Here is a 115,343-nt window from a genome sequence, read left to right as displayed (position 1 = left end):
GGTCCGCGTCCGCGTTGACGGTCGTGAGCATCTGGCGCTTCTGGTCGTCGGTGAACCGATCCCACTTCGCGAGCAGGGTCTTCGTGAACCCTTTGACGGCCGTCAAGGGCGAGCGCAGTTCGTGACTGACGGTGGCGACCAGATCGCTGCGGGCAGCGTCGAGGCGCTGCCGACGCTCGGCCCTGCGCAGGCACAGCACGAGCCCGACCGCGCCGGTCGCGTCGCGCTGCCGGGCCCCGGTGAGGGTGACGGGTCGCGCGCGGCCACCGCCCTCGAGCCAGAGGTCGCGCTCGGGGATCCGGTGGCGCACGGAGGCGTCGCCGTCCTGCGGGCAGTCGGTCGTCCACCAGTCGTGCCCGGCCTCGTCCCGCAGCGCGATCATCTCGTCCGCCCGCGCGCCGCGCGGATCGGCGCCGAGCAGGCGCACCGCGAGCTCGTTCGCGGCGGTGACGAGTCCCCGGCCGTCCACGACGACGACGGGATCCGGCAGCAGCTCCAGCGTTGCGGTGTCGGGGAGGTGCCCGTGGCCACGACTCATACCGACTCCGGTGCGCCGGGGCTCGCGGTGCGTGGCGCCCGCTGGCGCGCAGCCTCGAACGCGAGCACGGCCGCCGTGGCGGCGAGGTTCAGCGACTCGGCGACCCCTCGGTACCCGGGGCGCGGCGTCGCGAGCATCGGGATGCGGACCAGCTCCGCGCAGCCGTGCGCCACCTCCGCGGGCAGTCCCGCGGCCTCGCCCCCGAGCACGAGGAGCGTCGGGGCGGCGAGATCGGCGTCGGTGTGGGGCGTCGAGGCGGAGGCGTCCGCACCCACGGGGCGGAGGCCGGCTCGGCGGGCGGCCACGAGCGCACGCGCGGGTTCGACGTCGTCGACGACGGGCAGGTGGAAGAGCGATCCCGCGCTCGCGCGTACCGCCTTGGGGTTCGCGGGGTCGACCGAGCCCGCCCCCACGATCACCGCGTCCGCGCCGGCCGCGTCGGCCGTGCGCAGGACCGTGCCGAGGTTCCCCGGATCGGCCAGCCCGCAGCAGAGCAACGCGAGCCGCGCGTCCTCAAGCACCGTCGGCAGATCGGGTTCGGGCAGCCGTGCCATCCCGACGATGCCGCGCGGGGTGACGGTGTCGGCGACGCTCTCGAACACGCCCGCGTCCACGTACCGGACGTCCACCCCACCGGCAGCGAGATCGGTCGCCGTGCGCTCAGCGGCCTCCCCCGCGCGCTCGGAGATCAACACCTGCTCCAGGTACTCGCGTGCCTCGGCGACGACGTCGGGACCCTCGACCAGCAGCCGGCCGGCGCCGGAGCGTCCATGGCGGCGAGCGAGCTTCCGCACCGCCCGCACCGTGGGGTTGTCGGGGCTCGTTATCAGCGTCACCGCAGTGGGTGCTCCGGGTCGAGCGGGGTCGCGTCGACGTTGCCGTCGACCGGCAGCCTAACGGTCCTCGTGCGCGCCTTCGGCGATCCGTACCAACTCGCCGAACGCCTGCGGGTCGCGGACCGCGAGGTCCGCCAGGTTCTTCCGGTCGACCGTGACGCCGGCCTCCTTGAGGCCGCTGATGAATCGGTTGTACGGCACGCCCTGCTGGCGAGCCGCGGCGTTGATGCGCGTGATCCAGAGCCGGCGGAAGTCGCGCTTGCGCTGACGGCGGTCGCGGTAGGCATAGTTGCCGGCCTTCATGACCGCTTCGTTCGCCACGCGCAGGCGGCGACTCCGCGCGCCGCGGTAGCCGCGGGCAGCTTCCAGGATCTCGCGGCGTGACTTGCGCGCGTGGACACCGCGCTTCACACGAGCCATGGGTCGTCCTTTCGGGAGTGGGCGGTGAGCCGGATCAGCCTTCTCCGGTGATCCGGCGGGCCCGACGAAGCCAGCGGATCCGGCGGATCCAGCGGGTCCCGCGGGCCGGGCGCGCGCCCGTCGGTCGGGCCAATGCCCGTGGGCCGGGCGCGCGCCCGTCGGTCGGGCGAATGCTCGGGTGCCGCGCGGCTACTGGTCCGGGCGGAGCATGCGCTTGACCTGCTTGGCGTCGCCGCCGGTGAGCTCATCGGTGCCGTAGAGCCGACGCTTGCGCTGGCTCGTCTTCTTCGCGAGCAGGTGGTTGCGGTTCTGCCGCCGGTGCAGCACCTTGCCGTTCTTGGTCACGCGAAAGCGGTCACGAGCGCCGCTGTGACGCTTCTGCTTCGGCATGGCGGTTCCCCTCGGTGTCGGTTGCAGGCTCGGTCCCTGACGTCCTCACGCGCGCAACGTCCTCACGCGCAGCCCGCACGCGGGCTGGCTGACGACCCGTGGCGGGACGCCGGCCCGTTGGGGTGCGACCCGTCTGGAACCCGTTCCGCCCGGCGCGAGCCCAGGCCGAACACACGACGGCCGCTCCCCACGGGAGCGGCCTCCTCGCGCGCGCTGCCACGACCCAGCCGACGCCCGGTGGCCGCCGGTCGGTCGTGCATCGCGCGTACCCTCGCTGAGTGCGGCCGGTGCTCCGGGCCTCGCGGGGTGGGGAGAGGCGCTCCCACTTGTCGTTCGTTCGATGATTCGGTTGTCGTCGCTCGACGGTCGGGCGTGGAGACGACCGCACCCGACCGTCCGAGTTTATCGTTCCCCGGGCGCGCCCGCGACGCGGCGCCCCGGCAAGCGGCTACTGGCCGGGGATCCAGAGGCGGTCCGCGGCACGTTGCCCGCTCTGCTCGGAGGACTGCTCGCCGCCCTGACCCGAGGCAGCGTCACCACCGCCCGGGGCCGCGCCGAGGTCGGACTGGCCGGCCTGCTGCTCGGGCGCGGCCCCCGCCTCGCTCTCGGACTGCACCTGCGCCTGCTGCAGCTGCGAGAGGTCGTTGCGCATCCCCTGGGCCAGCTGGTCGGGCAGCCGCCCCTCGAGCGCGTCGACCATCGCCTGGGCCGCGTCGATCAACACGCGCGCGTCCGGGCGTCCCAGCTTGGTCTGGGCCCCGGTCCCGAGCATCGCGAAGGCCTGCGCGACGATCTCGGAGGGGTCGGCTGCGCGCAACTGCTCGACGTACGCGCGCATCTGCTCGTCGCTCGGCTGCTGCTCCTGCGGGTCGCCGCTCATCGCTGGGACCTCCTTGATTCCACGGGGATGGTCGGGATTACCCCGTACCGTTGGCTGCGCTGCCCGCGCGCCGGTGGCCGCGGCCGAGCATCCACCCGTCCGGCTGGGGCTCGCCGCAAGGCTACATGCCGACAGCGGCACGGTACGCGTCGATGATCGGTTCACCGACCAACAACGCCGCGAGCGCCCCCGCCGCCAGCGAGGGACCGAACGGCACGTAGTCCTTGCGGGTGCGCAGCCCGGTCGCGAGCAGGGCGATCGCGACGATCCCCCCGACCAGGAAGCCGCCGAAGACCCCGAGCAGCACCTCCCCCCAGCCCAACGGGCCGAGCCCCACGCCGATGAACCCCGCCAGCTTGACGTCCCCCATCCCCATCCCGCGCGGGCTGATCAGCGCGAGGGCGAGCAGGGCGGCGAACGCGGCGACTCCGCCGAGCACACCCCGCAACGCTCCTGCCGGATCGCCGCCGAGCAACGCACCACCGACCACGAGGAGGAGCAGCACGGGCGTCAGCGGGTAGGTGAGGCGGTTGGGGATCCGACGGACGCGCAGATCGATCACGGCGAGCACGAACAGGGTCCAGGCGAACAACAGCCACGCCGGCAGCAGCGGGTCGAGGCCGACCCGCCACGCCACGACGCCGAACAGCACGCCGATGCCGATCTCGACCAGCGGGTAGCGGACGGGGATCCGCTCGGCGCAGGATCGACAGCGTCCCCGCAGCCAGAGCCACGAGAGGACCGGCACGTTGTCGCGGGGCGCGATGCGCGCGTCACATCCCGGGCACGCGCTGCGCGGACGCACGACGGAGCCACCCTCGGGGACACGGACGATCGCGACGTTCGCGAACGAGCCGGCTAGGAGGCCGAGCAGCACGGCCACGGCGACGGTCGGCAGGGTCATGGCGGCGTAGTCTGCCTGCTCCCGCCGGCGCACGCCGGAACCCCGGCAGCGGCGCCTGTGAACCGCACGAGTCCGTCAGGAGCGCCGGGTCCCGCCCGAGACGGATTGGAGGACACGGACGGTCTCGATGGCCGCGAGGGCGGCCTCCCATCCCTTGTTGCCCAGCTTGCCGCCGGCACGGTCGACCGCCTGATCGTAGGTCTCGGTGGTCAGCACGGCGTTGCTGATCGGCAGGCCGTGGCGGACCGCGAGCTGCCCCACGTCGGCGGCCTGACCCGCGACGTAGTCGAAGTGCGCGGTCTCGCCCCGAACGACGGCGCCCAACGTGACGATCGCGTCGAGATCGCCGCGCGCGGCCAGACGATCCACCACCAACGGCAGCTCCCAGGAACCGGGCACCCAGACGAGCTCGATCGCGTCGTCGTCTGCTCCGTGGCGTCGCAGGCAGTCCTGTGCACCGTCCACGAGACGCCGTACCACCGTCTCGTTGAAGCGCGCGGCGACCAGGCCGACCCTGAGCCCGGTCGCGTCCAGCGGTCCTTCGTGCACCTGCATCCATCGCTCCCATCGTCCGCGGGGCCGACAGCCACCGTCGGCGCCCGTTCGCCCGCAGCACCCCGTCCCGAGCCTTCCGCTCGCGGGTGCAGTCCCTGCTCCTGTGGCTCCGCGCCTAGCGGTCCGGCTCCTCGGCCTCCTCCTCGCCCCCGGCCGCCTCCTGCTCCTCCTCGAGCGCCTCCTCGACCGCGTCGGCGAGCCCGACGAGCTGGTGGCCCATCTTGTCGCGCTTGGCCTCGAGATAGCGCAGGTTCTCGGGGGTCGGCGTCGTCTCGATCGGCACGCGGTCGACGATCTCGAGCCCGTAGCCCTCGAGCCCGGCGCGCTTGGCGGGGTTGTTCGAGAGCAGGCGCAGTGTCGACAGACCGAGGTCCACGAGGATCTGGGCCCCCGTACCGTAGTCGCGGCTGTCGGCCGGGAACCCGAGCTCGATGTTGGCCTCGACCGTGTCGTGCCCGTCGTCCTGGAGCTTGTAGGCCTGGAGCTTGTGCATGATCCCGATGCCCCGGCCCTCGTGGCCCCGGATGTACACGAGCACGCCCTCGCCGGCGTCGGCGATCTTGCGCAGCGCGTCGTTGAGCTGGGTCCCGCAGTCGCACCGCAGGCTGCCGAAGATGTCCCCGGTCAGGCATTCGGAGTGCATGCGGACGAGCACCTCGTCCTTGCCCGAGGGGTCGCCGCACACGAGCGCGACGTGCTGGAGCCCGTCGACCAGGGACTCGTAGCCGATCGCGGTGAACGGCCCGTACGGGGTCGGGATCGTGGCCTCGGCGACCCTGCGCACGAGCTTCTCGTAGCGGCGGCGGTAGGAGATGAGGTCCGCGATCGAGATGATCGGCAGGTCGTGGTCGCGAGCGAACGCGGTGAGCTCCGGCAGCCGCATCATCGTGCCGTCGTCGTTCACGAGCTCGCAGAGCACGCCGGCCGGCTGCCAACCCGCCAGGCGGGCGAGGTCGACCGCGGCCTCGGTGTGCCCGGCGCGCTTGAGCACGCCACCGGGTTGTGCCCGCAACGGGAAGATGTGGCCGGGACGGTTGAAGTCCCGGGGGCCTCGCGAGCGGTCGACGAGCGCGCGCAGGGTCGCGGCGCGGTCCGCGGCGCTGATGCCGGTGGTGGTGCCCTCGGCGAGGTCGACGCTCACGGTGAACGCCGTGCCGTGCTGGTCGGAGCCGCCCTTGACCATCAGGGGGATGTCGAGCGCGTCGAGCCGTTCACCGGAGAGCGGCGCGCAGACCACCCCGCTCGTGTGTCGGACGATGAACGCCACCGCCTCGGGGGTCACGGCCTCCGCGGCCATGATCAGGTCCCCCTCGTTCTCGCGGTCAGCGTCGTCGACGACGACGGCCATCCCCCCGGCGGCCACGGTGCCGATGGCGGCCGCGACCGGCGAGAAGTGCGCCTCGGGCTCGGACGCCCCGCGCGGGTCACCCGAATCGCGCGCCTGCGTGGCCTCGGGCGGTGGTGTCCCGGGCGAGGCGCCCGTCGTGGTCGCGTGCTCCCCAGCGCTCATGGCTGCGCGTCCTCCTGCCTGCTCGTGGGCGCGGTATCGGCGACGGTGCCGCGGAACGCGTCCGGCGCGTCGTACGGGGTGGGTGTCCCGGCACGCAGCATCCGCTCAACGTACTTCGCGATCACGTCGGCCTCCAGATTGACCGGGTCCCCGGCGGCTCGGCGGCCGAGCGTGGTGACCGAGAGGGTGTGCGGGATCAGGCCGAGCGCGAACGTGTCGCCACCCAGCTCCGCCACGGTGAGCGACACCCCGTCGACGGTCACCGATCCCTTCTCGACGAGGTAGGGCCGCAGGTCGGCGGGCGCCCGGATCGTCATGCGGGTCCACGTGCCGAGGTCGGCCACCTCCTCCACGGTCGCGACCGCGTCGACGTGGCCCTGCACGAGGTGACCGCCCAAGCGCCCGTTCGCCGGCACGGACCGCTCGAGGTTGACCGGGTCCCCGGGGGCGAGCACCCCCAGCGCCGTCCGATCGAGGGTCTCGCCCATCAGGTCGGCGGTGAAGCCTTCCGCGGGATCGATGCGCGTGGCCGTGAGGCAGCACCCGTTCACGTTCACCGAGTCGCCCACGCCGGTGTCGGCGAGCACGGTGCGGCACGCCACGCGCAGGCGGGCGCTGCCGCCGTCGCGCTCGATCCCCGCGACCGATCCGAGCTCCTCGACGATCCCGGTGAACATCAGCCCGCCTCCGTGTTCGGGGGCACCGCTCCCCGGCCCGGTCGGAGCCCGCCGGAGGTACCGTGAGGAGCGTGGGGTTCAGGGTCACGAGCGCCGGGATCAGGCACGGGAGCGGGTGCACGGCAGTGCAGCACGGCATCGTCCCCGACCCGCGCCACCGATTCGAGCCCGAAGCGAGGCGCCTCACTCAGCGTGCGGATGTCGAGACCGACCGCGCCGGGCCGGCCGTCGTCGCCGAGCCACACGGGCGCGATGTGCACAGCGAGGCGGTCGGCGCACCCTGCGGCCAACGAGCTCGCCACGAGGCGGGCGCCGCCCTCGAGCAGGGCCGACTGGACGCCGCGCGACCCGAGCATGGCCAGCGCCGCCAGCAGATCGCCGGCATCGTCGCCATCGCCATCCGCGGCCGGCAACCGCGCGACCCCCACGCCGGCGTCGACGAGATGGCCCGCGTCCGCCTCGGCACCCACGATCGCCAGGCTCGGAGCGGCGTCGTCGTAGACCCGCGCCCCCGCGGCCGTCCGAGCGCGGCGATCCAGCACGACCCGCAACGGCTGGCGGGTGGACTCGTCGAGCCGGACCGTGAGCCGGGGATCGTCGGTGAGCACCGTCCCGGCGCCGACCACCACCGCGTCGCAGTCCGCGCGCAGGCGATGGGCGCGCTGGCGCGTCCCCGACCCCGTGAGCCACTGGCTCGTCCCGTCGGCGGCGGCGATGCGCCCGTCCAGGCTCACCGCGAGCTTGACGGTGAGCAAGGGGCGCCCGGTCTCCAGCGGATGCAGGAACGCGGCGTTCTGCTCCCGAGCGACGTCGGCGCGCAGCCCCGTGGTCACGTCGATCCCGGCCGCCTCGAGGGTCGCCCGCCCCCCGGCGGCGATCGGGTCGGGGTCGGCGGCGGCGATCACCACCCGAGCGACGCCCGCGTCGATCAGCGCCCGCGTGCACGGGCCCGTCCGACCCGCGTGGTCGCAGGGCTCGAGGGTGACGAAGGCGGTCGCCCCGCGCGCCCGCGCGCCCGCGCGCTCGAGCGCGACGACCTCCGCGTGCGGACCCCCGGGCGGCTGTGTCCACCCCTCCCCCACGAGGGTCCCCTGCTGGGTGACCACGCAGCCGACCGCGGGATTGGGCCGTGCGTGCCCGCGGGCGTGCTCGGCCAGCGCGAGCGCGCGATCCATGCAGGCGAGGTCCTCCGCGGTCGCGGACATGGCGGCCGGTGGCTCGTGTCGAGCCGTGGTGCTCTGCACCGTGCACCCCCTGCCCACCGGGCCGGCTGTCGGGACGGACGCAGGCTCCGCGGGGCGCACGGCAGACGACGGGCGTCGGCCGGCCCGTCACGTCGCGCCGCTCTCCTCCGGACTCTCACCGTCGGCTCCGGACTGGCGGCCGTACCGGCCGCGTCACCGGATCCACCGTCGGTCAGTGTGCCGACGGGTCGCGGGCTTCCCGCGCCGGGCGCGAGTCACCGCCGGTCGGGGATTTCACCCTGCCCCGCGGACGCGTTCCCGCCGAAGCCTACCGCCGCGTGGTCGCGGTCGCGCGTCACGGACGACTCGCCGTTCGGCCCGTCCATCGCGTCCACCCCGTCGTGCCCGTCGTGCTCGGTTCGTGGCGCCGGCGGACCGTGATCGCGGCGCCCGTCGATGGCGTAGGCCGAGCCGGGCCGGTTGTGCTTCACGAACGTCTTCAGCTCCGTCGCCACCTCGACGATCGCCCGATGGTCGGCGAACCAGCGACGCTCGGTGGTCGCCACGCCGATGGCGATCGACACGATGGCGGCTCGGTGCGCGCGCCCGCGGCGGTCCTCGAGCTCCAGGTACCCACGTGCCGCGTCCTCGTCGTCGTACAGCGACGGCACCTGCCGGTCGAACTCGGCGATGATCGTCTCGCACAGGCCGGTGACGCAGTCGGGTGCCAGCAGCACCATGAAGTCGTCGCCGCCGATGTGGCCGGCGAACGCCTCCGGGTCGCCGCAGGTGGCGACGGCGTCGCGGGTCACTTGTGCGGTCAACGCGAGCACGTCGTCGCCCCGCAGGAACCCGTACCGGTCGTTGAACGTCTTGAAGTGGTTCAGGTCCGCGTACGCCAGCGCCAACGGCTCGCGCTGACCGACGCGGCGCGCGAGCTCCCGATCGATCCGGTGGTTGCCGGGCAGCCCCGTGAGCGGCGAGGTGGCCCGCAGTTCACCGACTCGGTTCAGGAGCGAGCGGGCCCTCGCGACGAGCTCGGCCGGGTCGCACGGCTTGCGCAGGTAATCGTCGGCACCGGCGGTCAGGCCGAGCACGCGGTCCCCCGTCAGCGCCCGCGATGTCAGCACGATCACGGGCACGTGGCTCGTCGCACCGCGTGCGCGCAGAGCACGGATCATCTCGCAGCCGTCCATGTCCGGGGTGGCCACATCGGTCACGACGAGGTCCGGGGTCGACTCCCGCGCGAACGCGAGTGCCTGCCGGCCGGTCTCGGCGGTCTCGACGTCGTAGCCCGACAAGCGCAGGTTGACCTCCACGAACCGGCGGGTCTCCGGTTCGTGGTCCACCACGAGGATTCGCTCAGCCATCGCCCTCCGCCATGCGGGCGCCTTGCCTGCCCCACCATGCTGGTGTCGGTGGTGAATCGGGCGCACGCGCCCCACCCGTCGGCCGCCGAGCCGGCGACTCGAGTGCCTCCGCCGGACCGGTCCCGCGAGCCGGCCCGGGGCCGTGCCTACTCCCGCCGCAGCACGGCGTAGTACATGCCGTCGCTGTCGTGCTCGTCCGGGCGCAGTTGCACCGCGCCAGCGTGCGCCGCCTCCGCGTCCGGCGGCCCGTCAGCGGGGACGAGCCGCACGGGTAGGTGGGCCAGCGCCCAGGCCACGACCTCGTCGGTCTCGGCGGCGGTCCACGTGCACACGCTGTAACACACCGTCCCGCCCGATGGCACCGATCGCACGGCTGCCGCGAGCAACGCGCGCTGCAGCTCCGCGAGCGTGCCCGGATCGCCAGGATCGCGCCGCCAGCGCAACTCGGGCCGACGACGGACCGTGCCGAGGCCCGTACAGGGCGCGTCCACGAGCACCGCGTCGAACGCGCCGTCGCGCCACGGGCTCGTCGTCCCGTCGGCGACCGCCAGGTCGAGGTCGATGCCCAACCGCCCGACGAGGTCCGCCATCTCGCGCACGCGTCCCGCGTGCCGGTCCGCGGCCACCACGCGGTGACCCCGCAGGACGAGGTCGCTGGCCTTTCCCCCGGGGGCGGCGCACGGCTCCAGAACCCGACTGTGCGGGTCCAGTCGAGCGTCGAGGGCATCGACCACCAGCATCGACGCCTCGTCCTGGGTGACGGCACGCCCCTCCCGCGTGGCGGCGAGCCGTCGCGGGTCGGCTCCCGGCACGCGCACCGCGAGCTCGTGGAGCCGGCCCGGCTCAGCCGACAGCCCGGCGTCCCGGAGTTCGGCCACGAGCGCGTCGCGTGCCCCCGGACGCGCACGCAGCGTGGCTCCCGGCGGCGCGTTGCCGGCCTCGAGCACCGACCGGGCCCCCGCCCCGAAGCGGGCCACCGCCGCCTCGACGACCCAGCGCGGGTAGCCGGTCGCCAGCGCGAGGCCCTCGGGCTCGGAGGGGTCGGGCCACGGGAGCTCGTCCCAGCGGCGTCCCAGGGCCCGGAGCACCCCGTTCACGAACCCCGTGGCGCGGGCGCCGACCTCCTCGCGTGCGAGCTCCACCGAGGTGCTCACCGCGGCCCGGGTCGGCACCCGGCCGTACCCGATCTGCCACGCACCGAGGCGCAGCACGTCGCGGACGTCGGGCTCGATGTCGTCGATCGAGCGGTCCAGCACCTGACCGAGCGCCCAGTCGAGCGTGCCCTCGCGCCGCAGCGTGTCGAGGGCGAGCGCCGTCGCGAACGCGCGGTCTCGCGCGTCGAGCTGCGCCTCTCCCAGCGCCGCGTCGAGCGCCGGACTGCCCCACGCGTCGTCGCGGTGGGCCCGCCGCAGCGCCCGCAGCGCCACCCGCCGTGCCGGCACGCCCGCGCCGCGGTCGGTCGCATCCTCGCCGGGTCGACTCACGAGCCCAGCACGGCCCCGTCGAGGCGCACCCCCCGCGCGAACGCCGCCCCGCTCATCCGCGGCTTGCCGGCGGGCTGCACCTCGTCGAGTCGGACCGTCCCCTCGCCGCAGGCGACGATCGGGCCGCCGAGCCCCTCGCCGGGCTCGTCCACCCCGAGCACGGTCCCGGGCGCGGGCGTCGCGGCGCCGGTGGGCGCAGCGACCAGGGTGACCCGGTGGACCTTGAGCCGCTCGCCCTGCCACGTGGTGTGCGCCCCCGGCACCGGGTTGAACGCGCGCACGACACGGTCGATCGCGTCGGCCGGCTCCGACCAGGCGAGCCGGGCGTCCTCGGTCGTGAGCTTCGGGGCGTAGCTGACGCCCTCCTCGGGCTGCGGTCGCGGGGTGATCGAGCCGTCCACGAGGCCGCGCAGTGCCTCGCGCAGCACTGGGGCCCCGAGGTCGGCGAGTCGCGCGGTGAGCTCACCGGCCGTCTCGCGCTCGCCGATCTGCGTGCGCGCCGACCCGAGCACGGGGCCGGTGTCCATGCCCTCGTCCAGCAGGAAGCAGGTCACCCCCGTCTGCCGGTCCCCGGCGACGATCGCGTGGGGCACGGGGGCGGCTCCACGCCACGCGGGCAGCAACGAGAAGTGCAGGTTCACGAAGCCGGCGCCCCCGGCATCGAGCACGTCGCGACGCAGGATCGCGCCGTAGGCCACGATCGCGCACGCGTCGACCTCGAGCGCCGCCAGGTCATCGCGGATCTCGCGGGGCTTCTCCGGTTGCCACACCGGCACGTCGGCCTCGGCCGCGACGATCTTGACCGGCGGCGGGGCGAGCTTCTGTCCCCGCCCCTTCGGGCGGTCCGGATTGGTCACGACCGCCGCGACCTCGATCCCGGGGTCGTCGACCAGGCCCCGCAGGCCGGGGACGGCGGGCTCGGGGGTGCCGAAGAAGCAGATCCGCATGATCAGGCCGCGGGGGGCTCGTCGTCGGCGGCCGGCCGACGCGGCTGCTCGAGCTCGCCCTCGCGGATCCGGCGCATCGCCTCCTTGCGGTCGTGACGTGCGAGGTGGTCGATGAAGAGGATCCCGTTGAGGTGGTCGAGTTCGTGCAGGAAGATCCGCGCGCGCAGCTCCTCGACGGTGTACTCCATCTCGTCACCGTGCACGTCGCGACCGCGGACCCGGGCGCGGAACGGCCGCTCGGTGGGGTAGAACAGGCCGGGGAACGAGAGGCACCCCTCGTCGCCGTCCTGGGTCTCCTCGCTCGTCTCGACGACCTCGGGGTTGACCAGCGCGCCGTGCTCGTCCGACTCCTCCCACGTGAACAGCCGCTTCAGCACGCCCACCTGGTTCGCGGCCAAGCCGGCGCCCTCGGCGGCGCGCATCGTCTCCAGCATGTCCTCGGCGAGCCGCGCGAGCGCGGCGTCGAAGTCGGTGACCTCCGCCGCGCGGCTGCGCAGCACCGGGTCGCCGAAGATGCGGATCGGCAGGCGGGCCATCTCTTCCGTCCTTGGATCGGGGATCCGGCGACGCACACGGCGCCGCGGAGCGCGTCGAGCAGGGCGTCGAGGCGCTCGGCCGGCGCGGCTAGCCCGCGGGGACGGGATCGACGTCGACGCGGACGCCCAGGTCGTCCCGGCCCCACGCGGCGCGCAGTGGCACCAGCGCGCGTAGCGTGCCACGCAGGCGCGCGGTCTTCACGAGCAGCGCCCCACCGGGGTCCGGACCGAGCACATCGGCGATCCCGGCGAGGGCCTCGCGCAACTGCTCGCCGACCAGCTCCGCGTGGCGCCCGGCCTCCACGCGGACCAGCGTCCGGGCCGGGGGGAACCCCAGTTCCGCTCGCCAGCGCTCCTCGCGGCGCCAGAATCCGTCGGGGTCCCAGCGCACCAGCGCCTGCACGCCGGCCGCCCGGGGCTCCCGGGTCTGCAGGACGATGTGGTCGGCCAGGCGCGCGGCGTCCATCCAGAGGCGCAGCGCATCCTCCCCCGCCTCGAGGTCCGCACGGCCGCGCAACGCGTCCGCGTCCGGGACCACGAGCACCGTGGCCCGGTCCGAGCCGAGCCAGCCCGGGCGGTCGACGATCGCGCCGCGCGTGGCCACCGCGATCGCCGGGCGTTCCGTCGGCCCGGGCGCGTCGTAGCCCTCGAGCGCGACCACCTCCGCTGCCGGGTGCGCCCGACCGAGCTCGGCCGCGAGGCGCTCGGCGCCCGCCGCGAGCGGCGCCGTGCGCGTGTCCCCGCACCGCCGACAAGGCTCCGCCGAGCCCGTCCAACCACAGGTGGGACAGCCGCGGCCGGACCCGTGCGCGGCCAGCGACCCAGCGCACACCGGGCACACCAGCCGCTCCCCGCATCCGGAACAGGCCAGCGCCGTCCCCTCGCCACGACGGGTCGCGAGCACGAGCGCGGCACCCCCCTCACCGACCGTGCGGGCAAGGGCTCGGTCCGCGACGCTCGACAGCCTCGCCCGCGGCCGGGGGCGAGGGTCCGCGAGGTCGATCACCTCGACGGCCGGGGCACGATCGGTCTCGACGGCGCGGGGGGCCCGCAGCTCGGCGACGTGCCCGTCGCCGAGCAGTCTCCACAGGGCCGCGCTCGGGAGGTCGCCGGTGACCACCGCCGGCACCCCGGCGAACCGCGCCCGCGCGAGCGCGACGTCGCGGGCGTGAAAGCGCGGGCTGCGGTGCTCCTTGTAGGCGGGGTTGGCCTCGTCGAGGGCGATCACGAGGCCGAGCTCGGCCACGGGCGCGAACACCGCCCCCCGCTCCCCGACCGCCACGCGCGCGTGGCCGGTGCGACCCCGCAGGAACGCACGGTGACGCGACCGGGGGCCCTGCGCGGCGCGCCAGTCGACGGTGCGGTCGGGGTCCAGGCCCGCGACGGCGTCCAGCGCGGGAGCGTTCGGCTCCGGCGCGATCACGAGCACGCCCCTTCCCGCAGCGAGCGTGCGCGCGGCGAGCTCGGCGACCGCCCCGGCCGGATCGGCATCGGCCAGCGGGCGCCACCAGAACGCCGGTGCCCCCGATTCGTCGGGCGCGTCGGCCGCGGCCAGCAGGCTCTCGGCCCCGTAGGCCTCCCACGCCGCGGCGGGCGGGGGTCGCGACGGCGTGCACGGCGGCGGCGCCGGCCATTCAGCGGCCTCCCGGTCGACGGCGGCCACCCGTGCCGGCACGGCGTGGCGGAGCACGTCCGCGAGCGTGCCGGCCCACCGGTCGGCCACCCACCGATAGAAGCGCAGGTCGTCGCGGTCGAACCAGCGGGTCTCGCCCTGGACGAGCGCGAGGTCGCGCACGCGTGCCGGGTCGGTCTCGGGCTCGTCGGCGAGGTCGACGACCCAGCCGGTCCGTCGACGCCCGGCGAAGGCCACGCGCACACGCTGACCGATCCCGACCGTGGCGCCCTCGGGGATGCGGTAGTCGAAGGGATGATCGAGGTGGGCCGGGCGCACGTCGACGATCACCCTCGCGTACCCCGGGGCACGACCGTTCGGGCCCCCGCCCTCGGACGGCGGCGCGGCCTGCGGCACGTGCCCTACGAGCCGGCGGCGCGACGCAGCGCGTCGACCCGGTCGACCCGCTCCCACGAGAAGGCGTCGCCCTCGCGGCCGAAGTGCCCGTACGCGCTCGTCGCGCGGAAGATCGGGCGCCGCAGACCGAGGTCGGCGATGAGCGCCGCCGGCCGCAGGTCGAACACCTCGCTGATCGCGTCCCGGATCCGCGCCGGGTCGACCTGTTCGGTGCCGAAGGTGTCGAGCATGATGCTCACCGGATGGGCCACCCCGATCGCGTAGGCGACCTGCAGCTCGGCCTTGCGGGCGAGGCCGGCGGCGACGACGTGCTTGGCGACCCATCGCGCGGCGTAAGCGGCCGACCGATCCACCTTCGTCGCGTCCTTCCCGCTGAACGCGCCCCCGCCGTGGCGGGCCATCCCGCCGTAGGTGTCCACGACGACCTTCCGGCCGGTCACCCCCGCGTCGGCCTGCGGTCCGCCGAACTCGAACCGACCGCTCGGGTTCACCAGGATGTCCGTGTCGTCCCACGGCAGGTCGTCGAGCATGACCGGCGCGATGACCTGCTCCCGGATGTCGGGCGCGAGCAGGGTCTCGGTGTCGATGTCGGGTCGGTGCTGGGCGGAGATCAGCACCCGCACCAGCCGTTGGGGGCGCCCGTCCGGCCCGTACTCGACGGTGACCTGCGTCTTCCCGTCCGGCCGCAGGTACGGCACCTCACCGCTGTGCCGCACGTGCGCGAGCCGTTCCGCGAGCCGGTGGGCGAGGTGGATCGGCGTGGGCATGAGCGTGGGGGTCTCGTCGGTCGCGTAGCCGAACACCATGCCCTGATCGCCTGCGCCCAGCGAGTCGAACTCGCTCGACTCCGCGGTGCCGCGGCGCACCTCGAGGCTCTTGTCGACGCCTCCGGCGATGTCAGGGGACTGCTCGTCGAGCGCGACGAGCACTCCGCAGGTGTTGCCGTCGAACCCGGCCTCCGCGCGGTCGTAGCCGACGCGGGTGACCGTCTCGCGCACCAACCGGTTGATGTCGATGTAGACCTGGGTGGAGACCTCGCCCGCGACGATCACCAGCCCGGTGGTCACGAGCGTCTCGACGGCGACGCGGGCGGCCGCCGGGTCGGGATCGTGGGTCAGCACCGCGTCGAGCACCGCGTCCGAGATCTGGTCGGCGAGCTTGTCGGGGTGACCTTCGGTCACGGACTCGGACGTGAACAGCCAGGGGTCGCTCATCGTCAGCCCTCCGGGGGTGCGTCGGGGGCGTGGGTGTCCTCGGGTGCCCCCAAGGGTTCGGGCTCGGGTCCGGTGCCGCGGTCGCGCTCGGCCAGGAGGTGCTCGAGCTCGTTGCAGAGCACCTCCGCGAGACGCGACTTGGTCGTGAGGGGCACCTCGGTGCGTCCCCCTTGTGCAGTCAACAGGAGGGCTCGGTTCGTGTCCACGCCGAAGCCGGCGTCGGCCATGTCGACGCGGTTGATGACGATCAGGTCGATGCCCTTGTCGTGCAGCTTCTCGCGTCCCCGTTCCTCCTCGAGGTCGGTCTCGGCGGCGAACCCCACGAGCAGCGGACCCTCGGGCCCGCGCTCGCGACCGAGCTCGGCGAGGATGTCGGGGTTGCGGGTCAGCACGACCTCGGCGAGGCCGTCGGCCTCCTTCTTCAGCTTCTGATCGTGGTAGCTGGCCGGCCGGAAGTCGGCGACCGCGGCCGCCTTGACGATCGCGTCGGCGTCGGCGGTGAGCCCTCGGACGGCCTCGCGCATCTCAAGAGCCGTGTCCACGTGGAGGGCGCGCACGCCCGGGGGGACGGGCAGCCCGCTGGCGGTGGTGACGAGATCGACGCGCGCGCCCCGGCGCGCGCAGGCCTCGGCGATCGACGTGCCCATCTTGCCGCTCGAACGGTTACCGATGAAGCGGACCGGGTCGATCGGTTCGCGTGTGCCGCCGGCGGTGACGACCACCCGTCGGCCAACCAACGGGCCAGTGGGCGGCGCGAGCGCACGGGCGAGCGCATCGAGGATCGCCGGCTCCTCGGCCATACGGCCGGGGCCCTCGTCGCCACCGGCGAGCTCCCCCTCGTCCGGGCCGACGATCTCCGCGCCCCGGTCGGCGAGCAGTCGCGCGTTGGCCTGCACGGCGGGGTGCTGCCACATCTCGGTGTGCATCGCGGGCGCGATGACCGTCGGGCAGGTGAGGCACGTCCAGGTCGACGAGAGCAGGTCGTCGGCGAGCCCCGTCGCGAACTTCGCCAGCAGGTTCGCGGTCGCCGGGGCGACGATGGCCACGTCGGCCTCGCGGGCGAGCTGCACGTGCAGGATCCGGTGGGCATCGGCGAGGATCCCTGTGGGCACCTCCCGACCGGTGAGACCGGCGAACGTCGCGGGACCGACGAACGCCGCGGCCGACTCGGTGAGCACGACCTGGACGGTCGCGCCCTCGCGTCGCAGCGCGCGGGTCAGCGCCGCCGCCTTGTAGGCCGCGATCCCCCCGCCCACACCGAGCAGGACGTGGGCGTCCCGCAGCACCGCCCGCCCGGTCATACGGCTCCCGTTCCGCGTCTCGCGGTCGCCGGCCGCCTCAGGCGTCCGGGTCGTCCTCCTCGGCGCCGGCATCGGTGAGCTCGCTCTCGCCGACCGGTGCCTCGGCCTCCTCGCCCTCGCCCTCCTCGGGCGCGCCGAGCGCCTGAGCGGCGACGTCCTCGGCGCTCGGCACGGTGCGGGCCATGTCCGAGGTGAGCCCCTGCGCCGCCGGGTCCTCGACGACGGCCTCCTCGAACACGCCGGGATCGAGGGGGACGACCTCGCCACCCTCGCCCTCGGACGAGCCGAGCATCTCCTCCGCGGCGCGACGCGCGTCCCCGGGGTGCTGCACGACGATCTTCTCGGCAGCGATCTCCTCGAGCGAGATCGACAGCGGCTTGTTCGACGTGGAGTCCACCAGCGGCGGCGTGTACTGGCCGAGCCCCTCGCCGAGCGCGTGGTAGTAGTTGTTGATCTCTCGCGCGCGCTTGGCGGCGAGGTGGACCAGGGTGTACTTGCTGTCGACCTTGCCGAGCAGCTCATCGATCGTCGCGATGGCGCATCACTCCTCTCGTCCCCCCTCGGGTGGTCCCTCGGGGCCGCAGGTGCCGTGTTCGGTCGGTCGGCCGCCCGTGCCCATCACATCGAGTATAGAGGCGAGCTCGTCGACCGTGGCGGCGAGCTCGTCGTTCGTGATGCGGATGTCGAAGCGCTCGGCCTGGGCGAGCTCCCACCGCGCGATCGCCATGCGCTCGGCGATGCGCTCGGGCGGGTCCGTGCCCCGCTGCCGCAACCGTGCGACGAGCGCGTCGTCGTCCGGTGGGCAGAGGAACACGAGCACCGCGTCCTCGAAGCGGTCACGCACCTGCAGCGCGCCCTGGACCTCGATCTCGAGCAGCACCACGCCGCCGTCGGCACGCGCGGCGGCCACGCTCGACCACGGCGTGCCGTACCGGTCGCCGCCGAATTCGGCCCACTCGAGGAACCCGCCGGCCTCCACGAGCTCGGTGAAGGCGTCGGGATCGAGGAACCAGTAGTCGACACCGTCGCGCTCGTGCGGGCGCGGGGCGCGGGTGGTCGCCGACACCGAGACCGCGACGTCCGGTCGCTGTGCTCGGAGCTGTGCCACGACCGTGCCCTTCCCCACGCCTCCCGGCCCACTGACCACCAGCAAGCGGCCGTCGGCGGTCCCCGCCGGCTCGGGCGGCGTCCCGGCGGTGCCCGGTTCGGGCGCGCCGGGCCCGCTCAGGACGACCCGCCCTCGAACTCCGCCAGCAGCCGCTCGCGCTGGTTCGCGCCGAGGCCGCGCAGGCGGCGGGAGGGTGAGATGTCGAGGCGCTCCATGAGCTTGCGCGCCCGCACCTTGCCCACCTTGGGCATGGCCTCGAGCACCGCCGCGACCTTCGTCTTGCCGACCACCTCGTCGCGCTCGGCACGGTCGAGCACGTCGCGCAGCGACACCTCGCCGTCCTTGAGCTGCTGTTTCAGCTCCGCGCGTGTCTTGCGCGCCTCGGCAGCCTTCTCGAGCGCTTGCCGTCGCGCCTCATCGTCCAACTCGGGCAGGGGCATGGGTCTCCTCGCAGGGCCGTGGTCTGGCGGCGGGAATCCTATCCGGACCACCGGGCCGGTCAATCACGCGGCGGGGCCCGTCGTGACCTGCGTCGCGACGAAGGCCACGCCAGGCACCAACTGGCTCGGGCCGGGCGTCCGTCCGGGCAGCGATCGTCGATCAACCCCGGTGCCGGCTGCCGGGCGCGTCGAGCGGCCGTCCCGCGGCGCACGCCGGGCAGTCCTCGGGGTCCCAGGTCGCGGGCTCGAGCACCACGAGCGCGAGGGGGGGCTCGCTCGGGCGCTGCGCCTCGTCGACGCCCGCCGAGCGGTCGACGATCGCCGCGTGGCCGACCGACGAGGCGCCGTGTGCCTCGAGCAGGGCCTCGACCTCGCGCGCCGACCCGCCGGTGGTGATCACGTCCTCGACGACCAAGGCCCGCTCACCGGCCTCGGGCCCCTGACCGCGGCGGAACTCGAGGTCACCGTCCCGGCCCCGCTCGGCGAACACGAAGCGCACCCCCAGGGCCGCGGCGGTGGCGAACCCCGCGAGGACCCCTCCGAGGGCGGGCGAGGCGACGACGTCCGGCGCTCGGTCCCGGGCGCGCCCGGCGAGCGCGCGGCCGAGCTCGAGGGCGAGGTCGGGGTGCTGCAGCGCTCTGGCCAGCTGCAGGTACGTGTCCGAGTGCGTTCCGCTCGACAGCCGGAAGTGGCCGCGCTGCAACACCTCGAGTGCCTCCAGGCGGGCGGTCACCCATCCGGTGCCACCGGTCCCAACGGGGTCCGCGGTCTCGACCGGGTCCACCGGCGCGCCGCTCGCGCTCGCCGGGCGGGCTCCGCCGGCCTGGTCGGCGCCCGCCTGCCCGGAACCACCCGCCTGGCCGGGTCCCCCCGGCGCGCTGGCACCGCTCATCGGCCGGCCTCCGCGCATTCGCGGCGCACCCGGCGGGCGGCCGCCGCCGGATCGGGATCCCGGGTTAGGGGCCGACCGACGACCAGCAGGTCCGCACCAGCGGCGATCGCGCCCGCGGGCGTGCCCACCCTGGCCTGGTCGTCGGTGCCGCCGACCGACTCGCCCGCCGACAACTCGCCCGCCGACAACTCGCCCGCCGACGACTCGCCCGCCGACGACTCGCCCGCCGACGACTCGGCCGCCGATGGGACGGCCGCCGATGGGACGGCCGCCGATGGGACCGCCGGCCGGATGCCCGGCGTCACCACGAGTGGTCGCGCGCCGACCGCGGCCCGCACGGCGGCGACCTCCCCGGGCGCGCACACGAGACCCGCGGCGCCGGCCTCGACCGCCATTCGGGCCAGGCGTGGCACCTGCTCGACCGCGGGCGGTTGCCCCATGGCCGCGAGCGCGTCGTCGTCGAGGCTGGTCAGCACGGTCACCGCCAGGATGCGCACGTCTGGCGCGCCGCGCGCGGCGGCCGCGATCATCGCGGGACCACCACCGGCGTGGACGGTCAGCAGCGACACCCCGAGCGTTGAGGCCGCGGCCGCAGCGCCCTCCACGGTCGCCGGGATGTCGTGCAGCTTCGCGTCCAGGAAGACCGGTGCGTGGGCGCGGGCGATCTGTACCGCGTCCCCGCCGTGCGCCGTGAACGCCTCGAGCCCCACCTTCAGGTAGCCGACCTCGGGACCGAGCTCAGCGGCCAGGACCGCCAGCCGATCGCGCGTGGCGGTATCGAGCGCGGCCACCAGCGGGTTGCCGCCCGCGGCCCGATCGCGCAGGTCGCCCGCGTCGCCCGCGACGCGATCTTCGCCCCGATCGCCCGCATCGCCCGCGGCGGCGCCGCTCACGCTCCGCTCACCTGCCCACGGAGGTCGCAGAGGCGCGCGTGCCCCCGATCGGCCAGCCAGCGCGGCAACTGCTCGACCAGTCGGAAGGCCGCCGCGGGATCGGCGAATGTGGCGGTCCCCACCGCGACGGCGCTCGCCCCCGCGCGGACGAACTCCACGACGTCCTCGACCGTGCGAACCCCGCCCATGCCGATGACCGGCAGGTCCGGATCGGCACGGTGGACCGAGTGGATCGCGGCGACTGCGACCGGCTTGATGGCGGGGCCGGACAACCCACCGGTGCCCCCGCCGAGAACGGTCTCGCCCGTCTCCGGATCGATCGCCATCCCGAGCAGCGTGTTGATGAGACTCACCCCCGCGGCCCCCGCATCGCGTGCGGCCAGGGCGATCTCCGCGATGTCCCCGACGTCCGGGGTGAGCTTGGCGAACACGGGCACCCCGAGCAGCCGGGTGACCTGACCGATCGCCTCGGCGGTCGCTTCGGGGCGGCAGGCGAAGATCGTGCCCCGGTCCTCGACGTTCGGGCACGAGATGTTCGCCTCGACCGCCGCGATGGGCTGCCCGCGCAGCTTCTCGGCCAGTTGGCGATACTCGCGCACGGTCGAGCCCGCGATGGAGGCGATGGGGCGCACCCCTCGGTCGACGAGCCACGGCAGGTCGTCGGCCAGCCACGCGTCCACCCCGGGATTCTGCAGCCCGATGGCGTTCAGCATGCCGCGCTCGGTCTCGACCATCCGCGGCGTCGGCAGGCCGGAGCGGGGTTCGAGCGTCACCGATTTCGCCACGACGGCGCCGAGCCGCGAGATGTCGAAGAACCGGTCGATCTCGCGCCCGCTGGCGAAGCAGCCGGACGCGGTGACGATCGGGGTCGGCAGCTCGAGGCGCCCGAGCCGCACGGAGCAGTCGGCCGGCGCCTCTGCCGACTCGACGGCCTCGGCGCCGGCGCGATCCGGCGCTGCGCGGACGCGAACGATCTGCGAGGGCTTGCTCACGTCTCGCCTCCCGGACCACCGTCGCTCATGGACGGGTCACGGATCCGGTCCCACATCACGCGCTTGCCGTCGAGCACCGGACCCTCGATGCACGCTCGCACGTTACGAACCTCGTCGCGAGTCCGGTAGGGGATGACGCAGGTCATGCACACACCGGTGGTGCAGGCCATGTCCTCCTCCACCGAGACCTGCACCGGGACGCGGCGCGCGCGGGCGACCTGGGTGACCGCGGCGAGCATGCCCATGGGCCCGCACGCGTAGACGACCCCGGCGCCGGACCGGTCGAGAACGTCGTCGAGCCGATCGGTGACGCGACCCTTGTGCCCGAGCGATCCGTCCTCGGTCGTGAACATCGCGGCGGTCGCGGTTCGCTTCGCCTCGATCGAGTTGTAGACGCGGTCCGCGTTCGCGGCCCCGAACAGGACGTCGACACGCAGGTTCTCCTGGCGGAGTCGCTCGCCCAGGAAGAGCAGCGGCGCGGCCCCGTACCCTCCACCGACGAGGAGGCAGGTCACCGGCTGCGCCGGGACCGGGAACGCACGGCCCAGGGGCCCGACGACGTCGACCGCGTCGTGCTTGCTCCGCCGGGCGAGCCAGGCGGTGCCCTCGCCGACCACCTCGAGGACGATGTCGATCGTGCCGGCCCACGGACCATGGCGTGACACGCCGGCGACGCTGAACGGACGGCGGAGCAGCGTCCCGCTCCCGCCGACACCGAGCGAGACCATCTGACCGGGGGCCGTTCGGGCGGCCATCTCGGGAGCCACGATCGTGAGCAGGTGATACGCGCCCACGTGGCGGTGGGCCAGCACTTCGCAGGTGGACTGCAGCGGCTCCTGGCCGCGCGCATCACTCACCATCCGGCACTCCGAACGGGCCGGCCGGCACTGCCGATCCCGCCGTGGTACTGCTGCAAGCTGCGCACCACGACGCGGCCCTCCCGCAACGCCTCGATGCCCTGGACGGCCGCCAGCATGCCCGAAAGCGTCGTGATGCAGGGCACCCCGTGGGCGACCGCGGCGGTGCGGATCCGGTACCCGTCGGTCCGCGGCGCCTGGCCGGCCGGGGTGTTGAGGACCAGGTCGACGTCTCCCTCCTCGATGCGCTGGACGACGCTCGGCCACTGCCCGGGCGCGTCGCTGACCTTGCCCACCACCTCGCAGTTGACCCCGACGCGCCGCAACACCGCGGCGGTACCGGTGGTCGCGACGATCTTGAAGCCGAGGTCGGCGAGCCGCTTGACCGGGAAGATCATCGCGCGCTTGTCGCGGTTCGCCATCGAGACGAACGCGGTCCCGCCCGTGGGCAGCACCATCGTGCCCGTGCCGGCCTGGCTCTTCGCGAACGCGGCGCCGAAGTCCGTGTCGATCCCCATGACCTCGCCGGTGGAGCGCATCTCCGGGCCGAGCCGCGTGTCGACCCCGGGGAAGCGGTTGAACGGCAACACGGCCTCCTTCACCGCGACGTGACCGTCCACCGGGGCGGCGACGGCATCGTGCGGTGGCAGCAAGGGCCCCTCGTCGTCACCGCGCAGTTCCGCGAGCGTCGCGCCGAGCATGACCCGCGCCGCCGCCTGGACCAGCGGGACGCCGGTGGCCTTGCCGGTGAACGGCACGGTCCGGGACGCGCGTGGGTTCGCCTCGATGCAGTACCGCCGATCGTCGCGCACGGCGAACTGCAGGTTGATGAGCCCGCCCGTGCCGAGCCGCGCCGCGAGCGCCTCGGCATCGGCGCGGATGCCCTCGAGCTGCTCGGGTCCCAGCGTGAGCGGTGGCGTGACGCACGCGGAGTCACCGGAGTGCACGCCCGCCTCCTCGATGTGCTCGAGCACCCCGCCGACGAACAGTTCGTGCCCGTCGTAGACCGCATCGACGTCGACCTCGACCGCCCCCTCGAGGAATCGGTCGACGAGCACTGCGCCCTCCCCCGCGTTCGCGGCGAGCCAGGCCGACAGCTGCTCGGGCGTGTAGACGATCGCCATCGCTCGGCCGCCCAGCACGTAGCTCGGGCGCACGAGGACGGGGTACCCGACACGGTCGGCGACGCTGCGGGCCGCGTCGGGGCTCGCGGCGACCTCGCCGGGGGCCTGGGCGATGCCGAGCTCGTCGAGGATCGCCCCGAATCGGCCGCGATCCTCCGCGAGGTCGATCGCGTGCGGCGGCGTGCCGTGGATGCGGACGCCGGCGGCCTCGAGCTCGCGGGCGAGTCCGAGGGGCGTCTGACCGCCCAGCTGGCACAGGACCCCGACCTTCGAAGTGTCGCCGCCCACCGCCGCGAGCTCCGACTCGTGCACGGCCAGCACGTGTTCGAGGGTGAGCGGCTCGAAGTAGAGGCGGTCGGCGATGTCGTAGTCGGTGGAGACGGTCTCGGGGTTGCAGTTGACCATCACGGTCTCGTACCCGGCGGTGCGCAGCGCCCCGACGGCCTGCACGCAGCAGGCGTCGAACTCGATGCCCTGCCCGATGCGGTTGGGGCCGCTGCCGAGGATGATCACGCGCGGGCGGTCGCTCGGCGCGACCTCGGTCTCGCTGCTGTACGTCCCGTAGTGGTACGGGGTGACGGCGGGGAACTCGCCCGCGCACGTGTCGACGGTGCGGAACACCGGGGTGACGCCGTCACGCGTCCGCCGGGCCCGCACGTCGCTCTCGTCGGTGCGCAGCACCTCGGCCAGCGCCGCGTCGGTGAGGCCGTGGCGCTTCGCGCGAGCGAGCAGGCCGGGATCCACGTTCGCGAGCGCCTCACGGCCGCGCAGCTCGCGGCGGACCTCGACCACGCGGGCGAGTTGATCGACGAACCACGGGTCGTAGCCGGTGAGCGCGGCCACCGCCTCGATCGACCAGCCCCGCGTGAGCGCCGCGTCGGCGTCCTGGAGCCGCCGCGCATGGGGCACCGCCAGGGCGACGGCCAGCCGGCGATCGTCTTCCCCGGCCTCGAACTGGCCGGGGCCCGCTGCTCCGTCGAAGCCCGCACGCGCCTCGACGTCAGGCGGGACGGTGTCGGGCGGAGGCACGAACCCGGAGGGGCGCCCCAGCAGCCCGATCGTGCCGTCCTCCAGGCTCGCGAGGGCCTTGCTGAGCGACTCGGTGAACGTCGCGCCGATCGCCATCACCTCGCCGACCGACTTCATCCTCGTCGTGAGGGTCGCGTCCACCCCCGGGAACTTCTCGAACGCGAAACGCGGGATCTTGGTGACGACGTAGTCGATGGCCGGCTCGAACGCCGCGCCCGTCTCACGGGTGATGTCGTTGCGCAGTTCGTCGAGGCGGTAGCCGACGGCCAGCAACGCCGCGACCTTCGCGATCGGGAACCCCGTGGCCTTCGACGCCAGCGCCGAGGAGCGAGAGACGCGAGGGTTCATCTCGACGACGACCTGCCGGCCGGTGGCGGGATCGACCGCGAACTGCACGTTCGATCCGCCGGTCTCCACGCCGACGCGGCGGAGCACGGCGAACGCCGTGTCGCGCAGGCCCTGGTACTCGACGTCGGCCAGCGTCATCGCCGGGGCCACGGTGACGGAGTCGCCGGTGTGCACCCCCATCGCGTCGACGTTCTCGATGGAGCAGATCACGACGCAGCTGTCGTTCGCGTCGCGCATCACCTCGAGCTCGAACTCCTTCCACCCCAGCAGCGACTCGTCGAGCTGCACCTGGCCGATCGGGCTCGCCGCGAGTCCCTCGCCGACCATCCGCGCGAACTGCTCGCGGTCGCGGGCCAGGCCGCTGCCGGCGCCCCCCAACGTGTACGAGGCGCGCACCAGGATCGGGAACCCGACGCGCTCGGCGAACGCCTCCGCGTCCCCGACCCGCGTGACGGTCGTCGACGCGGCGACCTCGACGCCGATGTCGCGCATCGCCGCGGCGAAGCGCTCGCGATCCTCGGCCACGGTGATCGTCTCGCGGTTCGCACCGATGAGCTCGACCCCGAGCCGTTCGAGCACGCCGCCGTCGGCGAGCTCGATCGCGACGTTGAGCCCGGTCTGCCCGCCCAGCGTCGGCAGCAGCGCCACGCCGGTGGCTCCCCGCCCGGCGTGGGCGACCTCGGCGACCTCGGCGACCTCGACGTCCAACACCCGCTCGACCGAGTCCGCGGTGAGCGGCTCGACGTAGGTGGCGTCCGCGAGCTCGGGGTCGGTCATGATGGTCGCGGGGTTCGGGTTCACCAGCGCGACGCGGTAGCCCTCGGCGCGCAGCGCCTTGCACGCCTGCACCCCCGAGTAGTCGAACTCGCAGGCCTGCCCGATCACGATGGGGCCGCTGCCCACGATCACGATCGTGCCGAGGTCTCCACGGCGCGGCATCAGGCCACACCCCCGTTCGAGCGCCCGGCGAGCAACCGCGCGAACTCGTCGAACAGGTACCGCGAGTCGTGCGGCCCGGGCGCGGCCTCGGGGTGGTACTGCACGCTGAAGGCCGGGCGCTCGTCGAGCGCGAGACCGGCGTTCGTGCCGTCGTTGAGGTTCACGTGCGTCTCGTGCGCCGGCCCGAGCGGCCCGTCCCCGCCCGGCAGCGTCGCCGCGTCCACCGCGAACCCGTGGTTGTGGCTCGCGATCTCGACGGTGTCGCGCGCGAGGTTCTTCACCGGCTGGTTCACGCCGTGGTGGCCGAACGGCAGCTTGTAGCTCCGCGCGCCGGCGGCGAGACCGAGCAGCTGGTGGCCGAGACAGATCCCGAACGTCGGCACGCCCGCCTCGACGATCCCGCGGATCACCCGCACCGCGCCGAGCACCGCCGACGGGTCACCCGGCCCGTTCGAGAGGAACACCCCGTCGGGACGGAGCGCGAGCACGTCCTCGGCGCTCGCCTCGGACGGGACGACAGTCACGTCGCACCCCCGCGAGGCCAGCAGCCGCAGCTGGTTGCGCTTGAGGCCGAAGTCGACGCACACGACGCGCCAGGGACGCTCCCGGCCATCGGGCGGGACACTGGCGGCGACCTCGTACCGTTCGGCTGTCGTGACGGCGCTCGCGAGCTCGGTCCCTTCCATGCCGGGGTGGGCGCGGGCCTGCGCGAGCAGCTCCTCCCGATCCCCACCCTCGGCGTCGATGACGCCGCGCAAGGCCCCGCGGTCGCGGATCCTCCGCGTCAGCAGTCGGGTGTCGACGTCGCTCACGGCCACGATCCCCGCGTCGGTGAGCCACGCGCCGAGCCCGCGGCGAGCCCGGTGGTTGGATGCCCGCCGCGCGAGGTCGCGGACGACGAAGCCGGCGACCTGCACGCCGGCGGACTCGGCGTCCTCGTCGGTCACGCCGTAGTTGCCCTGCTGGGGCGCGGTCATGACGACGATCTGGCCGTGGTACGAGGGGTCGGTCAGGACCTCCTCGTAGCCGGCCATCGCGGTGTTGAACACCACCTCGCCCGCGGCGCGGCCGACGGCACCGGCACTCACGCCCTCGAGCGTGGTGCCGTCCTCGAGCACGACGAGCGCCGGTGAGCGCGTCCCCGCCGGCCACGACGAGCTACCGGTCACGGGTGCACCGCCGGGCTCGTCGCCAGCGGCTCGGCCGGCTCCCCGTCTCGGCACGTGAAGCGCCCACGCAGCAGGGTGTAGCGGACCCGCCCACGCAGCCGCCGACCCGCGAACGGGGTGTTGCGCGCCCGCCCCCGCAGGGCGGCCGGATCCACGGTCCACCGTTCCTGCGGGTCGAACACCGTGAACGTCGCGGGGGCCCCGACCTCCAACGGACCGCCGTGCTCGGAGAGCCCCCACACGGCGGCCGGCCGGGTGCTCAGCCGGTCGACGAGGCCCGACAGCGACAGCAGCCCGTCGGGCGGCGCACCCCCGGCACCGCCCGGGGTGGCGAGCTCGTCGTCGGGCACCAGTTCAGTCAGCGTCACCGCGAGCGCGGTCTCGAGGCCCACCATCCCGGGCGGCGCCTGGGTCCACTCCTGGTCCTTCTGCTCGTGCGAATGGGGCGCGTGATCGGTCGCGATCGCGTCGATCGTCCCGTCGGCGAGCCCCCTGCGCAGCGCATCGATGTCAACCGACGTCCGCAGCGGGGGGTTCACCTTGAAGACCGGGTCGTAGCCCACGGCCGACTCATCGGTGAGGCAGAGGTGGTGGGGGGTGACCTCGGCGGTCACCCGCACGCCGCGGGCCTTGGCCTCGCGGATCAGCTCGACCGCACCGGCGGTGGACACGTGCGGAACGTGCAGCCGCACCCCCGAGGAGGCGGCCAACCGCAGGTCGCGCGCGACCATGATCTCCTCGGCCTCGGCCGGCCGACCGGACAGCCCGAGCCGCCCGGCGACCTCTCCGGCGTGCAGCTGCCCGCCGGCGGCCAGGTCGCTGTCCTCGGCGTGGTTGCAGATGATCGCGTCCCACGTGCGGGCGTAGGCCATCGCCTGGCGCAGCACCCGCGCGGACTGCACCGGATGCCCGTCGTCCGAGAAGCAGCCCACCCCCAGCGCAGCCATCGATCCCATCTCGGCGAGTTCCGAGCCGCCGAGGCCCCGGGTGATCGCGCCGGTGGGGAACACGTCGCAGCGGGCGGCGTCCCGGGCGAGACGCAGCACCTGTTCGACGACGCCGGCGTGGTCGCAGACAGGATCGGTGTTCGCCATCGCGCAGACCGCGGTGTAGCCCCCGACCGCCGCCGCCGCGGTGCCCGTGGCGACGGTCTCGGCGTCCTCGCCGCCGGGCTCGCGCAGGTGGGTGTGCAGGTCGACGAGCCCGGGGCTGATGACGAGCCCCGCGGCGTCGATGCGCAATCCGCGGCTCTCCTCCCCCGCGCTGGCGATCCGGTCGTCCTCGACGACGACGTTGGCGATCTCGTCGACGCCGCGGGCGGGATCGACGACGCGCGCGCCCGTGAAGGTGAGCAATTGTCCGGTCAGGCTCACCGCTGCTCACCTCCGAGCAACAGGTAGAGACAGCTCATCCGCACCGCGATCCCGTTGGTGACCTGGTCGGTGATGACCGCGTTCGGCGCGTCCGCGGCCTCCGCGGAGATCTCGACCCCCCGGTTCATCGGGCCGGGGTGCATCACGACCGCGTGGTCGGGCAGGCGGGCCAGGCGGGCACGGTCGAGCCCCCACAGCCGTGCGTACTCCCGGGTGGAGGGGAACGCCTGCTGTTGCTGGCGTTCTCGCTGCACCCGCAGGAGGTAGCAGACATCGACGTCGCCGATCACCCCGTCGAGGTCGGCCCGCACCTCGACGGCGTCCGGGTTGCGCGTCCACTGCGCCACGGTCGAGGGCACCAAGGTCCGGGGGCCCACGACGCTCACCTTCGCGCCCATCGTGACGAGGCCCTGCACGACGCTGCGCGCGACGCGGGAGTGCACGACGTCGCCGACGACCGCGACGTGCAGGCCGGCCAGGCGCCCGAGCCGCTCACGGATCGTGAAGAGGTCGAGCAGCGCCTGCGTCGGGTGTTGGTGGGCTCCGTCGCCGGCGTTCAGCACGTGCGCGTCCACCCACCGGGTCAACTGTTCGGGGGCGCCGCTGGCTTCGTGGCGGATCACGATCGCGTCGACCCCCATCGCCTCGAGCGTGAGGGCCGTGTCCTTGAGGGACTCGCCCTTCTCGACGCTGGAGCCCTGGGCGCTGAAGTTGAGCACGTCGGCCGAGAGGCGCTTCTCGGCCAACTCGAAGGACGTTCTGGTGCGGGTCGAGTCCTCGTAGAAGAGGTTGCACACCGTGCGCCCGCGCAGGGTCGGCACCTTCTTGACCGGGCGCAGGGCGAGGTCCTTCAGTCCCTCGGCGGTGTCGAGGACGCCGGTGATCGCGTCCTCGTCCAGCGCCTCGAGCCCGAGCAGGTGCCGGCCGATCACGATCCTGCCTCCGTGGCGTCGTCGGCGTGCGGAGTGGGCTCGGCCCGGAGCAGCTCGACCTCGTCCCGACCGTCGATCTCCTCGAGACGGACCACCACGTGGTCGTCCGGCGCGCTCGGCAGGTTCTTGCCGACGATGTCGGGCCGGATCGGCAGCTCGCGGTGGCCGCGGTCGACGAGCACCGCGAGGCGGACGGCGCTGGGCCGGCCGAGGTCGGTGAGCGCGTCGAGCGCCGCCCGCACCGTGCGACCCGTGTAGAGGACGTCGTCGACGAGCACGACGGTGCGCCCGTCGATCGATCCGGGGAGGTCGGTGCGCCCGACCGGTCGCGGTCCCGCGGATGCGTAGTCGTCGCGGTACAGCGTCGTGTCGAGCGCGCCGGTGGCCACGGGCTTCTCGACGGCGGCCACGTGGGCGGCAAGGCGTTCGGCCAGCGGCACCCCGCGGGTGCGAACGCCCAAGAGGATCAGCCGGTCGAGGTCGTGGTGGCCCTCGACGAGCTCGTGGGCCATACGACGAAGCGCGCGAAGGATGTCGTCGGCGGTCAGGACGACGCTCACGGACACCTTTCCGGCCTCACTGGACCGCGATTAAAGGCGGGGCCGCCGCCCTCGGCGGCTGGGCGCACGCTAGCAGCCGGGGTGCGCCCGACACCAGTCTTCCGGGCCCGCAGTGCAAGGACGGCATCGCTTCTCCTCTCATCATTGCGACCGTTCGTCGGTCAGCCCCCGACCGGCTGGTGCACGCGACCGTTCGGCGGCCCCGCGCCCGTCGGGTCCCTGCCGCGCCGATCACGGCTTTCCGGGTCTCGTGGGTCCGGCTCAGGTTCGACCCCACTCCGTTGCTCCGGCTCGCGTGGGTCCGGCTCAGCTCCGACCGGATCACGTTGGCCCGGCTCGCGTGGATCCGGACCCCGTTGGTTCGGCTCGTCACCAGCCGGAGCCCTACCACCCCGGTCGCCACCGCCCGGATCGCGAGCGCGCGACCGCGCCAACGCCCCGGGTCGGTGAACCTCGAACGCCCCCGCCGGCCGGCGGTGGACGGTCCACCCGTGGTGATGGACGTGCCAATGGCACTCCCAGCAGAGCAAACACAAGTTGTCCACGTCGGTGGGACCGCCATCGCGATGCCACCACCGCACGTGATGGATCTGGCAGAGGCTGACCCTCGAACCGCAGCCCACGCAGGCGCCGTCCCGAGCGATGACGGCGTCCACTTGGCGTGCGCTCGGTTCCCGGCGCGTGCGTCCCGCGTCGAGCACGTCGCCGTTGCGGACGGTGACCGGCGCGAGGCTCGCCTCGCAGCAGATCAGCCGGGCGGTCTCCGAGGAGATCGCACCGACCCCGTCGAGGTGGTTGGGCTCGCCCTCCGGATCGCCGTGCAACGCCTCTGGCGAGGTGCGCAGCAACACGTGCGCCGGGGCGTGCGCATTGCGCGGGAGCTCACCGGCCCGCATGGCGCGACGGGCCAGGGCGATCAGCGCGTCGTACTGGCGCTGCTGCCGCGTGCGTTCGGTCGAACGCCGGTCGGTGCCACCACCCTTGCGGCGCCCCCTGTCGGCGGTCTCACCGCCGTCGGCAGTGCCGTCGCCGGCAGCACCGTGGCCGGTAGCAGCCTCACCGACGGCACCGTCACCGGCAGTACCGTCACCGGCGGCACCTTCGCCGGCGTCATCCCCTTCCGGGACGGGAGCGGTCGCCGGACGAGACAGCGAATCGATCGCGGCTCGCAGGTAGGCCAACCCGAGCGGCTCGGCGTGGCCGCCGAACGCGACCAGCCCGTCCTCGTCCGGTTCCCCCGCGATCCAGAACCGCCGCTTCGGGAACGCCTTCCGCTCGCGCTGCGCGGGATCGTCCGGGTGGTGCTCGCGCCGCCACCGGTCGAGGCGCCGTCGAAACTCGGCACGGTCGTTGCCGGACGCGGCCTCGCGCGCCGCGCGATCGAAGCCATCGAGCAGCTCGTTCCACGACCCCGCTCCGCCACCCGGTAGCCCGGAGTCTGGCCTAGCGTCGCCGTCTCCCGGCGTCCCAGCACCGGGCTCGGCACCGCCTGTGCTGTCGTCTTCGGCCTGCTGGCGATCGGCTGGACCCGGGTCACCGTCAGGACCCGGACCACCGTCAGGACCCGGGCCACCATCAGGGACCCGGCCATCGTGTGTCTGCCCGGTACGGTCACCTTCTTCGCGCGCTCGCTTGCGCAGCTCGTCGTACTGGCGGGCGGCCAGGTGGACGTGGTCCTCGCCCACTCGGCCCGCGGCGAACTCAGCGAACGTCTCCGGGATCGCCGAGGTCGCCGCCGCCGTCTTGACCTGCTTGTGCGCCTCGTTCCTCGTGAGCTGCAACCGCTCGATCAACCACCGCGCCGTCGACGCCGTCCCGTGAACCAACTGCGCCTGGCGTTCATCGATCTCTCGCAGCCGGCGCAGCCGTTCAGCGCCGAGCGTCCGCTCGAGGCGCACGAGCTCCTCCACAGAGTCGAGCAAGACCTCGTCGCTCTCGCTGCTGGACAGCGGTGCCCTCTGCAACGCGCCCACGCTGTCGGCGATCGCTTCCAGCACCGCGCGGGAGTCATCAGCAGCCGACCACCGATCGGACTTCCCGTGCGCCGCCCCCGCGGCAGCAAGATCGGTGGGCACATCCACCGCGCGCGACTCATCGGTGCTGTACCCCGCGTCGTACGGCGGGGCCATCTCCGCGACCAGCGCCATCGAACTCATGTTCTCAGTATGCCATCATCTCCGACCATTCGCAATCATTTCTTGCGTCTTTGGGGATGAGTTAAGCGATCAAGGCTTATCTCGTGTTCTGTACCGTTAACTGGTTGACATATGATCATCGACCACACATCGCGCCGTGCCGCGTGCGGGGCCGGCGCGTTGCCAGACCTCCTCGGACGCAGCGGCTGCGCCGGCGAGCGCTGAATCCTCCTCGGCCGTCGGCTCGGACATCAGCCGAGTTCAACTCGCGGGCCGCGACGCCCGCGAGGAACGAGTCGCACGAATATGGGGAACGTCCGGCTCGGGTCTGATCCGGACGTTCCCCACACGTGCGAGGCCGCTCAGGTCGGCCGGCTCACTCCGGGACCGCGCCGTCCCCGAGGCTGAACTCGGCGAACCGCCCGAAAGCGACCGCGGTCTCCTCGCCCACCGCGGCGGAGCCACCGGCGAGGCCGACGTAGTCCGGCGCCCTGGCAGTGAGGGCCGCCTCGGTCGCCGCGGGCACCGCGTCCGGCCGCGCGAGCAGGAGCGGTCCCCGTCCGGCCGCCACTGGCCCGGCGGCCAGCGCGTCCGCGAAGGTCTCGCCGCTGGCGACGAAGGCCCATCCGATCCCGGGGCCGACGCGTTCGGCCACGGCCGCGGCAGTCTCGTAGCGGTCTTCCCCATCGACGCGGGTCACCTCGGCACCGGTCTCCGCGACCTCCCCGGCGACCTCCCCCGACAGCGCGGCGGTGCCGCCGAGGACGACGACCTCGTCGGGGTCGAGACGGTCGAGTTCCGCTGCGGTGGCCTCCGGCATCCGGTCGGCGTGCGACAGGAGCAGTGGGGCCTGCTCGGCCGCCGCGCTGGCCCCGCCGCTCAGCGCGTCGGGGAACGCCTCGCCGGTCGCGAGGTAGACGGTTCCGACCTCCTCCGGATCCGGTGCGGTCGCCGCGCTGACCGCCGCGGCGGTCTCGTAGCGGTCCGCTCCGGCGAGCCGTTCGACAGGTGCCCCGACGGCCTCTCCGATCGCGTCGACGACCGCGTCGGCAACCGCCTCGCTGCCGCCGGCCACGTACACCTGTGCGGGCGCGAGTCGGGCGAGTTCCTCGGCGGCCTCGTCGGAAAGCTCATCGGCGGGGGTGAGCACCAGCGAGCCGCCGAGCGCCCCCGCGGCCGCACCACCGCTCAGGGCGTCGGGGAACGTCTCACCGGACGCCACCACGGCGGTCGCCGCTCCCTGCGGGCGCGACCAGCCCGACAGCGCCGCGGCGGTCTCGTAACGGTCGTCGCCCGCGACGCGTGCGACCCCCACCGTCGGGGCCTCCGACAGCACCGGGTGGAACCGTGGCGGCGGCTCGGTCGCGCACGTCGCGTCGATCTCGGCCTCGGGGTCATCGAGGAAGGAGGCCACGAGCTCGGCGCCGCACGGCCCGGCCTGCTCGGCCGGCGCGTGGGATGCCGACGGGACCTCGACGAGCTGGGCGTCCTGGGCGCGATCGGCGACGGTCTCGCCCCATGACGGCGGGGTGATGTGATCGAGGCCTCCGGTCACGACGAGCAGCGGCGTGTCGGTGTCGACCTCCGCGAACGGGTCCGGGTCGGCCGCGGGCACGTCCCAGACGTCGCACACGTCGGGGCCGATGAGGCCGAACAGCGGCGCGTGGGCGAATACCCCCACCGCTGCCGAGGCCCCGGCCGCGTCGGCGTAAGCCTCCTCGTCGGCGTAGGCGACCTCCTCGGCGCAGACGAACGACTGGAGCATGCCGAGGCTCTGCCCCGGGGCGCGCGGGTCGTCAGGGTCATCCGGCTGCGGGGGCAGCGGCTGGGGCGTGGTGAACCCGAGCAGGAGATCGGCGACGCGCGCCTCGGCCATCGCCTCGTACGCGGCGGGCTGCGCCCCCGGCGGCTGGTAGAAGAGCTGGAAGCCGAGGTTGGCCGCGGTCGTCGCGTCGAGCGCGAGTTGGTGCGGCTCGCCCCCCTCGGGGTCGGGCACGGTCTCGACCGCCGGCCCGTCGGCCAGGTCCTCGACCGCCGTGTCGAGGCTTCCCCGCGGTTCGGCGAAGCGCTGTGCGCACGTCGGATCCGCGGCGCACGCGGCGTCGAGGCGATCGAGGGTGTCGTCGAACGACGCCGGCAACTCCTCGTAGAAGGAGCGGTCGAGCGCCAGCGGCGAGGACAGCACGACCGCCGACCACTCGTCCGGGGCGCGGTCGGCGGCGGTGAGGGCGAGCTTCGCGCCGTAGCTCACGCCGTAGAGGGCGATCTGCGCCTCGGAAGGATCGGTGCCGGCATCACGGGCGAGCGCGGTGCGCAGCACCCGCAGGTCGTCGGCGTTCTGCGCGGTGGTGAACGCCGAGAGGTCGACTTCCTCGTCGAGGCGCTCGAAGCACGCCTCGAAGCTCGCGAGCGGGTCGGTGGTCTGGTGCTCCGACAGCACGTACGGCAGCACGCGCAGCTCCGGTGCCGCATCCTCGTGGCCGTCGGCCGGCGCGTGCACCCCTGCGGCCGGCGTGCTCACCCCTCCGGGCAGCGCGTCCATCACTCCGCCCGGCGCGCCCGCCCCTCCGGGCAGCGCGTCCATCACTGCGCCCGGCGCGCTCACCCCTCCGGGCAGCGCGCCCACCCCTCCGGGCAGCACGTCGGCGTCGACCTCGGGGCAGGCGAGGGAGGGCTCGCTCAGCCCGACGCCGCGTTGATCGACGAGTACGAGGTCGCGGTCGGCGGCCGCGTCCCCGATCAGCCCCTCGGGGTTCGCGGCGAGGGCCGCGAGCTCCGGGCCGACGAGGCGCCCACCCGGCCCGCCGGCCAGACGCACGAGGGGTTCGCGCGGCTCGTCGGCGTCGGTACGCACGATCGCGACCGCGAGATCGAGGCTCGCACCGTCGGGATCGGCGTGGTCCGCGGGCACCTCGAGCGTCGCGCAGTCGACGTCGGCGTCCGGCGGCAGTTCGATGTCCCAGCAGTCGGCGACCGGCTCGAGTTCGCCGTCCACGACGTCCTCCGTGCTCGCCGTGGCCTCGGCCCCGGCCAGTGCGAACGCGAGCCCCAACGCCGCGACGAGACCGACGAGGCAGACGAGGCGCGGCAGCGTGCGGGTGATCGACATGGGTCCTCCCGGGTGGTCGGCGGCGTGCCGGGCAGGGCCCGCGCCGCCCCGTCCCCCGTGCCCGCATGGCGTGGAACTCGCGACCGTACCCGCCCGAGCAACGGAGCCTACCGGACCTCACGACAGGGGTCGAGACGGATCCTGGAGTTACGGCGACGCATCGGGTCGTCCAACCGGGCAAGCCGTGCCGACCGGACGGTGTGAAGGCGGGTGATCGGGGCGGTCAGGAGGCAGCGGGCGAGGCGGCCGCGCGCGCGAGCACCCCGTTGACGAACCGCCCGCTGTCGTCGGTCGACAGCTCCTTGGCAAGTTCCACGGCTTCGTCGATCGCGACCGCGTCGGGCACCTCCGAGTGGCGGATCTCCCACAACCCGAGCCGCAGGAGGTTGCGATCGACGACCGGCATCCGCTCCACGCGCCACTCGACGGCATGGGCGGAAATGCCCGCATCGAGCTCGTCGCGCCGCCCGGCGACGCCGCGCACGAGCTCGCTCGCGAACTCGGGCGGTGGGTCGTCGCTGGCCTCGTGGACGGCCAGGACGTCGGCGGTCGAGTGATCCCGCACGTCCGCCTCGTACAGGATCGCGAGCGCGCGTCGTCGGGCGTCGTGGCGGCTGACCATGGCCTACGTCCGCGAGAGGTAGCTGCCGTCCCGGGTGTCGACCTTGACCCGGTCGCCCGGCTCGATGAAGAGGGGCACCTGCACCACCGCGCCCGTCTCGACGGTCGCCGGTTTCGTCGCGCCGGAGACGCGGTCGCCGGCGTGGCCCGGTTCGGATTCGGTGACCTCCACCTCGATGCTGGCGGGAAGGTTCACGTCGATGACCTGGCCCTCGTGGAAGACGAGCTCGACGCTGTCGCCGTCGCGGATCCAGCGGGTGGCGTCGCCCAGGCGGCTCTCCTCGACCGGGGACTGATCGAAGGTCTCGGTGTCCATGAACACCAGCTGAGTGCCCTCGCGATACAGGAACTGCAGCTGCCGGCGCTCGAGGATCGCCTGCTCGACCTGCTCGTCGGCGCGGAAGCGCTTGTCGAGCGTCTTGCCGTTGCGCACGTTCTTGAGGGTCGTGCGCACGAACGCCCCGCCCTTTCCGGGCTTGACATGTTGGAACGAGTCCACGCGCCAGATCTCACCGTCCACGACCAGGGTCATGCCGTTCTTGAGGTTGTTCGTGGAGACCATTCACGCGCTCCGCTCGCAGGTGATCAGCTCGGTCGTCATGGGGGTGAGGACCTCGGCGCGGTCAGGGCCGACCAGCACCGTGTCCTCGATTCGGATTCCCCGAGCCCCGGCAGGTAGACGCCGGGCTCGACGGTAATGGTGGACCAAGCGAGCAGTGTAGCGAAGGGATCGGGGAGCTTGCCCTCACGAGCGCCCGTAGGGACGGATCCACCCTCGGGCACGGACTCACCCGCAGGAACGTCCCGGCGAGCTTCGGGCTGCGCGGCTCGCAGGATCGGCGGTTCGTGAACCTCGAGCCCGACGCCGTGACCGGTCGGGTGCACGCAGGCCTCCGCGAGCTCGTGGCGTGCGAGCACGGCCCGGGCCGCCGCGTCCACCTCCCCCGGCACCGCTCCCGCCCTGGCGGCCTCGACGCCGGCCGCCTGCGCGGCGCGCACCGCCTCGTAGGCCGTCCGCAGCCTGCGAGGCGGCTCGCCGATCGCCACGGTGCGGGTCATGTCGGCGTGGTAGCCCGCGACGCGCGCACCGGCGTCGACGGTGACGAAGTCCCCCTCGGCGAGCACGCGGTCGCCCGGTTCGTGGTGCGGGTGCGCCCCGTTGGGTCCGCTGGCCACGATCGTCGGGAACGCGCGATCCTCCGCGCCGTGAGCCCGCAACGCGTGCTCCACCCGGGCGGCCACCGAGCGCTCGGACTCGCCGGGCTCGAGGGCCGGGAGCAGCTCACCGAGCACCTGCGCGGTGATCGCGCAGGCACGACGCAGGGCGGCGATCTCGGAGGCGTCCTTGCGCAGGCGCAGCCCTTCGACGAGGCGGCCCGCGGGTTCGACGGCCGCCGTCGACCACTGGTCGGCGAGCCGGCGGGCGCGCTCCCAGGTGAGGCCGTGCGCCTCGACGCCCAGCCGGTGCACGCCGGCGATGGCCTCGTCGAGCCAGTCGTCGCTCCGGTCGAGGGCCACCTCCAGCCCGGTCGCGGCCGCCCGTTCGGCGTAGCGCCCGTCGGTGGCGAGCACCGCGCGCCCGTCACGGTGCAGCAGCAGCGCGCCCGAGGAGCCGGCGAACCCGGTGAGCCAACGGACGTTGGGGGCACGGGTGACAAGCAGCGCGTCCAGGTCATCGAGCGCCTCGACGGCACGGGCACGGCGCGAGGCGTGATCCGCGGCCTCCTCGCCGTCGGGTCCCGGGCCCGCAGCCGGGTCGGACGCGTGCGAGGCAGCGGCAGTCACGACGCCTCGCCCCCGAGCGAGGCCCCATCCCCGGGCGACGACTCCTCCCCGGACGACGACTCCTCCCCGGACGACGACTCCAGTCCGAGCAGCGCTCGCGCGGCCTCCGCCGCCAGCCGGTACCCGACGAGGCCCGCGCCCGAGATCGACACGTCGGCGACCGGGGCGACGACGCTGTGGTGGCGGAACGGCTCTCGCGCGTGGATCTGCGAGAGGTGCACCTCGACGATCGGGACCTCGAGCAGCTCGAGCGCATCGTGCAGCGCCCAGCTGTAGTGGGTGAGCGCGCCCGCGTTGCAGATCACCGCGCTGGTCCCGTCGCGGCGCGCGTCGTGGACCCGGCGCACGAGCGCGCCCTCGTCCTCGTACTGGGCGCTGTCGGTGTCCGGATGGACCGCGCGCACCACAGCGACGGCGTCCGCGAGGGTCGCGGTCCCGTAATGGGTCGGATCGCGCGTCCCGAGCTGGCTCAGGTTCGGTCCATGGAGGACGAGCAGGCGCACGGCGGCTCCCGGGTGACGGGTCGGGCGGTGGGCGTGCCCTCGCGGTGAACCGACGGGTGGCGCAGGGGTTCGCCGAGGGCGGTCCGGGCAGTCTATGGTGCCGGGCGGACCGGGCGGTGGGCCCGGCCGTCGTCGGTGCGGTCGACGACTCGCGAAGCAGGTGGGGACATGGCGTGAGCGTCGAGCAGCGCGGAACGCAGGCCTCCGCCAACGCCGAACAGGACGCCACGCAGGCCTCGACAGACGCCGAACAGGACACGACGCGGGCGTCCACGAATGCCGACGCGCGCCCGGACCCCCTCACCCGGATGCGCGAACTGCAGGCCCTCACCCGCCAGATGGCCGAGACGCTCGACTTCGAGGCCGTCTTCGATCGGGTGTCGGAGGCGGTGCGCAGCCGCACCCCGGCCTCGGCCGTGTCGGTCTTCGAGGTCTCCGGGGAGTCGGCGGACCTGCTCAGCAGCGACCTCGACGAGGAGGGTCGCGGCGGGCAGCTCGCGATCCCGTTCTGGCGGGTCCCGCTCGACGCCTCGCTGGCGGCGCTGCTCGACCGTGTCCGCGCCGAGGGCACCGCCTGGGTCGACGACACCGAGGCCACGCCCGAACTGTCGGGTGTCGCCCACCCGGGGATGCGGTCGCTGCTGCTCGCCGGCCACCTTCCGGGCGGGGAGGCGGACTCCCCCAGCCCGCACCTCGTGGTCGTGGCGGCGAGCGACGAGCCAGGCGCGTTCGCGAGCCACCACGCCGAGGACGTGCTCGAGCTCGCGCACGTCACCGCGCTGGCGTTGCGCAATGCGCGCCTCTACGAGGACGCCCGCGCGGCCGCCGAGCGCGACGCGCTGACGGGCCTGCGCAACCGACGGGTGTTCTGGGACGCGCTGCGCACCGCCCTCGAGGACGCGACTCCCGAACGTCCCGTCACCCTCGCGGCCGTCGACATCGACGACTACAAGGCGGTAAACGATCGGTACGGCCACGCCGTCGGCGACCTGGTGCTCACCCACATCGCCGACCGGTTGGCCCGGTCGACACGGGAGACCGACGCGGTGTTCCGCTTCGGCGGCGACGAGTTCGCGATCCTGATGCCGGGGGCGAGCCGCGCGCAGGCGCAGACCGCCCTGCGCCGCTGCGCGCGGGCGGTCGAGCGGCAACGACGCGAGGACCTGCCGGCGGTGACGCTGTCCGCCGGGATGGCGGTGGCACCGGAGGACGCCGCGGAGGCCGAGGGGCTGTTCCGCGCGGCCGATCACGCGCTCTACGACGCGAAGGCCGCGGGCAAGTCCCGCCTCGCCCCCGGCCCGGGGCAGGCCTCGTGCGCGCTGCACGGCCCGGCGTCCTGACCCGCTACCGGGCGAGGGCCGCGACCGCCGCGTCCACCTGCGCGCGAGTGGGATCCGACACGAGCTCGGCGACGCCCGGCTCGCGGCAGAGCACCATGCGCACCCCGCCACGCGCCTTTTTGTCCCGACCCAGTGCCTCCCACACCCCGGCGGGATCGAGCCGCAGCCCGCCGGTCGGCAGCCCGAGCGAGTCGAGGAGCGCGACCGTGCGTTCGGTGAGGCCCGGCTGGCTCATGCCCATCGACTCGCCGACGCGGGCGGCGGCGACCATGCCGAGCGCCACGGCCTCCCCGTGGCGGTAACGCGCGTAGTCGGTGAGCGCCTCGATGGCGTGACCGATCGTGTGCCCGTAGTTCAGCAGGGCACGTTCCCCGGCCTCCCGCTCGTCTGCGGCGACGATCCGCGCCTTGACCGCCGCGCCCCGCACGACGAGCTCGGTCAGGACCTCGGGATCGCCAGCGACCGCGTCGTCGGGTCGCTCCTCGAGCAGCTCGAGCACCCGCGGATCGGCGATGAAGCCGTGCTTGACGGCCTCGCCGAGCCCGGCACGCAGCTCGCGGGCCGGCAGCGTCGACAGCGTCGCGGTGTCGGCGAGGACGACGCGGGGCTGGTGGAACGCCCCCACGAGGTTCTTGCCCTCGGGCAGGTTGACCCCCGTCTTGCCGCCGATCGCGGCGTCGACCTGCGCGAGCACGGTGGTGGGCAGCTGCGCGACGGCCACGCCCCGATGCCAGGTCGCCGCGGCGAACCCCGCGAGGTCGCCGACCACTCCCCCGCCGAGCGCCGCCACCAGGTCGTCGCGGCGCAGCGGCATTGCCGCGAACCGGTGGTACAGCATCGCGAGGGTGTCGAGGGATTTGGCCTGCTCGCCGTCGGGCACCTCGATCGTCTCCACACCGAGGCCGAGCCGCTCGAGCGCGGCGGCGGCCGACGCCCCGTGCAGCTCGCCCACGGTCGCGTTGGTGACCAGCGCCACCCGGGTCGCGTGGGTCGGCACGGGCAGGTGGTCGTCGAGGGCGTCGAGCACCCCGGCTCCGACGACGATGTCGTAGCCGGAGTCGGGCAGACGCACCGGCACGGTGGTGCTCACGTGTGCGCCTCCGGTCGTGGGCGGTCGGCGGCCGCGCGCGCGTCACGTTCGCGGTCGGCCGCCGCGCGCGCGTCCTCGTCCCCGTCGGCCGCCTCGGGCACGAGCGGTTCCCCATCGGCGGCCTCGCGCGCGAGGCCGGTCAGCGCCTCCACGATCGCCCCGACCGTCGCGCGCGTGCTGGCACCGCTGGTGTCGATGGTCACGTGCGCCGCCCCCGCGTGGGCGTCGGCGCGCTCGTCGCGCAATGCGGCGAGCCGCGCGGCGACGTCCTCGACCCCTTCGAGGAGCGGTCGACTGCCGTCGCGCACGCCGCGACCGACCCGGGAGGCCAAGGTGAGCGGGTCGCCATCGAGGAGCACAACGACCGCGTTGGCCCGCAGACGCTCCACGTTCTCGGCTCGCAGGATCGCTCCCCCGCCCACGGAGATCACGAGGCCCGTCCGCTCGCACGCGGCGCGGATCGCGTCCGCCTCGAGTCGCCGGAACTCCCCCTCGCCGTGGGCGGCGAACAGCTCGCTGACCGAGCGACCGGCCGCTTCGATCACGAGCTCGTCGGTGTCGACGTACACCAGCCCGAGTCGCGCGGCCAGCTTGCGGCCGGCGGTGCTCTTGCCCACGCCCATCGGCCCGATCAGCGCGACGTTGTCCGGCAGGCGCTGCCCCGGCCCATCCGCGCGGTGGACGTCGCCGACCACGGCGTCAGGCGGGGTCGTCGGCGGGCCGCTCCGCCGCGCGGTCGTCGGCGGGCCGCTCCGCCGCGCGGTCGTCGGCGGATGGCTCCGCCGCACGGGCGTTGGCGGATGGCTCCGCGGCGCGGGGCAGCGAGCCGAGGAAGGCCTCGAGGTTGCGGCGCACCTCGTCGAGCGAGTCGCCGCCGGTCTTCTCGAGCAGCGCGTCGGCGAGCTCGAGCGCCACGATCGCCTCGGCCACCACCCCCGCCCGCGGCACGGCGCACACGTCCGAACGTTGCGTGATCGCCTGCGCCTCCTCGCCGGTCTCGACATCGACGGTACGCAGCGGCTGGGTGAGGCTCGACAGCGGCTTCATCGCCGCGCGGACCCGCAGCGGCTCGCCGGTGGTGATGCCTCCCTCGAGGCCCCCGGAGCGCGAGGTCAGGCGCCGGTAGTCCCCCTCGGAGGCGACGATCTCGTCGTGCGCCTTGGAGCCGGGCACCTCGGCGGTGCGGAAGCCCTCGCCGACCTCGACGCCCTTGAAGGCCTGGATGCTCATCAGCGCCTGCGCGAGGCGGCCGTCGAGCTTGCGGTCCCAGTGCACGTGGCTGCCGAGGCCGACCGGCACGCCGTACGCGACGACCTCGACGACGCCGCCGAGCGTGTCGCGTTCGCCCTTCGCGCGGTCGATCCGCTCCTGCATGCGCTCGCTCGTCGCGCCCTCGGCGCAGCGCACGGGGTCGTCGTCGACGCGCTCCTGCTCACCGGGGCCCGGGGGCGGCGCATCCTCGGGCACGGCGACCTCGCCGATGCGCACGACGTGGCTGAGGACGCTGATGCCGAGCTGATCCAGCAGGCCCCGAGCGACGGCGGCGAGCCCGACCCGGGTGGCGGTCTCGCGGGCGCTCGCGCGCTCGAGCACGTTGCGGACCTCGTCGTAGCCGTACTTCTGCATCCCAACGAGGTCCGCGTGTCCCGGCCGCGGGCGGGTGAGGGGCCGCCCCCGACCGGTCTGCGCGACGGCCTCGGGGTCCTCGGGCGCCTCGACGGCCATGGCCTCGGTCCATTTCGGCCACTCGGTGTTGTGGATCACCAGCGCGACCGGGCTGCCGATGGTGAGGCCGTGCCGCACCCCGGCCAGGACCTGGAACTCGTCGGCCTCGAACTTCATCCGCGGACTGCGGCCGTGGCCAGCGCGACGCCGCTCGAGCTGGTGGGCGATCGCGTCGAGGTCGACGGGCACGCCCGCCGGCAGCCCCTCGAGGATGCCCACGAGCGCGGGCCCGTGGGACTCACCGGCGGTCAGGTAGCGCAGGGTCATGGGACGCAACGCTACCAGCGGGCGGGTGTGACCCGCGGCCTACGGGCCGGTGTGACCTGCGTGCCTACGGGCCGGAGTGACCCGCGTGCCTACTTGGTGATCTCCTCGCCCTCGCAGAGGGTCGTCGGGGCGTACTCGGCGAACTGCCACTCCACGCACGGCGGGTCGATCGCGAGGATCTCGAGCGCCCCGTCCGCGGCCGTGACGCCCTCGGTGAGGGTGTAGCCGCTGCCGTTCACGGTGAGCTCGACGCGGTCCTCGCCCTCGTCGTCGGTGTAGACGCTCTCGATCTGGATGACGGTGCCGCCCACGGTCACGTCGCTCGGCGGGTCGTCGCCGTCGTCCCGATCCTCGTCGTCGGAGTCGTCGGAGTCGCCGGGGTCGCCCCCGCCGTCGTCGCCGGGGTCGCCGTCACCGGTCCCGTCGGCCGCCGGCAGGGCCTCGCTCTCGGCCGCCAGCTGCTGGAACGGGTCGCGGGCGCTGAAGACCTCGAACGTCTCCTCCAGCGGCCCGTCGTCCTCGGGGGAGGCCTCGTCGCGCTCGTCGAACTCATCCGGGTCGTCGGGCTTGTCGGCCAGGAAGTCGTCGTCCTCGTCGGACGGCTGGACCTCATCGATCTCAAGGTCGTCGCCGTCCTCCTCGAGCCCCTCGGCGTCGGGGTCCTCGGCGTCGGGACCCTCGGCGTCGGGACCCTCGGCGTCGGGGCCCTCGGCGAGCTCGTCGGGCTGGTCGTCGGCCACCTCGTCACCGTCGTCGAGGACCATCGGCATCACGACGAAGACGCCGCCGAGCACGACGACCACGAGCGCGCCGAGCGCGATCAGAAGATTGCGGCTCATCGGTTCGCGACCTCCTCGTCCTCGTCGTCCTCGTTATCGAGGTCGTCCGGCTCGGCGTCGCCATCCTCATCGGCGTCGTCGAGTTCATCCTCGTCGAGTTCGTCCCCGTCCTCGAGGTCCGGCAGGTCGCCGGCGCCTTCCTCGCCCGGGTCGCCCGCGCTGGCGATGTCGACCACGGCGAACATCCGCCCGTTCCACGTGCCCCGGAGATCGGGGAAGCCGTCCTCGCCCTCGGTCAGGTTGACGGAGTCGACAAGCAGCGCACGGGCGACGTCCACCTCGAGCCTTCGGAGCAGGTCCACGAGTTGGAAGTAGCCGCCCTGCAAGCTCATCGAGACGTTGATCTCGGCCAGCGTCGTCTCGGGCTCGCCGGTGTCGGGTGCGTCCTCGACGGCGACCGGGTCGCCGAACGAGAGATCGCTGATCTCGACCCCGGCCGAGTCGGCGGTCTGCTGGAACTCGCGCAGCGCCGAGGGCTGCTGGACGCCGTGGGGGACGTACTCCTCGAGCCGGGCCAGCCGCGCCTCGTACTCGATCTCGTTCTCCTTGATCTCGCGCAGGTGCGCGATCTCGTTTCGCAGCTGCCCGGCCTCGGCCTCGAGCTGCGCGGTCTCCTCCTCGATCTCCTCGCGGTTCTCGGTCTGCGGCTGGTACAGGAAGAACCAGAAGCCCGCGCCGAGCGCGACCGCCAGGAGGCCGGCGATGATCGGTGCGCGTGTCCTCATTCCGTCACCTCCGCCGGCAGGCCGTCGGTGTAGCGGCCGGTCCGGGCATCGTCATCGAGGTCGATCGTTCCGCTGAAGGTGGTGATCTCGCTGTCGGCGCGCTCGTCCGCGGTGGCGGTCTGCAGGTAGCTGTTGAAGAACCCGCGCGCGCTCTCGAAGTCGATGAGCACCGACTCGACACCGGGGGCGTACTCCTCGATGGAGTAGCCGGTGACGGTCATCTCCCCGACGCTGTGGCCCGGGTCGATCTCGCCTTCCTCGGGCTCCTCGACGTCGTTGGCCATCGTGTCCAGCGACAGCAGCGAGGAGTCCGACGGGAAGGTGAGGGCGAGGTCGTTGAGGATCCGTGCCCACGAGATCTCGTCGCTCATCGCGGTCGCCAGGGTCTGGTTGCGGGCGTCGAGGCGTTCGGCGAGCTCGCGGTACTCCTCGAGCTCGGCGAGCTCGGCCTGGAGCTGTGAGACCTCGGCCTGGGCCGCCTCGCGCTCCTCCTCGGCGAGGCGCACCTGGTTCCAGCCGTGCCCGTAGACGCCGGCGAGCGCGAGGACGAACACCGCGAGGCCCACGTAGGAGCCGCGTGCGACGCGGCGCGCACGCGCCTGCTCGAAGAGGTCCTTGGGGAGGAGGTTGACGCGCACGCTGTTCATTCCGCGGCCCCCATGGCCAGGCCGATCGCGACCGCGAGGAAGGGCTCGGCCTCGTCGAGCTCCCCGGGGGCGGTCGGCGCCTTGTCGGTCTCGAGCTCGGCAGTCGGTCGCCCGCGGGTGACCTCGACGCCGAGCGCGTCGGACAGCTGGTCGGCGAGGCGCGGCAGGAGGCTGCCGCCGCCGGCGAGCATGGCCCGCCGGACCGGGATCGCCTCGACCTGCGCGTGGTAGTAGTCGATCGACCCGCGGATCTCGTCGACGAAGCGGGTCGCGCGCTCGCTGATGAGCGTGCCGACGTCGTCCTGCGGATCGTCGTGGTAGCCGTGCTGGGCCTTGAGCTGCTCGGCCTGCTCGAACGAGAGGCCGAGGCTCGCGGTCAGCGTCGACGTGATGTCGTCGCCGCCCATCAGCAGGATGCGGACGAACAGCGGCCGGCCGTTCTCGTGGACGATGAGGTTGGTCACCGACCCGCCCACGTCGATGAGCAGCTCGGCGCCCTCGCCGCCGATGAACTCGCTGCCGCCCATCGACCGCAGGACCGCGAACGCGTCGAGGTCGAGCAGTGTGGGCTCGAGCTTGGCGCGCTGCGCGACGTCGACGAGGGAGTCCACCATCGTGCGCTGCGCGGCGACCAGAAGGATGCGCGTGAGCGGTTCGCCCTCGGGTCCCTCATACTCGTCGAGGACCACGAAGTCGAGCACCGCCTGGTCGGTCGGGATCGGGATCGTGTCCTGCACCTGGAAGTCGAGCGACTCGCGGAGCTCGTTCTCCGGGAGCGAGGGCAGGTCCATCTGGCGGACGACGACCTGCTGGTTCGCGAGGCCGAGCGCGACCTTCTTGCCCTTGAGCTTGTAGGTGGACCAGAGGGTGCGAATCGCCTCGGCGACCGCCTCCGGGTCCTCGATCTCGCCGTCGCGGACCGCACCGGCAGGCAGGAGCACCTGTCCGAGCCGCTCGAGCTTCGGCAGGCCGCGGCCTGTGCTCACCTGCGCGGCCCGCACTGCGGTCGAGCCGATGTCGAGTCCGATCGTGGTGGCCATCGCAGACCTACCCCTTCGCTTCGTGCTGGCCGGACACACCGTTGAGTTGTCCCGGCTGGGTCGTCGCGGCGGCCTCGAGGAAGGCCGCGAGATCACCGCCGCGGATGCGGTAGTTCTTACCGACGCGGATCGCCGGGAGCGTCCCGGCCTTGATGAGGCGGTAGACCGTCATGGTCGACACGCGCATGTGCTCGGCCACCTCGGCGACCGTCCACAGCTGCGGGGGCTCCTGCCCCGCGTGTGCTGCCGCGATGTCGGCCATGGCGTTTTCCACTCCCTTCCTCGTCGGTGACGCGCCTCGTCGGCAGGAGCCACGCCGGCCACAAGAGCCACGTGCGCACCACATGCCACTGGGGGATCGCCCGCATCTGGTGCCCCACCCGCCTCACGGCGCGTCACTGAATGGGTCGGCAGGACTAGTCCCCGGCTTGAGGAGCGGGCGGAAGAGAACCACGCGCGTCGCCTGGCAGCACCCAGTGAGACCGTCGTGGGCTGTGGCCGCGACCGAACGCCTGGCACGTGGCCGCTATCCCTCGGGTTCGAGATCTATCCGCGTGTCGACCACGACACCGTCGCAGATCGTGAAGCTCAGCCGGCGGGGTTCAGATCGTCGTTGGCGCCGAGGCGCACGCTGTCCCGTACCGTCACGCGTACGGTCCGGTCCTCATGGGCGGCCTTGTCCTCGGCCTCCTCCAGCATCAGCCCGAGGTAGCTGCGACGTACCTGCGCGGCTCGCTGCTCGGTCGGCTCGTCCTCGGTCTACCGGTTGGGCAGCACCTCGTCCTGCTGTTCGGCGCGCTGTTCGGCGTCCGCGATCACCGACTCGTCGCATGGCACGTCGCGGGGAGCGCGAACAAGACACCAGCGCGAGGGATCGTCGACGGCCTCCTCCCAGGCGGCCACCTGTTCGGGCGTGGCGTCGATCACCTCGATCCGGCCGGTGCCCGTGGTCTCGTCACCCGCCCCGGAGACCGGCTGCATGCCGACCTCATCCGGCACCTCCACTCGGGACCCACCGAGTGAGACGCCACGGCCACCAGTCACGTTCCATCCAGCCGGATGACAGACCCGACCCGGTGTCGGCCGCAGCTTGGCGAGGCCCTTCTGTAGCTGGCTCGCACAACGGGCTGATCCACTACCGATCGCGGCCGGTGCCGCTAACCGCGGGCCACCACCCCCGCACCGCGAACTTTCGAGGAAGCGTAGTCGGCGCTCTCGGGGGCCTGGACGGGCTAGTGACGCGCGTGCACCACATCCAACTGGGGGATCGTCCGCATCTGGTGCCCCACCCGCCTCACGGCGCGTAACTGAATGGGTCGGCAGGAGTAGTTCCCGGCTTGAGTGGGCATCACCAGGAAACGCTATCGGGCGCGTCTTGGTCGGACGAGCCCTTCGCACAGCGGTTTCATCATAGAGCAGTTCCCGAACAGGAAAAGGGCGGAGCCGAAGCTCCGCCCTAATACTTGTGCGGGGATCGACTGGACCGACGAGCCCCGCACTCTTCAGTCAGTGTCGAGGAGACCACCAGTGGCGCTGTCGTACGTGACGACCACGTCGTCGTCCTCGCCGATCTGCTCGTGATAGGCCTCGATCTCGAAGGTGTTTCCGTCCACAGTGATCGTGAGCGAGACATCGGTGCTCACGGTGATGGATGCCACGCCCTCGTCTTCGTCCGCCTCAGCATCGCCGTCATCGTCGATGTGATGGACGCCCTCCGAGAGATCCTGACCAGTTTCCCAATCGGGGTAGGAGCCTTCCGACGTGTAGAAGGTTTCGAGAGCCACAGCAGCATTTCGGGCATCCGATTCTGCCGACGAGCGCCAGGCGGACTCCCGCTGGTTCAGGAAGACCGGGATCGCGATGGCGGCGAGGATGCCGATGATGATGACAACGACGAGGAGCTCGATGAGGGTGAAGCCCTCTTCCTTCTCCTCAAGACGCTTCCAGATTGCACTCATAGCGTTGCACCTCCGGTGCTCGCGCTCGGGCAAGTCGAGGGACGAGCACGCCCACAGGGGGCGCACGCCACGTCGTGTGGCGCGAGGCAGCCCGGCGAACCCGGATGACGTACAGGGTCCCGTGGCATTGCTGACCCGCCTCGCGGCGGGATCGCCCGTTCTGCACCCACGACTTGCAGATGACAGTGGGGATCTCGACGGCTCAACCCACGGACTTGAGAGATTTTTCACTCTCCGTAGTCTATCCGGGTCACGGTCGGGTTAGCTGCAACCGTCCGGGTCCTCGACCAGCGCGCCCGTCCCGCTCTCCCACTGCGCCACCGGATCGCCGGTGTCCAGCTCGGCGTGCCAGCCCGCCAGACAGAACTCCTCGCCGGTCACGACGTACTCGAGGCCGCCGTCGCCATCGTCGTCGACGGTCCCGTTGCTCACCCGCAGCACGGGCGGATCCTCGCTCGGCGCATCGTCGTCGACGAACGTCAACGCATCCGGACCACCATCGGGCGGGAGCTCGCCGCTCACGTCCTGGAGGCTGAAGACGGCCATCGCCGAGGAACGCACGTCGGCCTCAACCTGGCCCTCGCGGGCGGCGTCCCGCTGGGACACGAAGACCGGGATCGCGATCGCCGCGAGGATCCCGATGATCACCACGACGACCACCAACTCGATGAGACTGAACCCTTCGTCGCGCTGCTCCACCGCCACGATGCCCTCCTCCGCCGGGACACGCGGGCCCGCACGCGGGCACCAACCGAGCGGGGACGAAAGCAACCGGCGGGGCAGCCTCAGCCCCAGAGGCGGCCCCGCCGGTTCGTCCGAGCTCGGTTGCTCCCATGCATGGCCCGTATACAGGGATCTCGGCCGGTAGGCCCGCCGGCTTAAGCGCGAGACCTAATCCCGGGCGGCGTCCCCGGACATCCGCACGACCCCGGCGTCGAGCCCCGCCCCGCGCAGCGCTGCGCCGAGCTCGCGGGCGACGGCGCGCGCGTCGTCGAAGTCGGACTGCTTGATCCCGAGCCGCTCGGCGAGCGACTGCCGCGGTAGCACGCGCACCCGCAGGCGCGCGTCCGTGGGCAGGCCCACGAGCTGCCGCACCGTCGCGAACGCCGCGCGGTAGCCACCGAGTCGGTCGACGAGGCCACGCTCGGCCGCATCCGCCCCGGTCCACACCCGTCCACGGGCGTGCTCGTGGACCTCCTCGGGCGACATCGCGCGGCCCTCGGCCACCTTGCGCACGAACTCGTCGTACACGCGATCGAGGAAGGCCTGCACCTGCTCCCACTCGTCGTCGGAGAAGGACTGCTCGGTGGAGAACATCCTCGCGTGGGCGCCGCGCTCGACCGCGTCGGAGGTGATGCCCAGCCGCTCGCGCAGGCCCCGCAACACGAACTTGCCACTGACGACGCCGATCGACCCCGTCAGCGTGCCGTGGGCGGCCACGATGCGGTCCGCGCCCATCGCGACCCAGTACCCGCCGGAGCCCGCGACCGAGCCCATCGAGACGACCACCGGCTTGCCGGCCTCCCGCGCCCTGGCGACCGCTCGCCAGACGGCGTCGCTGGCGACCGCGGAGCCCCCGGGGCTGTCCACGCGGAAGCAGATGGCCCGGACCTTCTTGTCCCGGATCGCCTGCTGGAACCCCAGCGTCACGGTGTCCGAACCCATCACCGGGCCCATCATCGAGCGGCGGTTGCGCCCGGCCTGGATCGCGCCGTGCCCGTGCACCAGGGCGACCGTCGTGCGCCGCCCGGGGCGCAGCTGCCGTCGGCGCACCAGCGAACGGTAGGCCGCCAGGGTCGTCACCTGCGCCCCCTCGCCAGCGCGCTGCTTGCTCTCGGCGACCACCTCGTCCCGGTAGGCGAGCCGGTCCACGAGGCCGGCGTCCCGGGCCTCCTCGGCGGCGATCGGCGCACGGTCCACCAGAGCCGTCACGGCCTCGTGGGACAGCGAGCGATCCCCGCCGACCCCGGCGACCAGGTGCTCGTAGTGGCTCTCGACCATCCGGTCGGCGAACTCGCGGTGCGCGTCGGTGAACTCGCGGTGCGTCGCGACGTTCGCCGCCGTCTTGTACTCGTGACGGCGGTCGAGCTCCGGGCGCACGTCGAGCTTGTCGAGCATGTCGGCGAGGAACCGCTCCTCCCGCGCGACCCCGACCAGCCCGACCTCACCGGACGGTTGCAGCCACACCTCGTCGAACGCGGCCGCCACGAAGTACGACAGCGTGCCGTCGCCGGCCTCCCCGAAGCTCTGCGCGTGCGCGAGGGCGGGCTTGCCGCTCCGGCGGAACGCGGCCACCGCCTCGCGCAGCTCCTCGGCGTGTGCCCAGCTGGCCGCCGGCTGGTCGACCCGCGCGTGCAGCACCCGCACCCTCGGGTCGGCCGCCGCGGCCTCCAGGACCTCCAGGACGTCGCGCAGCTGCGGCCGTTTCGGCCCGGACAGGCGCCCCACCAGGCCGCCCGGGGGCGCGTCGGTCACGGGCTGGGACAGATCGAGCGCCAGCACGCGCGGCGGTCGCACACGGGCACGCAGTCGGGAAACGGGCACCGCACTCCCCCTTGCCAGTCAGACGAGGACGGCCCCGGCGACCGTCGAACCTCGGGGATCCTCGTCCGCCCAGCAGGCGTCTCGCAACCCGTCGCACCGGGCGATGCCCGAGGTTGACCCCGACCCTGCCCCCTCACTATCTTGCCCGGAACCTACCAGGGGGTTCGTAGCATCGCCCTGCTCCCGCAGCGCGTCGGGCCACGCGGCTGATCCGCGCTCGGCCCGCGCCCGCCTCGCGCCCCTCGCGGAGGTGCCCGGCCGCCCCGAGTCCCGGGGGCCGGTGACCGCCGCCTGCGGGGTGCGGTCCACGACACGGGTGGCTGGCCCCGATCGGACCAGCGCCTGACACAGAGGGGAGATCCATGAGCGCACGGCACCTGCTGCTCCTGTTGGCCGCATTCGTCCTGAGCCTCGCGATCGTCGCCTGTGAGGGCGAGCCGCAGGATCCCGACGCGGACCCGGCGGATCCCGAGGATCCCGACGAGGAGGCCGCGGAGGATCCGGACGATCCCGACGAGGACGACCCCGAGGACGACGACCCCGACGACGAGCCCGACGACGAGGCCGACGAGGAGGCCGACGAGGGGGGCGACCTCGTGGTCGGCACCACCGACGAGGCGTCGAGCCTCGATCCCGCGGCCGTGTACGACACGCAGTCGTCGCAGATCCTGTTCAACGCCGGCGAGACGCTCGTGGGCTTCGAGCCCGGCGAGACCGACGTGTCGCCCTTCCTGGCCGAGGACCTGCCCGACATCAGCGACGATGGCCTCACCTACACCTTCGAGTTGCGCGAGGGCGTCGAGTTCCACGACGGCAGCGAGATGACCAGCGAGGACGTGCAGTTCTCGCTCGAGCGCTCGATCAACATGAACCACCCGCTCGGGGCCGGGTTCCTGCTCGAGCACGTCGAGGAGATCGAGACCCCCGACGACTACACGGTCGAGATCACGCTGAGCGAGCCGAACGTCACGTTCCTCCCGCGGCTGGCCTACACCGTCGGCACGATCATCCCGGCCGACGGCGACTACGAGGCACCGGACGAGTTCCTCGACGAGGACGCCGAGGAGGAGGCCGACGACTTCGTCAACGAGGACTTCGTCGGCACCGGCCGCTACGAGATCGAGGAGTGGCGCGAGGGCGAGTCGATGACCCTCGTCGCCAACGACGACTACCACGGCGATCCGCCGGCCAACGACCGGGTGCGCATCCAGTTCTACCAGGAGTCGAGCCAGATGCGCCTGGCCCTGGAGTCGGACGAGATCGACGTCGCGTTCCGGGACCTCTCCCCCGACGAGCAGACCGACCTCGCCGACCTCGAGGGCGTGCAGGCGATCGAGGGCGAGGGCGCCTCGATCCGCTACGTCGTCCTCAACCCCGAGCTCGAGCCCTTCGACGACCCCGACGTGCGGCGTGCCTTCGCGGCGGCGATGGACCGCGACCGCCTCATCGAGAACGTCTTCCAGGGCTTCGGGGACCCGCTGTACTCGATGATCGCGACCGGCTTCGACGAGTACGAGCCGGAGTTCGAGCAGTACGACGACGCCGAGCCCGAGGACTTCATCGACGAGCCGGTCGAGCTCACGCTGTGGCACGAGACCGGCGACCACTACGGCCCGACCGAGCCCTCCTTCGCCGAGGAGATCTCCCGGATGCTGGAGGAGTCCGGGATGTTCGAGGTGCAGACGGACTCGAGCGAGTGGGCGCAGTTCCAGGACGAGGCGTTCGGGGCCGACCCGAACTATCCGGCCTTCCTGCTCGGCTGGTACCCCAGCTACTTCGACGCCGACTACTACATCGAGCCCTTCTACCACTCGGGCGGGTTCCTCGGCTTCTACGCCGACGACGAGATGGACGAGATGATCGCGGCGCAACAGCAGGTCGACGACCCCGACAGCGAGGAGCGCGCCGAGATCTTCGCCGACATCCAGGAGGTCGCCGTCGAGGAGACACCGCTCATCCCGCTCGTCGAGGAGCAGCCCGTCGCCTTCGCCCGGGAGGGCGTGAGCGGGATCGAGGAGACGATGGACGTGATGCAGATCTTCCGCTTCTGGTTGATCTCGCCGGGTGACGAGGGCGCGTAGCGCCGTCCTGCAGGATCCGCCGGGGCGGGCGCGCCACGTCCCGCCCCGGCGCCCGGCATCTCCGTCGTCGGCGAGGGGGTAGAGCCCGTGGGAGGCGGTTCGCTGCGCCGCTACGTGCTCATGCGCATCGCGCTGACCGTGCCGATGCTCCTCATCCTGCTCACCATCGTCTTCCTGCTGCTGCGGGTCGCGCCCGGGGACCCGATCGCGGCGACGATGGGCGACCGGATCTCGGCCGAGGAGCTGGAGTCGCGCCGGGCCGCCGCCGGTCTCGACGAGCCGCTGCTCGTCCAGTACGGCACCTACCTCTTCAACGCCCTCACCGGCGACTTCGGCGATCCGGTGACCGATCGGCGCACCACCACCGGAGTGGTCGCCGACACGTTCCCGGCGACGCTCGAGCTGACCGCGTTCGCGATGCTGGTGGCCCTGGTGCTCGGCATCGGGGTCGGCGCGCTGTCCGGGAGGCTGCGCGACACCCCGTTCGACGTCGGCGGGCGTCTGTTCGGGATAATCGTGTACGCCGCGCCCATCTTCTGGGTGGGCCTGCTCGGGCAGCTGTTCTTCTCGGTGCGGCTGGGCTGGTTCCCGACCGGCGGTCGGGCCACCGGCTTCGACGCGCCCAACCATGTCACCGGCTTCTACGTGCTCGACTCGATCCTGACCCTGGACCCGTCGGCGCTGTGGAGCTCGATCCACCACCTCATCCTGCCGGGCACCACGCTGGGCCTCGTGTTCGCGGGCATCTTCATGCGCTTCGTGCGGGTCAACATGCTGCAGACCCTGCGGGCGGACTACGTCGAGTCGGCCCGCGCGCGCGGCGTCGGCGAGCGGCCGGTCGTCTTCCACCACGCGCTCAAGAACGCGCTCGTGCCCGTCGTCACCGTCGTCGGCCTGCAGTTCGCCCTGCTGCTCGGCGGCTCGATCCTCACCGAGCGGGTCTTCTCGTGGCCGGGCCTCGGCCTCGCCCTCATCGACTTCCTCGGCGCCCGCGACTACGTCGGCGTGCAGGGCATCGTCACCTTCCTCGCGCTCGTGGTGGTGATCGTGTCGCTGCTGATCGACATCGCGAGCGCGCTGATCGACCCGAGGATCCGTCACTGATGGCCGCGCCGACGCGGAACACGGAGAGCGCCGTGGGCGCCGGGCGGGGGGCCGCGCTCCGCGCCCGGGCGAGCCACGCGCTGAAGCCGTGGCGGCAGGCCACCACCACCGCGAAGGTGATGATCCTCATCGGCCTCGCGATCGTGGTGGGCTTCCTGCTCATGGCGCTCGTCGGGCCGTTGCTGTCGCCCTACGAGGCGACCCAGTACCGGGAGGTCGCCGGCGATCCGACCAGCGAGCAGTTCGAGCGCCTGGCCGAGCCGTCCGGCGACCATTGGATGGGCACCAACCGCGACAACTTCGACGTCCTGGCGCGCGTGATCGGTGGCAGCCGCGTGGCGCTGGCCGTCATCGCCGTGTCGACCGTGATCGCGCTCGGGGTCGGCGTGCCGCTCGGGCTGCTGTCGGGCTACCGGGGCGGCCGGCTGGACCGGTCGCTGGTGACCGCGATGGACGCGCTGTACATCTTCCCCGAGCTCCTGCTCGCCATCGTCGTCGCGTTCCTGCTGCAGGACCTGCTCACGCCGGGGGTCGCGAGCGCGGCCGTCGCCGTGGGCCTCGTCTACATCCCGCAGTACTTCCGCGTCGTGCGCAACCACACCCTGAGCGTGAAGGAGGAGCCGTTCGTCGAGGCGGCACGCTCGCTCGGGGCGCGCGAGCGCACGATCGTCTCGCGCTACGTGTTCTTCAACGTGATCCAGAGCGTGCCGGTAATCTTCACGCTCAACGCCGCCGGGGCGGTGCTGACACTGGCGGCGCTGGGCTTCCTGGGCTACGGCGTCCCGCCGCCCGCGCCCGAGTGGGGCTACGACATCTCCCAGGCGACCCAGGACATCACGTCGGACGTGTGGTGGACCGCGTTCTGGCCGGGCATGGCGATCGTGACGCTGGTGACCGGCCTCACGCTGGTGGGCGAGGGCCTCAACGACATAATCAACCCGCTGCTGCGCGCCCGCGGCGCGGGCGGCGCGGAACTCGGGGCCGCGGCCCCGACCGAGCCCGCGCAGGCGGCCGGCGAGGACGAGGCCTCGGCCGAGGAGTCCCCGGGAGGAGGCACCGGTGAGCGCTGACCCGCCCGTGCTCTCGGTCTCGGACCTGCGCGTGGGATACCGCACGCCGCGCGGACCCCTGTGGGCGGTCGACGGCGTCGACTTCGAGCTGCGGCCGGGCGAGGCCCTCGGCCTCGTCGGCGAGTCGGGCTGCGGGAAGTCGTCGCTGGGTCGCGCGCTGCTGAACCTCATGCCGCCTGGCGGGCAAGTGCGCGGGCGGGTCGAACTGGCCCCTCGGGGCACGCACGAGGGCGAGGGGCCGGTCGATCTCGTCAACGCGAGCGAGCGGCAGCTGCGGCGGATCCGGGGCGAGCGCGCCTCGCTGGTCTTCCAGGAGCCCATGACGCGCCTGGATCCGCTCATGCGCGTGTCCGACCACTTCCTGGAGGCCATCCGGGCCCACCGCCCCCGCACGGACAAGCGGGAGGCGCGTCGCATGGCCGAGGCCGCGCTCGCGCAGATGGGCATCCCTCGGACCCGGATCGACAACTACCCGCACGAGTTCTCGGGCGGCATGCGCCAGCGCATCATGATCGCGCTGGGGATCGTGCTGCAGCCCCAGGTCGTGGTCGCCGACGAGCCCACCACGAGCCTCGACGTGATCGTGGAGGCGCAGATCCTCGACATCCTCGAACGGTTGCGCGAGGACGCCGACGTCGGTCTGCTGCTCGTCACGCACAACCTGGGGATCGTCGCCGAGACGTGCGACCGCGTCGCGGTGATGTACGCCGGCAAGGTCGTCGAGGTCGGCCCGGTGGACCAGGTGTTCGCGGACCCCGCGCACCCCTACACGAGAGGGTTGCTGCGTTCGACGATCTCGCTGGAGACCACGAGCCTGCACTCGATCCCGGGCGCGCCGCCCGACCTCGTCGACCCGCCGCCGGGCTGCCGCTTCGCGCCGCGCTGCCCCGACGTCATGAGCCACTGCACCGCGAGCGAGCCGGCGTACGCCGAGCCCGCACCGGGCCAGTACGCGGCGTGTTTCCTGCATCCCGGCGCCGAGCGCCACGCCGCCGTCGCCGAACGGGGGCGGGCATGACGGGGCGTCCCATCGCGAGCAGCGAACGGGGGCGGGCATGACCGGGCAGCCGGCAGAGACCAGCGCCGCCGACCGCCACGCCGCGGCCGTCGCGGGCGACACGCTGGTCCGCGCCGAGGACGTCCACACGCACTTCCCGATCCGGCGCGGCCTGCTGTCGCGAGGCAGCGGAGGCGCGGTGCGTGCCGTGGACGGGGTCAGCTTCGACATCGCCCGGGGCGAGACGTTCGGGCTCGTCGGCGAAAGCGGGTCGGGCAAGACGACGCTCGGGCGGACGCTGCTCGGTCTGGAGCCGGCGACGTCGGGATCGATCCGCTACGACGGGCGCGAGCTGGTCGGCTTGCGCGAGCGCGACCTCCGCCCGCTGCGGCGCGAGCTCGCGCTGATCTTCCAGGACCCCCACGCGGCCCTGAACCCGGCGATGACGGTCTGGCAGGGCGTCGGGCACCCGCTGCGGATCCACGGGCTGGCCACCAAGCGGGCCGACGTGCGCGCTCGTGTGGCGGCGATGCTCGAGCGCGTGGGGCTGACCCCCGCCGACACGATCCTCGACAAGTATCCCGAGGACCTGTCGGGCGGGCAGAAGCAGCGCCTGGTCATCGCCCGGGCCCTGATCACCGAGCCGAAGTTCGTGGTGGCCGACGAGCCCGTGGCCGCGCTCGACATGAGCGTTCGGGCCCGCGTGCTCGAGCTGATGCTCGAGCTGCAGCGCGACCTCGGCCTCACCTACCTGTTCATCACCCACGACCTCGCGACCGCGCGGTTCCTGTGCGATCGGATCGGCATCCTCTACCTCGGCAACCTCGTCGAGTGGGGCGAGGCCGACCGGCTCTTCGACGACCCACAGCACCCGTACACGCGCTCGCTGTTGAGCGCGGTGCCGCTCCCCGACCCGGCTCGGCGCAGCCGGGACAAGGAGCTGCCCGTCGGGGAGATGCCCGACGCGCAGACGCCACCGGCGGGCTGCCGCTTCCACCCGCGTTGCCCCGCCGCGTTCGAGCCGTGTGGCTGGGAAGGCACCGACCTCGTCGACTATTTCGAGCGACGCTGGACCGAGGTCGACACCGAGACGTTCGAGGCCGAGCTCGACGCAACGGGCGGGCTGCACGCTGCCGAGGTCACCCGCGAGCAGGTGCGTTTCGGATCCGGCGACACCGAGCGACTGGTGTCGTTGCTCACCGACCTGCAGCTACGGGAGGCGCATCCGCTGTTCCGGGCGGTGGTGGCGATCGAGCGGGACGGCGGCCACGTCCTCGTCCGCTTCGGCGAGGGGGCCGAACCGGCCCTGCAGACCGTCGCGGGGCGCGAGGTGGCCTGCCACCTGCACGGTCTGACCTCCCGCGAGCGCTGACCGGCACCCGCTCGCGACGGCAACGCCTGCCGGGGAAGCCGCCTTCACCCGGCGTATCCTGCGCTGGACGGGCGATGTCCGACCGACCCGGTCGGCCCTCGTGCGAAAGGCCGAGCGTGGGTAGCGTCGAGAGTGAACGACCCGCTCAGCGACCGAACGAGAGCCCTCGGTGACCGAAACTCCGCCCGACCCGAGCGCCGGTGTGCTCGCCGGCCGCTACGTGCTCGAAGAGCGTCTCGGCTCGGGTGGGGCCGGGATCGTGTGGCGCGCCCACGACCGTCGCCTCGAGCGCACCGTGGCGATCAAGGTGCTGCACGGGGACCTCGCACGGGACCCCGAGACGACCACGCGCTTCCGCGCCGAGGCTACCGCAGCGGCGAACCTCAGCCATCCTCACGCCGTCGCGGTGTACGACGTCGGCAGCGGTGAGGAACGCGACTTCCTGGTGATGGAGCTCGTCGACGGGGGGACGCTCGCGGACCTGCTCCCCCACAGCCCACTGGCGCCGGGCCTCGTCGCGGCCCTCGGCAGCCAGGTCGGCGGGGCGCTCGGGGCGGCGCACGCCCGAGGCCTCGTGCACCGCGACGTCAAGCCCGCGAACGTGCTGCTCACGCGGGAGGGGATCGCGAAGGTCGCCGACTTCGGCGTCGCCCGGGCCCTCGGCGACGCCACGTCGCACCTGACCATCCCCGGACAGGTGATCGGCACCGCCCGGTATCTCGCGCCCGAGCAACTGCGCGACGACCCGCTCGATGCGCGGGCGGACGTCTACGCGCTCGGGTTGCTCCTCCACCAGCTGCTCACCGGGAGCGCCCCGTTCGGGCACGGGACGACCGCCGAGATCGCGGTCCGCCGGCTCGGCGAGCAGCTGCCCGCGCCGAGCGAGCTGCGCGGCGACGTGCCGGAGGCGCTCGACGCCGCGGTGGTCCGCGCGACCCGCCTCGAACCGGCCGAGCGCTTCGCCGACGGTCACCGGCTGGCCGAAGCGTTGAACCCGCTCGCCGCCCCGCACGCGGCCCGCGACCTCGCGATCCTGCTGCGCACACGGTCCACGCCGGCCCCCGGCACACCGACCGCGTCGTTCGTCCCCACGACCGTCAGCACCGCATCCGGTGACGGGCCCGGCCAGCAGGATCAAGCCGTCCCGGGCGCAGAGGTGACCGCGCCGGAGCCCGCCTCCCACGACCCCGAGGCGACCGCACCGGCACCCGCCTCCCAGGACCCCGAGGCGACCGCACTGGCCCCCGCCTCCCAGGACCCCGAGGCGACCGCACTGGCCCCCGCCTCCCACGACCCCGAGGCGACCGCACCGGCGCAAAGCGTTGGGGCCTTACCGGGCTCGACTCCCGCCACTCGAGGAGGGGGGCGGCGTCCGGTGATCGCGGGGATCGCCACGCTGTTCGCCGTCGCGCTGCTCGCCAGCGGGGTGATCCTCGCTGTGACCCGTGAGCAGCCCGATGACACCGCCGTGCAGAGCGAGGGTGACCCGCCGGGTGCGGAGGCGCCCGCGAACGACGAGGGCGAGGCCGAGGCCGCCAGCGACGAGGAGGACGAGGACGAGGACGACGACGAAGACGACGGCGAAGACGAGGAAGACGAGGAAGACGAGGAAGACGAGCCGACGGCTGTGGAGATCGTCGGCGCAGGCGACCACGATCCCTTCGGCAGCGGGGAGGAGTTCCCCGGTGATGTGATGAACGCGGTCGATGGCAACCCCGACACGACGTGGCAGACCCACGGCTACCGGGGGGATCCCGCCCTCGGCGGCCTGAAGCCGGGGGTCGGGGTCTGGTTCGAGCTCGACGAGGCCGCCCCGGTCAGTGAGGTCGCGCTGTCCACCAGCGCCGGGTCGTCGTTCGATGTCTACGCGGGCGCGGAACCCCCCGGCGCCGGGGAGGCTCCCGAGGACTGGGGGGTCTCGGTGACGAGCGTCGCCGATGCCGACGGGACCACGACCCTCGAGCTCGACGACGAGGCCGAGGAGCGCGTGTGGCTCGTCTGGTTCACGTCGCTGCCCGACGACGGCGGCGCGTTCCGGGCCGAGCTCGCCGATGTCGAGTTCCGGGCGCGTTGACCGACCTCGTTCTCCAGTAGGAACGTCAACGCAGCGTGAGCCCTCTCGACTTGCACCGGATCGACGTCGACATCCTGGCGCAGGATCCCGCGCCCGAATGTTGACGACGATCGGGTGCAAGCCGGGATGTCCGGGGAACGGACGCGCCGGGCGGATCCGCTCGCCGGCGCGGCTCAGATGCCGGACGGCTCGGATGCCGGGCGGATCCGCTCCCCGGCGCGGCTCGGATGCCGGGCGGACCCGCTCCTCCGGCGGATTCGCTCCCTGGGCGGCTCAGATGCCGCCGGCGCCCGAGTCGACGAGGTCGAAGATCTCGAACATCGGCATGTAGAGCGCGATGACCATCGCTCCGACGATGCCGCCGAGCACCATGATCATGAGCGGCTCGAGCATCGCGGTCAGCGACTCGGTGGTCGTGGCGACCTCGTCGTCGTAGAAGTCCGCGATCTTCTCGAGCATCTCGTCCATCGCGCCGGTCTCCTCACCGACGGCGATCATCTGCACCGTCATCGGTGGGAACACCGCGTGCTGGCTCAGCGGGCGCGCGACGCTCTCGCCCTCCTTGACCGCGGTCTGCACGTCCTTCACGGCATCGGAGATCACGCCGTTGTTGACCGTGTCGGCCGTGATCTCGAGCGCGCTGAGGATGGGGACGCCGGCACGCAGCAGGGTCCCGAAGTTCCGGTTGAAGCGGGCCAGGGCGATCTTGTGGAACAGGTCGCCGAAGACCGGCACCTTCAGCTTCAGCCGATCCAGCTGATAGCGGACCTTGGGGTCCTTGCGGGCCTGCTTGAACAGCTGCCACGCCACGATCGGCAACGGCAGGATGAGGAACCACCAGCTTCGCAGGATGTCTGAGAGGAACAGCAGGATCTGCGTCGGCAGCGGCAGCTCGCCTCCGAGATCCTCGAACATGTCGACGAACACGGGGACGATGAAGATCAGCATGGCGGCGGTGAGCAGGATCGCCAGGCAGACCACGACCACGGGATAGGTGAGCGCGGTCTTGATCTTGCGGCGCAGCTCCAGGTCCTTCTCGAGCGTGTTCGCCACGCGCAGGAGCACCTGGTCGAGCATGCCCGCGGTCTCGCCGGCGCGGACCATCGCGACGTACAGCTTGGGGAACACGTCGGGGTGATCGGCGAGCGAGTCGGACAGCGACCGCCCCTGCTCGATCTGGCCGCGCACCACCCCGACGATCTCGGCGAGCTTCCGGTTCTCGGTCTGCTCGGCGAGAATGTTCAGGGCGCGCACGAGCGACAGCCCCGAGTTGATCATCGTCGCGAACTGCCGGCTGAAGACCGCGAGGTCCTGCAGCTTGATCCGCCCGGACAGGCCGGGGATGGAGACTTCCTTGTGCAGCGTGGAGCTCTTCTGCTGCTGCACCGAGATGGGCGAGTACCCCATCTCACGCAGCTTCGCTGCGACCGCGCGCTGGTCGGGTCCGTCGAGCGAGCCCTTGAGGGTCTTGCCCGACTGGTCGCGGACGGTGTAGTCGAAGGTCGCGGTAGCCATCTCGTCGCTCTCCTAGGCCCGGCCGCAGAGGCGGTTGAAGTCGGCGGCGTTGTTGCACTTCTCGAGCGCGGCGTCGTACGTGACCTTGCCGGTCTTGACCAGCTGCGCCAGGGACGTGTCCATCGTCGCCATGCCGTGCTCCTTGCCGGCCTGGATCGACGAGTACATCTGGTGGGTCTTGCCCTCGCGGATCAGGTTCTTGATCGCGCTCGTCGCGATCATGACCTCGGTCGCGGGCACGCGGCCGTGGCCGTCCTTCGTCTTCAGCAGCTGCTGGCAGACGACGCCCTGCAACGCCCCGCCGAGCTGCACGCGGATCTGCTCCTGCTGGTGCGGCGGGAAGACGTCGATCATGCGGTCGATGGTCTGCGGCGCGTCCTGGGTGTGCAGGGTGCCGAACACGAGGTGCCCGGTCTCCGCGGCGGTGAGGGCGACCTGGATCGTCTCGAGGTCGCGCAACTCGCCGACGAGGATCACGTCCGGGTCCTGGCGGAGCACGTGCTTGAGGGCCGCCGAGAACGAGTGGGTGTCCCCGCCGAGCTCGCGCTGGTTCACGATCGAGCGGTTGTGCGTGTGCAGGAACTCGATCGGGTCCTCGATCGTCATGATGTGGCTCGAGCGCTCCCGGTTGACCATGTCGATCAGCGACGCGAGCGTGGTCGACTTCCCCGAGCCGGTCGGACCCGTCACGAGCACGAAGCCGCGCGGCCGCCGCGCCAGGCTCTCCACGGCGCGCGGGAGCCCGAGGTCCTCGATCGAGAAGATCTCGTGGGGGATGGCGCGCATGACGGCGCCCATCGAGTCGCGTTGCTGGAAGACGTTCACACGGAAGCGGGCGACGTTGGGGACCTGGTAGGAGAGGTCGAGTTCCAGCTCGTTCTCGAACTGCTCGCGCTGCTTCTGGGTGAGGATCGCGTAGATCATCTTCTGCAGCTCGGGCGGGGTGAGCACGTCGAACTCGTCCATCGGCTCGAGCTCGCCGTGCAGCCGCAGCATCGGCGGCACGCCCGCGGTGAGGTGGAGGTCGCTCGCGCCGCGCTTGATGATCTGCACGAGGACCTCGTCGAGGTCGATCGCGCTGCCCTGCTCGTACGCCAGCAGGGAGTCGGCGCCCTCGGGGGCGGCCTCCGTGGCGAGGGAAGCCTCGGCGGCGTCCGACCGTTCCGCGAGGCTCAGCCCCCTCGAGCCACCGGGTGGCCTCTGGCGCGCCTCCCCCTGCTCGCGCTCGGGTCGCGCACCCGCGCCACCATCGGCGGGTGCGGAACCGGGCGCGTCGGCGAGGTGGGCGATCGCCTGCTGCAACTCGCCGCGCGCGGCGAGTGCGGGGCTGACGTCGACGCCGGTCAGCGCCTTCACCCGTTCGACGGCCTCGTCGTTGCCGGGGTCGGCGAGGGCGACCAGGAGGCTGCCGTCGCGATCGAAGCCGACCGGCAGAGCGCCCAGTCGGGTGGCCTCGTCCTGGGGCATGAGCGCCGCGGCGTCGGGATCGACCTGTCCCGGCCGGGTGTCGGCGAAGGGCATGCCGATGGTCTCGGCCACCGCTTGCACGATCTCGCGCTCGGCCGCATAGCCGAGGTCGACGATCACCTTGCCGAGCGATCCCCCCTCGTACTCCTGGGTCTCAACGGCGGAGCGCAGCTGCTCCTCGCTGACCACACCTCGGCTCACGAGCACGCGCCCGAGTTCCGTCGTCATCGCCTCTCCCAGCCGTCAGCTCGTCGGGCCGCAATGGCGACCCCGTTCACTGGATCGGCAACGGCCCGGGAGCGCTTGAGTGCCGCCGCGCCGACGAGTTCCCCGCGACGGGCTCCGGTTGACACGGGAGACCAGCTGGCGGGCATTGACCGTCCGGAATCACACAGAGTGGTTCTTCGCACACGGATTGCTAAAGCTATTCCGGGCGGCTCCCGACATTCCGTGTTGTCGGGATGATCGGACACGGAGAACGCACGGGTGCCGCGCGCCAGTGCCGAGCACGAGGCGGAAACGATGATCGGGAGGTCCTGATGCTCACCGCCCTCAGCGACGACGAGGGGATCAGCCTGGTCGAGCTGCTCGTCGCGTTCACGGTCCTGATGATCGCGCTCGCCGGCACGGCCGCGGTGCTCATATCGGTCCTCGAGGTGAATCGACAAAGCGAGGAGCGGGTGGCGGCGAGCAACGTCGCCGACCAGGAACTCGACCGCGCCCGCAGCCACGACTTCCTCGACCTCGAGGCGTGGATCGACGACCCGCCCGATCCCGAGGCGGTGGCCGTCGACGGGCTGGACTACACGGTGCGCCGGTGGGCGAACTGGGTCACGCTCGAGCAGGAAGGCAGTTCCTGCGAGGCCCCCGACTCGGACGGACCCACCCACGTGGAGGTCGTCGTCGAGATCGACGGCCCGAGTCTCGCCGAGCCACATCGATCCCAGACCATGGTCGCTCCAAGCGTCGGTGACCTGGACCCCAACCGCGGCCACATCGGCGTGCTGCTCAGGGACCGCGACGGGGACCCGCAGGTCGGGGAGCGCGTGACGATCGATCGTGGGGCCCAGCAGCACACTCAGCTCACCGACACGGACGGCTGCGCCTTCTTCGGTTACATCGATATCGGCAGCTGGACGGTCGAGGTCCCGAACGCGGCCCCGGCGGACGCGGTACCCACCACCGACCCGGTCCACGCCGCGCTGGTCAGCCGACCCGACGTGCCGGCCCCGCCCGCGGAGCACCAGGACGTCGGCGGCGGGGAGGTCCGCACCTCCGAGTTCTGGGTCGACGAGCCCGCCACCGCGACGGTCACCGCCGAGGGCGAGCTCGGCGGGCAGCTCGTGCCCACTCCCCTGCCGGACGCCTTCCCGGTCGTGTTCCGCCACGCGGAGCTGAACGACCGCCTCCCGTTCACCTTCGACCAGGGCATGGCCATAAACGGCTTCTGGCCCTATCCCGCCGATCACAGCGTTTGGATCGGCGAGAACCAGCGGCCAACCGACGACCCGGACGCATGCCTGCCCGAGGGCGCTGCGGTACCCGCCACGCTCGAGCCCGGGGAGGCGACCGCAATCACCGTCCCGTTCGCCACGGTCGAGGTGGTCCTCGGCGAGAACCCCGGCCAGGGCGAGGGCGAGGGCGAGGGGGAGGGCCCCACGCGCACCGTGCGGGCCGAGCGCCCCGACGACTGGGACTGCGGCGAGGACTCCCTCGAGGTCGTCGAGCTGGAGCGGGGCGAGAGCGAGCTCGTCGCCCTGCCGTACGGCCCCTGGACGTTCTCGACCGACCCGAGCGACCACACCGACGTGACCACGGAGCTCGCTCCGGGACGGGACGAGCCCGAGGCGGTCGAGCTCGAGCACCGGGGCGAAGGGAGCTAGCCATGCGACGGCTACACCGCGAGGAGGGCGTCACCCTCGTCGAGCTGCTCGTCACGATCGTCGTGACCGGCGTGGTCCTGGCCTCGCTCACCGGGGCGGTCCTCACCGTGACGCGCTCCACGGCCAGCACCGACCAGCGCGAGGAGGACCGCGGGGTGGCGATGATCGCCATCGGCCAGGCCACGCAGGCGCTGCGGACCGCGCACGAGCCGGCGGGCGTCGAGGGGCCCTTCCTGCACGCCGATGCCGAGCGGGTGACGTTCTACGGCAACATCGGCGGCGACGTCGGCGACCCTCCGGCCCGCGTGACCATCGAATCCGTCGAGACCGACGAGGGCCACGCGCTCGAGATGACCACCGTGCCCGGCGATCCCAGCGGGGGCTCGCTCGCGTTCGACGAGGACGACGCGTCGACCCGACGGCTGGTCGGTCGGCTCACCAACCCCGACGACCTCTTCGTGCTGCATCCCGACGCGACCTCGGATGCCCCGTTCACGCCCGCGCCCGACGACCCGAACTCCCTGCGCGCGATCCGCGCGATCAGCGTGGAGGTCGCCGTCGGGGGCGCCGAGCACCTCGACGTCGCACCGACCCGCGTCACGAACCGCGTACGTCTCCCGAACCTGGAGGGGTGACCGATGCGCCCTTTTCCCACCTTCGATCGGCCGACGGCCGCCCTGGCGGATGATCGAGGCGCTGCCCTCGTCGCCGTCCTCGGCTGGACGGCGATCCTGGCGTCGCTCGTGGCCGCGCTCATGGCCTTCGCGTTGAACGGCTCGCGCCAGAGCGCCGAGGACCAGGACTGGCACGCCGCGCTGGGCGCGGCCGAGGCGGGCGTCGACGACTTCGTGCACCGCGTCAACCGGGACTCGACGTTCTGGCAGGACGCCGTCGACTGCGAGGATCCCGACGAGGCCGAGGGCCAGCCCCGCTGCGAGTTCGTGGACACCCCAGGGGCCGGGTCGGTCGGCGAATACCGTTACACCGTCAACACCGGCGAGTTCGAAGACACCGGCGGCGTCACGGTGGTCGCGACCGGCCGCGTGCGGGACCGCACGCGGACGATCGAGGCGACGATTCGCCGAACGACGTTCCTCGACTTCGTGTACTTCACCGACTACGACATGCTGCCCGGGCGGCTCAACGACGACTGCGACGGCAGCGACCTCGAGACGTACTACTGGCAAGACGGGTGGGACGGGACCACGCGGGACTCCGACTGCAACACGATCCGCTTCGTCAGCGACGACGTGATCGACGGGCCGTTCCACACGAACGACGTTCCGCTCGTCGAGGGCTCGCCGACCTGGAACGCCCAGGCCACGTCGTCCAATCCGCAGCTCGACCCGACCCGGGACGAGCTCGACGATCCTGACCCGAACGACGGCTGGGCTGACTTCTGCCCGTACACGAACCGGTGCAGCCCTGGGACGCCCGACCCCGACTTTCAGGACGGTGACCCCACCTACCGGCCCTCGCAGGACATGCCGCCGACCAACGACGCGGTCCGCGCCGCCGCCGATCCCGAGGACGCCACCGCCGGCGAGGGGTGCCTGTACCTCGGGCCGACCCACGTGGAGCTGCTCGACGGGGGCCAGATGAGCGTGCTGAGCCCGCTAACGCCGGACAGCCACAACCCCGGCCAGGGGTGCCCGGGGCATGGCAACACCGGCAGCCACCCCGACAACGGCGTGATTTACGTCGCCACGGGCTCGGAGGCCGACGGCTCCCATCCGCTGGAGGGCTCGGTCATCCCGTCGGGTGACGCGACCCTGGACAGCAACCCGGTCGAGAGCCACCTCGAGACCTACGACCCCGAGGCCGGCGACCTCTTCATCGAGGGCACGGTCGACGGGCACCTGACCGCGGCGAGCGCGAACGACGTCATCATCAGCTGGCACCTCGAGTACGCCAACGGGACGGACTCCGATGAGGACCTCATCGGACTCATCGCCCAGAACGACGTCAAGGTCATGGGAGCCGTCGCCGGCTCTCGCACCGGCGGACCGAGCTTCTCGACGCTCGACCTCCCACGGCACGGGACCACGTTCGACGATCCCCGGATCCACGCGGGGCTGCTCGCTCTCAACGGCGTGGTCAAGGTCCAGAACTACGCTCACGTGGGTGACCGCGGAACGCTCAACATCACCGGCGCCATTGCCCAGCGCTACCGCGGCCCGGTCGGCCTCACCATCGGCAGCGGCCGCTCCGGCTACGCGAAGAACTACACCTACGACTGGCGGCTCCAGCGGCTGTCGCCGCCGCACTTCATCGAGCCGGTCGACGCTCAGTACGACGTCGCCGAGTGGGCCGAGCGCGTCACCCCCGACGTGCACCGCGACTGACCGCGCGAGCGACCCGACGACCGGCGACCCGCGGCACTCACCGGCTGACCTCAGCCCGTGCGGCGATGGCTTCGTGGATCTCACGGCTGCGCTCGTCCGCGCCGAGGGAGCCGAACGAGGTCACCGACCGGGGCAGGTCCACGGGACCGTCGTCCGTGTCGAGCACGACCACGTGGGCCAGCCGCTCGTCGCCGCGCACCCCCACGAGGCTCGCGAGGGGGACGATCCGTCGGGGCCGCACCCGGCGGATCACCACACTGGTCGGGCCCAGCCGCACTTCGGTACGACTCACCCGCCACATCAGGACCGCCACCGCCAGGAAGACCGTCGCGACGGCGACCGGGCCGAGCGCCTCCGTCGGCATCTGGGCGTCGAGCAGAGCCCACACCGCCACAAGGCACAGAGGCACGACCAGGGCCAACCACAGCCAACGCTGCAGACGCACGAGCGGGTGAGCACGCCATCGCCGCTCCGACGCGTCCACCACGCTCACCGCCTCGGTCGACGTGTCGCCGATCGTCTCCTCAGTCCCATGACGGGCGGAGCTCCAACGAGTCCAGAACCGTGTCCGCGACCACCTGACCATCGACCACCGCGTCCTCGTCCACGCCGATGGTGACGGCCACCACGCGCTCCGCCTCGCTCATCGCGAAGACACTCCAGAAGCGGTAGGCGGTCTCCTCGTCGACCACCGCGTCGGTGGTCGTGAGCGTACGCAGGACCGCCTCGTCGGCACCGGCGACGTCGATCGGCCCCTCGTCGACTTCGGAGACCTCCGGCTCGCCCTCGTCCCGTCCGAAGAACCCGATCGCACCGTCGAGGTCGTGGCTGTGCAGGCTCGGCCAAGCCACGATGATCAACGCCTCGGCGTGGTCCGCCTCGTCGGCGGGTCGCTCGATGCGGATCTCGCGCTCGTAGCCTTCACCGACCGTCATCTCCCAGTCCGCGGGATGGGCGAAAGCGAGCCGGTCGTCCTCGTAGCGGTCCACGTCGAGTTCGCCCGAGGCGTCGCCCCCATGGCCGGAGCAGGCGAGAAGCCCGAGCATGGGAACGAGGAGGAGCGTCCCGCGAGCGAGGCGCCACGAACACGATCCTGTGCCAACATGCCCCACCGTCACCACTGGCAGTCCCTTCGGCGCGTCGATCGTGGTCCACGCGGACGGGATGACGTTCGAGCTCGCCGGCACCGAGTCATGGGCGTCTGCCAGCCCACCGGCACGACCCGCCCCCACCATTCCGCCGACCACGAAGGTCGAGCCCACCCGCGACGGAGAAGGCTACTTGCTACACGACGACCCGGGAAACCTCCTCGAGGGTCGTCTGGCCCATCAGCGCCTTGGCGAGCCCGTCCTCGCGCAGGGTCCGCATCCCCTGGGCCTTCGCGAACTTGGTGACCTCCTCGGTGGAGGCACGCTCGACGATGAGCCGCTGGATCTCCTCGCTCATGACCATGACCTCGTGGACCGCGAGGCGGCCGCGGTACCCGGTGTGCGCGCAGGCGGCACAGCCGACCGCCTTGTAGAGCGTGGGCAGGGACTCGTCCTCGTCGACGGGCAGGCCGGCGGTCCGCAACTCGGCGGCCGTCGGCTCGTAGGCCTGGCGACAGTGCTTGCAGATCCGCCGGGCGAGGCGCTGCGCGAGCACGCAGTCGACCGAGCTCGACACGAGGAAGGGCTCCACGCCCATCTCGGTGAGCCGCGTTACGGCGCTCGGCGCATCGTTCGTGTGCAGCGTCGACAGCACCAGGTGCCCGGTGAGCGCCGCCTCCATGCCGATCTGCGCGGTCTCGGTGTCGCGCATCTCCCCCACCAGCACCACGTCCGGGTCCTGACGGAGGATCGACCGCAGTGCGTTCGGGAAGCTCAGGCCGGCCTTGGGATTGATCTGGACCTGGCTGATCCCGCCGAGCTGATACTCGACCGGGTCCTCGGTGGTGACGATGTTCACGCCCGGCTGGTTGATCACGTTCAGCGTCGCGTACAGCGTCGTCGACTTCCCGGACCCGGTCGGCCCGGTGACGAGGATCATCCCGTAGGGCTTGGTGAAGCTCTCCTCGTAGCGCTGGTAGTTGTGGTCGAGGAAGCCCAGGTCGCTGAGTTCGAGCAGCACCGACGACTTGTCGAGGATGCGCATCACGACCTTCTCGCCGTGCACGGTCGGCAGGGTCGAGACGCGCAGGTCGATGGCCTTGCCGCCCGTGCGGATGCTGATGCGGCCGTCCTGGGGGATCCGCCGCTCGGCGATGTCCATCTCGGCCATGATCTTGAGGCGGCTCACGACCCCCGCGTGGATCTTCTTGCCCTGGGTCGTGACCTCGTGGAGCACCCCGTCGACGCGTTCGCGAACGCGGATCTCGTGCTCCTGGGGCTCGATGTGGATGTCGCTGGCCCGATCCGCGACGGCCTGGCTGATGATCGCGTTGACGAACTTGACGATGGGCGCGTCGTCAGCGACCTCCTGGATCGATTCCAGGTCGTCGGGCTCGTCGCGGGTGTCGATCTCGTCGGCGAGGTCCTCGACCGACTCGCCCATGCGAACGTAGCGCTCGATCGCTTGGTTGATGTCGCTGCGCGTGGCAACCACAGCGCGCACGTCGCGGTCGGTCGCGGTGCGGACGTCGTCGATGGCCAGGACGTTGGCCGGGTCCCCCATCGCGATGACGAGGGTGCCGTCGTCGTCGAAGCCGATCGGCAGCACGCAGTGGCGGCGCGCGAGATGCTCGGGAACCAGCGAGGCGGCCACGGTGTCGACCTGCCCGCTCGACAGGTCGACGAAGTCCATGCCTAGGTGGCGGGCGAGGGCGGCGACCAGATCGGCTTCGGTGACGAGCTCGAGCTCAATGAGCACGCGGCCGAGCGACTTGCCGGTCCGTTCGTGCTCGGCGGTCGCGCGCGCGAGGTCCTCCCCGCTGACGAGGCCGTCCTCCCGAAGGATCTCACCCAGTTGCACGAGACTATTCCTCACGCCAGACGTCACGTTGCCAACCGTCGAGCGTGGGTTCGGTGATGTCTTCGGTCGCAATCAAACTGGCGCCACCACCTAGATCGATCTCAAAGCACATCATGGAACCATAGAAAGTTGGTTGGCCATTCCAGTCCCCACATTGCGCACCAGGAGCATACAGCAACGCCCTGGCAGTCGACTGGTTTGGCAGTTCCACTTCCCCATGAGGACTGTCAGGCACCTCATCATGCGGGGGCATTGCATATATCTGCAAGTCACTTGATGAACCATGAAAGTTTACTTGACTCCCAGGCCCGCTGCCCAAGTGAATCTCCTCCCAATCCCTCACAACAATCCGGACAGCGTCGCCAGTACCAGTCACGTGAAAACCGTCGTCGAGATGCAAGTCTCGGCCCTCAACTTTGTAATCTCCCCCGTCGAGCGACGGGACCGGGCTTTCATCCAGGCCTTCCAGATCTTCCAGCTCTTCAGCGCCATGCTCGATCGTAGCCACCTCGTTCAGGCGCCCTTCCGTAACAGCCTGCACTCGATCCGTCCTTACCTCAACGTACTCGCCGTTCTCGCAGTCGTCACCATCGATGCTACAGCGGTCAGCGTCGCCGTCGTAATCAGCAATCACAAGCCTTCCGAGCTCTTGGGACGGCCACCCGCCAATATCGATCTCCCCATTGCTCCCGGCCAGGCCGTCGAGTGCCTCAAGGAGGCCAGTTTCCCCATCCTCGAGACTGATTTCCCCCTCTCCATGAGAGCTGAATATATCTTCACCGAAGAATGCAAAGTCGAAGAACGGTTCAGTCCGCAGTTCGCGTGACACAGTTCGCTCGACACCGTCCCCCGCTAAGCCCGTGGACCGGACGGTCAACCGACCGTCCCCCTTCTCGGTATCATCGATCTCGACCTCGTAGGAGCCACTCTCGACGCTGCCCTGGATCGGGGGGATCGCCACGGGACCTTCGGTCTGTACGCGATGCACTCCGCGCTCCAAACCGATCTCAGCGACGTGGAGCGCTTGCTCGTAATCGACGTCGAAGCGCGCCTGGCGTTGCCCGGTGACCATGGTCGCCGTCACGACGACGGCCAGGCCGGCGATCACGATGGTGGCGAGGAGCGCGAGCGGCAGGCTCCCGCGCTCCGAATAGATCTCCGCATGCGCCACGGTCATCCTCCTCGATTCCGCATGATCACGGTGTCGCTCAGTTCGACCGGCGCGTCGGCGTTATCGATGTCACGGCCGAATCTGAGCTCGACGCCGTACGCGGAGCCCGGCGGCTCGACCGACTCGACCGCGTCCGCGTCATCGGGCACGAGGAACGCGAACGGGTCGTGATCATCCGGCCACCGCTCGACGAGCGACTGCGCCGACCCCCCGTCGACGCGGCGCACGAGGCGACCGTCGTGGATCGTGTACTCGACCTCCTCGTGCCCGTCGCCGCGATCGACTTTGGCCTCCAAACGGTCCGCTTCGGCGAAGAGAAGTGGGTCCGCGGCGCGGACATCACGGGAGACGCGCTCGGCCGCCGTCCGCAACTCGGCGAGGGCGTCGCTGCGCTCGATCTGCGCCCGTTGCGCGCTGTGCGCTGAGACGATGCCGCTCGTGATGGCCGCGCCCAGGACCCCCAGGAGGAGGACGACGACGAGCAACTCGACGAGGGTGAACCCGTCCTCGTTGACCTGCCGAGAGAGGGTCGCAGCCCTCATGCCACCCACCTCCACACGACCGCGCCGCTCAAGTCGTCGACGTGTGCGGGGTCGATCGCGGTCTCGAACGTCACCGACCGGTCAGAGCCGGCTGCGGTCCACCGGATGTCCAGGCCCACGTAGATCAGGTCCTCGTCGTCACCCTCCTCCGGATCCGTCGCGTCCATCCACGACAGGTGACGCGTGATCTCGTACGTTCGACCTGCGACCTCGACCTCCAACGTGCTTGGGTCCTCGCCGACCTGGTCGAGGAGGTCGACTTCGCCGGCGGCCCGCAGGCGCTCGATCTCCTGCGTCGCCGCCCGCGTGGCGCCGGCGCGGCCTTCCTCGTCCATGAGCGAACGGGAGGAGGCGATGAACGTGCTAAGCAGCGCGAACAACCCAACGCTCAGCACGAAGACTCCGATGAGCACCTCGACGAGGCTCACGCCGGTGTCGTCACTGAGCCGTTCCCGCCTCAGGTGTCCTCGCATACGCCCTCCCATCCGGCCTCCCAAGGGGTATCGGCCCACACGCGCAGCAGGTTGAGCGCAGAGTAGGAAGCTGAGGCGCCGCACTCGCGGTGTGTAGTCCGCTCGGTGCTTGACATGCGGTCATGCAGGGGTCGGCATCCGCCCGTCGATCTCGTCGAGCGCCGCGTTCAGGAGGGTGAGCAGGACCTGCTTGACCGACTCCCGCTCGCGCGCGTCGCAGGCGACCATCCGCACGTGGGAGGGGACACGAAGCAGCCGGCGCACCCGCTCCACGACGTCGTCGCCGGCGGCGGCGGCGGCGGTGTTCGACTTGTTGACCGCGACGACGTACGGGACGTCGGCGGAGCGCTTGAAGAACTCGAGGATGCCCGCGGCGTCGTCGAGGCTGGCGTCGTCATCGCCGTCCACGAGCACGACGAAGCCGAGCATGCCCTCGGAGAGGATCTCCCACATGAAGTCGAAGCGCTGCTGTCCGGGCGTGCCGAACAGGTAGAGCGCGAGCCCCTCGTCGATGGTGAGCCGCCCGAAGTCCATGGCCACGGTCGTCTCCGACTTGCCACCACCCGACTTGCCACCGCCCGAGGGCCGGCGATCGGCGATGCTGCGCTCGGTCGACAGGACCGTGATCTCGCTGATCGCGCGGATCAGGGTCGTCTTGCCGGCCCCGTACGGCCCGGTCACGACGACCTTGGCGGAGACCCGGGAGCCGTTGCGGTGGCTGCGAGCCTGAGGGCGGCTCATCCCGTTCGCCCTCCCCGCACCGAGGCGGTGGGCAGCGGCATCCCTACGCATCCTTTACGCCGTCGATGAGCCGCAGCAGCAGCCCGCGGTTCACGTCCTGATCGCGGCTCAGCCGCCCGCCGTACGCGTCGTCGTGGCCATCGGACCCCGACCCCGGCTCGGCCGTCTCGTGCTCCTCGATCGCCTCGACCGGTTCGACGGCCTCAGCGGCGGCTCCGTTCATCGTCCCGCCGGTCACCGATCCGGCGCTGGCTCCAGCACTGGCGCCGGCGCTGGAGGCTGGGGAGGTCCCGCCGCCAGACGTCCTGCGTCCCCCGTCGTTGCGTGGGGAGGCCTCGGGCCCCGCTCCACTGGCCCGGTTCGGGCCGCGGCGCCCACCGTTGCCGCCGGCGTCGTCCATGCCGAGCGAGGCGAGCTCACGCGCGACCTGCGCCCGATTCACGCCTCGCGCATCGCGGCCACTGCGAGTGGTCGGTGCAGGACGGTCGTGCTCGCCCGACCCGCTCGACGCGTCCCCGGGGTCCTCGGCGGAGGCACCGGAGGCGTCCCCTGGGGCCTCCCCCCGGTCCTCGTCCTGCTCCTCTTCCCCCTTCTCCTCCGACGGCGACGCAGCGCTGGCGGAGCGTGCGTCCTCCAGAGAGGTCACGGGTGGTGAGTCGGTGCGGCGCGCGGGATCGGGACTGTCCGCGGGCCTCCCAGCGGTGGCGTCGCGACGAGCCGCGGCCGAGCCCTGCGAGACGGGCACGTCCTTGGCGGCGAGCGCGTCCACGCTCCCGGGCGCGTCGGCAGCGGGAGCGGTGTGAACGGCGCGCACGGGCTCCTCGGCCGCGGATTCCGCCTCGTCCTCACTCACGGTGTCCGCGCGGACGCGCGCGGTGCCGGGGGCAGCTCGACCGTTGGCCGGGCCGGAAGCTCCGTCCTGCCGGTCGTCGGTCACGCGGTGCCCGACCGCGGCCGATTCGTCCGCGAGATCCGAGGCGACTCGCGTGCGCGAGCGCGTGCCCTGCTCGGCCGTCGCTCGTGAACCGGGATCGTCCGTGCGACCGCTTGAGCGCCCGCCGCGATCACCGACCGTGGCGAGGCGATCGAGGCTCCGCCGGCTCTCCAGGAGCTCGTCGAGGCTGGAGCCTTCCCCCTCCTCCACGACCTCGATCAGGCCGTCCTCGACCAGGTCGGCGAGCAACTCGCCGGTGGAGAACGCACCCATTCCGCAGAGTCCGGCGAGCTCGCCCACGGTGCGCTGCCCGTCGACCAGCACGAGCAGCTGCCAGGCCGACCGGCTGATCTCCAGGAGCCCGTCACCGGGAGGACTGGGCGCGAGCGCGACGCGCGCGTGCGCGCCCGGCACCCGGTCCTGGGCCTCCTGCCAGCGTTGCAGGCGCTCGCCGGCCTCGGCGAGGAGTTCGTCCCCGGCCACCGCAGCGCGCGGCCAACTGGCGGCGAGCCCCACGGACTGATCGAACTCGAAGGTGCCGTCCTCGAGCTGCAGGAGGGTGAAGAGCGCGTCGATCACCTGCTCACGGACCGCGTGGTCGACCGAGTCACCCGCGACCTCCTCGCGGGCGAGGAGGTCGCTCGCGAGCGCCACCGGTCCACCGTCCCGGTGCGCGGCGACGGCCTCGGTGAGCTTGTCCGCGTCGAGCAAGCCCTCGACCACGAGCCGCGCTGCGAGCGGGAGGCGTTCGAGGTCCGCGACGGCGAAGCACACCTCACCGTCGCGGACGACGACCTGCCCTTCGCCGTGGGCGTATCGCACCCGCAGCGCGCCGGTCTTGTTGGTCAGGCCGAGCAACTGGAAGATGTCCTGGAGCGTGAACTCCGCGAGGTCGCCTGCGAGCATCTGGACTCCCGGGGCCAATCTGGGATGGCGTTGGGCGGATACGGCGGGGGGACGGGACGGCGGGTGGGGGATCCCGCGGAGCTAGGTCTCGGCGGGAGTGGTGGTCGGTGGGTGCCCCTGGCGGTGGTCGCTTGACAACTCGTCGCCGAACACGTCGACCGAGCGGTCACGCCATCGGACACCCGCGTCGGCCAGGGCGGCGAACTCCTCGAGCCCGCGCGTGGAGGCATCCGGCGTCGTGTCAGAAGGACCGTCGGGCGCAGGGGCCGAAGAACCCTTCCCCGCGGGGACCGAAGGACCCTCCGGCACGCTGGCGTGGGCCAGGGCATCGGCGATGTCGGCCGCGGCCCGGCGCAGCTCGTAGCGGACCAACCCGAGCTTGGCGTCGGGCTCGGTCACCGCGAGCAGCACGGCCTCCTCGCCGGCGGACAGGCAGCACACCAGCCCGCCCTCGGCGTCGACCAGCAGCTCGCGCAGCTGACCCCGGCCCAGCCCGACCGCGGCCTGCTCGCCGAGCGAGAGCAGGGCGGCGGCCATCGCGCCGACGTGCTCCTCGTCGATGTCGTCGGGCACGGCGGAGGCCATCGTGAGGCCGTCGAGGCTCACGACCGCGGCGGCGGCGACATCGCGCAGTTGTCCGATGAGCCGCTCCAGGGCCTCGACGAGTCGCACGTCGAGCGAGTCCTCCCGCTCCTCGGGAAGATGTCGGGCATCCACCTGGCCACTCATGCGCGTCCTCGTCTCGCTGGAACCGGTCCGTCGGCCATCGGAGCGGCCCGCGCCAAAGGGTGCTCCGTCGGGGATGTCGGCAGACCTCCGGGGTTACTTGACGGCCCGGAGCGAGGTCACCGGAGATCGGTCGGTTGACGAGAAGTGCCTCAGGTGGCCAGCGCGGCCCGCATCGCCGACCGGGGCGGCGCCGACCCGATCCATCGCTCGAACGCGAGGGCGGCCTGCTCGATGAGCATCCCCGTGCCGTCGCGAACGGTGGCACCGCCCGCTGCGCCCGCCCGCAGGAACGGGGTCTCGGACACCCCGTAGACCAGGTCGAGGGCGATCTGGCCGTCCCCGAGCGTCATGAACCGCGCGGGCAGGGACTCGCCGGCAAGACCCAGCGGGGTCGCGTTGATGACGCACCGCGGCTCGCCGACCTCGTCCGGGACCGCTCCTGCCCGCGCGGCGAGCTCCGCGATCTCCCCGGCCGCCTCGGCCCTCCGGGCCGAGACCTCGACCCGCGCGCCGACGCGCCCCAGCGCGACCGCCGCCGCCCGGGCCGCCCCGCCCGAGCCGAAGAGCACGACCGTGTCCCCGGCGACGAGGCCGAGGTCGTCGCGCAGCTCGCGTTCGAGCCCTGCCGCGTCGGTGTTGTCGGCGGTCAGCACGGCCTCACCGGTCGATCCGGTCCGCCAGAAGAGCGTGTTGGCGGCACCGACGAGCTGCGCCTCCTCGGTCGCGGCGTCGGCGAGCGCGAGCGCCGCCGTCTTGTGGGGGACGGTCACGTTCGCGCCGAGCGCCCCCAGGGCCCGCAGCCCGGAGACCGCCGTGGCGAGCCGCTCCGGCGCGACCTCGAACGCGAGGTAGGCCGCGTCGACGCCGGCCGCGGCGAAGGCGGCGGTGTGGATCGCGGGTGAGCCGGAATGCCCGACGGGCTGGCCGAGCAGCGCGACCAGCCAGGTGGCGGCGGTGGTCATGGCCGGCCGGGTCCGGTGCGGGCGGTGGTCACGTGTCGTCGCAGAAGCGGCCCCCGTCGTCCTGGATCTCGCGGAACCGGGCGACGTTCTGCTGGTGCGCCTCGTCGTGCTCGGCGAAGGCGTGCTCCCCGGTCTCGGTGTCGCACACCACGTAGTACCGGTAGTCGGTATTCGCCGGATGGGCCGCGGACTCGAGGGCGGCCCGCCCCGGCGCGGCGATCGGGGTCGGCGGCAGCCCTTCGACCTCGTAGGTGTTCCAGGCCGAGTCGATCTCGAGGTCCTCGAAGAGCAAGCGACCCTGATGCTCGTCCTGGGCGTACTGGACGGTCGCGTCGATCTGCAGCAAGCGCTCGTCCTCGAGGCGGTTGGCGACCACGCTCGCGACGACGGGCCGTTCCTCGTCGATGCGCACCTCCCGCTCGATGAGGCTGGCGACGGTCAGCAGCTCGTACTGCTCCCAGTCCACCTCGGGTTCGATCCCGCTGAGGCGGTCGTCGGTCGTCCGAACGAGCTCGGCCAGGATCTCCGCAGCGGGGGTCTCTTCCTCGAACTCGTAGGTCGCCGGCGCGAGCAGGCCCTCGAACTGCTGCGCGCCCTCAGGCAGGTCGCTGGGAACCCACTCGGGCAGGCTGATCTGCACCAGCCCCTCCTCGAGGTCCTCGACCTCGTGAGGGCTGCCGCCGGCCTCGGCGATGCGCTCGAGGGTCTGGGGCACCGTAAGACCCTCGGGGACGGTCACGGTGAACGTCGGCGGCGGAGGTGGCCCCTCGGCGAACCGGTCGAAGACCTGGGTCGCGCTCATGCCCTCGCGCAGGGTGTACTCGCCGGCGCGGATCTGGTTCGCCCGCGCGTCGAACCGGGCGGCGAGCCGGAAACGCCACTCGCTGTCGATGACGTCGTCCTCGGCCAGCATCGTCGCGACGTCGTCGACGTTCGCGCCGTCAGGAATCTCGACGGCGACCTCGTCGCCGAGATCCTCGGAGGGTTCCCCAGGCAGCAGAGCGCGGACCCCGAGGACGGCCACGACGGCGAGCCCGACCAGGACGATCAGGAATAGCGCCGACCCGCGTGACAAGCGCATGACCCCGATCCTCGCACGTCTACGTTCGGTTCGCGTCCAACCATCCCTGAAGGATGAGGACGGCGGCCACCCGGTCCCGCACCGTGCGCCGCTCGCGGCGTCCGGAGCCCTGGGCACGCATGGTCCGCTCCGCCTCCGCGGTCGAGAGGCGCTCGTCCCACAGCTCCACGGCGAGGCCGGCCTCCTCGACGGCGGCGGCCACCGCCCGGGCGCTACGGGTGCTCGCCGTGTCCCGACCGGAGAGGCCCCTCGGCAACCCGATCACGACGACGCCCGCGTCACGCTCGGCCGCGAGCGCGACGAGGCGGTCCGCCAGGTCCGCGGCCCACGCGCGCTCGTCGCCCCCGGGATCCCCGGGTCGGGTGCGGCCGCTCGCACCCACCTCGCTCGCGGAGAGGGTCTCCACGGGCGTGGCGACCGTGCGATCGGGGTCGCTGATGGCGATGCCGACGCGCACGCTGCCGACATCGACCCCGAGCGCGCGCCGCCCCCCAGGCGTCTCGTTCACGCCGCCGCCTCGCTCACGCCGCTCCGAGCCGCTCGCGCGCCTCGCGCCGGCTCGCCTCGAGTGCGTCGCCGAGCCGGTCGCCCTCCTTGCCGCCGGCCTGGGCGAGCTCGCCGCGGCCGCCCGCGCCGCCGCCCACCGTCTCGGCACCCGGCCGCAGCACGTCGGCCGCCTCGATGCCGAGGTCGGGCGACACCACCGCGACGAGCGAGGCCTTGCCGTCGGGAGTCGTGGTCCCGAGGACGACCACGCCGCTGCCGAGCCGGTTGCGCAGGTCGGCGGCGAGGATCTTGAGACCGTCGCGGTCCGCGCCCTCGACACCGGCGGCCAGGAGGCCGACCGACCCGCCGTCGGGTCCCGGCAATCGCTCCGCGTCGTCCAGCAGCGCGGCACCGCGGGCCATGAGGGCGTCCTGGCGCGCCTGCTGCGCGGCCTTCTCCGCGGCTTTCACGCGCTCGAGCAGCGCCTCGACGCGTTGGACCGCCTCGTCGGTCCCGACGTTCAGCAGGTGCGCGACCTGCTCGGCGACCATCCGCTCGCGCGCCAGGTGCTGGAAGGCTTCGGGGCCGGTGACCGCCTCGATGCGCCGCAGGTTCGCGGCGATCGAGCCCTCGGCGAGCACGGTGAACAGCCCCACCTCCGGGGTGCGGTGCACGTGCGTGCCCCCGCACAGCTCCTTGGAGAAGTCCCCGATGCGGACCACGCGCACGTGCTCGCCGTACTTCTCCCCGAACAGCGCGATCGCGCCCATCCGCTGGGCTTCGTCGATCGACGTCTCGACCACGTCGATCTCCGGGTCGGCGGCGATCCGCGCGTTGACCCACTCCTCCACCTCGGAGAGCTGGTCCCGGGCCACCGCCTCGAAGTGCGGGAAGTCGAAGCGGAACCGTCCCGCGTCGATCGCCGAGCCCGCCTGCACCGCGTGGTCGCCGACCACCTCCTTCAACGTCGCGTGCAGGATGTGGGTGGCGGTGTGCCCGCGGGTGATCGACACGCGCCGGTCGAGGTCGATCGCGGCGTGGGCGTCCTGACCGGTGCGCACCTCACCGCTGGCCACCCGGGCCCGGTGCGCGTACAGCCCCTCGAGCGGCTCGAACGTGTCGACGACCTCGAGGCGGCCGGTCTCGGTCTCGATCACGCCGTGGTCGCCGAGCTGGCCGCCGCCCTCGGCGTAGAACGGCGTGCGAGGCAGCACGACCTCGACCTCGTCGCCCTCCTCCGCCCGGTCACGCAGACCCTCGCGGGACAGCAGCGCCGCCAGCGGCGTCTCGGTGTCGGTGCGCGTGTACCCGATGAAGTCGCTGGGACCGGTCCGTGCGACCGCCTCGCGGTAGGTCTCGATCGGGACCGCCGTGCCGTCCCCGCCCTTCGCTCCCGCTCGCGAGCGCGCACGCTGGGCCTCCATGTGCTCGGCGAAGGCGTCGCGGTCGAGATCGAGGCCCTGCTCGCGCGCGATCTCCACGGTGAGGTCGACCGGGAAGCCGTAGGTGTCGTGCAGCGTGAACGCGGTCGCCGCGGGCACGTGGGACCACCCCTCGGCCTTGGCCTTGGCGATCGCCTCGTCGAGCATGCCCGTGCCGTAGGCGAGCGTCCTGGTGAAGTGCTCCTCCTCGCTGGCGCAGACGCGGTCGACGAGCTCGCGCTGCTCGACGAGCTCGGACCAGGCGTCACCCAGGGTCTGTCGGACCGCGTCGGTCATCGCGGGCATGACCGCGCCCTCGTGGCCGAGGCTGCGGGCATGCTTGACCGCGCGCCGCAGCAGCCGGCGCAGCACGTAGCCGCGGCCCTCGTTCGACGGCAGCACCCCGTCGGCGATCAGGAACGAGGCCGAGCGCGTGTGCTCGGCCAGCACGCGCAGGCTCACGTCGGCGTCCTCGCGCTCGCCGTAGCCGATGCCGGTGACGTCGGCGGCGCGGTCGAGGATCGGGCGCAGCACGTCGGTCTCGTAGACGTTCGGCACGTCCTGCAGCAGCATCGCCATGCGCTCGAAGCCCATGCCGGTGTCGACGTTCTGCTGGGGCAGCTCGCCGAGCACGTTGCCGTCGGCGTCCTGCTCGTACTGCATGAAGACGAGGTTCCAGAACTCCAGGAACCGGGTCTCGTCGACCAGCGGACCGCCGTCGGGTCCGTGCTCGGGACCACGGTCGTAGTAGAGCTCGCTGCACGGGCCGCAGGGACCGGCCCCGCCGAGCGACCAGTAGTTGTCCGAGGCGTCGAGCCGGCTCGACCCCTCGGGCACGCCGATGCGCTGGATGCGCTCGGCGGGGACGTCGGTCTCCTCGAGCCAGAGCTGCGCGGACTCGTCGTCCTCCTCGAACACCGTGGCCCAGATCCGCTCCGGCTCGAACCCGAACCCGCCCTGCTCCTGCGGCGTCGTCGACAGCTCCCACGCCCAGCGGATCGCCTCGCGCTTGAAGTAGTCCCCGAAGCTGAAGTTGCCGAGCATCTCGAAGAACGTCAGGTGGCGGGTGGTGTACCCGACGTTCTCGATGTCGACCGTGCGGGCGGACTTCTGCACGGTCGCGGCGCGCGGGTGGTCCGGCACGGCCTCGCCCAGGAAGTACGGCTTGAACGGCACCATGCCCGCGATCGTCAGCAGCATCGTCGGGTCGTTGGGGATCAGCGACGCCGACTGGCGGACTCGGTGGTCCTTCGACCGGAAGAACTCGAGGAAGGTGTGGCGGATCCGGTGGGCGTCCATGGGCTCACTCGCGGTGTGGTCGGCGGTCGGCGGTGGTCAGCGGTCCCGGGACGGTGGGGAACGTCCGTCCTCCCAGGATGACGCGCCCTGCAGCGGTCGGTCTCGATGCGTCAAGGAGCGGCCTACGCGCCGGGGTCACGGGGTCGGTGGGCGGCACGTAGCTCCGCCTCGCGGCTGGCGGCCACCGAGCGGCCCTCGGCCAGCGCGTCGCGCAGCCGGTCACCGAACGTGCCGGCCCGCGCGGCCGCGCTCCGTCCCAGTTCCTCGGGAGCCAGCTTGCGCTGGGCCTCGTCGAACTTGCGGATCGCGTACACGCCGAGCGTGATCCCGGCCCCCAGGCCGAGCAACGCGTAGAACGGACGACGGATCACGCCTGCTCACCCCCCGAGCGGGCGCGACGCGCCGCGGCCGTCGCCCCGGACACGAACGCGATCGCCTTGATCAGCGGATTGGTCACCGCCGTGTGCAGCACGTCGGCGATGCTCTCCGCACGGGTGGACACGTGCTGGACGCTCGCGACGATCGAGTCCACGCGGGCCAACTCCGTGTTGACACCGGCGACCGTCTCGTTGACGTCGGTGAGGATGGGGGTCGTGTGCTCGGTGATCTCCGAGACGGTCCGGGTGAGCTCGTTCACCGTGGACACGAGGCTGACGAGCACCGCCATGAGCCCGAGCATCGTCGCGCCGAACGCGACCGCCGCGAGGATCGCAGCGACGCCGAAGAAGTTCTCGTCGAAGATGAACCCGAGCACGACGAACACTGCGGCCACGGCCAGCGCGATCACGACCGAAGCGATCACCGCTGCGTTGCGCATCCTGTCACCTTCCAAAGCCGGCTTCACGGTCGGGGCGGCCCGTCGGGTCCCCGGGGGCCCTCCGGGCTCGCGGGGGCTTGAGGTCGAGCCCCCGCGAGCCTAGAGGGTCCGGCGCTGTGCCCGCGACACGGCACCCCGCTGTCGGCGGGTGCCAGCCGCCAGGCGCAAGCCCAACTCGACGAGTCGGAACCCCAGCTTCCGCCGGTAGGCCGCACGACGTTGCCGACGCAGGCCGCGCAACAGCCGCTCCCGAGCGGCCTCCTCGTGCAGCTGCCGTTGTCGTTCATGACTGAACCGTAAATCGAACGAATCGTACATTTGCTTACCTTTCGGGCACGAACGAGCGCAAGAGTTGAGCGCGTTCATGCGATCGAGCAGATCAGCGGACCTCGTGCGCACGCGAACCTCGTGCGCGGTGCGACCGCGTCGAGGGACTGGCTAGGGGCGGAAGGCCCCGGTTACGCCGCGATGGCCCCGCGGGTGCCGGCTGTCGCGCCGAACGCGATCGTTCGGCCGAGACGCGGCCGGCACTGAGCAACGTGGGCCCAGTCCCGTCGCGCGTGGCGTCGCGTGCGCGGTCCAGATCCGTTCATCCCGAACGCAGGCACGATCACGAGCGTCACGAGGGCAGCGGTCTCACGTGGACGCAAGAGCTTCAACATGGCGTCCCCTTTCCCTCGGTCTCGTGCGCGCCCGCGGAGCGCGGACGGCTCGCCGTTCGATGGCGAGCCGTCGGAAGATACGGGGTGGGGCGCGGGTTGATCAAGCCCTCGGAACCACACCGGACGTTGTCCGGTCGGACAGTTCCGGTCGAGCGGGGGAAGGCTAGCGGGAAGGGGCCCACAGGCCGGGATGGGAGATTCCCCTCAGAGGCGCCGGGTCACCACGACCCAGAAGGTCTTCGCCAGGATCACGAGGTCCAGCACCGGCGACCAGTTCACGAGGTACTGGAGATCGTGGCCGAGCTTGTACTCGGCATCGGTGTGGTAGCGACCGTGGATCTGCGCGAGGCCGGTCAGCCCGGGAGGGACCTCGTGGCGCCGCGTGTACCCGGGGATCATCTCGGCGAAGTGGTGCGTGAGCTCGGGGCGCTCGGGCCGGGGCCCGACGATCGACATCTCGCCGCGCAGCACGTTCCACAACTGCGGGAGCTCGTCGAGCCTGGTGGCGCGCAGCCATCCCAGGCCGCGCACGACCCGCGGATCACGCCCCCGGGCGGCCAGCTGCGCACCGCCGTGGCGCTCGGCATCACGCACCATGGTCCGGAACTTCACCATCGAGAAGACCGCACCGTCCTTGCCGACGCGCTCCTGCCGGAAGAGCACCGGCCTGCCCGCCACCGCCAACACGTAGAGCGCCACCAGCGCGACGAGCGGCAACGCCACGGGCAGGAGCAACGCGAGGACCAGCAGCTCGAGGGTGCGCTTGGCGTGCCAGCGCGACTGGGGCAGGGCCCGCGTGCGCACCGGCACGAACGGCATCCCGGCCACCTCGCGCACCGCGCGCAGGCCGAGCAGCGTGTCGCGCGCGCCCACACGTTGCAGCACCCCGATGCCGCGCTCGTCGAAGCTCGACAGCGGCTCCGGGTGCAACTCGTCCAGCAATCTGCTGGTGAGGACGAGCACGTCGGTCGCTTCCGTGCCCAGCACGGCCTCCAGCAGCCCGTCACTCGAGTTGGCCGACCCGACCACCTCGGCGCGCTCCTCGGTCTCGGCGAGATGGGCCCGAGCCAGGTTGACGTCGTCCGGCGCCCCGACCAGGAACACCCGCGGCGGGCCGTCGCGGCGGTCCCGCAACCACCGGGACAGGCCCCGGTTCGCCGTCACCCCGAGTGCGGCGAGCACCGCGACCGCCGCCAGGTTGCCGCGCGGCACCAGGAACACCCCGGTCAACAGCTCCGCGAGAGCGACCAGGAGGATCGACCCCAGGACGGCACCACTCGCGCGCGGGAGGAAGGACCGGTGGCCGAGGCGCTGCTCGCGCTCGTAGAGTCCGCCGAAGTAGAACGCCGCCATGTGCAACGCGACGATCGCCGCGTAGCCGCCCGCGTAGGCCGCCGACGAGTAGGTGGGCCAGGTGAGGCCGTGGCGCACGAGCATCGGCACGACGAGCGCCAGGCCGACGGCGAGCGCGTCCACCAGCATCAACAGGCGGAACCCGCGCGCGTTCAGCCGTGCCAGCAGCGGCCGCTCGGGAGCGGCGTCGTCCTGGGCGGGCGGTGCGGGAGCGGACTGCGTCATCGCCCCCAGGATCGCACAAGCTGCTACCGCGAGGCATTGACCGACCGCAGATCGACCCCCGACCCGCTCACGCAGTGACGCCCTGGCTCGATGCGTCGAGTCGGTCACGCGATCAGGCGATCCCGCCGGCTCGGCAACCGAACAGCGGACGGTTCGGCGGGGCGGTCACTCGCTGGCCCGTGCCCGCGAGCGAGCGGCCTCGGCAGCGTCGGACTCCCCCGCGGCCTCGAGCGCCGCGGCGAGGTCCCGCCAGCGCTCGGGGTCCTCGTCGCCCACCGCGAGCGACCGTTCGAGCAGATCGGCGGCTTCCTGCGGCCGGTCGCGCTCGAGCGCGTGCCGGCCGGCTTCGGCCAGCACACGCCCGGTGCGTGGGTGCAGGACGACGGCCCGCGCGTAGGCCGCGTCGGCTCGCTCCGGGGCGTCGAGCGCGACGGCGAGGCGGCCGATGTTGAGGTGCGCGGCTACCGCACGGGGATCGCGTCGCACGGCCTCCTCGTAGGCCCGGAGACCGGCCTCGAGGTCCCCGGACGCGACGTGCGCCCCGCCGAGCCGGGAGGCGTGGCTCGGTTCCCACGGCGCGAGCGACGCGGCCCTCGCGTAGCCCTCGACCGCGATGTTCTGCTCCCCCGCCCGCGCCGCCTGGGCGGCGTGCACGTCGGCGCGCCAGGGCAGGGTCGCCGCGACCCCTACGGCGGCCACGAGCGCGAGCACGACGGCCCCCGCCGCGCGCACGAGGCCGGCCGGCGCGCGGAGGGACACGAGCGGATCCGGCGGCCCCGGCGTCCCACCGAGCGCGAGCCCGGCGACGAGCGCGCCGGTGACCGCGAGCGGAGCAACGTCCAGCGAGACCGCGGCCTGCGCGAGGTAGGCCGCGCCGGCGGCGCCGAGGCCGAGCGTCCGGAGACGGTCCGCGGTCCCGCCGCGCCGCCACGTGCGCACGAGGGCGTGGGCCACGAGGCCCACCAGGGCGAGCCACGTGACCAGGAGGGGTGCCCCGCCGGACACGAGCAGGTCGAGGGGGACGCTGTGCGGGCTGTCCGCGATCCGGTCGAGCCCGCGGGCGGCGGCGCTCTCGGCCGCCTGGTAGGCGGCGAAATGGCCACGGAACCCGGCGAGACCGACCCCGCGCCACGGGTGATCCGCGACGATCCGCAGCGCGACCTCCCAGATCTCGAAACGGTTGGCGAGCGACACCCGGGCGCTCGCCCAGGCACCGGTCGTGACCCCGGCGAGCGCCGAGCCGAGCAGCGCCGCCACGACCAGCAGCCCCACCCGACGGGCCGCACGAGCGCCGCGGAGCAGGGCCGCGCCGCCGACCAGCACGACCGCTGCCGCGAGCCCGCCGGCCACCACGCCCTGCAGCGAGCCCGACAACGCCGCGACCACGAGCGCCGCGGCGGCGATCGCCCCGGCGCCCGCGCGTGCGGTCGACGCGGTGCTCGCGAGGGCGGCCCAGACGCCCAGCGGCGCCACGATCCCGAGCCAGCCCGAGAAGAAGTTGGTGTTGCCGAGGAACGCGAACACCGGCGGGCCGCCCTCCACCAGCGCCCAGGGGAACGGGTCGGCACCGATCGCCTGCACGATCGCGTAGCCGATCGCCGGGATCGCGGCGACGAGCAGCGGCGCGATCGCGGTCAGCGGCGCGCGGCGGCCCGCCACGATGGCGGCGAGCAGCAGCACGAGCGCGGCGAGCGCGACCGCGAGGCCCAGATGGCGGCCCGCGTGTCCGACCGTGGCGAGCAGCGGCCGCTCGTGCGCCGCGGCCGCCGTGACGAGCGCGGCCGCGTGGGCGGCGACCACCACGAGCAGCACGCCCCGTGGACGGTGCACCCGTCCTCCCCGCAGCCCGCCGAATGCGACCGCGGCGGCCAGGCCCAGTCCCCCCAGCACCGCGAGCACGGCCTTCGGCGTGAGGAACGGGTTCTCGAGGCCGGGCCACATCACGAGCACCACCAACGCGGGCACGGCCCCGGCCGCGAGCGCCCAGCGATCGGGAGCGGCCGGAGCCGTCGAACCCGGCGGCGCCGATACCGCGGAGGGTCGCGCGGCCCCGATCACCGCGGCGCTACTCCTTGGGCAGGGTCCTGAGACCCAAGTCACGTAGCTGCGCGGCATCGACCGGCGCGGGCGCGGACGTCAACGGGTCGGAGCCGCTCTGGGTCTTGGGGAACGCGATCACGTCGCGGAGGCTGCGCTTGTCGGCCATCAGCATGGCGAGACGGTCGAGCCCGAACGCGATGCCACCGTGCGGGGGCGCACCGTAGGCGAGCGCGTCGAGCAGGAACCCGAACTTCTCGCGGGCCTCCTCGTGCCCGACGCCGAGCAGGTCGAACACCCGCTCCTGGGTGTCGCGCCGGTGGATACGGATCGACCCCCCGCCGAGCTCGGTCCCGTTGAGCACGAGGTCGTACGCGCGCGCCCGCGCTGCCGCGGGATCGGCCTCGAGCTTGTGCAGGCTGTCGTCGGTCGGCGCGGTGAACGGATGGTGGACCGCCTCCCAGCGCGCCTCGTCCACGTTCCACTCGACGACCGGCGCCTCGGTCACCCACGTGAAGGCCCACTTGCCGGCGGGGACGAGCTCGTGCTCGCGGGCCGCGGCGACCCGCAGTGCGCCCATCAGCTCCTGGGTCTGCCGCGTGGGGCCCGCCCCGAAGAAGATCGCGTCCCCCAGGCGGGCCTGCGTGGCGACGAGCAGCGCGGTGATCTCGTCGTCGGCCATGAACTTCGAGAGCGGGCTGCGCAGCGCGGGACCCGATCCGCCCTCGCCGGACTCGACCACGCCCCACGCGAGCCCCTTCGCCCCGCGCCGCTGGGCGAACTCGACCCATCCGTCGAACTGTTTGCGCGAGAGCTGCCCCCCGTCGGGCAGACGCCAACCGATGACCGAGCCGCCCTCGTCGAGCGCGCTGCGGAACACCCCCACCTCGGTCCCGCTGAAGACCTCCCCGAGGTCGGTGAGGCGCAGGTCGAAGCGGGTGTCCGGCGCGTCGGTGCCGTACCGGGCGAACGCGGCCTCGTAGGTGATGCGCGGGAACGGCGTCGGGATCTCGACGCCGAGGACGCGCTCCCACAGCGTCGCCATCAGCTCCTCGACGAGCCCGTAGAGGTCCTCCTCGTCGACGAAGCTGGCCTCCACGTCGAGCTGGGTGAACTCGGGCTGGCGGTCGGCTCGCAGGTCCTCGTCGCGGAAGCAGCGCACGATCTGGTAGTAGCGCTCGAGGCCCGCGACCATGAGCAACTGCTTGAACAGCTGGGGCGACTGCGGCAGCGCGTACACGCTGCCGGGCTGCAGGCGGCTGGGCACGAGGAAGTCGCGCGCGCCCTCCGGGGTGGAGCGCGTCAGCATCGGGGTCTCGATGTCCAGGAACCCGTGGCGCTCCATGACCTCGCGGATCACGCTCGTGATCCGCGCGCGCAGCCGGATCGCGTCGCCGACGCCCGGGCGGCGCAGGTCGAGGTAGCGGTGCTCGAGGCGGAGGTTCTCGTCCGTCTCGACGCGCTCGGTGAGCGGGAAGGGCGGGGTCTCGGCGACCGCGAGCACGTCGAGCGACTCGGCCGCCACCTCCACGGCGCCGGTCGCGAGCTCGGGGTTCGCCATCCCCTCGGGCCGCCGGCGCACGGTCCCGCGCACCTGCACCACCCACTCGCCGCGCACGTCGTGCGCGGCCGCGAGGACCTCCTCCGCCTCGCCCTCGCCGGCATCGGCGACGACCTGCACGATGCCGCTCGCGTCGCGCAGGTCCAGGAAGGCGACGCCGCCGTGGTCCCGTCGTCGGTCGACCCATCCGGCCAGGGTCACGGTCTCGCCATCGTGCTCGTCGCGCAGCGTGCCCGCCCCGTGGGTGCGGTACCGGCCGAAGGGCTTCACGGTGGCTCGTCTCCCTCGTCGCGTCGGCGGTGTGCGCGGCGACGCGCCGCGCGGACGCCGAGGCTAGCCACCACGACCGCGCGTCGCGCGCCGACTGCGCGAGACTGCGGCGCATGGCCCCTGCCCGTCCCCCCCGGCGTCGCGCGATCGCCTTCGCCCACGCGACACACCTCGCGCCGACGCTGGTGGTCACCACGCTCACGTTGCTGCTCGCCCTCGCGGTCGGGCATGGCGCGCGCGCGGCACTCGTCGCGGCCGCGGTCCTCGCGGGCCAGGCGTGCATCGGGTGGACGAACGACGCGGTGGACGCCGAGCGCGACCGGGCGGCCGGGCGCGACGAGAAGCCGATCGTGGCCGGTGACGCCTCGCGCCTCGGTATCGGCATCGGCGCGGCGACCGCGGGCGCGGCGGCGGTCGCGATGAGCCTGCCGCTCGGCGGGCCGGCGGCCGCGGCCCATCTCACCGGTGTCGCCGCGGGTCTGGCCTACAACCTCTGGTTCAAGGGCAGCCCCGCGAGCCCGGTGCCGTACGCCCTCGCCTTCGCACTCGTGCCGGGCGCGCTCGTGCTGCTCGCCCTCGAACCGCCGGTGCCGCCTCCCCCCTGGCTTCTGGCAGCCGGGGCACTGATGGGCACCGGGGCGCACTTCCTCAACGCGCTGCCCGACCTGGCCGACGATCGTGCGCGCGGCGTGTACGGCCTGCCGCAACGCCTGGGCACCGGGCCGACCCTGGGGGTGGGCGCCGGCGCGCTCGCAGCGGGGGCGGTCGTCGCCGCGGTCGGCCCCGTCGACCTCCCGCTCGCCGTGAGGGTCGGCCTGCCGGCGTTCGCGCTCGCCGCCCTGGGCGCGGCCGCCGTCAGCGCCCGAGCGGGCCGGACCCGCCACGCGTTCCTCGCCGCGCAGCTCGTGGCGCTCGCCGCGGTCGGCGCGATCGTGATCTCGGGAGCGAGTCTCGCCGACTGAGACGGTCCGAGGCTGTCGCACCGTCCGGGGTTGCCCTGCGGTCCGCAGCTGCCCTGCCGTCCGCTGCTGCCCTGCCGTCGGGGCTCCTGCGCCTTCCGGCGTTCTCGTCAGGTGTCCTCACCCGTGGCGACCGGGAGGTCGTGCGCCGACCAGTCGCTCCACGATCCCGCGTAGAGCTTCGCGTCGTCCCGCCCCGCGGCCGCGAGGCGCACCAGCAGCGCACAGGCACTGACCCCGGAGCCGCAGTACGCCACGATCTCGGTGTCGGGATCGGCCACGTCGGCCGGCAGCGCCTCGTCGAGAGGGACGTTGCGGGCGCCGGGGATGTGGCCGGCGACCGGGTCCATCGGTTCGTGCTCTCCCCGGAAGCGGGCCGGCGCCCGGCTGTCGAGCAGCACCCGCCCCGGCTCCCCCAGGCGAGCTGCGACGTCGTCGCGGTCGACGAGATCGTCCCGGCGGGGCCGGGCGACGAGGTCGCCCCGCTCGACCGGCTCCTCCCCGCTGGCGAGCGGAACGTCCCAGCCCTCCAGCCCGCCGTCGAGGACCGCGACGTCCTCCTTGCCGACGTGGCGCAGCAGCCACCAGAGCCGGGCGGCGCTGCCGACCATCGCCTGGTCGTAGGCGACCACGGGGCGGTCGTCGCCAATCCCCGCGCGCCGAGCGCTCTCGACGAACGCGTCGATCGACGGCAGCGGGTTGCGGCCCGGACCCTCGGGAGCCGACAGGTCCTCCTCGAGGCTCAGGAACGCCGCTTTGGGGATGTGCCCGGCCAGGTAGCGCCGCCGGCCCTCCCCGGGCTCGCCCAACACGTACTGGCAATCGACGACGTGGACCTCGTCCCGGTGGGCCGCCAGCCACGCGGCGTCCACCAGCGGGGTCGGCACGGACGGTGGCAACGGATCAGTGGTCATGGCCGGCAGGCTCGCACACCGACGCCACGCCGCCAATGCCGCGCGGTCACGTGCCGACCCCCACCTCCACGTCCCCGTGGGCGAGGCGATCGGCCGCGGCACGAACCCCGCTGCCGGCCAGCTCGACCCCGGCGAGCTCGAGGCTCATCTCGACGCCACTCAGGGTTCCCTGCAGCATCAGGTCGTTGAAGTCGCCGAGGTGGCCGATGCGGAACACGCGGTCGGCGAGGGCGCCGAGGCCCGCCCCGAGGGACAGGTCGAAGCGCTCGAGGGCGATCTCCCGCACGTGGTCCGCACCCTCGCCACCCGGCATGAACGCGGCGGTGACCGCCGCGCTCCGCTCGGCCGGCACACGGCAGACGACCTCGAGGCCCCAGGCCTCGACCGCGGCCCGCGTCGCGGCCGCGTGGCGTCGATGGCGCGCGAACACCGCCTCCAGTCCCTCCTCGTGCAGCAGGTCGATCGCCTCGCGCAGGCCGTACAGGAGGCTGGTGGCAGGCGTGTACGGGAAGAAGCCACGCGCGTTCGCCGCGAGCATGTCCTCCCAGTCCCAGTAGGCCCGCGGGAGCCGCGCAGCGGAGGACGCGGCCCGAGCCTTCTCGCTGATGGCGTTGAGGCCGAGGCCCGGGGGCAGCAGGAGGCCCTTCTGGGACGCCGCGACCGCGACGTCGACCCCCCACTCGTCGTGGCGGTAGTCGATCGACCCGAGGGACGAGACCGTGTCCGCGAGCAGCAGCGCGGGATGCCCGGTGCGGTCGAGCGCCGCTCGGACGTCGGGCAACCGGCTCGTCGCACCGGTCGACGTCTCGTTGTGCACCACCGCGACGGCCTTGATCTCGTGACCGGTGTCCGCCGCCAGCCGTGCCTCGATCGCCGCCGGATCCGCCCCCGAGCGCCAATCACCCTCGACGAGATCGACGACCAGTCCGAGCCGCTCGGCGAGTCGGCGCCACAGCACCGCGAAGTGTCCGGTCTCGTACATGAGCACGCGGTCACCCGGCGACAGGGTGTTGACGAGCGCGGCCTCCCACGCGCCCGTGCCCGAGGACGGGTAGGTCACCACGGGGTGCTCGGTGCGGAAGATCGACCGGATGTCGGCGAGGACCCCCTGCGCGAACCGGCCGAAGGACGGTCCGCGGTGGTCGATCGTGGGACGATCGATCGCCCGCAGCACGCGATCCGGGACGTTGGTCGGCCCCGGGATCTGCAGGAAGTGGCGTCCGCTGCGGTGGGCCATGGGCTCGACTCCAGTTCGGGCGCGCTGCGGGCAGCTCGGGTGCGCTGCGGGCTGCGCGCGAACGGTCCGCCGGCCGATGCGTCGTGCCCACGGGCGAACCCACGGGGCGGAGTGAGGCCGACGGCAGGGTGACGCTACGAAGCGCCCTCAACCGCTGTCAACCGACCAGCGACGACGGGACCCCCCTCTTTGGGTCGGCTGTGGAAGAATCCGGCCGCCTTCGGGCTCGCCACGCGCCGAGCCCCGCCACGCGCCCCCGTCGACCAGGACCGACCCATGACCGCGACGCGTCCGACCGGCACCGCGCCCTCCGCCGCCGATCCCGCCCTCACCTCGGAGCTCGCGCGTGCGCTGGAGGGCGAGGTCGCTTTCGATCCGCGAACGCGCGACATGTTCGCGACCGACGCGAGCATGTACCAGGTCCCACCATTGGGGGTGGCGTACCCGCGTCACCGCGACGACCTCGTCGCCGCGGTCGAGGTCGCCAACCGTTTCGAGGTGCCCGTGCTTCCGCGCGGGGCGGGCACGAGCCACTGCGGGCAGACGATCGGGGCGGCACTCATCCTCGATTGCTCCCGGCACATGACGGCGATCCGCGAGCTCGACCCCGTGGAGAAGCGCGCCCGGGTCCAGCCGGGCGTGATCCAGGACGAGCTCAACGCCGCCGCCGCGCCACACGGGTTGTGGTTCGGCCCGGACACCTCGACCTCGAACCGCGCCACGCTCGGCGGGATGATCGGCAACAACTCGTGCGGCAGCCGCTCGGCGCGCTACGGCATGACCATCGACCACGTGCGGTCCCTCGACTGCGTCCTGTCCGACGCCACGACGGCGCGGCTGGCGCCCCGTGACCGCCAGAGCGCCGCCGAGGCCGCGGCCCTGCCGGGACGCGCGGGCGAGCTGTGGGCCCACCTCGTCGACCTCGTCGACGACCCCGCCCGCGTGGCGGCCATCGCCGACGGGACGCCGCCGTTCTGGCGTCGAGCCGGCGGCTATCGGCTCGACCGCCTCGTGGAGCGCGCCACCCGGGACGGCGTGATCGATCCCGCCCAGTTGTTCGTCGGGGCGGAGGGCACGCTCGCGCTGGTCGACGAGGCCGAGGTCGGCCTCGTCGACAAGCCCGCGCACACCGTGACCGCCGTCGGCCACTTCACGTCGACCCCGGCGGCGATCGCCGCGACCGGCGACGCGATGGCCGCGGGCGCCGCCGCCGTCGAGCTCGTCGACGGGTACATCCTCGACCTGGCCCGCCACTCCCCCGCCCACGGGGGGGTCACCGACTTCCTCGAGGGGACACCGCAAGCCCTGCTGTTCGTCGAGTTCTACTGCGACGACCCCGCCGAGGGGGCGGCGATGCTCACCGGCCTCGAGCGCACCTGGGCCGCGCACGGCCACGGCTACGCGGTGGTCCGCGCCACCGACCCCGCCCAGCAGGACCGGGTCCGACGCCTGCGCAAGGCCGGCCTCGGCCTCCTGATGAACGCCGGGCAGCCGGGCGAGCGCTCGGTCGCGTTCGTCGAAGACACCGCGGTCGACCCGGAACACCTCGCCGACTACACGCAGGAGTTCGCCCGCATCCTCGAGCAGCACGGCCTGCGCGCCGGCTTTTACGGGCACGCGTCGGTGGGGTGCCTGCACGTGCGGCCGTTCATGGACCTGCGTCGGCCGGGCGAGCCCGAGAAGATGCGCACGGTCGCCCGTGAGGTGCAGCAGCTGGTCGCGCGCTACGGGGGGATGAACTCGAGCGAGCACGGCGACGGCCGCGCTCGCAGCGAGTTCAACCGCGAGGTCTTCGGCGACCGCCTCTACGAGCTGATGGTCGATCTCAAGCGCGTCTGCGACCCCGAGGACCGCTTCAATCCCGGCAACGTCGTCGACGCCGGACCCATGGACGCCCACCTGCGGGAGCCCGCCCTGCCCGAGGCCGTCCCGCTGCCCACGCACTTCGCCTTCGACGGCGAGGACGGCCTGCGCGGGGCGGCCAACCAGTGCATGCGCATCGGCGCGTGCCGCAAGGGTCCGGTATCGGGCGGCACGATGTGCCCGTCGTACATGGCCACCCGACAGGAGGAGCACTCGACCCGCGGCCGTGCGAACGCCCTCGTCGCGGCGCTCTCGGAGTCGGACCCGCGGACGGCGCTCGGCGACGAGCGCCTCCACGACATCCTCGATCTGTGCATCGAGTGCAAGGCCTGCGCCTCCGAGTGTCCCCTCTCGGTCGACATGGCCACGATGAAGAGCGAGTTCCTCGCGCACTACCACGCGCAGCACGGCGTGCCCCGCCGCGCCAGGCTGTTCGCCGGGGTGCGGCGGCTCTACGCCCTGGGCGCGGCCACCGCGCCCGTCTCCAACTGGATCACGCGGCTGCCCGGCGCGCGCCGGCTCACCGAACGGGTCGTCGGCATCCACCGCGACCGTCCCCTGCCCCGGTTCGAGCGCCACACGCTCCCGCGCTGGTTCGCCCGGCGCGAGCCGCCCGCCGGCCCCTTCCCGCGCGGGCCGCTCGTCTTCCTCGCCGACTCCTTCACGAGCTCCACCGAACCTCGGATCGGCCGCGCCGCGATCGAGCTGCTCGAGGCCGCGGGGTGGGAGGTACGCCTCGAGTCCGAGGTCTGCTGCGGGCGCCCGATGATCTCCAAGGGCTTGCTGGAGGACGCGACGGCGCGGGCGCGCGACCTCGTGGACCGCCTCGAAGGGCCGGCGCGCGCCGGCGTGCCGATCACCGGGTGCGAGCCCTCCTGCGTGCTGACCCTCGGCGAGGAGCATCCTTCGCTCCTGCGAGGCAGCGACGGGGGCGGCGGGGGCGGCGACCGGAACAGCGACCGGAACAGCGACCGGGACGGCGACGGGCACAGCGACCGGGACGGCGACGCCGCCCGCGCCGAGGTGGTCGGCGGGCAGTCGCGGCTCGTGGACGAGCTGCTGGCCGAGGCTCTGGCCGACGGCGACCTCACGATCGACCCTCGCCGGTCCCCGGAGCGGATCCTCTACCACGGGCACTGCCACCAGAAGGCCCTGGTGGGCACCCGGGCGAGCGAGGCCCTGCTGAGCACCCTGAGCGAGCACCTCGACGTTCTCGACGCCGGATGCTGTGGCATGGCCGGCTCGTTCGGGTTCGAGGCCGAGCACTACGACCTCTCCCTGACCATCGGCGAGCAGCGGCTGTTCCCGGCCGTGCGCGCGGCCGGGCCGGAGGCCGCGATCGCCGCCAACGGCGTCTCGTGCCGCCAGCAGATCGCCCACGGCACCGGGCGCACGGCCCTCCACCCGGTCGAGTTGCTGCACGCCTGCGTGCGATGGTGAGGCCCGCCGACCCCTCGCCGATCGGGCACCGCCCCTCAGACCGGCGGTGCGGGATCGTACTGGATGGCTCGGCGGACCTCGCGGGCCCGCTCGACCGAGTGCAGGCGGGCCACCAGGTGCAACGCCATGTCGATGCCGGCGGAGATGCCCGACGCCGTGACGATGTCCCCGTCGTCGACGAACCGCTCCTCCGCACGCACGTCGATGGCCTCACCCAACGTCCCCAGCCTCTCGATGGAGCGCCAGTGCGTCGTCGCCGGCCGACCGTCGAGCAATCCCGCGTCCGCGAGCGCGAGCGAGCCCGTGCAGACGCTCGCGAGGACGTCGACCTCCTCCTTCATGCGCCGCACCCATTCTCGGATGGCCGCGTCGCCGAGCTGGGCCCGCGTCCCCTGCCCGCCCGGATAGATCAGGAGGTCGTAGGCGGGCGCGGTGTCCCACGCGTGGTCGACGAGGACCCTGGTGCCCTTGGCACAGCGCACCGGACCCCCGTCGCGGCTCACCGTCGAGCAGGAGATCCCGTCGTCGGGCCAGCGCGCCGCCCACGAGGCGAGCACCTCCCAGGGACCGACCCAGTCGAGTTCCTCGACATCCTCGAACAGGAAGAACCCGATCGTGTACACGCGCGCCTCCTCGTCGGTGACTCCCGGGCGGGTGGCCCCCGGGTCGGCAAGTTCCGGGGCGGTGACTCCCGGGGCGGCGCCCACCGGCAAGCCCGGGCCGTCGCGGGGATGTCGGACCGCCGCGGCGGGAGCATACTGCCCACCGTCGTGACCCCGACGCCGACGGGAGGCCGCATCGGATGAGTGAGACCGAGATCCTCGTGGTGGTCGTGGCGATGCTGCTCGGCGCGGTGGTGAAGGGCGCGGTCGGCGCCGGCCTGCCGACCATCGCCATCCCGGTGATGGCGGGCTTCATCGGGGTGGTCGACGCGGTCGTGATCATGGCGATCCCGACGGTCGTCACCAACACGTGGCTCGTTGCGCGGCATCGTCGCGCCCTGGACCAGACGCGCGACCTCCCCGTCCTGCTCGTCACGGGCGGCATCGGCGTGGTCCTGGGTGCCTGGATCCTCGACCGGGTGGCCCCCGCATGGCTGATGTTCACACTCGCGGCCGTGATCGTGCTGTACGCGGCGGTGTTCCTGACCCGCCCGACGTTCGAGATCTCCCCGGACACCAGCCGGCTCCTGGCGCCGCCGATGGGGTCGGCAGCGGGCCTCCTGCAGGGGGCGACCGGCATGTCGGGAGCCCTGCTCACGACCTACACCCACGCGCTGCGGCTCCCGCGACCGGCGTTCATGGTGCAGCTCGTCACCCAGATCCAGGTGTTCACCGTGGTGCAGGTCGCGTCGTTCGCCCTGTTGGGCCTCTACGACACCGAGCGCCTGCTGGGCAGCCTCCTCGCGATCGTGCCGGCCCTCGTCGGCCTGCCCCTGGGCATGCGGCTGGGGACGCGATTGCCCCCGCGCCCGTTCGAGCTCCTGGTGCTGGTCGTGCTGGGGGGGATGGCGATCAAGCTCGTCGTCGACGGGATCGGCGCCCTGTGAACGGACCGCACGTGCGCCGATCCGAACACCCGTTCCGCCCCGAGCACCCGACGCGGAAGGACGCCCCGTGACAGAACCCGCACCGGAGGACCCGACGGACTGGACCGACGCCGGCGATCTCGGCGCGACCGGTCTCGACCACCTGGTCCTGACCTGCGCCGACGTGGAGGCCACCACCCGCTGGTACGCGGAGGTGCTCGGTCTCGAGCCCATCACCTTCGCCGGAGGGCGCCGAGGGCTGGCCGTCGGCGAGCACAAGATCAACCTGCACCAGGCCGGCTCCGAGTACGTTCCGCACGCCGCCGCGCCGACCCCGGGCGGCGCGGACTTCTGCCTGCGCGTTGCCGCCGACGTCGAGCGGCTCGCCGAGGAGTTCGCCGCCCGAGGGGTCATCGTGGAGCTCGGACCCGTCGACAAGGTGGGCGCGCAGGCGCCGCTGCGCTCCATCTACCTACGCGATCCCGACGGCAATCTCGTGGAGCTGGCGAACGAGCGGCCGCCGCAGCCGTGACCGCGTGGACCTCGGCGACCTCGGGGCTCACCGCTGCGCGCGCCGGGCGTCAGCCGCCAGGAACATCCGCCGCCCGACCAGCAAGAGCACCGCGGCCGCCAGCAGACACCCCGCGCCCGCACCCCAGGCCGTCAGGTACGACAGTTCGCTCGCGAGCAACCCGAACACCGGGGGCCCCACGAGGCCTCCCACCCACAGGCCGGTCTGGCTGATCCCGCTCGCGCTCGCCGGTGCCTGGGGATAGCGCCGCACGACCGCGAACGTGTAGAGGCCGTTCCACCCCCATCCGGCAGCGAAGGCCAGCAGGGTCCCGACGACGAACACCCACGGGGCGGCCCCGGACCCGACCAGCACGAAGCCGACCGCCCCGACGGTCAGCAATCCGCCCACCACGCGCAGATGTCCGCCGTCGCGCAGGTCCGCGCGCCACCCCACCGTGATCCGCGCCACGATCCCCGCGACGCTTCCCACGGCGAGCATCGCGCCGGCCAGACCGGGAGCCAGACCGGCCTCGACCCCGGTCGCGACGTGAAAGACCCCCATCGAGTTCACGGCCGCGGACCCGAGCAGGCCGCCAACGGTGACCGTGAGCAGGGGACCCAGGTCCGGGGTACGGCCCATGACCGGGCGCGACGACGGCCGACCGGAGGCCTCGCCCCTCGGCGCGGCCGCGATGAGCCCCACCGCCACGAGGGACAGCCCGATGAACGCCCACTGCCACCCGAGCGTCAGGCCGACGGCCGGCACGAGGATCCCCCCGACCAGGGTCGTGACCGGCACGGCCGCCTGCTTGATCCCAAAGAGCAGACCCTGGCGAGCGCGAGGGGTCCGCGCGGCCAGCAGCAGATTGGCGGCGGGCTGGGCGACGGCGTTGCCGACGCCCGCCACGATCAAGGCCCCCAGCACCCACCACCACGAGGTAGCGAACAGCGCGATGACGAGCAACGCCACGGCGCTGCACGACGCGGTCAGGGCGATGCCCCGGAAGGCGCCCGAGTGCTCGACACGCCGGCCGGCGATCGCCGAGCCCAGCGCGGAGACCCCGTAGAACGCGCCGACGACGAAGCCGAGCCGGGCGGCGTCGAACGCGAAGTCGTCGCGGAGCTGCACCGCGAACGCGCTGACCAGGAACGACGGCAGCACGCCCATCGCGGTCACGCCCACCGCGACCGCTGTGCTGCGCACGACGGTGGCACCGGGTGGCCGCGAGTTCGTCGTCACCGGGCGGCGAGACCGGCCAGCACCCCCGGCAGATCCCGAAGGTCGGCGACCTCCGCATCGGGGGCGGGACCGTTCGGATCGACACGTTGGCCGGGCCGCGCGACGCGCACCACCGTCAGACCGGCCTCCCCCGCGCCGCGGACGTCCCGGGCGGACCCGGCGACGTGCACGAGCGGCCCGAAGCGCTCCCGCGCGACCCGGTAGATCCCCGGGTGCGGCTTGTAGGCGCGCGCCTGCTCGGAGGTGACCCCGTCGGGGAACGCGTACCCCGTCCGCGTCCGCGCGAGCAGGTCGTCGTCGGTGTTGGTGAGGACGGCCACGTCGTGGGTCGCGGCCGCCGCGGCCACTCCGTCGGGGACGTCCTCGTAGTGCGGCCACTCGTGGATCGTGGCGAGCAGTGCCGTCGCGATGTCGTCGGCGTCCCCGGACAGGTCCAGCGCGGCCGACGTCTCCGCCATCGCGTCCGACACGATCCGCCGGAACGGGATCCAGTCCGTGATCTCGCGCTGGCGCCGTTTGGACGCCGCATCGAAGTGATCCACGACAGTGCCCACGTCGAGCGACCACCCGTGGGCGTCGGCAACGGGCCCGAGGCCGTCGATCATGCCCCGTCGGGAATCGATCAGAGCGGTGTACACATCGAACGTGATCGCGGGAGGACCGGGGGTACCGGCTTGCGCGTCAGCAGCAGGGGTCATCGCGGCCACTCTCGCACAACCATCGTCCCGCGGTATCCCGCGACCAACGGGCATCCTGCGGACGTCGGGATCAAGCGCGTGAAAGAAGTCACGCCCCCGAACGCTTCGGAACCCTCTTGACCAACGTGTCATCGGCCACTATTACTGTCGGGGCTCGGGTCCAACCATCCGAAGCAGTCCGGTTCGGAACGCGGCGAACCGGCCCGAACGGTGCCGGACTTCCCCGCCGGAAGCTGTCACGTGGTGCCTTCAGGAGAGGCCCGGGCGTCCCACGACAAGGAGCCGACATGACGAAGCGATCCGCCCTGCGCTTGCTGTTGCTCGTCCTCGCCGGCGCGCTGGTGCTCGCCGCCTGCGGCGACGGCGAGGTCGACGACGCCGAGGCCGACGATCCGGACGCGGACGACACCGCGAGCGGACAGGAGGAGGTCGTCGCCGAGATCGACGAGGTCGTCGCCCAGATGGAGGACGACGAGCTCGAGTACGACCCCGACGCCGACACCGACGAGGTGACCGAGGCGCTCGCCGACGTCATCCCTCAGCCCGAGGACTTCCCGGCCCGCTCGGTCGAGTGGATCGTCCCCTGGGGTGAGGGTGGCGGCTCCGACAACTACGCCCGGCACATCGGGCAAGACGCCGAGCGGATCATGGGCGAGGACATCGTCTACAACAACATGCCCGGTGCCTCGGGCGAGGTGGGACTCGGCCACACCCTGAGCCAGGCCCCCGACGGCTACACCATCTACGGGGCGATCGCGAACCAGACGATCAACGACGCGCTGGGGATCCAGCCGTACAGCTTCGTGGACGAGAGCGAGTTCATCATCCGCAACCAGGGCGCCACCGAGGTGTACTGGGTCACCGAGGACAGCGAGTTGGAGACCTTCGACGACATGATCGAGGCGGCGGAGGACAACCCCGGCGACGTGATCCTGTCCGGGTCCGGCATCGGCAGCGACGACGAGTTCCGCATGCTGAGCCTCGAGAACGAGCTGGGCGTCGAGTTCGGCTTCGTGCCCTTCGACGGGGTCGGCGAGCGCACCTCCGCCCTGCTCGGCGGCGACGTCGACGTTCTGCACGAGACCTTCGGCACGGTCGCCGATCTCTACGAGGACGGGCAGATCCGACCCCTCGCCTACGGGGGCGACATCGTCTTCGAGGACGTCGACCCCGACGTGCCGTCGGTGGAGGAGCTCGGCTACGACGTCCCGATCGGTCGCTGGCGGGGCGTCACCGCACCCGAGGGCGTCGACCAGGAGATCGTCGACTTCCTGCACAACGTCTTCTACGCCTCCGCCCAACTGCCGTACTACACCGACTACGAGGTGGACTTCCTGCAGCACGTGGCCGGTGGGTACCTGAACAGCGAGGAGTTCCGTGAGGCAGCCGAGGAGGAGCGCGCCGAGGTCGAGGCACTCGTCGAGGAACTCGACTACGACACCGGTGCGGTCGAGGAGGAACTCGAGGAGGACGAGTAGGTAGGCTCGGCTCCCACCGACCGAGCCGGCCGGGACGGCCCGACGGGCCGTCCCGGCTCCCCAGCCTTCTCAGGCGCAACCCGCGCTTCCATGAGAACTGCACGGGACGTGCGACCGAACGACCCGGGACGAGGGGACCTCGATGGCCGCACAGGACGAGTCCACCGAAGCCGCTCACGACCCACCGGCCTCGGCTGCGACCAGTACGTGGAAGCGGGTGGCCGGGCAGATCCGCACCTTCCGCGAGGTCCTCGCCGCGCTCGTCCTCCTCGGCTTCATGCTGTACTTCTTCGTGCGCATCGACGAGCACGTCTCGGGGCGGCGCGGCCAGGCGCTGCTCGACCCCGACGTCTGGCCCACCGTCCTGCTCGGCACCGGCGTCGCGCTCAGCGCGGTGTACCTCGTGCTCGCGCTCGTGGACGTCCGACGCGCCAAGCGGACCCGGGCGCTGACCACCGAGGGCGCCGACGAGGGGGGCGCCGCCCCGCTCGCGACCGAGCCCGAGCCCGAGGTCCCGAGCCTGAGCCGGCGGTTACGGACGCTGGCGGCGGTCGCGCTGCTCGTCGCCTACGTGGCGCTCATGCCCACCGTCGGATTCGTGCCGGTCACGTTCGTCTTCGCGATCGCGTTCCTCGCGTTGCTCGGCGAGCGTCGCATCCTGATGCTGCTCGGCCTCCCGCTCGTGACGGTCGCGGTGGTGATCGGCGTGTTCACCCAGCTGCTGGTCGTCCCCTTGCCCCGTGGGATCGGCCCGTTCCTCGAGCTCAGCACCTGGCTCTACTGACCCGCGGGCACGACCCGCCCGCACGTCGCCGCAGGAGGAGACCCGGTGGATCTCGTCGAAGGCTTCGCCATCGTCTTCCAGCCCTGGAACATCCTCCTGATGCTGGTCGGGGTGTTCATCGGGCTGGTCTTCGGCACCATCCCGGGCCTGAGCGGGGTGACGGCGGTCGCCCTGCTCGTCCCGTTCAGCTACGCCCTGGGCGCCGAGTCGTCGATCATCATGATGCTGGGCGTCTACGTCGCGGCCACGCTCGCGGGGTCACTGGCCGCCGTCCTCTTCAACATGCCGGGCGACGTCATGGGTGCCGCCACCGCGCGCGACGGCTATCCGCTGACCAAGAAGGGACAAGCCGACCGCGCGATCGCCCTCGCGATCCTCTCCTCCGCCGTGGGTGGTGTGATCGGCGCCCTCCTGCTCATCTTCGTGGCCCCGCAGTTCCTGCGCATCGCGCTCGAGTTCGGGCCGCCGGAGTACTTCGCGATGGCGATGCTCGGGATGGTGTGCGTCGCGAGCCTCGGGACCGGGTCGATCGTGAAGGCCGTGATCGCCGCCGTCTTCGGCCTGCTCCTCGCGACCGTCGGCCTGGACCCCGTGTCGGGGGCGAACCGCTTCACGTTCGACATCCAGCCCCTGCAGGGCGGCATCGACTTCATCCCCGCGATCATCGGGTTCTTCGCGGTCTCCGAGATCCTCATGGGGATCTATCGCGGGACCGCGGCGGGCACCTACACCGCCGAGGACATCCGCAAGGTCAGCCGCTTCCCGTTCCCCTCGTGGGCCGACATCAAGCTGACCCGGCTCACGATGGTCCGGTCGAGCATCGTCGGCAACTTCGTCGGGATGTTGCCGGGCGCCGGCGCGACGATCGCCGCGTTCCTCGGCTACGGCACGAGCCGACAGCTGGCCCGCGACAGCTCGCAGTTCGGGCACGGTGACCCCCGGGGCGTCTCCGGCCCCGAGTCGGCGAACAACTCCGCGGCCGCCGGCTCGATGGTGCCCCTGCTGACCCTGGGGATCCCGGGAGGGGCCACCACCGCCATCCTGCTGGGGGTGCTGATCCTCAACGGGCTGCGGCCGGGGCCGCTGCTCTTCCGCGACAGCCCGGACGTCGTTTCGAGCGTGTTCGTGTCGATGCCGTTCATCAGCATCGTCGTGCTCATCGTGGGGCTGCTGACCGTCCGCATGCTGCTGCGCCTGCTCACGATCCCCTTCAAGATCTTCTCGACCCTCGTCATGGTCTTCGCCGTGGTCGGCACCTTCGCGATCTACAACCGGCCGGCCGACCTCTGGATCATGATCTTCTGCGGCGTCGTCGGATTCTTCGCCAAGCAGTACGAGTTCCCGATCGCAGCGATCGTGCTCGGTCTCGTCCTCGGGGGCATCGCGGAGACCGGGTTGGTGAACGGCATCGGCGTCACCCGTGGCGACTGGGGAGTGTTCTTCAGTCGGCCGTTCACGCTCGCGACGTTCGCGCTGGCAGCGGTGCTGCTCCTGTTGCCGTTCGTGTACCAGGCGATGTCGTCGCGCAAGAAGTCGGGGGCCTCGGAGGCATCGGAGGCATCGGAGGAGGCCGACGAGCCGACCTCCAGCCACTGACCGTCGGGTTCCCCCGAGGCTCAGGGCTCGAGGAGCACCTTTCCGGTCGTCCGGCGGCCCTCGAGGTTGCGGTGGGCGGTCTCCGCGTCCTCGAGGGGATGGGCCTCACCGATGCGCACGTCGAGCTCACCGCTGCGAATGAGTTCGAACACCTCGCCCGCGCGCCACAGCATCTCGTCGCGGTCCGCGACGTGGTGGGCGAGGCTCGGGCGGGTCAGGAAGAGCGAGCCGCCAGCGTTGAGGCGCTTGGGGTCTACCGGATCGGGTGGACCCGACGACTGGCCGTAGAGCACCATCATCCCGCGGGGCCGCAGGCACGCGAGGCTCGCGTCGAAGGTGTCGCGGCCCACCGCGTCGTACACGACGTCGACACCCCCGGGTACGTGCTCGCGCACCGCTTCGGTGACGTCGACGCGGTCGTAGCGGATCGTGTGATCGGCGCCCGCGTCGGCCGACAGCGCCGCCTTCTCGTCGCTCGACACGGTCGACAGGACCGTCGCCCCACGACGCTTGGCCATCTGTGTGAGCAGCAGGCCGACACCGCCGGCGCCGGCGTGCACGACCGCGACGTGCCCCGGCTCGATCGGGTACGTCGAGGTGGTGAGGTACTGCGCGGTCATGCCCTGCAGCATCACCGCCGCCGCGATCCGGGGCGGAACGCCGTCGGGCACGGGAACGACCCCCTCCGCGGGCAGGACGGCCTGCTCCGCGTAGCTCGTCCGTCCCCACCCCCAGGCGACGGTGTCCCCGACAGCGAGACCCTCGACGTCGGGTCCCACGGCCTCGATCGTGCCCGCCCCCTCGAGCCCGGGCGTGAACGGGGTCTCCAGCGAGTAGACACCCTTGCGCTGGTAGACGTCGATGAAGTTGACGCCCGCGGCGGCGACGCGAATCCGCACCTCGCCCGGCCCGGGTTCGGCGACGTCCACATCGGCGACTCGCAGGACCTCGGGTCCGCCGGTCTCGTTGATGCTGATGGCACGCATGGGGGTGGGCCTCCTGACAAGGTCTCGGGGTGAGCGTGAGGTGCGCGTGAGGTGCGCGTGAGGTGCGCGTCGGGGCTCGCGGGTCACCGGCCGGGGCGTTTCCTGCTCAGGCCTCGGCGAAGCGGCCCACGACACCCTCGGGTTCCAGGCCGGTGAGGTGCTGCTGGAACGATCGGTAGTAGGCGAGCTCCTCGCGGGTCCGCAGCGGGGGCTCCACCGCGGTCCGGTCGCGCTGGAACTCCTTCTCGCTGATCGTCGCCTCGTAGTGGTCCCGCAGCACCTCCCGGGCGCCGGAGCCCTGCCCGAACTGCTGCTTCGGGCGCCACAGGAGGTCATGGGGCAACCAGCCCTCGAACGCCTTGCGCAACAGCCACTTCTCGGGGCGGTCACCGTTGGTGAGCTTCCAGTGCGCCGGCAGGCCGAGCCCGAGCTCGACCACGTCGAAGTCGAGGAACGGGATGCGCGACTCGACCGCGTTCGAGCTCGCGACCCGATCGACCCGCTGCAGGCCCAGGTTGTGCAGCCCGCGCATCGTCTCGACGAGTTCGTCGTGGAGCTCCTCGTGGCTCGAGATGTCGCCGTAGTGCTCGTAGCCGGCGAAGAGCTCGTCGGCGCCCTCCCCGATCAGGACGACCTTCACGTACCGCGCGGCGTATCGGGACACGAGCAGGTTCGGGACCGAGCTGTGCACCAGTTGCGGATCGAATGACTCGATGACGCCGATCACCTCGGGCACCCAATCGATCAGCTCGTCCTCGGTGTAGACGCGCTCGTGGTGCTCGGTCCCCACTGCTTCGGCCACGCGTCGTGCCGCCTCGAGGTCGTCGCTGCCCTCGAGGCCGACGGCGAACGTCGGCAGCGTCCACCCCTGCTCGGAGGCGACCTTGGCACCGATGGCGCACACCAGGCTCGAATCCAGACCGCCCGACAGGAGCGCCCCGACCGGCACGTCGGCGCGCATACTGCGGGCCACGGCGGTGTAGAGCGTGTCGCGGATTGCGGTCAGGACCTCCTCGGGAGGCTCCTCTTGGTCCTCGGCGCCGGTGAGGAGTTGCGCGACCTGCCCCGTGCGGCGCTCCGGCAAGCCGCCGAACTCGACGAGGCCGTCGCCCGGGATCCACGCGTGCCCGGGCGGGAACGGCTCCACGTCGTTGCGGCGGTCCGGGTCGAAGGCCTTCAGCTCGCTCGCGAACAGCACGGTGTCGTCGTCGCGGACCCAGTACAGGGGGGTGATGCCCAGCGGGTCGCGCCCGACGATGAAGCGTCCGTCGGCGCCGGCGAGGATGAACGCGTACATCCCCCACAGCTTGGTGAAGCCGTCGACGCCCTCGTTGTCGAGCACGTGCAGCACGATCTCGTGATCGGACTCGGTGCGGAACACCCGACCCTCGTTCTCGAGCTGCTGGCGAAGGCGCGGGTGGTTGTACACCTCGCCGTCACCGATCAGCCAGAGGCGGCGGTCCGGTTCGTAGAGCGGCTGGCCTCCGCCCTCGAGGTCGACGATGGCGAGTCGGCGGTGCCCGAGCCACGTGTTGCCGATGGTCTGGGTGCCCTCGCCGTCGGGCCCTCGGTGCGTCAGTCGGTCGAGCATGCGATGACCCTCGGCGGGGTCGAAGCGTCCGTAGGCGGCCACGATGGCGGAGATCGCGCATCACTCCTTCTGCGGGTGCCGAGGCGGCCGTCGCGGGTCCGCGGCACCGACACCCGCCGTTCCTCATTCGCTGGTACTCCCAACGAGCCTGCCGAGACTAGCCCACGTCGGCCTCCCCGTCTGCCCCGGGGGCAGGCACGTCCTCCCCCGCCTGCTCCGCAGCCGAAGCCCAGGGGTCCTCGATCGGTTCGGGCCTGGGATGGGCGCGCCACCCGCTCGTCATCGGCATCCGCCGGTCCTGGTTGAACGCCCGGCTGGTCACCTTGACCCCGATCGGGGTGTAGCGGCGGATCCGCTCGGCGTCGTCGATCCGGCGCAGGGCGTCCTGCACGACGTCCTCCGCGTAGCCGGCGGCCACGAGGTCGTCGAAGCCCTGCTGGTACTCGACGTAGCGCTGCACGATGTCGTCGAGCACCTCGTACGACGGGAGCGGGTCGGGCGACAAGCGACGCATCGTCGAGGTCCTGGCCAGGGTCTGCTCCGGGATCACACCTCCTCGAGCGTTGCGCCAGCGGGCGAGCTCGTAGACCAGCGTCTTCGGGCAGTCCTTGAGGGGTGCGAACTCGCCGGCCAGGGACCCGAACAGCGAGGCCTCCCCCACCGAGATCTCACTCTTGTTGCCGGTCGCCAGCACGAGGTACTGGCGCTCCTCGAACATGTCCAGCAGCACCGCCGCCCGCGCCCGATGGTAGGCATGCTCGCGCTCGTAGCGTGACCCGTGCGCCTCGTGCTCCTGCGCGCCCTCGGGGACCTCCTCCGCGCGGCTCGGCACCTCGACGGACACCACCTCGAGCGCGATCCCCAGATTCGCTGCGAGCTGCTTGGCATCGGTGGTCTCCTCGCCGGGCGTCTCGGGCGAGGGCAGCGCGAGCGCGAGCACCCGATCGGGGCCGACCGCGTCCACGGCCAGGGTCGCCGTCACCCCGGCGTCGATCCCGCCGGAGAGGCCCAGCGCGATGCCGTGGAAGTCGTTGCGCTCGGCATAGTCCCGGAGACCGCTGGTGAGTGCCGACCAGGTCGCCTCGGGGTCCTGGAGCGGCTCCCGGGGCACCGCGGTCGGTGTCACGGGCCCGGTTCTCGCGATCGGACGGGTGTGGACGGTCGTGATGGGCCCACGCAGCGGCCGCTCGGGGGCGAGGGGCACGTCGACGGCGAAATGGTCGACCGCGAACTCACGACCGCGGTGCCGCAACTCGCCGTCACGGTCCACGACGATCGATCCCCCGTCGAACACCACCTCGTCCTGACCCCCGACGAAGTTCACGTAGACCACGGGCAGCCCGTTGCGGACCGCGACGGCCTGGGTGTTCGTGAGCCGCCCGACGGCCTTGCCGCGGTGGAACGGCGAGGAATTCGGGACCAGCAGGATCTGCGCGCCGGCCACCGACTGGGCCTCGGGCGGTCCCTCGGGCGACCACAGGTCCTCACAGATCGACACCCCGGCCGCGACGTCGCCGATCCGCCAGAGTTGGTCGGCGCGACGGCCCGGGGCGAAGTTCCGCGCCTCGTCGAAGAGGTCGTACATGGGCAGGAGCATCTTGTGGTAGCTCCCCCGCAGCTCCCCGCCGGAGATGAGTGCGGCGCTGATCGCCACGCTGCGCTCGCGGGTGTCCCAGGAACGTTGGGGAGCCACCCGTTCGACCGTCGACAGCACCGTCGTTGTTCGGCCCGAGCGCTGCGTCAGCTCGCGCAGCGCGTCGTCGGCGTCGTCGAGGAACTCGCGGTGCAGGACCAGATCGCCCAGTCCGTAGCCGGTGAGCACGAGCTCGGGCAGAACGAGCACGTCGGCCTCGGCCTCCTGCTCGGCCCAGTCCATCGCCCGGCCGATGCGCTCGGCGTTACCGTCCAGATCACCGACCCGGTTCGGCAGCTGGGCGACCGCGACCCGCAGCGATGTCGTCATGCGTGAACCCCCACGTCGGCACGGCTGCTCCCCAGAAGGCCCAGCGTAGGGTGCCGGCCTCAGCGACGCCCCGGCCGAGACATGGTACGGCTACCCGCGCCGGCGCGGTTTTCCGTCGGGTGCGTAGAGCGCACGTGCGGTGAACGGACGGAAGGATGGAGGTCCGCGTACGCCTACCCGCGCCTGCGCGGGTGAGCGTACGTCGACCGCACCGGCGGGTCGCCGCGGGGCGGGAGTCAGCCCTCGAGGAACTCGGCCACCGCTGCGTCGCGGGCAACCGTGCGCTGCTCTCCGGTGAAGAGGTCGCGGACGGTGACCTCCCCGGCCTCCACCTCCCGCTGACCGAGCACGACCGCGTAGCGCGCCCCGCTGCGGTCGGCCGCCTTGAACTGCGCCTTCAGGCTGCGTCCGTCGCAGGCGAGGTCGGCGGACGTGCCGGCGCGGCGCAGCTCACTGGTCAGCGCGAAGGCTTGCGGGGCGAGGTCGGTGGACGCCGCCACCACGAACACCGCGACGCGCTGCGTCTCGGGGAGCTCCACGCCGTCGGTCCGCAACGCGAGCAGCGTGCGGTCGATCCCGAGCGCCCAGCCGATCCCGGGGAACCGCTCGGGCCAGCCCAGGTCCTCGGCGAGGCCGTCGTACCGGCCTCCCCCGCCGACCGCGCTCTGCGCCCCGAGGTTGGCGGCCTGGTACTCGAACGTCGTCCGCGTGTAGTAGTCGAGGCCGCGGACCAATTGGGGGTCGTGGGTGAGGGGCACGCCCTCGGCCTCCAGCAGCTCCACCACTTGGGCGTAGTGGGCCTTGGCGGCCTCGGAGACGTGGTCCGACAGCACCGGCGCTTCAGCCATGATCTCGGCCATGCCCGGCGCCTTCGAGTCGAAGGCGCGCAGCGGGTTGAGCCGACGGCGCTCCTCGACCTCGGCGGGCAGGTCGAAGCGGTCGAGGTAGGCGTTCAGGTGCTCGTGGTAGGCGGCCCGATCCTCGCGGTCGCCGAGGTTGTTGATGCGCAGCACCAGCTCGTGGAGGCCGAGGCGCTGAAGGGCCTCCCAGCCGAGCAGCACCGTCTCGGCGTCGACCACGGGATCCTCGGTGCCGAGCGCTTCGATGCCGACCTGGTTGAACTGGCGCTGGCGGCCGGCCTGGGGGCGCTCCTGGCGGAAGAACTCCCCCGCGTACGCCCACTTCGCCGGCAACCCGCCGGTCTTGGGCACGTTGGCCTCGAGCGCCGCGCGCATCACCCCCGCGGTGCCCTCGGGCCGCAGCGTCAGCGAGCGGTCACCCTTGTCGAGGAAGGTGTACATCTCCTTCTGCACGACATCGGTCGACTCGCCGACGCCGCGGGCGAACACCTCGGTCGGCTCGAAGATCGGTGTACGTACCCGCTCGTAGCCGGCGCGCGCCGCGGTGTCGAGCACCGTCCGCTCGACGTGCTCGAACGCCCGCGCGTCCGGCGGCAGCCAGTCGGGGGCGCCCTTGATGCCGCGTGGAAGATCCATGACGCCCGCCAGCCTACGCCGAGCGCAGGGCAACGCCGAAACGTCGGTGGGGTCAGTTCACGATCCCGACCTCTTCGAGGTGGTCCCGGGCGACGTCCTCGGCGATCTCGCCTTCCTCGTCGACGCGCGCGTTGAGCTCCTGCATCTCGTCGAACCCGATGGAGGCGATGATCTCGTCGCCGAGCTCGACGAGTTCCGGGTGTTCCTCCGCGACCTCCGCGCGGACGGTCAGCGCCGGGTTGTACTCGGGGAAGAAGTTGTCGTCGTCGTCGACCAACTCGAGGTCCAGAGCGGCGATCCGCCCGTCGGTGGTGAAGACCATTCCGAAGTGACAGGGGCTGTCGGGCGCGTCGGCGGTCTCGGTGTAGATCACGCCCTCGTCGAAGGGGTCCGGCACCGCCCACTCGGCGTCGTAGTGCTCGGTCAGGCCCGGGAGCCCGTCGTCGCGGGTCGCGAACTCCTCCGCGACGCAGAACGAGGCGGCCTCGGGGTCCTCACGGGAAAGCTCGGCGAGCTCGGAGATCGTCTCGACGCCGTACTCCTCCGCGATCTCCTGGTTCTGGGCGATCCCGTACGAGTTCTCGAAATCGCCGCGCGCGCCCCAGACGATGTCGTTCTCTTCCTCGTCGCGCTCCGCCACCATCTCGTGGAGCTCGTCGGGGTCCTCGACGATCTCCTCCTCGCCGAAGATGTCGGCCCACGCCGTGCCGGTGTACTCCCAGTACGCGTCGATCTCCTCCGTCTCGAGGGATTCGCGCACGACCGCGGTACCGGCCAGCGAGGTCTCATCGGTGACGTCGGCCCCGGCCTCCTCGAGAGCGATCACGAGCATCTGCCCGAGCACGACCTGCTCGGTGAACTCCTTCGACCCCACCGTGATGTCCGCGCCGTCGAGCCCTTCGAGGATCTCCGCGGCATCCTCGTCGGGCTCGTCGTCGGGCTCGTCCTCGCAGGCCGCGATCCCGAGGCCCATGATCAACAGCGATGCCAATACGAACGTGGTCCGTCTCCTCAACATCGTCCCCTCCACAATCTCGGCAAGCGGTCCGCTCGACCGGTCCGCCGTGCTACGACCGGGCCCGGCGGGCGGTTCGCGGTGTCAACGACCGTGCTCGGAGCATCCCACCTCGCGCGGGGGCGGGCAACCTCCGGTGCGGTTGCCTAGATGCCCTTGGGTCGAAGGAAGACCTCGGCCAACCCCGCCAACCAGTCGATGAACAGGGCGAAACACGCGGTGAGCACCGCGCCGGTGACGAGCACCGGGTCGCTGAAGCCGACGATGCCGGAGTTGATGATCACTCCGAGCGTCCCAGCGCCGATCAGCGCCCCGAGGGTGATCGTCCCGACCGCGAGGATCAGGGCGGTCCGTACGCCCGCCAGCACGACGGGCACCGCGAGTGGCAGCTCGATGCGCCGGAGCACCTGACCCTTCGTCATCCCCATCCCGCGTCCCGACTCGATGATCGCGGGATCGATCTGCTCGATGCCCACCATCGTGTTCCGCAGGACCGGAAGGATGCAGTAGGCCACGACCGCGATCACGGCGGCCTGCTGGCCGGTGCCGAGGAGGATGGCGAGGACGATCAACAGCCCGAACGAGGGGATCGCCTGACCCGCGTTCGCGAGGGCCAGCACCACCGGCGTGATGCTTCGCGCCCACGGCCGAGTCACGACGATGCCGAGCGGCACTGCGATCACGATGACCCAGAACGCCGCCTGCACGCTCAGCAGGGCGTGCTGCCGGGCGCGCAGCAGCAACTCCGGTTGATTCAGCCGCGTGGCCTCACGGCTGGTCAGCTCGACGTCGCCGAACAGCAACCACAGGCCCGCCAGGGCCACCAGGATGAGGGCGGGGATCCCGAACAGGTCCCACACGCGAGCCGGATCCGAGAGCGCCGTCCGCAGCCGAGACGGCTCCGAACCGCCCTTCCCGGCGGGCTCGCCGGTGTCTCGGCGCGTGACCTGCTCCCCCATCACGCATCCCCCCCGGCGACGCGGCGAGCGCCGCCCGCGGATTGCCCGCCGTCGACCGGGGCGTGCCACGCCGCGACGGCCACCAGCTCCCGAGTCTCCTGACGCATCGTGTTGACCGCCGTCATGATCGTGTCGATATCCACGACCCCCAGGTAGCGTCGCTGGTCGTCGATCACGGCCGCGACCCCCACGTTGGAGGTCAGCATCTCGTCGAGCGCGTCGTGCAGGGTCGCGCGCTCCGGAACCACCGCACGGACGGCCAGCCCGACGTCGGGCGTCCACTGCGGCCGGCTGAGGTCCCGTTCGCTCACCCAGCGCACCGGACGGCCCTCTTCATCGAGGAGCAAGAGGAAGGCCTGCTCGATCTCGGCGAGCCGCTCCTGAAGGGTCTCGCGGCTCGTGCTCGAGGGCAGGTTCGGCCAGTCCCCGAGCTCGACATCACGAACGCGCTGGAGGTTGAGGCGCTTCAGCGATGCACCCGAGCCCGTGAAATCGTCGACGAAGTCGTTCGCGGGCTCGGAGAGGAGCCGTTCGGGAACGTCGAACTGCTGGATGCGGTGGTCGTTGCCGAAGATGGCGATGCGGTCGCCCATCTTGATGGCCTCGTCGATGTCGTGGGTGACGAAGACGATCGTCTTCTGGATCTCCTCCTGGAGCCGAAGGAACTCGTTCTGGAGCCGATCCCGGTTGATCGGATCGATGGCGCCGAAAGGCTCGTCCATCAGCATGATCGGGGGATCCGCGGCGAGCGCGCGGGCGACGCCGACGCGCTGACGCTGCCCGCCCGAGAGCTCCTTCGGGTACCGATCCCGGTGCTGGGCGGGGTCGAGGCTCACGAGCGAGAGCAACTCGTCGACGCGCTCTGTGACCTGGTCCCGGTCCCAGCCGAGGAGACGGGGCACCGTGGCGATGTTCTGCGCGACGGTCTGGTGCGGGAACAACCCCACCTGCTGGATGACGTACCCGATCCGGCGGCGCAGGTGATCCGGATTCTCGTGGGTGACGTCGCGATCCTCGATGATGATGCGCCCACTGGAGGGCTCGATGATCCGGTTGATCATCTTGAGGGTCGTCGTCTTCCCGCAGCCCGAGGGACCGACCAGCACGACGATCTCGCCCTCGTGGATCTCCATGTCGATCGCGTCGACCGCGATCTCCTCCGCGCCCGGGTAGCGCTTCGTGAGTTCGCGGAGCTCGATCATCGTCGTCATGTGCGGCCTCCTAGCGCATCCCGCGCGGCGTGGTGAAGCGGCGCAACAGCGTCCAGAGCAGGTCGAGCACGAGCGCGACCACGACGATGCCGACCGTGGCGGCGAGGGCGACGTCAAGCGCCCACACCGAGCCGATGTTCTGCAGCGCGCGGGTGACCTCCTGCCCCCAGCCCATCGCGCCGATGTAGGCCGCGATCGCGGCGATCGAGGTGAGGACCATCGTCGCCACCCGCAGGCCCGCGAGGATGACGGGCCAGGCAAGCGGCAACTCAACCCGCCAGAGCACCTGGCGGCGCGACATCCCCATCCCACGAGCGGACTCGACCACCGCCGGGTCGACCTCCTGCAGCCCCGTCACCGTGTTGCGGACGATCGGCAGGAGAGCGTACGCCGCGAGAGCGACGATCGGCCCGGAATTGCCCAGTCCGAAGAGCGGGAGCATGAGACCGAACAGGGCGAACGACGGGATCGTGAGGATCGTCGCGGCCGCGGCGGTCGAAATCGAGCTCGCGACCGGCCGCGTGTACGCGAGCATCCCGATGAGGATCCCGACCACGCCACCCAACGCGAGGCCCGCCAGAACGAGGGTCGCGTGCTCGATGCTCAGCTCCAGCGCCCGCCCCGGGTTGTCGATGAAGTACTCGAGGAACCCCATAGGCGCGCCGAACCCCCTCATCCACGATCCCCGGCTCCGTCGCGCGGACCCACCGCCGTCGCAGGTTATCAGGGGTGCGTAGGACGCACTCGCCGTTCGCGGCGTACCGCGTATCGCCGCAGGTCAGCGTGCCTGCGTGAGGAAGGGGTTCGTCCCACGCTCGGTGCCGACCGTGGTCTCGGGTCCGTGGCCGGGGGCGACACGGGTGGTGTCGTCGAGCGAGAGCACCGCGTCCTTCAACGACATCAGCTGTTGCTCCCACGAGCCGCGCGGGAAGTCGGTGCGCCCCACGGATCCCGCGAAGAGCAGATCGCCCGACAGCAGAAGGGGATCACCGAGCGCGTGGTCGTCGTCCAGTAGGAAGACGGACGAGCCCGGGGTGTGCCCTGGCGTGTGACGAACCTCGAGATCGAAGCCGGCGAAGGTCAGCCGCTGACGGTCGTGGATCGCGTCGAGCTGCTCGGTCGGCGGCTCCCACACCAGCCCCAACTCGCGTTCGAGCACGTCGGGGGGCAGCATCTCACCGAACGCGGCCGCCGGATCGTCCCAGAGCCAACGATCCTCCGGATGCAGCAACACGGGCACGTCGAGTGACCGGGCGAGCTCCGGCACCGCCCACACGTGGTCGAGGTGTCCGTGGGTGAGCAGGATCGCCACACAGTCCACCCCGTGGGCAGTGAGCCGCTCACGGACCGGCGGGCCGCCATCCTGCCCCGGGTCGACGACGACGGCCTCGCCACGTTCGCGATCCCCCAGCACGTAGCAGTTCGCCTGCCACACCCCGAGGGTCAGGACATCCAGGAAGCGCGCATCGCTGGTAGCCATGATCTACGGATCCAGGGGCGCGGGATTGACGTCCGCGGGATCGGGCGCGCTCCCCGCGGGCTCCCCCGGCCGCGGGCCAGCCGGCGCTTCGACCTCGTCCTGGGGCTGGCCCTCACGCCCCCCGCGGGGCACGACCCGGTAGGCGTCGTACACCGACTCGATGCGGCGGATCTGGGTGAGGATGTGGTCGAGGTGCGCGATGTCGGCCAACTCGAAGGTGAACCGGAGATGGGCGATCGCGTCGCGCTGCGTCGCCACCTGGGCCGACAGGATGTTGATGTGCATGTCGCCGAGCAGCGTCGTCACGTCGCGGAGCAGGTGCTTTCGATCGAGGGCCTCGATCTGCACCGTCACGCGGAACATCGTCGGAGCGCGCATGTTCCACTGCACGGGGATGATCCGGTCGGGCTCCTGACGCAGGTTCTCCGCGTTGGGGCAGTCGTCGCGGTGCACCGTGACGCCCCGACCGCGGGTCACGAACCCCATGATCTCGTCCCCCGGGGCGGGCGTGCAGCAGCGACCCAGGGTGACCCACACATCGTCGGTCTCGTCGACGATCACGGCCTCGCTCTGCTGGGCGGGTGCCTCCGGCCCGTGAGGGACGAGCTCCTCGGTCTCCTCCTCGTCGGTGACCCGCGCGGCGAGGTTCGCGACGACGGCCTGGGCACCGATGTGCCCGTCCCCGATCGCCCGGTAGAGCTGATCGAGGTCGTGGTGGTTCATCTGCTCCGCGACGGCCCTGAGCTCGGGGCCGGCCATCAGCCGCTTCCAGCCGATGCCTTGCTTGGCGAGCTGCTTGCGCAGCGCCTCGCGGCCCTTCTCGATCGCGTCCTCGCGACGCTCGCGGCTGAAGTGCTGACGGATCTTCGACCGCGCCCGCGAGGAACCGACGAACTCCAGCCAATCCCGGCTCGGACCGGCCTCGGGGTCGTTCGACGTGAGGATCTCGACCGTCTCACCGTTGCGGAGCTCGTACTCGAGCGAGACGAGGCGGCCGTTCACCCGCGCGCCGACGGTCTTGTGCCCGACCTCGGTGTGCACCGCGTAGGCGAAGTCGACCGGCGTGGAGCCCTGCGGCAGCGCGAACACGTCGCCCTGAGGGCTGAAGACGAAGACCTCGTCGGCGTAGAGGTCGAGGCGCATGTTGCGCATGAACTCGCCCGAGTCCGCGGTGTCGGACTGCATGTCGAGCATCTGCGACAGCCACTGCGTCTCGGACTCGGCGTTGCGGGTGGCCTGCTTGTACTTCCAGTGCGCCGCGACGCCGTACTCGGCAGTGCGGTGCATCGCGCGCGTGCGGATCTGCAGCTCGATCGGCTTGCCCTCGGGCCCCACCACCGTCGTGTGCAGCGACTGGTAGAGGTTGAACTTGGGCATCGCGATGTAGTCCTTAAAGCGCCCGGGCACGGGGCGCCACACCGCGTGGATCTGGCCGAGGGCCGCGTAGCAGTCCTTCACGCTGTCGACGATGACCCGCACGCCGATCAGGTCGTGGATGTCGCGGAACTCCCGCCCGCGCACGACCATCTTCTCGTAGATCGAGTAGAGGTGCTTCGGGCGGCCCGTGATCTCGGCGCGGATCTTGACCTCGCGCAGCCGCTGCTCCAGCTCCGCAACGACCGTCTCGACGTAGCGGTCGCGCTCGGGCTGCCGCTCCGCGACCATCTGGCGGATCTCGTCGTAGCGCTTCGGGTGCAGGGTCGCGAACGCGAGGTCCTCGAGCTGCCATTTGAAGTTCTGCATCCCCAGGCGATGCGCGAGCGGCGCGTAGATCTGCAACGTTTCGTCGCTGATGCGCTTCTGCTTCTCGCGCGGCAGGTGATGGATCGTCTTCATGTTGTGGAGACGATCGGCGAGCTTGATGAGCAGGACCCGATAATCGCTCGCCATCGCGATGAGCATCTTGCGCAGGCTCTCGGCCTGCTGCTCCTCCTTGGAGGCCGCCTTGATACGCTCGAGCTTCGTGACCCCGTCCACGAGCATCGCGGTTTCCTCGCCGAACTGCTCGACGAGCTCGTCGTGGGTGACGCCCGTGTCCTCGACGACGTCGTGCAGGAGCGCGGCGCAGATCGTCGGGGTGTCCATGCCGAGCTCGGCGAGTACCTCGGCGACACCGACCGGGTGGATGATGTAGGGGTCACCGGATCGACGGGTCTGCGGGGCGTGGGCGCGCTCGGCGGTCTCGAAGGCGCGCAGCACCTCGCGGGTGTCGACGCGGGGTGAGTGCTCCTTGAGCGCTTGGATCAGGGGTTCGACGCGCTCGGGCACCTGCAGGCTGAGGTCGAACATCGGCAGTCGTGCGAGCACCGCGCGGACCCCCGACTGCCGCGGCTGGCGCGGACGGTGCGAGAGTCCGCTCGCCCCGACATCGTCGTCGGACGCGCCCGTGCCGCCTCCCCGAGACGGGTGGTCGGCGGCGCCCTCCGACCCCGACGCCGGCTCGGTGTCGGAGTCCTCGCGCGTGTCGTCCGTGCCGTCGTCGACGGGCTCGGACGGGGCCTGACCGGGTGGCGGGGACGGGGCGTCCTCGGGAGCGGTCTCGGGCGTTTCGGCACGCGTGGGCCGCTCCCCGGGGCCCTCGTCCAGCGCCGGGGTGGTCGCACGCGTGTGCCCCTCCCCCGTAGCACCCTCCTCGTGTCCTCGGAATCCGCTCTACCCAAGGACGATACCCGTCCGTACGGGTCGGCTCACAACCGAGGCGCGCCACAAGCTCGCCCAACCGGACGAAACCCCGCTGAAACGGGTCAGAGGCCGTCGGCCCTCGCGGGGCCGACGCCGCGTGGCACGGGCTCCTCCTCGGGTTCGGCCGGCGGCCCGGCACGCTCCTTGAGCCACGCCAGGATCGGGGTGGCCACGAAGATCGAGGAGTAGGTGCCGACGCCCATACCGATGAACAGTGCGAGGGCGAGATCCTGCAGGGTGTCGGCCCCGAACAGCTGCGCCCCGATGAACAGCAGCGCCCCGGTCGGCAGCAAGGACGTGATCGACGTCGACAGCGAACGCACGAGCACCTTGTTCAGGCTCTCGTTCGCCACCTCGCTGTACGTCACCGACGAGTCGGGGCCGATCTGCTTCGCGTCCTCGCCGATGCGGTCGAACACGACCACCGTGTCGTAGAGCGAGTAGCCGAGGATCGTCAGCAGCGCGATCACCGACGCGGGGCTCACCTCGAAGCCCACCAGCGCGTAGACGCCCACGGTCACCACGATGTCGTGCAGCAGGGTGACGAGCGCCGCGACGGCCATGCGCAGCTCGAAGCGCAGCGAGATGTAGACCACGACCAGCGCGAGGAAGACCGCCAACGCGAACAGCGCGGCCTCGGTGACCGATTCCCCCCACGTGGGGCCCACCGAGTCGCGCGCGATGTCGCCCGGATCGGCGCCGGTCACCTCCGCGATCGTGTCCACCGCGGCCAGCTCGCGCTCGCCCCCCGGTTCCCCGAGCTCCGGGGTCGAGACGCGGGCGCCCTCCCCGCCGTCGACGACCTGGGCGGTCAGGTCCTCGACCCCGAGTTCCTCGGTCAGGGCGTCACGCAGCTCGTCGCTGGTGAAGCCGCCCCCGGCGTTCTCGACGATGAAGGTGGTCCCCCCGGTGAACTCGATCGAGAAGTCGAGCCCGCGGATGCCGACCGCGCCCAGGGCGAGGAGGATCAGGACCAGGGACACCGCACCCCAGCGGCGGCCGTGCGGCACGATCTCGAAACCGGCCTCGCCGTTGAGGAACCGCCGCAGCCGGGTGTCCTTGCCGCCGTGATCGGCGCCGACCGTCGCGGTCACGACTTCCCCCGATCCGCGGTGGCCACGACCGGCTGGGAGATGAACGTGTCCGCGCGCAGCCCGACCCAGGGCGAGCGCGCCAGTTTCCGGTTGTTCGCCACGAGCCCGAAGACCGAGCGCGTGAACGTCCCGAACAGCACCGTATCGATGAGCGTCGACAGGCCGAGCGCGAACGCGAAGCCCTGGACCGGCCCGACCGCGAAGAACCACAGGACGACCGCACCGATGAAGGACACCGTGTTCCCCGTGAGGTTCGTGCGGAACGCGCGGCTGAACGCGGTCTCGGCGGCCGTGCGGATCGTGCGTCCTCGGCGGATCTCGTCGCGATAT

Annotated in this window: 102 protein-coding genes (2 of these 102 only partly in view); 17 read left to right on the top strand and 85 right to left on the bottom strand. The window is 72.3% G+C overall.

Translation table 11 applies throughout. The annotated features are described in order from the left end of the window. The 35 genes from ER308_RS19615 to ER308_RS19445 all read right to left on the bottom strand — a co-directional run. Nucleotides 1-538: the 5' end (the start) of a sensor histidine kinase gene (locus tag ER308_RS19615; RefSeq protein WP_131156551.1), read on the bottom strand. Its footprint begins 623 nt before the window's first position; 538 of the gene's 1,161 nt are visible here — the first part of the coding sequence; it begins with the start codon at nucleotides 536-538; its stop codon lies off the left edge, out of view. Next, on the bottom strand, nucleotides 535-1,341 hold the full coding sequence (locus ER308_RS19610; protein ID WP_420826262.1) for a TrmH family RNA methyltransferase: 807 nt from the start codon (nucleotides 1,339-1,341) through the stop codon (nucleotides 535-537). Before ER308_RS19610 ends, ER308_RS19615 begins: the two co-directional genes overlap by 4 nt. Before the next feature lie 90 nt (nucleotides 1,342-1,431). Next, nucleotides 1,432-1,794 (bottom strand): 50S ribosomal protein L20, encoded by a 363-nt coding sequence (gene rplT / locus ER308_RS19605; protein ID WP_131156549.1) that lies wholly within the window; start codon nucleotides 1,792-1,794, stop codon nucleotides 1,432-1,434. A 189-nt stretch (nucleotides 1,795-1,983) separates the two neighbouring features. After that, nucleotides 1,984-2,184, bottom strand: coding sequence for a 50S ribosomal protein L35 (rpmI, locus tag ER308_RS19600; protein WP_131156548.1), 201 nt, complete (start codon nucleotides 2,182-2,184; stop codon nucleotides 1,984-1,986). 448 nt (nucleotides 2,185-2,632) lie between these two features. Then, a complete protein-coding gene (locus tag ER308_RS19595; RefSeq protein WP_131156547.1) occupies nucleotides 2,633-3,064 on the bottom strand; it encodes a hypothetical protein in 432 nt (143 codons plus the stop codon). Nucleotides 3,065-3,185: 121 nt separating this feature from the next. Next, nucleotides 3,186-3,968 (bottom strand): prepilin peptidase, encoded by a 783-nt coding sequence (locus tag ER308_RS19590; RefSeq protein WP_131156546.1) that lies wholly within the window; start codon nucleotides 3,966-3,968, stop codon nucleotides 3,186-3,188. A gap of 75 nt (nucleotides 3,969-4,043) precedes the next feature. Then, a complete protein-coding gene (gene ribH, locus ER308_RS19585; RefSeq protein ID WP_131156545.1) occupies nucleotides 4,044-4,523 on the bottom strand; it encodes a 6,7-dimethyl-8-ribityllumazine synthase in 480 nt (159 codons plus the stop codon). A gap of 115 nt (nucleotides 4,524-4,638) precedes the next feature. Continuing rightward, on the bottom strand, nucleotides 4,639-6,033 hold the full coding sequence (locus ER308_RS19580) for a bifunctional 3,4-dihydroxy-2-butanone-4-phosphate synthase/GTP cyclohydrolase II (protein ID WP_131156544.1): 1,395 nt from the start codon (nucleotides 6,031-6,033) through the stop codon (nucleotides 4,639-4,641). Then, nucleotides 6,030-6,710 (bottom strand): riboflavin synthase, encoded by a 681-nt coding sequence (locus tag ER308_RS19575; protein ID WP_131156543.1) that lies wholly within the window; start codon nucleotides 6,708-6,710, stop codon nucleotides 6,030-6,032. The genes ER308_RS19580 and ER308_RS19575 overlap by 4 nt, the downstream gene beginning before the upstream one ends. After that, entirely contained in the window at nucleotides 6,710-7,915 is a 1,206-nt protein-coding gene (ribD, locus tag ER308_RS19570) for a bifunctional diaminohydroxyphosphoribosylaminopyrimidine deaminase/5-amino-6-(5-phosphoribosylamino)uracil reductase RibD (protein ID WP_131156542.1), read from the bottom strand. The genes ER308_RS19575 and ribD overlap by 1 nt, the downstream gene beginning before the upstream one ends. A gap of 254 nt (nucleotides 7,916-8,169) precedes the next feature. Then, on the bottom strand, nucleotides 8,170-9,264 hold the full coding sequence (locus tag ER308_RS19565; protein WP_131156541.1) for a GGDEF domain-containing response regulator: 1,095 nt from the start codon (nucleotides 9,262-9,264) through the stop codon (nucleotides 8,170-8,172). A gap of 146 nt (nucleotides 9,265-9,410) precedes the next feature. Further along, complete coding sequence (locus ER308_RS19560) at nucleotides 9,411-10,748, bottom strand: transcription antitermination factor NusB (protein ID WP_165492265.1); 1,338 nt, start codon at nucleotides 10,746-10,748, stop codon at nucleotides 9,411-9,413. Further along, entirely contained in the window at nucleotides 10,745-11,695 is a 951-nt protein-coding gene (gene fmt / locus ER308_RS19555) for a methionyl-tRNA formyltransferase (protein ID WP_131156539.1), read from the bottom strand. The genes ER308_RS19560 and fmt overlap by 4 nt, the downstream gene beginning before the upstream one ends. A gap of 2 nt (nucleotides 11,696-11,697) precedes the next feature. Beyond that, a complete protein-coding gene (def, locus tag ER308_RS19550; RefSeq protein WP_131156538.1) occupies nucleotides 11,698-12,231 on the bottom strand; it encodes a peptide deformylase in 534 nt (177 codons plus the stop codon). An 88-nt stretch (nucleotides 12,232-12,319) separates the two neighbouring features. Continuing rightward, complete coding sequence (locus ER308_RS19545; RefSeq protein ID WP_131156537.1) at nucleotides 12,320-14,260, bottom strand: primosomal protein N' family DNA-binding protein; 1,941 nt, start codon at nucleotides 14,258-14,260, stop codon at nucleotides 12,320-12,322. Nucleotides 14,261-14,265: 5 nt separating this feature from the next. Next, entirely contained in the window at nucleotides 14,266-15,474 is a 1,209-nt protein-coding gene (metK, locus tag ER308_RS19540) for a methionine adenosyltransferase (protein ID WP_131156536.1), read from the bottom strand. Nucleotides 15,475-15,476: 2 nt separating this feature from the next. Beyond that, nucleotides 15,477-16,775, bottom strand: a complete 1,299-nt coding sequence (coaBC, locus tag ER308_RS19535) for a bifunctional phosphopantothenoylcysteine decarboxylase/phosphopantothenate--cysteine ligase CoaBC (RefSeq protein ID WP_165492264.1) — start codon at nucleotides 16,773-16,775, stop codon at nucleotides 15,477-15,479. 37 nt (nucleotides 16,776-16,812) lie between these two features. After that, nucleotides 16,813-17,292, bottom strand: a complete 480-nt coding sequence (rpoZ, locus tag ER308_RS22150) for a DNA-directed RNA polymerase subunit omega (protein ID WP_276319900.1) — start codon at nucleotides 17,290-17,292, stop codon at nucleotides 16,813-16,815. A gap of 24 nt (nucleotides 17,293-17,316) precedes the next feature. Beyond that, on the bottom strand, nucleotides 17,317-17,922 hold the full coding sequence (gene gmk / locus ER308_RS19525) for a guanylate kinase (protein ID WP_276319859.1): 606 nt from the start codon (nucleotides 17,920-17,922) through the stop codon (nucleotides 17,317-17,319). A gap of 77 nt (nucleotides 17,923-17,999) precedes the next feature. After that, complete coding sequence (mihF, locus tag ER308_RS19520; RefSeq protein ID WP_131156533.1) at nucleotides 18,000-18,323, bottom strand: integration host factor, actinobacterial type; 324 nt, start codon at nucleotides 18,321-18,323, stop codon at nucleotides 18,000-18,002. 160 nt (nucleotides 18,324-18,483) lie between these two features. Continuing rightward, entirely contained in the window at nucleotides 18,484-19,215 is a 732-nt protein-coding gene (pyrE, locus tag ER308_RS19515) for an orotate phosphoribosyltransferase (protein WP_205745749.1), read from the bottom strand. Further along, nucleotides 19,212-20,108, bottom strand: coding sequence for an orotidine-5'-phosphate decarboxylase (pyrF, locus tag ER308_RS21865; protein ID WP_165492263.1), 897 nt, complete (start codon nucleotides 20,106-20,108; stop codon nucleotides 19,212-19,214). Before pyrF ends, pyrE begins: the two co-directional genes overlap by 4 nt. Beyond that, the gene (locus tag ER308_RS19505; protein WP_205745748.1) at nucleotides 20,105-21,100 is read right to left on the bottom strand and encodes a dihydroorotate dehydrogenase; all 996 of its coding nucleotides are present in this window, start codon (nucleotides 21,098-21,100) and stop codon (nucleotides 20,105-20,107) included. The genes pyrF and ER308_RS19505 overlap by 4 nt, the downstream gene beginning before the upstream one ends. Further along, complete coding sequence (locus tag ER308_RS19500; RefSeq protein WP_131156531.1) at nucleotides 21,097-21,960, bottom strand: dihydroorotate dehydrogenase electron transfer subunit; 864 nt, start codon at nucleotides 21,958-21,960, stop codon at nucleotides 21,097-21,099. The genes ER308_RS19505 and ER308_RS19500 overlap by 4 nt, the downstream gene beginning before the upstream one ends. After that, nucleotides 21,954-25,397: a carbamoyl-phosphate synthase large subunit gene (gene carB / locus ER308_RS19495; RefSeq protein WP_131156530.1), complete on the bottom strand. Its 3,444-nt coding sequence runs from the start codon at nucleotides 25,395-25,397 to the stop codon at nucleotides 21,954-21,956. Before carB ends, ER308_RS19500 begins: the two co-directional genes overlap by 7 nt. Then, a complete protein-coding gene (carA, locus tag ER308_RS19490) occupies nucleotides 25,397-26,566 on the bottom strand; it encodes a glutamine-hydrolyzing carbamoyl-phosphate synthase small subunit (protein WP_131156529.1) in 1,170 nt (389 codons plus the stop codon). The genes carB and carA overlap by 1 nt, the downstream gene beginning before the upstream one ends. Then, the gene (locus ER308_RS19485; protein ID WP_131157124.1) at nucleotides 26,563-27,933 is read right to left on the bottom strand and encodes a dihydroorotase; all 1,371 of its coding nucleotides are present in this window, start codon (nucleotides 27,931-27,933) and stop codon (nucleotides 26,563-26,565) included. The genes carA and ER308_RS19485 overlap by 4 nt, the downstream gene beginning before the upstream one ends. A gap of 2 nt (nucleotides 27,934-27,935) precedes the next feature. After that, the gene (locus ER308_RS19480; RefSeq protein ID WP_131157123.1) at nucleotides 27,936-28,868 is read right to left on the bottom strand and encodes an aspartate carbamoyltransferase catalytic subunit; all 933 of its coding nucleotides are present in this window, start codon (nucleotides 28,866-28,868) and stop codon (nucleotides 27,936-27,938) included. Further along, nucleotides 28,868-29,383 carry a bifunctional pyr operon transcriptional regulator/uracil phosphoribosyltransferase PyrR gene (gene pyrR / locus ER308_RS19475; RefSeq protein WP_205746048.1) on the bottom strand — a complete coding sequence of 172 codons (516 nt, stop codon included), beginning with the start codon at nucleotides 29,381-29,383 and terminating at the stop codon, nucleotides 28,868-28,870. The genes ER308_RS19480 and pyrR overlap by 1 nt, the downstream gene beginning before the upstream one ends. A 209-nt stretch (nucleotides 29,384-29,592) precedes the next feature. Next, nucleotides 29,593-31,587, bottom strand: a complete 1,995-nt coding sequence (locus tag ER308_RS19470) for an HNH endonuclease (RefSeq protein ID WP_131156527.1) — start codon at nucleotides 31,585-31,587, stop codon at nucleotides 29,593-29,595. A gap of 355 nt (nucleotides 31,588-31,942) precedes the next feature. Then, nucleotides 31,943-34,675, bottom strand: coding sequence for an alpha/beta fold hydrolase (locus tag ER308_RS19465; RefSeq protein ID WP_131156526.1), 2,733 nt, complete (start codon nucleotides 34,673-34,675; stop codon nucleotides 31,943-31,945). 223 nt (nucleotides 34,676-34,898) lie between these two features. Further along, nucleotides 34,899-35,297, bottom strand: coding sequence for a transcription antitermination factor NusB (gene nusB / locus ER308_RS19460; RefSeq protein ID WP_131156525.1), 399 nt, complete (start codon nucleotides 35,295-35,297; stop codon nucleotides 34,899-34,901). Between the two features lie 3 nt (nucleotides 35,298-35,300). Continuing rightward, nucleotides 35,301-35,858 carry an elongation factor P gene (efp, locus tag ER308_RS19455; protein WP_131156524.1) on the bottom strand — a complete coding sequence of 186 codons (558 nt, stop codon included), beginning with the start codon at nucleotides 35,856-35,858 and terminating at the stop codon, nucleotides 35,301-35,303. 35 nt (nucleotides 35,859-35,893) lie between these two features. After that, nucleotides 35,894-37,081 carry a M24 family metallopeptidase gene (locus ER308_RS19450; protein WP_131156523.1) on the bottom strand — a complete coding sequence of 396 codons (1,188 nt, stop codon included), beginning with the start codon at nucleotides 37,079-37,081 and terminating at the stop codon, nucleotides 35,894-35,896. After that, nucleotides 37,078-37,584, bottom strand: a complete 507-nt coding sequence (locus ER308_RS19445; RefSeq protein ID WP_131156522.1) for a type II 3-dehydroquinate dehydratase — start codon at nucleotides 37,582-37,584, stop codon at nucleotides 37,078-37,080. Before ER308_RS19445 ends, ER308_RS19450 begins: the two co-directional genes overlap by 4 nt. A 173-nt stretch (nucleotides 37,585-37,757) precedes the next feature. Between ER308_RS19445 and ER308_RS19440 the strand changes: the two genes are divergently transcribed. Beyond that, nucleotides 37,758-38,924, top strand: coding sequence for a GGDEF domain-containing protein (locus tag ER308_RS19440; protein WP_131156521.1), 1,167 nt, complete (start codon nucleotides 37,758-37,760; stop codon nucleotides 38,922-38,924). Nucleotides 38,925-38,928: 4 nt separating this feature from the next. On the opposite strand, the gene aroB is transcribed toward ER308_RS19440, so the two are convergent. From aroB to sppA, 12 genes are all read right to left on the bottom strand, one after another. Continuing rightward, nucleotides 38,929-40,014, bottom strand: coding sequence for a 3-dehydroquinate synthase (aroB, locus tag ER308_RS19435; protein WP_131156520.1), 1,086 nt, complete (start codon nucleotides 40,012-40,014; stop codon nucleotides 38,929-38,931). Further along, complete coding sequence (locus tag ER308_RS19430; RefSeq protein WP_131156519.1) at nucleotides 40,011-40,709, bottom strand: shikimate kinase; 699 nt, start codon at nucleotides 40,707-40,709, stop codon at nucleotides 40,011-40,013. The genes aroB and ER308_RS19430 overlap by 4 nt, the downstream gene beginning before the upstream one ends. 4 nt (nucleotides 40,710-40,713) lie before the next feature. Then, the gene (aroC, locus tag ER308_RS19425) at nucleotides 40,714-42,006 is read right to left on the bottom strand and encodes a chorismate synthase (protein ID WP_131156518.1); all 1,293 of its coding nucleotides are present in this window, start codon (nucleotides 42,004-42,006) and stop codon (nucleotides 40,714-40,716) included. Nucleotides 42,007-42,095: 89 nt separating this feature from the next. Next, nucleotides 42,096-42,845, bottom strand: a complete 750-nt coding sequence (locus ER308_RS19420; protein ID WP_131156517.1) for a hypothetical protein — start codon at nucleotides 42,843-42,845, stop codon at nucleotides 42,096-42,098. After that, complete coding sequence (locus ER308_RS19415) at nucleotides 42,842-43,570, bottom strand: type IV pilus inner membrane component PilO (RefSeq protein ID WP_131156516.1); 729 nt, start codon at nucleotides 43,568-43,570, stop codon at nucleotides 42,842-42,844. Before ER308_RS19415 ends, ER308_RS19420 begins: the two co-directional genes overlap by 4 nt. Next, entirely contained in the window at nucleotides 43,567-44,217 is a 651-nt protein-coding gene (locus ER308_RS19410; protein ID WP_131156515.1) for a hypothetical protein, read from the bottom strand. The genes ER308_RS19415 and ER308_RS19410 overlap by 4 nt, the downstream gene beginning before the upstream one ends. Beyond that, nucleotides 44,214-45,257: a type IV pilus assembly protein PilM gene (gene pilM, locus ER308_RS19405; RefSeq protein WP_131156514.1), complete on the bottom strand. Its 1,044-nt coding sequence runs from the start codon at nucleotides 45,255-45,257 to the stop codon at nucleotides 44,214-44,216. The genes ER308_RS19410 and pilM overlap by 4 nt, the downstream gene beginning before the upstream one ends. A 7-nt stretch (nucleotides 45,258-45,264) precedes the next feature. After that, nucleotides 45,265-45,519, bottom strand: a complete 255-nt coding sequence (locus tag ER308_RS19400; protein WP_131156513.1) for a helix-turn-helix domain-containing protein — start codon at nucleotides 45,517-45,519, stop codon at nucleotides 45,265-45,267. A 497-nt stretch (nucleotides 45,520-46,016) separates the two neighbouring features. Further along, nucleotides 46,017-46,238 (bottom strand): hypothetical protein, encoded by a 222-nt coding sequence (locus ER308_RS19395; RefSeq protein ID WP_131156512.1) that lies wholly within the window; start codon nucleotides 46,236-46,238, stop codon nucleotides 46,017-46,019. Between the two features lie 521 nt (nucleotides 46,239-46,759). After that, nucleotides 46,760-47,215, bottom strand: a complete 456-nt coding sequence (locus ER308_RS22955; RefSeq protein ID WP_131156511.1) for a type IV pilin protein — start codon at nucleotides 47,213-47,215, stop codon at nucleotides 46,760-46,762. Nucleotides 47,216-47,476: 261 nt separating this feature from the next. Next, a complete protein-coding gene (locus tag ER308_RS19385) occupies nucleotides 47,477-47,920 on the bottom strand; it encodes a prepilin-type N-terminal cleavage/methylation domain-containing protein (RefSeq protein ID WP_205745746.1) in 444 nt (147 codons plus the stop codon). Nucleotides 47,921-48,106: 186 nt separating this feature from the next. Further along, nucleotides 48,107-49,759 (bottom strand): signal peptide peptidase SppA, encoded by a 1,653-nt coding sequence (sppA, locus tag ER308_RS19380; RefSeq protein WP_131156510.1) that lies wholly within the window; start codon nucleotides 49,757-49,759, stop codon nucleotides 48,107-48,109. A 362-nt stretch (nucleotides 49,760-50,121) separates the two neighbouring features. On the opposite strand from sppA, the gene ER308_RS19375 reads away from it, so the two are divergent. From ER308_RS19375 to ER308_RS19350, 6 genes are all read left to right on the top strand, one after another. Continuing rightward, the gene (locus ER308_RS19375; RefSeq protein ID WP_131156509.1) at nucleotides 50,122-51,840 is read left to right on the top strand and encodes an ABC transporter substrate-binding protein; all 1,719 of its coding nucleotides are present in this window, start codon (nucleotides 50,122-50,124) and stop codon (nucleotides 51,838-51,840) included. An 87-nt stretch (nucleotides 51,841-51,927) separates the two neighbouring features. After that, nucleotides 51,928-52,944 carry an ABC transporter permease gene (locus ER308_RS19370; protein ID WP_205745745.1) on the top strand — a complete coding sequence of 339 codons (1,017 nt, stop codon included), beginning with the start codon at nucleotides 51,928-51,930 and terminating at the stop codon, nucleotides 52,942-52,944. Then, nucleotides 52,944-54,014 (top strand): ABC transporter permease, encoded by a 1,071-nt coding sequence (locus ER308_RS19365; RefSeq protein ID WP_131156508.1) that lies wholly within the window; start codon nucleotides 52,944-52,946, stop codon nucleotides 54,012-54,014. The genes ER308_RS19370 and ER308_RS19365 overlap by 1 nt, the downstream gene beginning before the upstream one ends. Then, complete coding sequence (locus tag ER308_RS19360) at nucleotides 54,004-55,032, top strand: ABC transporter ATP-binding protein (RefSeq protein WP_131156507.1); 1,029 nt, start codon at nucleotides 54,004-54,006, stop codon at nucleotides 55,030-55,032. Before ER308_RS19365 ends, ER308_RS19360 begins: the two co-directional genes overlap by 11 nt. A 37-nt stretch (nucleotides 55,033-55,069) precedes the next feature. Next, nucleotides 55,070-56,383, top strand: a complete 1,314-nt coding sequence (locus tag ER308_RS19355) for an ABC transporter ATP-binding protein (protein ID WP_131156506.1) — start codon at nucleotides 55,070-55,072, stop codon at nucleotides 56,381-56,383. A gap of 169 nt (nucleotides 56,384-56,552) precedes the next feature. Then, the gene (locus ER308_RS19350) at nucleotides 56,553-58,457 is read left to right on the top strand and encodes a serine/threonine-protein kinase (protein WP_131156505.1); all 1,905 of its coding nucleotides are present in this window, start codon (nucleotides 56,553-56,555) and stop codon (nucleotides 58,455-58,457) included. Between the two features lie 273 nt (nucleotides 58,458-58,730). On the opposite strand, the gene ER308_RS19345 is transcribed toward ER308_RS19350, so the two are convergent. Together ER308_RS19345 and ER308_RS22885 are read right to left on the bottom strand one after the other, a co-directional pair. Then, nucleotides 58,731-59,972 carry a type II secretion system F family protein gene (locus ER308_RS19345; RefSeq protein WP_131156504.1) on the bottom strand — a complete coding sequence of 414 codons (1,242 nt, stop codon included), beginning with the start codon at nucleotides 59,970-59,972 and terminating at the stop codon, nucleotides 58,731-58,733. 12 nt (nucleotides 59,973-59,984) lie between these two features. Next, the gene (locus tag ER308_RS22885) at nucleotides 59,985-61,667 is read right to left on the bottom strand and encodes a PilT/PilU family type 4a pilus ATPase (RefSeq protein ID WP_131156503.1); all 1,683 of its coding nucleotides are present in this window, start codon (nucleotides 61,665-61,667) and stop codon (nucleotides 59,985-59,987) included. Nucleotides 61,668-61,978: 311 nt separating this feature from the next. Between ER308_RS22885 and ER308_RS21860 the strand changes: the two genes are divergently transcribed. From ER308_RS21860 to ER308_RS19330, 3 genes are read left to right on the top strand one after another with little or no spacing between them, the layout of a single operon-like run. Next, nucleotides 61,979-63,322 carry a type IV pilus modification PilV family protein gene (locus ER308_RS21860; RefSeq protein ID WP_165492261.1) on the top strand — a complete coding sequence of 448 codons (1,344 nt, stop codon included), beginning with the start codon at nucleotides 61,979-61,981 and terminating at the stop codon, nucleotides 63,320-63,322. Nucleotides 63,323-63,324: 2 nt separating this feature from the next. Next, complete coding sequence (locus ER308_RS21855) at nucleotides 63,325-63,957, top strand: type II secretion system protein (RefSeq protein WP_165492260.1); 633 nt, start codon at nucleotides 63,325-63,327, stop codon at nucleotides 63,955-63,957. Between the two features lie 3 nt (nucleotides 63,958-63,960). Further along, nucleotides 63,961-65,667: a hypothetical protein gene (locus ER308_RS19330; RefSeq protein WP_131156501.1), complete on the top strand. Its 1,707-nt coding sequence runs from the start codon at nucleotides 63,961-63,963 to the stop codon at nucleotides 65,665-65,667. A gap of 37 nt (nucleotides 65,668-65,704) precedes the next feature. Here the strand turns inward: ER308_RS19330 and ER308_RS19325 are convergent, their stop codons facing one another. The 19 genes from ER308_RS19325 to aspS form a co-directional block, all read right to left on the bottom strand. Further along, entirely contained in the window at nucleotides 65,705-66,154 is a 450-nt protein-coding gene (locus ER308_RS19325) for a hypothetical protein (protein WP_131156500.1), read from the bottom strand. 37 nt (nucleotides 66,155-66,191) lie between these two features. Then, the gene (locus tag ER308_RS19320) at nucleotides 66,192-66,713 is read right to left on the bottom strand and encodes a hypothetical protein (protein ID WP_131156499.1); all 522 of its coding nucleotides are present in this window, start codon (nucleotides 66,711-66,713) and stop codon (nucleotides 66,192-66,194) included. Nucleotides 66,714-66,951: 238 nt separating this feature from the next. After that, complete coding sequence (locus tag ER308_RS19315) at nucleotides 66,952-68,643, bottom strand: GspE/PulE family protein (protein ID WP_205745744.1); 1,692 nt, start codon at nucleotides 68,641-68,643, stop codon at nucleotides 66,952-66,954. Next, nucleotides 68,621-69,787, bottom strand: coding sequence for a hypothetical protein (locus ER308_RS19310; RefSeq protein ID WP_131156498.1), 1,167 nt, complete (start codon nucleotides 69,785-69,787; stop codon nucleotides 68,621-68,623). The genes ER308_RS19315 and ER308_RS19310 overlap by 23 nt, the downstream gene beginning before the upstream one ends. A 2-nt stretch (nucleotides 69,788-69,789) precedes the next feature. Then, on the bottom strand, nucleotides 69,790-70,329 hold the full coding sequence (locus ER308_RS19305; protein ID WP_131156497.1) for a prepilin-type N-terminal cleavage/methylation domain-containing protein: 540 nt from the start codon (nucleotides 70,327-70,329) through the stop codon (nucleotides 69,790-69,792). After that, nucleotides 70,326-70,802: a type IV pilus modification PilV family protein gene (locus ER308_RS19300; RefSeq protein WP_131156496.1), complete on the bottom strand. Its 477-nt coding sequence runs from the start codon at nucleotides 70,800-70,802 to the stop codon at nucleotides 70,326-70,328. The genes ER308_RS19305 and ER308_RS19300 overlap by 4 nt, the downstream gene beginning before the upstream one ends. A 120-nt stretch (nucleotides 70,803-70,922) precedes the next feature. Further along, a complete protein-coding gene (locus tag ER308_RS19295) occupies nucleotides 70,923-71,543 on the bottom strand; it encodes a GTP-binding protein (protein ID WP_131156495.1) in 621 nt (206 codons plus the stop codon). A gap of 43 nt (nucleotides 71,544-71,586) precedes the next feature. After that, nucleotides 71,587-73,383: a DUF4388 domain-containing protein gene (locus ER308_RS19290; protein WP_131156494.1), complete on the bottom strand. Its 1,797-nt coding sequence runs from the start codon at nucleotides 73,381-73,383 to the stop codon at nucleotides 71,587-71,589. An 81-nt stretch (nucleotides 73,384-73,464) separates the two neighbouring features. Beyond that, nucleotides 73,465-74,112 (bottom strand): roadblock/LC7 domain-containing protein, encoded by a 648-nt coding sequence (locus ER308_RS19285; protein ID WP_131156493.1) that lies wholly within the window; start codon nucleotides 74,110-74,112, stop codon nucleotides 73,465-73,467. Between the two features lie 149 nt (nucleotides 74,113-74,261). Continuing rightward, complete coding sequence (gene aroE / locus ER308_RS19280; protein WP_131156492.1) at nucleotides 74,262-75,074, bottom strand: shikimate dehydrogenase; 813 nt, start codon at nucleotides 75,072-75,074, stop codon at nucleotides 74,262-74,264. Nucleotides 75,075-75,102: 28 nt separating this feature from the next. Beyond that, on the bottom strand, nucleotides 75,103-76,155 hold the full coding sequence (mltG, locus tag ER308_RS19275; protein WP_131156491.1) for an endolytic transglycosylase MltG: 1,053 nt from the start codon (nucleotides 76,153-76,155) through the stop codon (nucleotides 75,103-75,105). 19 nt (nucleotides 76,156-76,174) lie between these two features. Beyond that, the gene (gene ruvX, locus ER308_RS19270; RefSeq protein ID WP_131156490.1) at nucleotides 76,175-76,663 is read right to left on the bottom strand and encodes a Holliday junction resolvase RuvX; all 489 of its coding nucleotides are present in this window, start codon (nucleotides 76,661-76,663) and stop codon (nucleotides 76,175-76,177) included. Nucleotides 76,664-76,676: 13 nt separating this feature from the next. Beyond that, a complete protein-coding gene (gene alaS, locus ER308_RS19265) occupies nucleotides 76,677-79,361 on the bottom strand; it encodes an alanine--tRNA ligase (protein WP_131156489.1) in 2,685 nt (894 codons plus the stop codon). A 122-nt stretch (nucleotides 79,362-79,483) separates the two neighbouring features. Further along, nucleotides 79,484-79,732, bottom strand: a complete 249-nt coding sequence (locus ER308_RS19260) for a hypothetical protein (protein WP_131156488.1) — start codon at nucleotides 79,730-79,732, stop codon at nucleotides 79,484-79,486. After that, nucleotides 79,729-80,178 carry a DUF948 domain-containing protein gene (locus tag ER308_RS19255; protein ID WP_131156487.1) on the bottom strand — a complete coding sequence of 150 codons (450 nt, stop codon included), beginning with the start codon at nucleotides 80,176-80,178 and terminating at the stop codon, nucleotides 79,729-79,731. Before ER308_RS19255 ends, ER308_RS19260 begins: the two co-directional genes overlap by 4 nt. Nucleotides 80,179-80,277: 99 nt before the next feature. Next, nucleotides 80,278-80,496 (bottom strand): hypothetical protein, encoded by a 219-nt coding sequence (locus ER308_RS19250; RefSeq protein ID WP_131156486.1) that lies wholly within the window; start codon nucleotides 80,494-80,496, stop codon nucleotides 80,278-80,280. 548 nt (nucleotides 80,497-81,044) lie between these two features. Beyond that, nucleotides 81,045-82,418 carry an exopolysaccharide biosynthesis polyprenyl glycosylphosphotransferase gene (locus ER308_RS19245; RefSeq protein ID WP_131156485.1) on the bottom strand — a complete coding sequence of 458 codons (1,374 nt, stop codon included), beginning with the start codon at nucleotides 82,416-82,418 and terminating at the stop codon, nucleotides 81,045-81,047. A 165-nt stretch (nucleotides 82,419-82,583) separates the two neighbouring features. Beyond that, entirely contained in the window at nucleotides 82,584-84,476 is a 1,893-nt protein-coding gene (locus ER308_RS19240) for an O-antigen ligase family protein (protein WP_131156484.1), read from the bottom strand. Nucleotides 84,477-84,483: 7 nt separating this feature from the next. Then, nucleotides 84,484-86,286 carry an aspartate--tRNA ligase gene (gene aspS, locus ER308_RS19235; protein WP_131156483.1) on the bottom strand — a complete coding sequence of 601 codons (1,803 nt, stop codon included), beginning with the start codon at nucleotides 86,284-86,286 and terminating at the stop codon, nucleotides 84,484-84,486. Between the two features lie 113 nt (nucleotides 86,287-86,399). Between aspS and ER308_RS19230 the strand changes: the two genes are divergently transcribed. Continuing rightward, entirely contained in the window at nucleotides 86,400-87,248 is an 849-nt protein-coding gene (locus ER308_RS19230; RefSeq protein WP_131156482.1) for a UbiA family prenyltransferase, read from the top strand. A gap of 107 nt (nucleotides 87,249-87,355) precedes the next feature. Here ER308_RS19230 and ER308_RS19225 read toward each other — a convergent pair whose 3' ends face one another. Next, on the bottom strand, nucleotides 87,356-88,159 hold the full coding sequence (locus tag ER308_RS19225) for a sulfurtransferase (protein WP_205745743.1): 804 nt from the start codon (nucleotides 88,157-88,159) through the stop codon (nucleotides 87,356-87,358). A gap of 46 nt (nucleotides 88,160-88,205) precedes the next feature. Beyond that, a complete protein-coding gene (locus ER308_RS19220; protein ID WP_131156481.1) occupies nucleotides 88,206-89,396 on the bottom strand; it encodes a pyridoxal-phosphate-dependent aminotransferase family protein in 1,191 nt (396 codons plus the stop codon). A gap of 276 nt (nucleotides 89,397-89,672) precedes the next feature. Here ER308_RS19220 and ER308_RS19215 point away from each other — a divergent pair, with 276 nt between their 5' ends. After that, nucleotides 89,673-92,699 (top strand): FAD-binding and (Fe-S)-binding domain-containing protein, encoded by a 3,027-nt coding sequence (locus ER308_RS19215; RefSeq protein WP_131156480.1) that lies wholly within the window; start codon nucleotides 89,673-89,675, stop codon nucleotides 92,697-92,699. A gap of 35 nt (nucleotides 92,700-92,734) precedes the next feature. Here ER308_RS19215 and ER308_RS19210 read toward each other — a convergent pair whose 3' ends face one another. Then, nucleotides 92,735-93,322: a DJ-1/PfpI family protein gene (locus tag ER308_RS19210; protein ID WP_131156479.1), complete on the bottom strand. Its 588-nt coding sequence runs from the start codon at nucleotides 93,320-93,322 to the stop codon at nucleotides 92,735-92,737. Between the two features lie 179 nt (nucleotides 93,323-93,501). Here ER308_RS19210 and ER308_RS19205 point away from each other — a divergent pair, with 179 nt between their 5' ends. Further along, nucleotides 93,502-94,248: a sulfite exporter TauE/SafE family protein gene (locus ER308_RS19205; protein ID WP_131156478.1), complete on the top strand. Its 747-nt coding sequence runs from the start codon at nucleotides 93,502-93,504 to the stop codon at nucleotides 94,246-94,248. Nucleotides 94,249-94,390: 142 nt separating this feature from the next. Further along, the gene (locus ER308_RS19200) at nucleotides 94,391-94,759 is read left to right on the top strand and encodes a VOC family protein (RefSeq protein ID WP_420826261.1); all 369 of its coding nucleotides are present in this window, start codon (nucleotides 94,391-94,393) and stop codon (nucleotides 94,757-94,759) included. A gap of 27 nt (nucleotides 94,760-94,786) precedes the next feature. Here ER308_RS19200 and ER308_RS19195 read toward each other — a convergent pair whose 3' ends face one another. Next, on the bottom strand, nucleotides 94,787-95,944 hold the full coding sequence (locus ER308_RS19195; protein WP_131156476.1) for an MFS transporter: 1,158 nt from the start codon (nucleotides 95,942-95,944) through the stop codon (nucleotides 94,787-94,789). Nucleotides 95,945-95,976: 32 nt separating this feature from the next. Next, nucleotides 95,977-96,678, bottom strand: a complete 702-nt coding sequence (locus tag ER308_RS19190; RefSeq protein ID WP_131156475.1) for an HAD family hydrolase — start codon at nucleotides 96,676-96,678, stop codon at nucleotides 95,977-95,979. Nucleotides 96,679-96,965: 287 nt separating this feature from the next. On the opposite strand from ER308_RS19190, the gene ER308_RS19185 reads away from it, so the two are divergent. The 3 genes from ER308_RS19185 (at nucleotide 96,966) to ER308_RS19175 (ending at nucleotide 100,536) form a co-directional block, all read left to right on the top strand. Continuing rightward, nucleotides 96,966-98,156 (top strand): tripartite tricarboxylate transporter substrate binding protein, encoded by a 1,191-nt coding sequence (locus ER308_RS19185; protein ID WP_131156474.1) that lies wholly within the window; start codon nucleotides 96,966-96,968, stop codon nucleotides 98,154-98,156. A 142-nt stretch (nucleotides 98,157-98,298) separates the two neighbouring features. Then, entirely contained in the window at nucleotides 98,299-98,940 is a 642-nt protein-coding gene (locus ER308_RS19180) for a tripartite tricarboxylate transporter TctB family protein (protein WP_131156473.1), read from the top strand. A gap of 45 nt (nucleotides 98,941-98,985) precedes the next feature. Then, nucleotides 98,986-100,536, top strand: coding sequence for a tripartite tricarboxylate transporter permease (locus tag ER308_RS19175; protein WP_131156472.1), 1,551 nt, complete (start codon nucleotides 98,986-98,988; stop codon nucleotides 100,534-100,536). 20 nt (nucleotides 100,537-100,556) lie between these two features. On the opposite strand, the gene ER308_RS19170 is transcribed toward ER308_RS19175, so the two are convergent. The 12 genes from ER308_RS19170 to secD form a co-directional block, all read right to left on the bottom strand. Next, the gene (locus ER308_RS19170) at nucleotides 100,557-101,522 is read right to left on the bottom strand and encodes a quinone oxidoreductase family protein (protein WP_131156471.1); all 966 of its coding nucleotides are present in this window, start codon (nucleotides 101,520-101,522) and stop codon (nucleotides 100,557-100,559) included. A 106-nt stretch (nucleotides 101,523-101,628) separates the two neighbouring features. After that, entirely contained in the window at nucleotides 101,629-103,167 is a 1,539-nt protein-coding gene (asnB, locus tag ER308_RS19165; protein ID WP_338029799.1) for an asparagine synthase (glutamine-hydrolyzing), read from the bottom strand. Nucleotides 103,168-103,270: 103 nt separating this feature from the next. Continuing rightward, complete coding sequence (nadE, locus tag ER308_RS19160; protein WP_131156469.1) at nucleotides 103,271-105,076, bottom strand: NAD(+) synthase; 1,806 nt, start codon at nucleotides 105,074-105,076, stop codon at nucleotides 103,271-103,273. Nucleotides 105,077-105,312: 236 nt separating this feature from the next. After that, nucleotides 105,313-106,572, bottom strand: a complete 1,260-nt coding sequence (hisS, locus tag ER308_RS19155) for a histidine--tRNA ligase (RefSeq protein ID WP_131156468.1) — start codon at nucleotides 106,570-106,572, stop codon at nucleotides 105,313-105,315. 52 nt (nucleotides 106,573-106,624) lie between these two features. Then, nucleotides 106,625-107,590 carry a glycine betaine ABC transporter substrate-binding protein gene (locus ER308_RS19150; protein WP_131156467.1) on the bottom strand — a complete coding sequence of 322 codons (966 nt, stop codon included), beginning with the start codon at nucleotides 107,588-107,590 and terminating at the stop codon, nucleotides 106,625-106,627. A gap of 143 nt (nucleotides 107,591-107,733) precedes the next feature. Further along, entirely contained in the window at nucleotides 107,734-108,546 is an 813-nt protein-coding gene (locus ER308_RS19145) for an ABC transporter permease (protein ID WP_131156466.1), read from the bottom strand. After that, the gene (locus ER308_RS19140; RefSeq protein ID WP_131156465.1) at nucleotides 108,546-109,757 is read right to left on the bottom strand and encodes an ABC transporter ATP-binding protein; all 1,212 of its coding nucleotides are present in this window, start codon (nucleotides 109,755-109,757) and stop codon (nucleotides 108,546-108,548) included. The genes ER308_RS19145 and ER308_RS19140 overlap by 1 nt, the downstream gene beginning before the upstream one ends. A gap of 10 nt (nucleotides 109,758-109,767) precedes the next feature. Beyond that, nucleotides 109,768-110,433 carry an ABC transporter permease gene (locus tag ER308_RS19135; protein ID WP_205745742.1) on the bottom strand — a complete coding sequence of 222 codons (666 nt, stop codon included), beginning with the start codon at nucleotides 110,431-110,433 and terminating at the stop codon, nucleotides 109,768-109,770. Between the two features lie 102 nt (nucleotides 110,434-110,535). Then, on the bottom strand, nucleotides 110,536-111,237 hold the full coding sequence (locus tag ER308_RS19130) for an MBL fold metallo-hydrolase (protein ID WP_131156464.1): 702 nt from the start codon (nucleotides 111,235-111,237) through the stop codon (nucleotides 110,536-110,538). A 3-nt stretch (nucleotides 111,238-111,240) separates the two neighbouring features. After that, nucleotides 111,241-113,526, bottom strand: a complete 2,286-nt coding sequence (locus tag ER308_RS19125; protein WP_131156463.1) for a RelA/SpoT family protein — start codon at nucleotides 113,524-113,526, stop codon at nucleotides 111,241-111,243. Between the two features lie 455 nt (nucleotides 113,527-113,981). Then, nucleotides 113,982-115,013: a protein translocase subunit SecF gene (gene secF, locus ER308_RS19120; protein ID WP_165492259.1), complete on the bottom strand. Its 1,032-nt coding sequence runs from the start codon at nucleotides 115,011-115,013 to the stop codon at nucleotides 113,982-113,984. Next, nucleotides 115,010-115,343, bottom strand: the 3' portion of a protein-coding gene (gene secD, locus ER308_RS19115) for a protein translocase subunit SecD (RefSeq protein ID WP_131156461.1). It continues 1,178 nt past the right edge of the window; 334 of the gene's 1,512 nt are visible here — the last part of the coding sequence; its start codon lies off the right edge, out of view; its stop codon occupies nucleotides 115,010-115,012. The genes secF and secD overlap by 4 nt, the downstream gene beginning before the upstream one ends.

It is taken from the genome of Egibacter rhizosphaerae (assembly GCF_004322855.1).
GTDB classification, from domain to species: domain Bacteria; phylum Actinomycetota; class Nitriliruptoria; order Euzebyales; family Egibacteraceae; genus Egibacter; species Egibacter rhizosphaerae.
This window is presented reverse-complemented; position numbering and strand designations above follow the sequence as displayed.

Excerpts from the sequence above, each read along its gene's own strand:
- rplT (WP_131156549.1), bottom strand. The coding sequence starts at position 1,794 with ATGGCTCGTGTGAAGCGCGGTGTCCACGCGCGCAAGTCACGCCGCGAG.
- rpmI (WP_131156548.1), bottom strand. The coding sequence starts at position 2,184 with ATGCCGAAGCAGAAGCGTCACAGCGGCGCTCGTGACCGCTTTCGCGTG.
- ER308_RS19595 (WP_131156547.1), bottom strand. The coding sequence starts at position 3,064 with ATGAGCGGCGACCCGCAGGAGCAGCAGCCGAGCGACGAGCAGATGCGC.
- ER308_RS19590 (WP_131156546.1), bottom strand. The coding sequence starts at position 3,968 with ATGACCCTGCCGACCGTCGCCGTGGCCGTGCTGCTCGGCCTCCTAGCC.
- ribH (WP_131156545.1), bottom strand. The coding sequence starts at position 4,523 with ATGCAGGTGCACGAAGGACCGCTGGACGCGACCGGGCTCAGGGTCGGC.
- ER308_RS19580 (WP_131156544.1), bottom strand. The coding sequence starts at position 6,033 with ATGAGCGCTGGGGAGCACGCGACCACGACGGGCGCCTCGCCCGGGACA.
- ER308_RS19575 (WP_131156543.1), bottom strand. The coding sequence starts at position 6,710 with ATGTTCACCGGGATCGTCGAGGAGCTCGGATCGGTCGCGGGGATCGAG.
- ribD (WP_131156542.1), bottom strand. The coding sequence starts at position 7,915 with ATGTCCGCGACCGCGGAGGACCTCGCCTGCATGGATCGCGCGCTCGCG.
- ER308_RS19565 (WP_131156541.1), bottom strand. The coding sequence starts at position 9,264 with ATGGCTGAGCGAATCCTCGTGGTGGACCACGAACCGGAGACCCGCCGG.
- fmt (WP_131156539.1), bottom strand. The coding sequence starts at position 11,695 with ATGCGGATCTGCTTCTTCGGCACCCCCGAGCCCGCCGTCCCCGGCCTG.
- def (WP_131156538.1), bottom strand. The coding sequence starts at position 12,231 with ATGGCCCGCCTGCCGATCCGCATCTTCGGCGACCCGGTGCTGCGCAGC.
- metK (WP_131156536.1), bottom strand. The coding sequence starts at position 15,474 with ATGAGCGACCCCTGGCTGTTCACGTCCGAGTCCGTGACCGAAGGTCAC.
- coaBC (WP_165492264.1), bottom strand. The coding sequence starts at position 16,775 with ATGACCGGGCGGGCGGTGCTGCGGGACGCCCACGTCCTGCTCGGTGTG.
- mihF (WP_131156533.1), bottom strand. The coding sequence starts at position 18,323 with ATGCCCCTGCCCGAGTTGGACGATGAGGCGCGACGGCAAGCGCTCGAG.
- pyrE (WP_205745749.1), bottom strand. The coding sequence starts at position 19,215 with ATGAGCGGTGCCAGCGCGCCGGGGGGACCCGGCCAGGCGGGTGGTTCC.
- ER308_RS19500 (WP_131156531.1), bottom strand. The coding sequence starts at position 21,960 with ATGGTGAGTGATGCGCGCGGCCAGGAGCCGCTGCAGTCCACCTGCGAA.
- carB (WP_131156530.1), bottom strand. The coding sequence starts at position 25,397 with ATGCCGCGCCGTGGAGACCTCGGCACGATCGTGATCGTGGGCAGCGGC.
- pyrR (WP_205746048.1), bottom strand. The coding sequence starts at position 29,383 with ATGGCCCACGAGCTCGTCGAGGGCCACCACGACCTCGACCGGCTGATC.
- ER308_RS19470 (WP_131156527.1), bottom strand. The coding sequence starts at position 31,587 with ATGAGTTCGATGGCGCTGGTCGCGGAGATGGCCCCGCCGTACGACGCG.
- ER308_RS19465 (WP_131156526.1), bottom strand. The coding sequence starts at position 34,675 with ATGTCGATCACCCGCACGCTGCCGCGCCTCGTCTGCCTCGTCGGTCTC.
- nusB (WP_131156525.1), bottom strand. The coding sequence starts at position 35,297 with ATGGTCAGCCGCCACGACGCCCGACGACGCGCGCTCGCGATCCTGTAC.
- efp (WP_131156524.1), bottom strand. The coding sequence starts at position 35,858 with ATGGTCTCCACGAACAACCTCAAGAACGGCATGACCCTGGTCGTGGAC.
- aroC (WP_131156518.1), bottom strand. The coding sequence starts at position 42,006 with ATGACCCTGCGCTACCTGACCGCCGGTGAGTCCCACGGGCCCGCGCTC.
- ER308_RS19420 (WP_131156517.1), bottom strand. The coding sequence starts at position 42,845 with ATGAGCCGCAATCTTCTGATCGCGCTCGGCGCGCTCGTGGTCGTCGTG.
- ER308_RS19415 (WP_131156516.1), bottom strand. The coding sequence starts at position 43,570 with ATGAGGACACGCGCACCGATCATCGCCGGCCTCCTGGCGGTCGCGCTC.
- ER308_RS19410 (WP_131156515.1), bottom strand. The coding sequence starts at position 44,217 with ATGAACAGCGTGCGCGTCAACCTCCTCCCCAAGGACCTCTTCGAGCAG.
- pilM (WP_131156514.1), bottom strand. The coding sequence starts at position 45,257 with ATGGCCACCACGATCGGACTCGACATCGGCTCGACCGCAGTGCGGGCC.
- ER308_RS19400 (WP_131156513.1), bottom strand. The coding sequence starts at position 45,519 with ATGGCCGACATCGCGGCAGCACACGCGGGGCAGGAGCCCCCGCAGCTG.
- ER308_RS19395 (WP_131156512.1), bottom strand. The coding sequence starts at position 46,238 with ATGCAGCCGGTCTCCGGGGCGGGTGACGAGACCACGGGCACCGGCCGG.
- ER308_RS22955 (WP_131156511.1), bottom strand. The coding sequence starts at position 47,215 with ATGAGTGCAATCTGGAAGCGTCTTGAGGAGAAGGAAGAGGGCTTCACC.
- ER308_RS19375 (WP_131156509.1), top strand. The coding sequence starts at position 50,122 with ATGAGCGCACGGCACCTGCTGCTCCTGTTGGCCGCATTCGTCCTGAGC.
- ER308_RS19365 (WP_131156508.1), top strand. The coding sequence starts at position 52,944 with ATGGCCGCGCCGACGCGGAACACGGAGAGCGCCGTGGGCGCCGGGCGG.
- ER308_RS19355 (WP_131156506.1), top strand. The coding sequence starts at position 55,070 with ATGACCGGGCAGCCGGCAGAGACCAGCGCCGCCGACCGCCACGCCGCG.
- ER308_RS19345 (WP_131156504.1), bottom strand. The coding sequence starts at position 59,972 with ATGGCTACCGCGACCTTCGACTACACCGTCCGCGACCAGTCGGGCAAG.
- ER308_RS22885 (WP_131156503.1), bottom strand. The coding sequence starts at position 61,667 with ATGACGACGGAACTCGGGCGCGTGCTCGTGAGCCGAGGTGTGGTCAGC.
- ER308_RS21860 (WP_165492261.1), top strand. The coding sequence starts at position 61,979 with ATGCTCACCGCCCTCAGCGACGACGAGGGGATCAGCCTGGTCGAGCTG.
- ER308_RS21855 (WP_165492260.1), top strand. The coding sequence starts at position 63,325 with ATGCGACGGCTACACCGCGAGGAGGGCGTCACCCTCGTCGAGCTGCTC.
- ER308_RS19330 (WP_131156501.1), top strand. The coding sequence starts at position 63,961 with ATGCGCCCTTTTCCCACCTTCGATCGGCCGACGGCCGCCCTGGCGGAT.
- ER308_RS19320 (WP_131156499.1), bottom strand. The coding sequence starts at position 66,713 with ATGCTCGGGCTTCTCGCCTGCTCCGGCCATGGGGGCGACGCCTCGGGC.
- ER308_RS19305 (WP_131156497.1), bottom strand. The coding sequence starts at position 70,329 with ATGAGGGCTGCGACCCTCTCTCGGCAGGTCAACGAGGACGGGTTCACC.
- ER308_RS19300 (WP_131156496.1), bottom strand. The coding sequence starts at position 70,802 with ATGCGAGGACACCTGAGGCGGGAACGGCTCAGTGACGACACCGGCGTG.
- ER308_RS19295 (WP_131156495.1), bottom strand. The coding sequence starts at position 71,543 with ATGAGCCGCCCTCAGGCTCGCAGCCACCGCAACGGCTCCCGGGTCTCC.
- ER308_RS19290 (WP_131156494.1), bottom strand. The coding sequence starts at position 73,383 with ATGCTCGCAGGCGACCTCGCGGAGTTCACGCTCCAGGACATCTTCCAG.
- ER308_RS19285 (WP_131156493.1), bottom strand. The coding sequence starts at position 74,112 with ATGAGTGGCCAGGTGGATGCCCGACATCTTCCCGAGGAGCGGGAGGAC.
- aroE (WP_131156492.1), bottom strand. The coding sequence starts at position 75,074 with ATGACCACCGCCGCCACCTGGCTGGTCGCGCTGCTCGGCCAGCCCGTC.
- mltG (WP_131156491.1), bottom strand. The coding sequence starts at position 76,155 with ATGCGCTTGTCACGCGGGTCGGCGCTATTCCTGATCGTCCTGGTCGGG.
- alaS (WP_131156489.1), bottom strand. The coding sequence starts at position 79,361 with ATGGACGCCCACCGGATCCGCCACACCTTCCTCGAGTTCTTCCGGTCG.
- ER308_RS19255 (WP_131156487.1), bottom strand. The coding sequence starts at position 80,178 with ATGCGCAACGCAGCGGTGATCGCTTCGGTCGTGATCGCGCTGGCCGTG.
- ER308_RS19250 (WP_131156486.1), bottom strand. The coding sequence starts at position 80,496 with ATGTACGATTCGTTCGATTTACGGTTCAGTCATGAACGACAACGGCAG.
- ER308_RS19245 (WP_131156485.1), bottom strand. The coding sequence starts at position 82,418 with ATGACGCAGTCCGCTCCCGCACCGCCCGCCCAGGACGACGCCGCTCCC.
- ER308_RS19230 (WP_131156482.1), top strand. The coding sequence starts at position 86,400 with ATGGCCCCTGCCCGTCCCCCCCGGCGTCGCGCGATCGCCTTCGCCCAC.
- ER308_RS19225 (WP_205745743.1), bottom strand. The coding sequence starts at position 88,159 with ATGACCACTGATCCGTTGCCACCGTCCGTGCCGACCCCGCTGGTGGAC.
- ER308_RS19220 (WP_131156481.1), bottom strand. The coding sequence starts at position 89,396 with ATGGCCCACCGCAGCGGACGCCACTTCCTGCAGATCCCGGGGCCGACC.
- ER308_RS19215 (WP_131156480.1), top strand. The coding sequence starts at position 89,673 with ATGACCGCGACGCGTCCGACCGGCACCGCGCCCTCCGCCGCCGATCCC.
- ER308_RS19205 (WP_131156478.1), top strand. The coding sequence starts at position 93,502 with ATGAGTGAGACCGAGATCCTCGTGGTGGTCGTGGCGATGCTGCTCGGC.
- ER308_RS19190 (WP_131156475.1), bottom strand. The coding sequence starts at position 96,678 with ATGACCCCTGCTGCTGACGCGCAAGCCGGTACCCCCGGTCCTCCCGCG.
- ER308_RS19185 (WP_131156474.1), top strand. The coding sequence starts at position 96,966 with ATGACGAAGCGATCCGCCCTGCGCTTGCTGTTGCTCGTCCTCGCCGGC.
- ER308_RS19180 (WP_131156473.1), top strand. The coding sequence starts at position 98,299 with ATGGCCGCACAGGACGAGTCCACCGAAGCCGCTCACGACCCACCGGCC.
- ER308_RS19170 (WP_131156471.1), bottom strand. The coding sequence starts at position 101,522 with ATGCGTGCCATCAGCATCAACGAGACCGGCGGACCCGAGGTCCTGCGA.
- nadE (WP_131156469.1), bottom strand. The coding sequence starts at position 105,076 with ATGACGACATCGCTGCGGGTCGCGGTCGCCCAGCTGCCGAACCGGGTC.
- hisS (WP_131156468.1), bottom strand. The coding sequence starts at position 106,572 with ATGGATCTTCCACGCGGCATCAAGGGCGCCCCCGACTGGCTGCCGCCG.
- ER308_RS19150 (WP_131156467.1), bottom strand. The coding sequence starts at position 107,590 with ATGTTGAGGAGACGGACCACGTTCGTATTGGCATCGCTGTTGATCATG.
- ER308_RS19145 (WP_131156466.1), bottom strand. The coding sequence starts at position 108,546 with ATGGGGGAGCAGGTCACGCGCCGAGACACCGGCGAGCCCGCCGGGAAG.
- ER308_RS19140 (WP_131156465.1), bottom strand. The coding sequence starts at position 109,757 with ATGACGACGATGATCGAGCTCCGCGAACTCACGAAGCGCTACCCGGGC.
- ER308_RS19135 (WP_205745742.1), bottom strand. The coding sequence starts at position 110,433 with ATGAGGGGGTTCGGCGCGCCTATGGGGTTCCTCGAGTACTTCATCGAC.
- ER308_RS19130 (WP_131156464.1), bottom strand. The coding sequence starts at position 111,237 with ATGGCTACCAGCGATGCGCGCTTCCTGGATGTCCTGACCCTCGGGGTG.
- ER308_RS19125 (WP_131156463.1), bottom strand. The coding sequence starts at position 113,526 with ATGTTCGACCTCAGCCTGCAGGTGCCCGAGCGCGTCGAACCCCTGATC.